Origin of the sequence: Paenibacillus sp. FSL R7-0297 (assembly GCF_038009025.1) — a bacterium.
Taxonomy (GTDB): Bacteria; Bacillota; Bacilli; order Paenibacillales; family Paenibacillaceae; genus Paenibacillus_AQ.
In genome coordinates this window covers 4,435,120-4,550,462 of record NZ_JBBPAQ010000001.1, presented here as the reverse complement: position 1 = coordinate 4,550,462, position 115,343 = coordinate 4,435,120, and the positions used below count along the sequence as shown (strand labels likewise).

Sequence of the window (115,343 nt, the reverse complement as noted above, 5' to 3'; positions counted from 1 at the left end):
AAAATAATAAGACCTACATTTAATATACCGGGTAAAGGGTCGCTCAATTTATACTCCTATCCGCCGTTTCCTGTGCAGGCGGATAGGCCCACCTCCTTCGTTTGTTCAAAATGTCAGACTGGATCATGCCGACTGTTCCTTTCCGTATCAATTTCCCAATGCCTTCATCTCCTGTACATAAATCACGGATTATAAATAATACTTTTATTATATAAATATATTAGGTGAAACAGCAAGCATGCGTGTCCCCTCGAAAAATACAGCATATGTGCGCACGGTAGCAAAAGAAACGGCTGACCGCCTTTAAACAAAGGTGGACAGCCGTTTTTGCGTTATTCTATGGATAAATGGCCAGAAAGCTTATCGGCAGCTCCGTACAACCGCCGGATTTCCGATAACTCCGGGATATTGATAGACAAGCGGCTCTTCAAAGGTGGCATAATCGAAGTTGACCATGAGCAGCACAACCCGCTGTCCGGTCGCCCGGTCGCTGATAATAAGATGGTCGCGGCCGGCAGCTTCAAGCACACCCGTGTAGACCTTGGCGTTCCAGTCTTTGTTATTCTCATAGGTAAAGTAGAAGGTGCCGACCTTGCCAAGGTTGAGTCGGAAGATGTTCTCTACATAAGACTGTTCGAACACCGGTGCAGTTGTTGAGACCACGGTTCCGGCTGGCGTCATGGGGCTGCCGCTGGTGACCTGTGGCGGCATGCTGCTCATAGTACCCATCGTGCCCATGGTGCCCATGTTTCCAATGCTTCCCTTGTTGCTCATGGCACCCATAGTATTCATCGGGCCCATGCCGTTCATGTTGTTCATGTTGTTCATGTTGTTCATATTGCTCATGCCACCTGCTGGGTTGCTGCCCATCGTATAAGTAACGGGACGGTAGGGTTGAACGATCATTTACGAATAACCTCCTAGAATTTAGATTAACCTTCACTTAAGTAATGTGACCATTGGCTTCTTTCAGATCCAGCCCGGGAGCCCAGGCTACTGCATGCAGCCGCTGTAAGCCCAGTCCTCTCCTGGCTGGCGGTACCTAGAATAATGACGGGCAATCCACCTGGGTCGGCGTGAAGAAGCAGTGTGCCTTGTAGCGGCCGGTGTTCTGCTGATTGTACCAGTTGGCCGGACAGGCCCCGACAGGCCGGAAGAACCACAGCGCATTGGATGCAGGCCAGGTTCTTTCCCCTGCGATAGCGCGTTTTGCCAAACGGATATCGGCCTCCCGTGCTCGCTGATAGAAGTACCCCTTCTGCGGGGCTTCAAAGCCTCCCGGACTCTGGTACACCATATCATTCACACTGCGGATGTTGTTGAAGTCCAGACAGTTACCGAGAATCCGGTTGACCCCGACATTGCCGACCATCAGCATGCCTGACTCCCCATCCTCTTCGGCCTCCGCCCGCATCAGCCGCGCAAGCACCCTTACATCCTCCGAGTTCGTTTTGATGACGGCCACGCGTTCTCCTCCTTGTAATCACTTCATTGACAGTTATGGAACAAAGCTGTAACGCCAAGCATCCGTTGTTCTTTACTGCTCGCTGTATTGTATGTGCATTCGCCTAAGAGGTGACAGTCCCCGCCCAATTTCCTGAGGGTCTACAGCAATACGTTGGTATACCGTGAATCCCTGCTTTGAGCCTGAGGCCAGACACAACCCAAATACCCCCTTGCACCGATTCCGATAACAAGAGGGTACTGCGTAATGCTTTTCAAATAATCATCACTCTATCAATAAACAAGCCTGTTCACTACTCTGCAGTGGAGTAATGCGGGCGCCGCTGAAAGCCATGATACCTTGTACCCTGATATGTCAGCACCCCCCTGTCCCCTTCAGCACTCATGCCATATTCATGGCCGTCTACCTTGAACTCTCTGCGGACGCCATCCTCCGCTTCATACGTCAGGTAATAGGTTGTGCTGGTACGGCTGCTCTCATCCTGTGCCTGCTGCTGGCGGACTTCACTGCGCTTGCTTACAATGCGGGCGGGTATGGACTGCAGGGGGGCATTATTGTTCCGGCTCCACTGAAGCAGTCCTCTGCCTGCAGACACAGCGATAATCCCCACGACTACAGCGAGGAATATCGGCAATACCGTTCCTGTAAAATCAAACATCCAGGATGGATCCGGTCCCGTTCCCATGGTCTCTTCCCCCTTGTTCCCATCTGGTTAGATTCCCTGCGCTTGCAGGTCTTCTGTACATGTATATGCCTCTTCCCTTCAAGACAGCATAACAAATGTGTAACAACCCCGGCTGCTCCGGAAGAATCTTCACTTGCGATGATGACAGCACGCCAAAAAGACCACCTAAATCCCCCTATATCCGGGGACCTAAATGGTCTTCATTATACCAAGTGAGGCGATCACATTATGCATGTACGAGGTCTAGCAATTGTCTGGTTTCGCTTGTTTCTTCCGGCAGCATACCGCTATCTGCCCAGCAAGCTCTGCATTGTTCTTCCGTTTCACACAGGTGAGCATCGGCACAGTTGTAGCACAATTGCAGCAGGTTTCTTGTCATATAATCCGTTTCAAATGTTTTCATAATAATCTCTCCTCTTCGGGATGAAAGTTTGTGAAAAAATGAACTTGTTCTCTATGTGTTAAATATATCACAGGAGTGAAAGTTTGTCATGTGATTTTTTTCACATTTTTAAAGAAAATTTTAAATAAGTTTTTTCCTTATATTAAGAGGGCTTTGCGGCCGTATTCACAAAAGAAAAGGCTGCCCGCTAATGCGGACAACCTCTTAATTACCTTTACATGACCCGCCAGCTCACTCCGCCATTCGTAGTCTGCAGCAGGATAGATCTGCGGTCCTCTTCTTTCTGGATCAGCAGCCAGCCTACATCCTCAGAGATGAATTGCAGCTTCACTACTTCCGGATATTCCAGCAGCTTGGACTGCAGTACACTGCTGGCCGGAAGTACCGTCCAGGTCTGTCCCTGATTCATCGTCTTGTACAACAGGTTCCCCTCTAAAGACCAGCCCGCCTGCGAGCTGAGGAATTCAGGTGCCACATGCCGGTTAATTCCCGTCATCGCCGGCCGGCTGAGGCTGATGAACTTCCAGTTCTCTCCCCCGTTTGCAGTGAAATAGCCGTTGTAGGTCATGCTGGCCTCTTTCTCTTTTTGACACCCTACAGACAGCCATCCGCTTGTATGATCCGTACCAAAGAATTCAGGTTCACCGGCAATGACCCGGTCACAGCCTCCAAAGCTCTCGTTAACCAGAAATTCAGAGCCTGCCGCCCAGGTTGCGCCTCCGTCTTTGGTGACATATATCTTAGGCAGTGCCCCGGTCTGCAGTGTTACGAATCCTCGGCTTCCGTCCTTAAATATCATTCCGGTCGTAACGCCCGGCAGCGGAATTGTATTGTTAGGGAGATTCGGATTATACTGTTCGTTCTGCATGACCAGGGCCCATGTAGCACCGCCGTCCTGCGTAGCATACAAGGCTTTGCTCTCTTTGGTGGAGCTGGCATCCCAGGAAGTCATCAGCCAGCCATGGGTCGGTGAACTGAAGTAGAACGAAGACAAGGTATTGGTGTCAGGAAAAGCAGAAACTTTCCAGGTGTGTCCCCCATCTGTCGTGCGCAGCACCACGGTCTCGGTCGTGCCGAAAGAGCTTCGTATAATCCAGCCGTTGCTTGGATCGGTGAAGAAAATCTCTTTGCCATATACCGGGTTGCTCAGAAACTGCACAGTCGTAGCCGGCGAGATATTGGCCCAGGTTTTGCCGTTATCAAGGGTCATATACATGCGCAGCTCATTTTTGGTGACGCCCCAGGCTATTCCCGCTGACGGGTTAAGCAGCCTGAAGTCTGTCAGCCGGGTCTGAATCTGATATTTCGGGGCATTCTCATTATCGACGTTCTTGGCATCCGGTGTGATGACCGTAATCATCTGCCCTTCTTCCGGCGCTTCCGTCGGCTGCGGGGGCTGGGAAGGCTCGGGAGCGGGAGCAGAAGAACAAGCCGAGAGAATAAGTAAGGTCAGGAGAAGCAGCAGCCCCCTTCTCAGAACCTTGTAACCTGAAGCTGTGGATGACAATGCTCTCTCTCCTCTTCCCGTTAATCCGTTATTTCTATTTCTTCGTATTTAAATTACTGCGTTTGTATCCGTACAGACCGTAGATTAGCAGTCCTACCGCAAGCCAAATCAGGAAGCCCATCCAAGTTTCTCTTCCCAGATTATACATTAGATACCCGCAGGCCGCTGCACTAAGGAGCGGAATAAAGGGAACCCAGGGAACCTTAAAGCCTCTTCTGAGATCCGTTTTCGTACGGCGGAGCACAATAACACCCAGCGAAACCACAAGGAAGGCGAATAAGGTCCCGATACTGGTCAGATTGGCCAGCCGGTCAAGCGGGACGAAGCCGGTAAGAACAGCAATCAGTCCGCCGACCATCCATGTGCTGCGCACCGGTGTATGTGTTCTGGGGCTGACCTTGGACAAGCTCTGCGGCAGCAATCCGTCACGGGAAATAGCAAACAGCAGACGGGTCTGTCCGAACAGCATTACCAGCAGCACGGTAGTCATCCCGGCAATCGCACCTACAGAGATCAGACCGGCAATCATATTCTGGTCAACGAACCGCAGGGCGAACGATACCGGATCACTTACATTGAGGTTCTGATATGGCACGATCCCTGTAAGTACTAAGGATACAGCGATATAGAGCACGGTACAGATCGCAAGCGACGAGATAATACCGATCGGAAGATCGCGCTGTGGACGCTTCACTTCTTCCGCAGCAGTCGAAATGGCATCAAATCCGATATAGGCAAAAAATACGGTTGCCGCACCATTCACTACACCATGGAAACCAAACGGCAGGAATGGCGTCCAGTTCTCCGGCTTCACATAGAACATACCGGTGACGATAAACAGCAGCACCACTGATATTTTGATCACAACCATCACTGCATTGAAACGGGCGGTCTCCTTGACCCCACGTGTCAGCAGGTAAGAAATAAGCAGGATAATAATAACTGCGGGTAAATTAATAATGGTTCCTGTATCTGCATTATACGCCCCTGACAAAGCGGTGGGCAAATGAATGCCGAAGCCTTCCAGCAGTCCCTGGAAATAACCGGACCACCCGCTGCTTACCGCCGCTGCGGCTACGCCGTATTCGAGCACCAGATCCCATCCGAGAATCCAGGCCAGCAGTTCACCGAAGGCGACATAGCTGTATGCATAAGCGCTGCCGGATACGGGCAGTGTAGAAGCAAATTCGGAGTAACACAGTGCCGACAACACACAGGCAAAGCCGGCGATAATGAAGGATAGCACAAGTCCGGGGCCTGCATGCTCCGCAGCAGCCACTCCCGTCATTACAAAAATTCCGGTGCCGATAATGGCCCCTACACCGAGCATGGTCAGATCCATTGCACCCAGTGTCTTGCTAAGTTTCTCCGCTCCGGTATTCTCCGGAATAGCCAGCGGTTTTTTGCGGAATAAATCCATTCTGAAATTCGCTCCTGTCAAATGGTTGAGTGGATAATAAGAAATACATTGTTAGCATGCCCGTTTTGGGGTAATGGATTAAAAGTGGACAGCTTGAAAACACTATTCCTAGAGATTATGATGGATAAGATTGGACCGTAAGTGGAAGCGGCTTTGCCTTCCTTCTATAGGATGGTACCGTTTCAGCAAGAAATATAAGGAGGAATGATGGTGTTTAACACATAAACCCTTATATTTCAAAATTCGAAAGCTGGAGGAGATCTAACAATGGCCCCATTTAAGCCCAATCGTGTCGTAGTGATCGGCACCGGTGCAGTCGGAACAACGACAGCCTATACGCTGCTGCTGCGTAAGCGCATGCCCGAACTAGTACTCATCGATGTGAACCATCAGAAGGCGCTTGGTGAAGCGCTGGATATGAACCATGGCATGCCATTTGTCGGCGGTGTGAAGCTGTGGGCCGGCACCTATGAGGACTGCAAGGAAGCGGACATCATCATCGTCACTGCCGGAGCCTCCCAGAAGCCTGGTGAAACCCGGATCGACCTGCTGCGCAAGAACATCTCGATCTTCAAAGATATTATCCAAAAAATCACGAAATACAATCATCACGCTATCCTGCTGATTGCCACAAATCCGGTCGATATTCTGTCCTATGCCACCTTGAAGATCAGCGGCTTCGACCGCAGACGGGTTATCGGTTCCGGTACTGTACTGGACAGTGCCCGCTTCCGATACCTGATTGGGCTTCATAAGGAAATCGATCCGCGCAGTATCCATGGACAGATCATCGGTGAACATGGCGATTCCGAGCTGCCGGTCTGGAGTCTCGCCAATGTCGCGGGAATTGATCTGGGCTTCGATGAAGCGGAACGTAATGAGATCTTCGATGACACCAAGAATGCCGCCTACGAGATTATAGATGCCAAAGGATCTACCTCCTATGCCATCGCACTGGCTCTGGACCGGATTGTCGCTTCCATCCTGAATAATGAAGGCTCCGTCCTGAATGTATCTACACTGCTGAACAATTACAACGGCGTGTCAGATGTGTTCCTCGGTGCTCCGTGTGTCGTAGACCGTTCCGGCGTGCGTGAAGTGCTTGACCTTCCGCTCAGCAACGAGGAGCAGCTTCTCTTCCAGCAGTCCGCAGATAAGCTCAAAGGTGAGATCGCCAAGCTGGAGCTTTAATATCAGCGCATGGACAAGCCAGCCGCCAATCCGTTTGGGATTGGCGGCTATTTTACTTATAGGAAGAGATTCAGGATACAGACTCTGCTTCTTCTCCAGCCGCCTTACCATCAGACGTGCGAAGACGCGTTAACCAATTAAAGTCAAAATTGCCGTCCAGCTTATCAACTTATTTTATCCATGGTTTAATCGTTGTGTCTGCGACTTCGAGGCTGGTCCCTCTGCGCCTTCTACTCTGAATAATAACCCCTTCTCATGGTAGCAATTCACGGCGGTGTTGTCATTATAAAAATGCACATTCCGTGTGATTTATGCGTTATGTTTTGAACAAAAGTTCATAGTGTATATTGACGCTGTTAGCCCCAGGTTCACAAATCACCGCTGCCTGTCTTATACGGCATACCGATCTGCAGTCTGGACATAGCTTCTTCCTTCTCACGGTTCGTAATATGTGTGTATACAGTGGTCGTCTGGATCGAGGAATGGCCCAGCAGCTCCTGCACCGTGCGCAGATCCGCTCCCTTGCGCAGCAGCATGGTGGCAAAGGAGTGCCGCAGCTTATGGCTGGAGTACGGCCGGCGCTGGGACGAAGGCACTTCACTCTGGAAGCGGCTGAATGTATCCGCAGCAATCCCTTGGATGCCGCGGATGGAGAGCCGGCGGCCTTTTTGCGAGATGAACATCGCCTCCTCCTTGCTGTGCCAAGGATTAAGCCGGTCCGTCAGCGCCTGGTCAAGATACGGGGCAATATCCTCAGGAACCGGGACGTTGCGCCATTTGCGTCCTTTGCCGAAGACACGCAGTGAACGTCTCTCTACATTATAATCACTCTGATTCAGCGTATGTACTTCCCCTACCCGCAGCCCCATATACGACATCAGCAAAAAAACAGCCAAATTGCGGCTTCTGTATTTGCCGTCTACCGCTGACAGAAACCGCTGCAGGTCTTGTTCATCCAGATAGACAGGCTCACGGTTTTTTTCGGTTTTGGACTTCTTGATTCCGGAAGCCGGGTTGATATTCAGCAGCTCCAGCTCCGTCAGCGCCTTGAAGAGGCAGCTTATTGACGCATGCTTGCGGTTTCGTGTCGCATCACTTACCCCGCGTTCCCGCACCGAAGTCAGATAGGAGACAACCTGCAGTTTTTTTACAGTACCCAGCTCCCGTCCGTTCAGACTGCCCAGAAATTCCCGTACATCAGCAAGATAGGATTTCTGCGTATATGCTGTGTAGCCGGCGTCCTTCATCCAGATCAGGAAGGCATCCAGCTCTTCTTCATATTCAAGCTCCGGCTCATTCATGCCCTGTGCTCCTCCTCTTCCCTCCACCTTACAGCATGCTTCTGCACCGTTCCAAGAAACTCACTTAACGCTGGGGATTTCCACTTTTTGCTGTGATATGCAATTTGGGTCGCTACCCGCTGTGATTCATCATTCCAGTTCAGCCGGCCCAGCTTGCCTTCCGCCAATTCCCTGCGGACGGTAATCATCGGCAGGAATGAGATACCGAGTCCTGCCATTACGCATTGCTTGATCGCTTCAATGCTCCAGAACTCCAGATTCGGATCGGGGAATACTCCATAACTGTTCAGATGCCGCTCAAATAAGGTGCGGTAGGTGCAGCCTGTTTCCGTATGCAGAATCGTAACATTTTTAAGATGCAAAGGATGTACTTCTTCCAATTCCAGCAGCGGGTGATCGAGCGGAGCGACCAGCGTCATGACTTCATGGATCAGCGTGTCACAGTACATCTCCTTATATTCCGTCTCCGGTTGGAGAAGAAAGGCTAGATCAAGCTCTCCTGAGCGGACGAACTCCGTCAGTTCCCAGCAGGCTCCCGGCTTCAGCGTAATCTGCACCTGCGGGTGCCGGCTGCGGAATTCCTTGATAATGCCCGGGAGGCGGAAGGCCGCCAAAGATTCAGGTGCACCAATCCGCAGCGAACCGGATATTTCCGTCTCCGACCGCAGGGCGTTCTCGGCCATCGTGTGCATCTTGGAGATTTCCTGGGCATACGGCAAGAGACGGCGGCCGGCATCGGTGAGAATGATCTTTTTGCTGATCCGGTCAAACAGGGGCTGCTCCAGTTCTGCCTCCAGCGCCTGTATCTGTGCGGTAATGCTGGACTGGGCGTAATCAAGCTTCTGGGCCGCGCGGGTAAAGCTGCCGGTCTCAACTACAACGAGAAAGGTGAACAGATGCTTAGACTCCATAGTACCTCCTTCAACCTATCGGTTATTCGAATCGATTCCATTCGATAATTCCGTTTTTCCAATGGATCTATTATCTGATACTCTATATTTAAATACAAGGAAAGCGGGACTATTTATATGAAGGAAAATAAATCATTACAACGGAATATCGGGATGCCACAGGCTATTGCCCTGTACATAGGAGCCGTCCTCGGCTCAGGTGTGTTAATCGTACCCGGACTGGCAGCGGAGATGGCTGGACCGGCTTCTCTGCTGGCTTGGGGATTCATGACCCTGCTGATTCTCCCGCTTGCGCTGTCCATGGGTCTGCTCTCGGCCAAATTCCCTAATGCCGGCGGAGTATCCCACTTTGTCACCCTGGCCTTCGGCCCTAAGGCAGGTGCACTGGTTGGCTGGTTCTTCCTCATGTCCGTGCCGATTGGCGGTCCTGTCGCTGCACTGACCGGAGCGGGGTATATGACAGCCGCCATGGGCTGGGGCGATCCGGCCAGAATTGCCATCGCTGCAGGAATGCTGGCCATTGGCCTGATTGTCAACTGGATCGGGATGAAAGTGGCCGGGAAAGTACAAATCGCCGTGGTTATCGCGATTGTTGCCGTGCTGGTCTTCTCTTTTGCTGCGGCTCTGCCAAGAATGGAGAGCGTCCACTTCACACCGTTTGTTCCGCATGGCTGGATGAGTGTCGGGCAGGCGGCAGCGATTCTCTTCTGGTGCTTCATCGGCTGGGAGGCCGTTTCGCATCTGTCTGAAGAATTCAAGGACCCGCAGCGCGCTGCCGTCAAGGGTGTGACCATTGCTGCGGTCATTGTCGGAGTCCTCTATTTCCTCTCGGCACTTGCTACAGTCGGTACGCAGAGCTATCTGCGGGGAGGAGCCGACTCATCTCTGGTCTGGATCATCAGCCAGCCGCTTGGAGCCTGGGGCGGATTCATTGCCGGACTCACCGGATTATTCATCTGTACGGCGACGATTATTGCCTATTCAAGCGCTGCATCGCGTGTAGCTTATGCCTTGTCACGGCAGGGATATGCCCCGAAATGGATGGGCCGCTTATCGGACCGTTATCAGACACCCGTCGGAGCGATCGGCTTCCTGACCCTCTGCTTCGCAGCAGTGTTATCGCTCTACGGTAGCGGCCTGCTCTCGATTACGACACTGATTAAATTCCCCAATGCCACCTTCATCCTCACCTATATTGGCGGTTGTGCTGCAGGAATCCGCCTCTTGCGGGGCAGCCGGGCAGGCGTGATGATCAGCTGGATTTCTTTTGCCGCAACGGTAGCCGTGTTTCCGTTCACAGGCTGGGCGATCGTGTATCCGCTGCTGATCACACTGTTGTTTGTTCTGGTGGATTATTTAAGACAGGCACGTAAACGTGAAGGGAATAATCCTGTAGCTACGGATGCAGAAGAGATTTCCCGGCACGCATTATAAGAACGCTTAAAAGAAACAGGCCGCACTCCTCCTTAATTGGACGATGCAGCCTGTTTTTTCTATATGAGCGGCGGAGTTTCCAGCCCCTGACGAGGGTCTTCCGTTCGCTTTACGTTTCAGAAAAGTGTCAGATGGTTATGGATGAAGGAGAGCCTGACTTAAACCAGATCTAAGAAGGAGACTATAAACCATGCCTGAAGACAACAAAATTGTTCTTGAGCCCGCAGCCCAGAAATTCGCTGATGACAACTCCGAGCCTCCCTTTCTGCCCGACCTTGGGCCTGGGAAAGGCCGCGAAACTGTAAATACAGTCCAATCCAGTGAAATATTCAAGCCCGAAGCCGATATTCAGGATCTGACGGTATCCGGCGGCCCTGGTGGTGAGGTGAAGGTACGCATTGTCCGTCCTATCGGCTCTGCTTCTAACTCTCTTCCGGTCATACTCTATATTCATGGAGCCGGCTGGGTATTCGGCAACAGCCATACGCATGACCGCTTAATCCGCGAGCTGGCCGTTGGTGCCGAAGCTGCCGTCGTTTTCCCGGAGTACAGCCTCTCTCCCGAAGCCAAATATCCTACAGCCATTGAAGAAATCTACGCTGTACTGGAATGGATCGCCCAAGAAGGCTCCACATACGGATTAGATGCGTCCAAGCTTAGTGTTGCCGGAGACAGTGTAGGCGGCAATATGACTGCGGCCATCACACTGATGGCCAAGGAACGCAGCGGCCCGGCAATCTCCAAGCAGCTGCTGTTCTATCCGGTAACCGATGCTGCCTTCGATACAGAATCGTATCACCTGTTCGCCGAAGGATATTTCCTGCAGCGCACCGGCATGAAATGGTTCTGGGATCAATATACCACTGATCCGGAGGAGCGGGCACAGATTACCGCTTCCCCGCTGCGGGCCAGCCTGGAGCAGCTTAGCGGTCTGCCGGAAGCCTTAATCATCACTGGCGAAGCAGATGTGCTGCGGGATGAGGGCGAAGCCTACGCTGCCAAACTCCGCGAAGCTGGAGTACCAGTTACGGCAGTCCGGTTCCAGGGCATCATCCACGACTTCGTGATGCTTAACGCCCTGGCAGAGACCCATGCCAACAAAGGGGCCCTGCTGCTGGCAACGGCCTGGCTCAAGCAATAAAGATTACGTTAAAATACGAAATCACATAATAATGAAAACAGCGGCAGCCATGGATGATATACATCCAGAACTGCCGCTGTTTTATTGAATTAGACTGGTTCCCAGTGGTCAAATGATGGAGATAAATGCGCTACTTCCGCTGGGAATAGAACTCTGCCGCTTTGACCAGCATGTCCTTCAGTGAGCTGAAGGAGGTAGTTTTCGTGACATGCTCGTTCAGCTGATCCTGCGGCAGCGCCTTCAGCTCCTCTGCTGATCCGGCAGAGAACCCTCCACTCTGCAACAGCTCGGTCAGTGACTCGAACGGAGTGAACTGTTGCAGAAAAGAACCCGACAGCAGTTGATCCAGCGGCAGCTTCTCCAGGAGCTGATCGACAGGCAGCTGGTCTAGCGGAAGCTTTTGCAGCAGCTCACCGACTCCGCCCTCTTTGAATGTCTCAACTAATCCTTGTATTTTATCGCCAAAGCCTCCGAAATTGAATCCCATAAAGGCAACCTCCTGATAACTGTAGTTGCTCCTTATTACCCTAAATACCGCTCAGTGAATTACCAAGTTAACATAATACATATTATGTTACATTATAGCTATGATTATAGTTATCGTTGTGGCTGTACCTTTGGTTACAATATTGTCTTCCTTATTTTAGCAACCTATCCTTCCACCCGGCGTCTTACTATTTAGAATAAGACCACATCAAGGAGATGACTCAGATGCCGCCAATGAAACCCCTTTTCACCAGCTTACTCGCCCTTTCCCTGCTCTCATCCCTCACCGCTATCTCTTCAGCAGACCTTTTGCCGGGTACAGCATACGCTGCTTCCTCGAACAATACAGTCACTGCGATTTCCAAAGATAAGCTGTTGCCTCTGAAGTGGCAGGTAGCCACGGATGGCATGGGCATGTATGACGTCAAGCCGCCTGTTATGAACGGAATTCTCTACTACTCAGACAGCAACAATACACTTTATGCCAAAAATATAGCCTCCGGCAAAATTAAGTGGTCCTATAAACAGGGGGCGCATCCGCAAATCGTCACGAATAACTCCGTAATCTTCATCGACAATCAGGAACAGCTCGTCAAAGTATCCGCTGCAACCGGAAAGCTGATCTGGAAGGTTAAGGTGTCGGAGCGGCCAATAGAGATTGGGGCACAGGCCCGCCTGATTAACGGAAAGGTCTATTTTGCCAATGAGTACGGCGTTGTCGCGGCCTATAACCCGGTTACAGGAAAGAAACTATGGGATAATATGGTTATTCCTATGTATGCGGGGACCATTAATGGAGAATATTCAGGTATGTTTGTCGTTTCCAGCACGGTCGATAACATCCGCACCCAATTCTACGGTCTTGATCCGGATACCGGAAAGCGGCTGTGGAGAATTGAGGGGTTATACAGTTATGTGACTTATCAGAATGGACAAATAATACTCCGTGAGCAGGCAAAGACTGCAGCGGGGAATACGGCAACGGCCGTGCCGGGTTACCAGCTGACTCTCGTACAGCTGAATCCCGCTACAGGCAAGATTTCCGGCCGTGAAAATTATAATCCGCTGGACGACATCTCCAGATTGGGGAGTGCCGCTACCTCCATCCAGAACTCTTATGTTTATACAGCAGACGGCAATCTCGACCAGGATGGATATACTCTTACGCGCTTTAAGCGTGGAGCGGATACCTATACGGCCCCCACAAGCTATGCTAGCTTCGGCAACTGGTTGGCCGGTCCGGTAGACGGAATGGCCTTCTTCCAGCATGAGACAGTGGTTAGTGGAATTAACCTTGCGAGCGACAGCGTTGTTCCATTCGATCAGCCGGCAGACAAGATTGAGCACCTGCGGCGCGTTGGCAAGGCTGTATTCGCCATTTACAAGAATGGCTATATCTCGATCAACCATTCCGATACCGGCGCACTGCTGGGGATGATCAACAGCGGCGCAAAGTATCCATACTTCGGCAATATAACCATCGATCATGGAACCGCGCTGATTCCTACTGAACACCATATTTTAGCCGTTGCCCTGCCAAAAGAATATCAGTAATTTACGCGAAGTTTAAACGTTCGTACGCAGAAACTCCCCTATCCTCCGGGCGGCTTCCAGAAGCCGCTCTTCATCCTCCACCAGTGCAATCCGCACAAACCCTTCGCCCTGGCTCCCAAAAGCACTTCCGGGAATCACCGCTACCCCGGTCTTCAGCAGCAGCTCCTGCGCAAGCCGCCGCGAACGCTCCGTTTGACCGGCACAAAATTCCGCGGGCAGCCTCGCCCAGATAAACATCGTTGCTTCCGGCAATGGCACCATCCATCCTTCACATGCCATGGCTTCCACAAAAACATTCCTGCGGCGTTCATACAGCGCAGCCACTCCCTGCACCGGTCCGGAAGTCATCGCCTGCTCCAGCGCTACGACTGCCGCTTCCTGGATGGGATCGAAGACACCGTAATCCACATTGCTCTTCAGCTCCCGCAGCGCTCCGACGGCCTCAGCATTGCCCGTCATGAAGCCGATGCGGCAGCCGGCCATATTGAAGCTTTTGGAAAAGGAATGAAATTCAACGGCAGTATCCAGCGCTCCAGGAACCTGAAGTATACTAATGGGCCGGTAGCCGTCGAAGCCCATCTCCGAATAGGCCAGGTCATGAATGATCAGCACATCCCATTTAAGAGCAAGCTCCACTAACCGCTCCATATAAGCCAGATCTACCGTGACAGATATCGGATTGCCGGGAAAGCTGAGTAATATAAATACCGCTTCACACCATACTTCATCAGGGATGCTCTCGAGGTCGGGTCGGAAGGCATTCTCCTCCAATAGCGGTAGCGGCCACGCTCTAACCCCCGCTATAGCTAATGACCCTGAATAGATCGGATAGCCGGGGTCCGGCACAATCGCCAGATCCCCAGGATTGCAGACCGCGAGTGCGAGATGCGCCAGTCCGTCCTGCGAACCCATCAGGGATACGATTTCTTCATCCGGATCAACTTCAGCGTTGAAACGCCACTTCATCCATTTGGCCGCCTGCTTGCGGAACGCATCGCTTCCTTTGGAAGCCGGATAAGAATAACTGTCCTCCCGCAGCACCGCTTCGCTTAAGGCATGACGGATTTCAGGCAGAGGCGCCCGGTCCGGACTGCCAATTCCGAGATCAATGACCTCCAGTCCAGACTTTCGTGCTTCCGCCTTCCAGATGGCCACCTCTGCAAAAATCGACGACCCCAGATGAGACAGCTTGTCCGATCTCCATTTATGTTTCGGGCTGCTATGTACCAATACAATACCTCCTGCATTTGTTTTCCAATTATTATAGCATGCGTTCAGAGTGCAGAAACCATGAAAGCCTAAGCAAATTTCGCGAATGGGATTATATTACATTAATATATTATTATTCTACCAATTTGACTCTATTTGAGCTGATCACTAGTGCCTGAATTCATATAAAAATCTCTCAGAACTGAAACAGCGTATAATTTATGTTATACGCTGTTTTTTCGGGGCATATTTCGGCCATTTTAGCCCCTTTTTCAACGCCACCCTTTCCCTTCAAATGATTTCAGCTCCGGCAGAACCGTAAGTTCCCTCTGGGCATAAGATAGGGTATACATTACAAAGGTGGGACGTATCATGGCCAAAAACAAGCGCGGCAAAGCACTCTGGCGCACTCCTTCCAGAGCAAGAGGCACCTGTCCGATTTGCGGGAGCACCCGTATTAAGCTGTTGTATTTCGGAAAAGGTCCTGCGGGCGAGAAGCTCACCGTCTGCAAGAAATGTGACGGCAAGCAACAGGCAGCGGTCTGAGCTAATCCCAGCTTCGTCTGCACAAAGAAACGGCTTGCTTGTCCCCTAGGGGAAGCAGCCGTTTCTCCAGTTAAACCCTTTCTCCAGTTCCAGCTTAAGCTAAGACTCATTGCAGATCATACTGCGGCACCCAGTTCTGAATGCCGTTATCCTCGAGTATGCCGAGTGTCACATCGGAAATATGCGGATCTGCAAGCAACTTGTCCCTTACCTTGAACTAAATGTCGTCGGCATCAGCAAGCGTCAATCCCCGTTTCAGCTCGATACGCCCTTCGACGTGGTAATAACGCCCATTCACGGCATCGGCAATCGAATGCATGATTGTGGCAAACATTGAACCGCTACCCGTAAGTGCAAAAGCGATTCCCTTGACGATGGCAATACCTGTATTGCCGATGGCAGCCGAGCCTGAGGATTTATTGCTCTTCTTGATTAAGCTTCTTATGCTTTCGTTTGTCTGCTCCATTATCCGGCAGCCTTCTTAAGCTCATATACCGAAAGCTGGCAGCCTCCTTAAGCGCAGCTGATTTCGTACGGCTCCCGCCGTGGTCTATGTATCTATATACCCCATGCGGTAATTTTCTATCAGTTGCGGTGAGTTGAGGTCTAATTACTGGAATCCCGATTTAACCCATAGCTTCGAAATATCCAGAAATCCGAAAGAGCCGGTCTGAAGTCCGAACAGGTTCTGGCTAAGCTGCGCTTTTTTGTTCATATGACAGCCATAGAGCACCCAGCAGTTGTCGCGCAATTGGTCTTCCGCCAGATCCAGCAGCTCCGCCCGCTCTTCAGCAGGCAGTCGGGAGAAATGCTCCAGAACCCCCTGCAGCGCCAGTTTCTGACGATCCAGCAGCAGATCATGCAGATAGTTCGACTCATTGCGGAAATAATTGATCATCCCCCACTGCCAGTCATCCTCCAGCACCTCTTCGGCAATCAGCAAGTCGGCATAGCCCATGATATCTGCGAGATCGTATTCGGTCAAAGGATGCAGCTGGAGCTTAAGTCCGATCCTCCCGCCGCGTTCCTGCAGCCATAAAGCCTCCTCCAGATCCTCCTTCCGGCTCCGGTAGGCAATCGTTAGCACTTCCCCCCCGTAGCCGCCAGCCTGAAGCAGCGCTCTTGCTTCCTCAAGCGATGGCTCTCTGAACTCCTGCTGATTACTCTTCCAGGGCAAAAAGCTGTCCGCCGGCATAATCCGGTTGCCCCCGAGCTCCCGGATCATAGCCGGCTGATTATACAGTATCCGTAACGCTTCCCGTACAGCCTGCTGATGATGAAGGCCTTCTCTTCTAAAATTAAACAGGATGTAGCGGCAGCCCAAGGCCGGGTAATCAATGCTATGACCCTGCTCTTCCCCGGCAGGAGGCGGGTTGTGCCCGGCATCCGTAAGCTGATACTGGCGGACACTCGATCCCAAATGCGGTAAATACCAGATTTCTACCCGGTCCAGCAGTGGGCGGATTCCGTAATAGAGGTCATATGCGCCTAGCACGAGTACATCCTCATTCAGATCCAGTACCTGATATGGCCCCGTCCCTACCGGATTAGCGGCGAAATCCACATCATAAGGCAGAATAGACATATAGATTGAACTGAACAGATGCAGAAAAAAGGTATTGGGCTGCACGAGGTCAAACCGGATACGATAATCACTTTCCAGCTCAACATGACAGATATCCTTAAAATGGCTGATCGCCGGACTATTTAGATCGGTCAGACGCTGCAAGGTCTCTTTAACATCTCGTGAAGTCATCCCCCGTCCGTGGTGAAACCTTACCCCCTTACGCAAGTAGAACAGGTAACTTGTACTGTCGGGATTGGCCTCCCAAGTATGCGCCAGCCCAGGCAGAAAACTGCCATTCTCTGCATCATACGTAATTAATGTACTGCAAATATGCCCCAGCAAATAGGTTTCAAAAGCTGTGTACACCATCGCCGGGTCCAGCTTCTCCATCGGGCGGTTACGTGAAATCCGCAGCACCTCCTGCCCGGATGTGGAGTCCGGCTCACTCCAGAAGCCCATTTGTTTGTCGAGTACTGCCAGCAGGCGTTCCTTAAGCGGCTCGTTAACCTGATATTGGCCAATTAACTCGATCGCCGGTTTAATCCGGCCTTTATGGACCATGTCCTGAAACTTCTCCTCCAGCACCTCGTCCACACTGCGCAGGAACGTCAGCTGCGAATAATTCCCTCTGCCTCTGCCGGGTATCCATGTGATCAATTGCTGTTCCTCAAGCTTCCGCAGAATAAACTTTACATTGCGCGGGGTGCAGCACAGGATGCCGGTTAGTTGCTCAATAGTGACCGGAATGGGCTGCTGTATACAAAAAGCCGGGTCTAAAGCCGCAGCCAAACAGAGATAATTCATGCTGCTATTGTCCATATATCCAGACTCCTTTAAAGGTGAAAAGTCATATGAAATTCTTACACTTTTATTTCATCCTTTTATCTATACAATTATACTTAATCCAGCATCAAGAAGCATTCACAAATTCAAACCACCCGATTAGGAGACACCTGATTCTATGAAACAGCATCTGCGGCACATTCATCCTCTGGCTTGGACCATTATCATCGGAACGATGTTTGGCCGGCTGGTCACCTCCATGAGTATCCCTTTTCTATCGATTTACCTGACGCAGGTCCTGGGCGCTACTGCCACCCAAACAGGATTTACGGTAGCCGTCAGCTCTCTGGCGGGTGTTCTGATCAGCTTCTATGGCGGTTACATATCTGACGTGATCGGCCGCAAAATCGTTATGCTGGTCTCCGTGTTCGGCTGGGCCTGCGTATTCTTCGGCTTCTCAGCCGCGCAGCATTTATGGGTCTTTTTCCTCGTCAATACGCTAAATGGGCTATGCCGTGCAGTATTCGAACCGACCTCGCGGGCTTTACTCTCGGATATTACACCTCCGGATCACAAGCTGCTGGTCTTCAATCTGCGGTATGCAGCGGTGAATCTGGGTGTAGTCTTCGGGCCGATCATTGGCCTGCAGCTGGGCTCAGCTAAATCCACATTTCCGTTCATGATCGCCGGGATCGTCTATATCGCCTATGGACTTGTACTGTTTCTGCAATTCTCTGTACACCGTGCCAGCCTGCCAGTTCATGGCGAAGCACGGACACCTAAGCTGCTAGAAGCGTTGTCTACCACCGGAAGGGATAAGGTCTTCCTGCCCGTTCTGCTCGGTACGATCTTCTGCGTGCTGGGATATGGGCACTTTAGTTCAACACTGGCGCAATATCTGGCGAACAACCCCCATTTCAGTAATGGCAAACAGCTCTTCTCCTACATGCTCTCTCTGAATGCGATAACGGTACTGATTGTGCAGTATCCGATCGTCCGCACAGCCAGCAAATTCCCACCGGTCATTCCTCTGATCCTGGGTAATAGCTGCGTTGCTCTCAGTCTGCTGCTGTTTGGCATGCCTGGCGGAGTCGCGCTGATTATGTTCAGTGTCGTGCTGTTCACAGTCGGGGAAGTCCTGCTCTTTACGATGATGGATATGCTGATTGACCGGATTGCCCGTCCGGAGTGGAAAGGTACTTATTTCGGAACGATCGGCTTCAATAATCTTGGCAATGTGATAGCACCTATTCTGGGAGGCCTGCTGCTCGATCAATTCGGTACGGCGAATGGTCCGGCCGTATTCGTGCCGCTCGCTTTGACTACCGCGCTGGGTCTTCCTTTCCTGATTACGGCGCACAAAAGACTCCGGAGCAGAGAGCTTGCCGAAGCTGCAAATAAGGCTAACATAAGTGCCTAAGACATCAATAATCCCCAGACTCGGCTGAGAAGCTTAGGTCTGGGGATTATTTTGCCTACCTTGCTCTATAACAATAACACGCTGCCATAAATTCACTCTCGAGCTATTGCTTAACAACCTCTTATCGTTGATTAGTTAACATAATATTAATTATGTTAAATAATTTCAATAATATCAATCTTAACAATACATTTTTTTCCATATACTCACCTGACTGCTAATGTACTCCCGAAGCTCTGCCGGTTCCCTAATTTCAGCTTGGGCGAGCAAAAGCAGCACCTTCTCACACGCAGTCTCATAGTCGTACATATTCGCAGTGATGATCTGGAATTCACCCTCTGATTCCGTGTTCATAACTTCTAACCTCTTACTGATCCCCTGATTATGCACAGGCGTGCGGATGACTACGGGGTAGATTTCCCGTGCTTTACTGGCATTAATGAAGGCAAGCTCTCCTTCCTTCCAGTATTCCTGCAGGGAGAAGTGTTCAGGAATAGTATAGGTCCCCTCTATTAACGACACCGCGGCAAACCGCTCGCATTTAAACGTACGAATAGCCTCTGCCCCCTCGCAAAAAGCGGCCAGATACCAATCGCCCTGCTTGACAACAAGTCCATAGGGATGCAGCTTCCGGCAGGAGAGCTCTCCATTCACTTTGCGGTACTTCGTCTCAATCCGTCTGCCTCGCCACACCGCAGTGCGCAGCGTCTCCAGATATGGCACTGCCGCCCGATCACTCCACCACGGTGTATCATCGAACAAAAAACGGCTCTGCGCAGTACGGATATCCTCCTGATAAGGAGCGGGCAAGCTTGCTTCGAGCTTCAGCAGAGCATTTTGGAGCAGAAGACCGGTCTCACCCGAACCGCCTGCAGGTATCCCCATCCCTGTCAAAAACAGCTGAACCACCTCTTCGCCATGCAGCCGCCGCAGATTCACCGTATAGCCCTCCATCAATGAAATTCCGCCGTTCGGCCCGGTTGTTGTAACGAGAGGTATGCCCGATTCAGCCAGGACATCAATATCTCTGTATATGGAGCGGACGGACGTTTCGAGGGCCTCTGCCAGAGCAGCTGCCTTCATCCTGCCCCTGGATTCAACCAATAAAAGAATTGCAATCAATCGGTGCAGCCGCATCCTATCCCTCCAGTTTCTACATTTCAATGACGCATCGTTTCACAACTCTATTCTTGCCACTCTGTTGTCAACAATAGGACGTTATGATGAATGTATCAAATCTAAGGAGCTGCTGTAAATGAATATTGGCATATTGGGAACAGGTTTTGGAGCCTATCATGCATCGATCTTGAAGCAACTGGAGTCTACAGACCGTGTGGTCATCTTTGGACGTAATGAAGCCAAGCTACTGAAGCTGAAGGAAGAGCTTGGGGTAGAGATCACGTTGTCTATAGAAGATATATTGTCTGATCCCGGGTTGGATGTAATAGATATCTGTCTGCCTTCTGCGCTTCATAAGACTTATGCTGTGGAGGCGCTGAGACGCGGGAAGCATGTATTTTGCGAAACGCCGGTTGCCCTGGAGCCGGAAGATGCACGGGAGATGCTCTTGGCTGAGCAACAATACGGCCGGAGAATTCTAGTCAATCAATTCATCAAATTCGATTATGCTTATGAGTACTTATATAAGGCAGTTCAGGATCTTACATATGGAAAATTGCTGCAAGTCACCTTGCGCCGGGAAACGGCACCGCTATGGGGGGACCTGGGCCTCTCCAAGATCGCAGCTAATCTGATGATTCATGATCTGGATTTCATTGAATGGCTGCTGGATTCACCTGCACCTTCTGCGGTCTGGGGTGCCTCTGGAGCTAAAGACGGTCAAGCATTGGTGCATGCTTCCTTCCTTCAACCTGGGGTGAGCGCACAGCTGATTGTCTCTTCGCAGATGCCGGAGTCTTATCCTTTTACCGTCGGTTATGAAGCTTATTTCGATCAGGCGAAGCTGGTGTTCCACGAGATCGGTTATGCGAACGGGGATATAGAGGCCAGCTTAACCGCATATACGTCTATAGGCAAAGAGAGTATTCCGTTGACCCCTAACAATCCATATGAAAAAAGCTTACGCCATGCACTCCAATGTCTGCAGGACGGTACGGACTCCATCCTTTCTCTGCAGCATGCGCAGAAGTCCCTGGAAATGGCGTCCAAATTGACGGAAGTACTCCGTTAATTATTCGCGATAAATACTGTTGATTTCTGTAGCTAGTTGTGGTATTTCCATCCTTTTTCCGTCTGTTAATTGATAGATACATATTGAATTTGCAGACGAGTGTGGTAGCTAAGTGGAGTATTTGGCGAGGGCTTTCTATTATGAATTTTTCATATGTTGAAATAGTATAACACATGGGTGACGATCTGTTATTTTAGAGATACATACAGAATGTTAGTTAACATAATTATATTTATGTTACCCTAAGTGCAATATCTTCCCAAAATCAATGCAGCGGCAGCTCTTTGCACAGGATCAATCTCCTTAGCTGCCGCTCTTTTACAGAAACTGTACCATTCCAGCCCCACCGTTGGCTTCCAGTTAATCTAACTCACTGTCATTGCCCGCGCGAATCCTTCGAGCTTATTCATCGATAATCCTGCTCCAGCTTCATTCCCTTTCCCCTTGACCATCCGCAGAACCCATTTGTCCAGTGCTGAAATTTTCTCCGGATAAATCTCATCGCCCAGGATTTCCTTGGCAAGTGCCTTCTTGTATAAAACCTCAGGATAGGCTTGCTGAAGCTCCTGCTCCGCTTTCTCCCCCGTCACACCTGCACAGATGAATAACCCGAGCCGCTTACCCGACAGCTCCTGCAAGTTTTTGGAAGTGAATGCCGCCATTTCTTTACGGATTTTACCGTAGTAGATGGAGCCGCCCAGAATCACCGTGTCATAGGCAGCCAGCGCCGGCACTTTGGCATATTTTAGATTCACAGCCTCAGCCTCTCCAAGCCTCGATTTCAACAGAAATGCCGCTTTCTCGGTACATCCATACTTGCCTGCATATAAAATCAGTGTTCTATTACTCATATTATCCGCCGCCCCTTATCTATGGTGAATAGGTTATAAGACTATCCCGGTTCCTGTACATTGCTCAATATAAGGTATAAACAAACAATAGCACCTACATTAAACGCAGGGAACGCTACCAGCTCTACTGTAGATACACTTACTCCCGCCCTCAGCATCCCAATGATCATGGCTGTAATCGAGGTTAGCAGGGCTGCGGCTTTTACTATGACTACAGAAGCAAGCAAATAACCATAAGGCCGTCTGCGAATGAGCAGTACCCCGGTAATTGAAGATAGCGGAATAACAATGGCTAAATCGAGTGCCTGAATCACCAATGTGCTGTAATGCTCCAATCCTTCAGGTGCTGTCCCTTGGCGATAAGAATCCGCGAGCCTGCCCAGCCATAACAACATGATCATTGTTGAGGTGAAAAGCAGGAATAACCCTATGCTTTGTGCCGGTAAACTTGGTCTAAAAAATCGTTCTACCTTCTCCTTCTCTAATGACAGCAGAGTCAGAATACATGCAAATAAGCTGGATGAGAACAATATTACATAGATTAGAAACAGGTTATTGTACATAGACAGGAAGCTGTAAGACGCATAAGTATACGTAAAATATCCCAAGGCTCCAGCTAGCAGCAGCCGCCCTCTGACCCGCCCTCTGAAGCTCATAACCAGTGAAACGAGCAGCAAGGGAACCCCCAGTATCAGTGTAACTCCATCCTGGGCTTTGGCCTGGGCGACGACGGAAATTGAATCGTATTTATAGATCCCGCTACCATATAATTCGACCTTCTCCCCCCGGATTGAGGTAAAGGATTCAGAACCCGGCCCGTGACCTGACAGCAATCCGTACCCCGACGCGACAATCGCAAGGATAATAATTAAACCTGTTAAAATGCCAACTGATCGTCTATACCCCATCGCCTTCTACCCCTTATCCGAATAGTCGTAAAAACTTATTCCCGACTCCCTGCAATAAGCAGCATTGCCTCGACATGCCGGGTAATCAGCGCTTCCTTCTGCTCCTCGGGCAGATTCTTCTCGACGCTCAGCCTCATGATCAGTCCAAATGCCGCACTCCAAATCACTTGGGCAGTAAGTTCAATTTCCTCCTCTTTGCGGGCGGCCATCCCTTTGAATTGACGTAGAGCCCTGCAGAGCATGCTGATTGCATTACGCTCCAGTGCAGCCCCTTTATGCAGTACTGCAGTATGGTTAAGTACAGCAGGCGAATCATTTAGCATCATATTCCGGTACTGCGATCCTTCCGCGATGGTCATCCGGATAAACTGTGACAGCGACTGGCTTAAGTTATCCTCAGCTGATACTTCACTCTGCGCAGTGTCTGATCCGGCTGCTAGTCCGCCCATCAACTCCCTGTACCCCTGCTGAAGAAGCTGCTCCACTATATCCTCTTTTCCTTGAAAATAGTGATAAATGATCCCGGCGGAATACTCCATCCGTTCAGCGATCTTTCGGATAGACAGCTGCCCAATCCCCTTCTCGGCCACTAATTCACCAGCCGTTGTCAGAATCAAATTACGCATCGCTTTCCGTTCCTGCTCTTGTCTCTCTTCTTTACTCATGATTGTAAGACTCCTTTAACAAGGCGTTATTAAATTTAACACTGCAATGTTTTTTAACACTGTTCAATACAGATTATATGCACCGGGATACCTTAAATGATGTGATTATTTTTACATTTTGAGAAATTCCCCAATTACACGAGCAGAAAAAGCCTGGGACAGCCCCCAGAGGGCATCCCAAGCTTTTTTTTAAGTTCTCTTTTAAGTTCTCCTTTAAGTTCTCTTTTCACTTCAACCCCGCTTTTGCAGATCAAACTCAGATTTTAGTTAACATAATCATTATTATGTTAACTAACCGTTGCCGTCTTGCGTTTTTTCTCCCGGAAGATCCATTTAAACAACGGCGGAACCGCAAAAAAGATGAAAAACGTCCGGAATAACTGATAGCCCGCCACCGTTGGCAAATCCGCCCCTACCTCATGCGCGATCAGACTCATCTGATCCATCCCTCCGGGAGCAAGACTGAGAAGCGCAGTTGCTGATGATACCGGATCCAGGTAAGCGAACAGCAGACTCAGGCCATACGCCCCTGCTATCAGCACTGCCCCGCTGCTTACAGCCAGCGATAGTGTCAGCAGTTTATTGTTCAGCTTACGCGGATCGAGCAGCAGTCCGACATATACGCCAATCATCAGCTGCGCGGCATTGATCAGAATATCCGGAAGTGCGGGCCCCTGAAGACCGCTGATCTGCAGAATAGCTGTAATAATAGCCGGACCGAGGAGATACGCGGTGGGAAATTTAATCTTTTGGCCTACAATTCCGCATACCGTACAAGCGACGCCAAAATAAAAGATATTCGGGAATAGCTCTCCCCAACCGGCCGCAGATTCAACCAGAAGAGTTGTATTCTCTCCCCCGCCAGCGTAGCTGGCAAACAGCGGACTGTAGATCAGCAGCGGCACACAGATAATAATCATCATCAGCCGGACCACCTGAATGACGGTTACAACCGTAAGATTGATATCCTCAGACTCTTCGGCTAGCACTAGCATCTGGGTTAAGCCGCCAGGGATGCTTCCAAGCAGAATAGTCTTGTAGTTGGTCCCCGACACCTTAGATACAATGACCGCAATTCCGGCGCAGAACAGCAGCAGAAGCGTAGTCATAAGCAGCATGGAGGGCAACTGATAAGCTATTTGATTCAGTGCAGAACCGGTCAACGAGAGACCAATCGTATAGCCGACGATAATCATCCCGGTATTCCGTATTTGTCCGGGCCAGATATATACTTGCTTACGCAGATTGGAACCGGTCAGCACAGCGATCATAGGGCCGAGCAGCCAAGGCAGCGGGAGATGCAGCAGCACAAAGATCCCCCCGCCAGCCAACGCCGTAATTAGGGTAAATAGGACATATAGGGACTTACGCCGAGTCACAGATAGGGTTGACATTGATATTCCCCTTTTCCAGCCCATTCAGCTTGGTTCATATTGGAGAGTATATACACCACGTTGTCTGGCAAGAGTCTCGCTGGTAACGACCAGTTCTTCTACTACGTTAACAGGCTGCCCTGCAGCCTGCAAGAACTTATCTGCTTTGGCAAAAAACAACCGGCCAAGCAACCCCAGCGCTTTGGTGCTGTAATGCATAGGTATGGCAACCGCCGGCTGCAATTGCTTCATTACGGCTGCCGCACCCGTACCATCAAGCGTTGCTTTTCCGCCGACAGGGATCATAAGTACATCAACCCTGCCAATCTGCTCCAACTGCTGGACATTCAAAGCATGGCCGAGATCACCGGCGTGGCAAATCCGGAGTCCGTCTACCGTGAACACGAAGATGATATTATTGCCCCTTTTTGCCCCTTCCACATTATCGTGATACGTGGCTACCCCTTGAATCTCCACTCCCCGTACACTGAAATGCCCGGGCTGGTTAATCAGTTCATAGGGACCTTCAGCCACTTGAATCTGACTGTGGTCCTTATGATCATGGGTAACGGCTACAATATCCGCCTTAACTTTAGGCATCCGGTAACCAAGGAATTTCCCGTAGGGATCAATCAGAATTACCGTCCCCTGCTGTGATATGAGCTGAAATGCGGAGTGTCCAAACCAGTGAATTTTCATTATTTTCTCTCCTCCAAAATAAAATGATCAGGTTGTTAAATGTGCATTTATCAGCACACTTTATTACAAAAAAAACCAGCTGTTGAAACTGGCTTCCCGGACCTCTCACGTCACTCCACTAAGTCAGCAACCGTATAGGATTTCAGCACATGCTCCACTTGATAACGGATATCCGTCATAATCTGATCGAACGACAGGCGGACCTTCTGTCCAAACAAATGATTGCCGGTAGTATCCAGCATACCGTCCAGCATAGGCACATCATCATGCATGGACAAATATACTTCTGCCAGAGTAATCTCTCCGGGTGGTTTAGCCAGTGTATAACCGCCACCCCGCCCTTGGCGTACTTCGATATAACCGGCTTCTGTAAGCCGGGACAGAATTTTACGCAGTGCAGTCGGCTCGCAGCGGATCTGTTCTGCAATCTCCACACTCGAGTACTGTCCTGCTGTTGAAGCCAGCACGACTAACGCCTGCAATCCATAACCAAATCGTTTGATCTCTGCCATAGGAAGTATTGACTCCTCTTTGCGGTTTTAATGTGCAAATTATAGCACACTTATTATCTGCGTACAATCTTCTTCTCACATCTAATCAATGTTGGCAATCTTCCACTCGCCCTGTTTGTTCTTGAGCAGGGAGATCTCATTCCCTCCGCCAATAATGTAGCCCTCTGAGTTCATCCGCGTATACCTGACCCAGAAGCCGGCCCGCTTGGTTCCTTCAATCGGGATGCCTGTCAGTGTTAATTCATAGAACCGGTAGACATTCTTATTATCCAGGAAAAACTGCAGAGCTTCATTCAGCTGCGGGGAGAACATAGTAGCCGCGAACTTCTCCTTGTCCCCTGCCGACCAGGCTTCAAGACAGTCCATTGTTTCCTGCAGCGCTTGCTTATTCCCGGGATCAATTCCAACATCTGGCGCTGTTAAGAACACACCTGGAGTGAGGGGCGGTTGTTTCTCCATATATTCTACATCTCTAAGCATAGCAATGAACACGGGAAGCAGCGCTGCGCGTTGTTCAGCCTGCAGATGAAGTTCTGCTCTGTAAGCCTGCTCCTTGGCTGTAAATTCGAATGCTTCAGCCGTCTGGTCTCCTTCTACCTTGCTTCCGAGGTATTCCTTATATTTCAGCAGCTCACGATCATTGCCTGGCTCAAATTCTCCATCACCAGCTGCCGCATCCCCTGCAACAGGTTTCATCAAAGTAATATAATTCTGTTTATCCGGTGTGCCCCAGGCAGACCTTCTACCCTGTTCAAACCGCACCATCGTTTCGGGCATGAACAGCCCCAATGGTAAGGTCTGATCTGCGGAAAACGCAGCTTGGACAATCTCACCCTTAATTTCATATCCTCTGCCGCTTTCATTATAATCCGGTACTGCCGGAATCAGAGCCACTGACTTGACCCCAGGGGGTTCAGTCTTGATTACTGCTGGCGTAGCAGGTGCTGGGGAAGGAGTAACGGATACTGCGGCTGTTGCAGCTGTCGTTGCGGACGGCTGTGCCATCCCCCCGGCACCGGACGAATGAATCTCTGCCCCGTTGTCGCAGCCTGAGCTGAACGCTAATACAATTGTAATGCAGCCCGCTCCGAATACACTCTTACGCATGGACATTTGTGATCACCTCAGTTACCAGACGCTGGAAGCTCCTTAAAGTTGCGTGCCATTCTGGGAATTGTATGTGATGAACCGGTGAATTCATGTTCAGGCATTCCACATTTATTTATTAATTCGATTAGTGTTTAATGTGCTGAAGTATTGGCTGGGATTGCCTTGCCGGGAGTTGAACCTCTCCTGGAACTCCCCTCCTGTATACGACCCGATCACCCGGTGCCAGAAGTTACGCGCAGGCGTATTCGCACGGATCTGCGAGACCTTCCAGTCGCCTGGGAACATATCGAACAGCCGGTGTGCAGCCCAGGTTCCTACGCCGCTGCGGCGGTATTTCTGCATCACAAAAAACTCCGTCATATAGAACTGTCCCTCCGGATCACGCAGTAGCCGGTCTACAAGAGCAAAGCCGGCGATATTGCCGTCTACCGTGAATAAGTAGGCAAACTTGTTTAGACCGCTGTTCCAGTAGGCCTCCAGCCCGGGATAGGACGGAAACAATCCGTCACGGTCCACCTGCAGCTCCAGGTACCGCGTAAAATCATACAAATAGAACTGCATTAATCTGCTTATAATCTGCTTCTGCTCTTTAGGAACCAGCTCGATTCCAAGTTCCATCAGGTTCACCTCTGCCGTTTTCGTTTACTTCACATCATATAACTTTGTCAGATCAGGAGCAAGGGCACTACCTCTCCCGGATACAGATTCAAGCCATAAAATGCTAAAACATGTTAAGATAGAATGACAGCCCTATCGGGCTTCCGGCAAACTAAAAAGAAGGTGATTCCTATCAGTATTCAAAAAACCACCGACCGGAAAAACCTCGACCAGCGTCTGCCGCAGATGCCCTGGTTCGTGCAGCAGTTCATCGATTATAAGCGTCCGGATCTGTCCCCCTCCACGCTGTTAGAGTATATCCGGGATTATGAATCCTTTTTCGGCTGGCTGCGCGGTGAAGGTCTATCCGCAGCTGCGAGCAATACTGAAATTACGCTGCTCGATCTGGAGACCCTGCATATGGACAGCATTGTCGGTTACCGCCTGCATCTGACAACCCGGGCTGAGAGTGCGAATACACGCGTTACCGTGTCCCGTAAGCTGTCTGCACTTCGCTCCCTCTTCCACTACTTAAGCCAGATTGCGGAGGATGAGAACTTTTATCCGCTGCTTAAGCGTAATATTATGGCCAAGGTGGAGATCAAACGGATTCACAAACCGAAGGATACGGCTGCCAAGCTAAAGGGCAAAATTCTGGAGGATGAGGAGCTGCTGGAATTTGTAGGCTACATCTACGAGGGTTATGGCAAAGATGTAGAAGCCAACAAGCAGGCTTATTATTCTTTTCAGCTGAACCGTGAGCGGGATGCCTGTATTGCCAGTCTGATTCTGAACTCCGGCTTGCGCGTATCCGAGGTGGTCAATCTTAATGTGGATGATCTGGATGTGAACAACAAGCTGCTCTATGTCTTCCGCAAGGGTCATAATGACGAAACCTTCAAGACACCGGTCTATTTCCGCGAGCAGGCCAAGGACGATCTCAGCTTGTACCTCAGCCTCCGCCAGTCCAGATACAAGACTCCGAAACGGGAAAAGGCGCTCTTCATCACCCTGCCAAATGGCAGCACTGAGGGCAAACGGATGACCAAGCGGGCGATTCAAGAGATGATTATCAAATACGCCAAGCGGTTCGGCAAACCTTATCTGACTGTACACAAGCTGCGGCACTCCTTCGCAACCGACTATTATCTGCAAAATGATATCTACAGAACGAAGGAACAGCTCGGACATGCTTCAACTGAAACCACCGAAATCTATGCCCATCTCACGGACAAAACGATGTCAGAAGCTATTGAACGCCGTCTGGAGAGTGAATCCTCCCAATAGTCTGACATTTGCGAAAGGCTACGGGCCGAGTCTCATTATTGATGTGGAGGTATTATTCCTTTGATAGAAAATTATTTGAATTGGACTGAAACTCAGGACACTGGACTGCTTGAACTGCATTCTGACTGCCTGAACTGCTTTGGCCTGTGCTGCGCGGCGCTTCCTTTTGCCGCTTCCTCCGACTTCGCAATAGATAAGAATGCCGGACAGCCCTGCCCCAATCTGCGGGAGGACTTCCGCTGCGGAATTCACACGGAACTGCGGGAGAAAGGCTTCCGTGGCTGCACAGTGTATGACTGCTTCGGAGCCGGGCAGAAGGTCTCCAATCTGACCTATGGAAGCCGTGACTGGCGGCAGGCCCCTGAAACCGCCGGGCAGATGTTCGAGGTCTTCCTGGTGATGCGCCAGCTTCACGAGCTGCTGTGGTATCTGCGTGAAGCGTTGGCATTCCAAGGCGCTGATATTCTGCATGATTCTCTCATGCTGATGATGGAGCAGACCCTGAATCTGACCATACTAAGTCCTGCGGAACTCCTGAAGCTCGATGTGCACGTTCATCGTGCTGAAGTCAATGAACTGCTGCTGCGTGCCAGTGAATTGGCACGCAATACCGCGCGGACGCAGCTGGAACCAGCTCCCAAGCGGCAGAAAAACTACGGCCGCGGGGCTGATCTGATCGGCGCCAAGCTGCGTAAGGCCGATCTCCGCTGTGTCAGCTTACGCGGCGCTTATCTGATCGCCGCTGACCTCAGCGGTGCGGATCTGCGGCATGCTGACCTGATCGGCGCTGATCTCCGCGACACGAATCTGAGCGGCGCCGATCTGCGGGATAGCCTCTTCCTTACCCAAGCGCAGCTGCAGGCTGCTAAGGGAGATTCGGCTACCAAGCTGCCGGGATCGCTTACGCATCCTGAGCACTGGTCAGCGGACAAAGGGTGAGACTAAGTTAGGCTGCTCTGCTGTTTTATATAGCAACAGGTGGCTAGTTACTGGCTTATTTGTGTGTTGATTGTGGTTATCAGACTGTCTGTTCCATATCTTCGGATACAAGCACATTTGTACACCTGATTCTCCTTTTTTCAGCCGCATGCGAATGATCATGGGTATCCATATGCCTGATTCGGGCTCTACTCAACAAAGCAGCGGGTTGAAGCGTACTTCTGCTTCTGAGCTTAGATTATCAAGAAACCCGGATCGTAGTTGATCCGGGTTTCTTTTTGATATTCATTAAGTATTCTGAGAACTTAGGGCTTTCCCTTGTAACCCGTCTTTCGGTAGGCGCATTATGAAAATAGGAGCACGATGGGATGATCCTGCTGGCAGGTTGCTCTACGATTTTTGATTTTCTATTGTGAATTTTTCATATGATGTAATATTATAATTAGCCCCGTTGCTGCCCATAGCAGAATTGAAAATAATCACATCAATTATTGCCTTCATCACAGTAAATATTCGATCTTTTGAGATGTTGGGGCAAGATTTTACGTTTTCAACCCGCAGCGTGTGAGGAACTGATTACTTTGCCAAATCCTGCACAGAATACAACAATTACCATATGATTCCGGCTATTATCGAGAATTGTTGTACAAAAGGCATCATTTCTCCTCCCCCAAGCCGTTGAGCGAAACAATCGTTGTATTTCATACAACAATCTGTCCGAACACTCCTATATCTTAGAGGCCGAGCTGCATTACGTACAACATTTAAACCGCTTCGATATGAAACTTAAGCAAACTTTAGCATCTCAGGTCCCCATAAGTCACTTCTCTATTTTGAATTTTTCATATGGTGAAAATATTAAATAATGTTCACCCCAGTATTCCCATTACATTTTCTTACAAAATGACATGCTCAGCATGGTCATACGCTTGTCCACACTGGTGAGCGCCCATCTATGAGGTTTCGCCCAGATTCCCGTTCAGGTTAAAGTCGGGGTTCGCGCGTCCGGTCCGGGTTCGCGCCCGGGCTCTACTTGCTCTATTTGCATCTGTACAGTTTCTAAGCCTTTCCGTTCAAAGCTAATACGTGCTTCGTTAGTTCCCATCTCCCCCACTATTTACCCCCGGGTCTCCCCCGGCAGCTTAAGCACGGTTACTTTGTCCCCGCAAGTCATCTGCCCGCTATCCGGCGGAATGACGATGAGGCAATCGCTGTCTTTGATCGTAACCATCACGGAGGATTCGTCTACGCCGGCAGGATAAGCATAGAGAATGCCCTCCCGGATCTCCAGCCGGGCCCGGACATACCGGGTGAAGGAGTTTACCCGCTTATAATCCACGCCTAGCACTGCAGTCCATTCCGGCAAAAAAGGCTGCGCCGCCCCTTGCATCAGCCCGATGACAGGCCGGGCGAACAGCTGAAACCCTACAAAGCAGGCTCCCGGGTTGCCTGATAAGGCCAGCAGAAGGGTCCCACCACGTACTGCTGCGGTTGTAACGCTGCCCGGTCGCATAGTTACTTTGTTAAACAGCATTTCGCCGCTTTGCTCGCGGATCAGATCACCCATAATGTCATAATCCCCTACGGACACACCGCCCGTAGTAATTACAAGATCATAGCTTTCCAGAGCCATCTGCACCTTACTCCGGGCAAGCTCCAGATCATCAACAATCGCACCCAGCATTACGGGTTCGCCGCCTGCTTCCCGTACAAGCGCCTCCAGCATAGGAGAGTTGCTGTTGCGGATTTTACCCGGAGCCAGCGGCTCGTCCACCTCAAGCAGTTCAGTCCCGGTGGCGAAGATTGCTACCTTAGGTCGGCGATGCACGGGAACATTCGCGACACCCAGCGCAGCCAGTGCAGCGATAGCACCCGCATCGATTATTTGCCCTTCAGGCAGCACCAGTTCTCCTGTCTCCAGCTCCAGGCCGCGCGGAGTAATATGAAGCCCCGCCGCTTGCGGCTTGCGAATGCCCACATAAGTAACACCACCATCCATCCGGCTCTCTGTGGCCTCCAACATAATTACAGTATCCGCGCCATCCGGAACCTGCGCCCCGGTCATGATCCGCGCAGCAGTCCCCGTCGTAATCTCTCTTGACGCTACTGCGCCACAGGGAATAACATCGACCACCTCAAGCCACACCACGCTGTTATCGCCAGCCGATGCTGTATCTGCTGCGATAACAGCATAGCCGTCCATACTTGAGCGGTCAAATGCCGGAAAACGATGCGGTGCATGAACGGACTGGGCCAGATAGCGCCCGCAGCTTTGATTCAAAGGAACCTCTTCATCGTTAAGGGGGAATGCATATGCTGTCAGCCGGACCTGAGCCTCTGTCACCTGAAGCGCTGAGCGCTGAAATTTATCATTGGTATATTCCTTGTTATTGTTCTCTGGGTTAGCCATGGAAGTAGTCCATCCTCCTTGTTAAGTTGGCAGTTTCCTGCATCTGCTGAGCTACGCCCATTTTAACATGCGGCACTACAAAGGGAAATTTAGCTTCGGGTTGGCTCACAGACAAAAAGGGATGCACACGGCCTGCAACAGGCGGTGGCATCCCTTGATTTCTAGCAGACTGATCTCCTCTGCTCCATGTAAACCTTAAGACGCACGAATCACTCTGACATCAGCCGGAATGACAGTTTCACCTTCATAGAGCATGAACCGGCCATTCTGCCATTCCACGCGTAGCAGCCGCGAATCATCCGACTGGTACTGCCAGACGTGCTGTTCTCCGCCATTCATGTAAGGAGTCTGACCTGTAACTGCTGCATACCCCTCGTATTCTTCCTCCAGATAAAAGGTACAGTCATCCAGCTCCAGGGTAGCCGGCACCTCGGAAGGGCTATCCAGACGCCCGTCGATCGGATGATACAATCTGTATTGCAGCTGCTCCCGTTCTTCAATATACAGGTAGGAAATCTGGCTTCCGTCACGAAGCGTCAATACAGCAGCATTGCGGCCGCTGGTCTTCGTCCGGCCCGTTACTTCGTAAGTTACCAGGGATACTTCACAAATATCTCCGGGAGACAGGTCGAGCATGCTTTTGGGCGCCGCAGGCGCCTCCGGCTTCGAGAACATATTACCGATTCTTTTCCATAAACCCAAAGCCATCAATCCTCCTAAAAGTTTTGTCAGCACACACTACATCGATTTCTCTCCGCAAAACTCGTTTCGAAAGCATCCGCTTAAGTTCTGTCAGAGTAAGTATGTTTATCCACGAATAAATGCAGCAATAATTAGAGCCCCGATTACATGCAATGAGCCTGCAAGCAGACCGTAGCCGACTTTGCCCAGCTGAGTGCCATGATCGAGATCAAGCTTGCCTACCCTGCCCAGCAGCAGCTCGGCTGATTTTTCCAGAACGAACAACAGTACAAAAGATACAATAGAGACAACCATCGCTTCCCCGAGCCGGCTTGCTGCAGCAATGGACGACGATAAGATATAGCCTTGAGCCCCCAGCTTCATTATGAAGCGCGTTGTGACTGCCATATTGCCTGCCTTGAGCTCTTCCAAATCATCATAACGGGTAAACAGCGAATCCACAAACATCAGCACACACAGCAGCACTGCGCCGCTGACCGTCCACACTACCATGGACACCAGGGAATGGAAATCCATTGCTTTAGCCCCCGCTTATTCAGATTACCTTCCAGGTAAGACAACAGGTAAGACAAAGATAAGGCGAAGGAGAAACCGCTAGTTCTGTCTCCCCTTCGCCTGTGGACAACCGCCTGAACTCCGGCTTATGCCTATATGTTATTGTTTGTCGTACTGCTTCATCAGTGCAGCCAGCTCATCCTCAACCGCCTGGTCTTTACCCAGCTTCTCGAATTCATCATCCAGCGATTTGTTGCCGGAGCTCATCTCGTTGCTAGCTTCTGCCTGTGCTTCTGCCTGAAGCATTTTGTCTTCCATCCGTTTGAGACCTGCGGAAGCCGAATCGGAGCTGAACCCGCTCATAGCTTTGTTGATTTCAGTCTGGGCCTTCGCTGCGTTGTAACGGGCAACAAGTGTCTCACGTTTGTTCTTCATCTGCGTAAGCTGTTTGCGCATTTCTTCTAGCTTGCCGCGGAGATTGTCCGCTGAAGCCTTGTTCTGGTCGAAGCTGGTCTTGTACTCTACGAGCTTAGCTTCAGCCGATTTCTTCTCTTCCAGTGCACGGCGGGCCAGATCGGCATTACCGGCTTGAGCGGCAGCGTGTGCCTGCTGGTTACGCTTGTTCACCAGAGCTTCCTGCTCTTCATACAATTGCTTGAATTTCTTCTCAATGGCAATCTGGGCAGCTACCGCTTTCTCGGCATCTTCCAGATCCTCGGTCATATCACGAATGTATTGGTCGGTCATTTTGACCGGGTCTTCCGCTTTATCAATAATCGCATTCACATTGGACATGGTCAGATCACGCAATCTTTTAAATATAGACATGGTTCATTCCTCCAAAATAAAAGTTAGTTGCTCATTTGGTATCTTTTACGCAGGGAGTGCCACTATCGTTTCAAAATTGTTAAATCTTTTGCAATAAATATTGGTCCACTTTGGAATTCACAATATTTACGACTTCCATAATGCCATCTTTAGTCAGATTGTCATAATGAATCCCCATCACAACCGTGACTGTCCGGTTCAGTGAAGCTGCTGTCTGGAGTGCAATGGATTCGCTGATCGTATGCTCCTTATGATGCGGTACCGCCGAAGTCATGACCCTGGCAGTGTCACCGTCCATATAAGCGGTGCTTGCCGAACCGATATGACGGACACCTCCGGTAATCAGCAGCAGCAGGTCACGGCCAACCGTGATTTCAGACAGCTCAATGTCATCAGGATGCAGCTGATCGGATATCATAACAGAATTCCCCCTACCCATTATATTAACCATGGCAAGTGAAGATCTCTCAGGCTGTGCAAAAAAGTTATACTAAATCGCAGGCTCAGCCTTCCAGCTATACAATACCGCGGATTTCATCCAGCGAGCTGATATTCTCTTCAGCCATAAACTGCTGCAGTTCTTCGACAAGCGTACTGCCGGCCCGTAAATTCATGAAGTTGTACGTTCCCACTTGAATGACGGCTGCACCGGCCATAATGAATTCTATAATATCGGTAGCTGAGGTGATGCCGCCCATCCCGATAACCGGAATGGATACACGTTTGGATACCTGATGCACCATCCGTAAGGCTACAGGCTTAATCGCAGGTCCCGATAGTCCGGCATACTGATTATGAAATACACTGCGGCGGCGGCGCACATCAATCTTCATTCCTGAGATCGTATTGATCAGCGAGACAGCATCCGCCCCCTCAGCCTCACACATCTCAGCCATCTCTGCGATATCCTCGGCGTTCGGCGACAGCTTCACGGCCAGCGGGAGACGGGTTGCTGCTCTAACTGCCCGGACGACCTCAAGCGCTGCCGGAGTCTTCACGCCAAAGGCGATGCCGCCTTCCTTCACATTCGGACAAGAGATATTCAGCTCGATCATATCCACTGCCGGTTTGCCTATAAGCAGACGGGCATCCGCATCGCGCTGGATCAGCTGGGCACCGAGCACGTAATCAGCCAGTGTGTTGCCGCCCAGATTCACGATACGCGCCGTGTCCAGTGTCTCCCAGTATGGAAGCTCCTTGGCCAGGAACGCTTCCACTCCGGGATTCTCAAGTCCTACACTGTTCAGCATACCCGAAGCAGTCTCATACACGCGTACACCGGGATTTCCCGCTTTGGCATGGAGTGTGAGCCCTTTGCCGGAGATGCCGCCAAGCAGGGACACGTCATAGAGCTTCCCGTATTCACGGCCGAAGCCAAACGTGCCTGAAGCCATAACAATTGGATTCTTGAAATGAACACCGGCAATAGTAGCAGTTGTATTAATCATGGAACAGCACCTCCCCAGCCAGGAAGACAGGTCCGTCCGCGCAGGCCTTCCGTTGTCCATCCTTGCAGGATACACTGCAGACGAGACAGGCACCGATGCCGCAGGCCATGCGGTTCTCCAGCGACAGATACACGTCAGGGCGCTTGCCGGCTGTTTCGGCAGCTATACCCTTGAGCTGTGCCGCCTTCAGCATGGGATGCGGACCGCAGACAAATATATGATCATAATCCGTGAAATCCACGCTGTCCAGAATGTGGCCGCCCACATCGACAGTCAGCTCGGCAGCAAGCGGACGGAAGGCTTCGGTACGAAAAGATTCCCGGCTGAAGCCGAGGTAGATGTCACTCTCCGGAAGCTCCTGGGCGCAGTAATAGAGCGGAGCAATTCCGATGCCCCCGCCTACTAACGCGACCTTGCCTTCCACATGCGGGAAGCCGGTGCCGAATGGCCCTTCGAGTTCAAGCTTGTCGCCCGGCTTCAGTCCGGCAAGAATCTCCGTGCCTTCCCCTACTACGTGATACAAAAAATCAACACCGCTGTCATTCACCTGATGTATGCTAAGCGGTCTGGACAGCAGCGGATAGGCTCCCCATGCCCGCAGCATGTAGAATTGACCCATCGCACCGCCGTTACCTCCTTCAACCACCAGGTGGTATACTCCGTCTCCCAGCCGCTCGTTACTAATCACCGTCGCCACGTTATCAAGCTCCTTCAAATTTAATCTTATTAACCATGCCTTAGAAGGAGCTTAAAATCTGTGACATAGTTCACAATCACAGCCTTCTATTTCTTGTTCCAAATCCCGCGCATATAAGGTTTAGGCAAATTGGCCTGATGTACCCCTCCGAGCGTCTCTTCCGCATGCAAAGCCCAGTACGGATCACTAAGCATCCCCCTGCCGACAGCCACAAGTTCTGCCCTCGCTTCAGTAATTACCGCCTGGGCCTCCCTGTAGGATTCAAGACGGCCTACAACTATTACCGGCACCTGCAGTCCGCTGCGTATGTACTCAGCAAGCTCCACCTGATAAGCCGGCCCTGCAGTAGGACCTCCATTTGAGCCGATCGGACCTTCCCCGCCAGATGATACATGGAACATGTCTACTCCTGCAGCTTTGTAGCGGCGGCAGAATTCCAGCGCGTAAGCTTCATTATATCCGCCTTCTACATATTCCTTGGCGGAAACTCTCATTAGAAGCGGCATTTCTGCCGGCAGCACATCACGCACCGCCTCCACTACCTGCACACCGAACAGCGCGGGATCGCTGCCGTACTCATCATCCCTGACATTGGATAGCGGGGAATGGAACTGGTGGATCAGGTACCCGTGGGCCCCATGCAGCTCAACGGTATCAAATCCGGCCTCAACAGCCCGGCGACCAGCTTCCCGGTATGCCATGATCATCTCTGTAATCCCGTCCCGGGTCAGCGCACGGGGCGTTTGAGAATGTGCATCAAAAGGGATCGCCGAAGGCGCAACCGGGGGATTGGCATCCACCGCCTTACGGCCGGCATGTCCGAGCTGAATGGCGATTTTGGCACCATGAGCATGAACAGCCTCTGTTATCCGCTTAAACCCCGCAATCTGCCCGTCTTCCCAGATCCCCGTATCCTGATTGGTAATCCGCCCGTCTGGATGAATTCCGCTCATCTCTACAATAATAAATCCGGTACCGCCGACAGCGCGGCTGACATAATGCACAAAGTGCCAGTCCGTAGGAATCCCATCCTGCTTCTCAACTGCGTATTGGCACATCGGCGGCATAACCACCCGGTTCTTCAAAGTGAGGGCCTTCAGTTCATAAGGTGTAAACAAATCTGTCATGCTTGTCTCCATCCTTCCCGTTTCTCTCATCATTTGGCGGACTTACCCCCGTATTCATTAAGTATACACGTATTTACGGACAGGTTAAATCTTTAGATGATTCACATACTGACAGCATAATTTCGCAAAGGCTGGGAATAACAACCCTTGTATTTCAAAATATCCAGCTGTGTGATCAGAGGAGGCATAACCCATGAAGTTGGCAAGAATCCGCCGCGTTTTGCTCCTTATATTCATAATAATAGTGATCCTGCCCAGCATCATCCCGATAGCTACGTCTGCTTCTGCATCGGCTCCAGCCTCCGCCCGGCCGAATGTCTCTATGGAAGAAGATCCTGCCGTTCCGGCCGGTTCCACCGCCTCCTCCCAGTCTTCAGCCCGGCGCCACAAAAGAAATAAAGGACTTTCTCTAAGCCAGCTGCTGCGCAAATATCCGGATACGATCAAGACCCAGGGTCCACGGCGCAAGATCATTGCCTTGACCTTTGACGATGTGCCTGATCCGCGCTTTACCCCGCAGCTGCTGGATGTTCTCCATAAATATAATGTCAAAGCCACCTTTTTCGTGGTCGGCAGCCGTGCCGAGAAACATCCCGGTCTGGTTGCGCGGATCATCCGGGAAGGCCATGCGATCGGCAACCACTCCTACAATCATCCTGAATTCGGCAAGCTGGGGATGAATGAATTCCGCACCCAGATTATCCGTACCGAGAATATTATACAGGCTCTTGCGGGTTATAAACCGCGGCTGATCCGTCCCCCGTACGGTGACATCAGTGAGCAGCAGCTGAAATGGGCCAGAGCCCACGGCTACAAGCTGGTGAACTGGAACGTCGACTCCCTGGACTGGAGAGGCTTATCCAAGACCCAGGTACGGAACAATATCCTCTCCAAGGCCGGAAAAGGTGCAATTATACTCCAGCACGGCGGCGGCGGCCGGGGCAGCAATCTGCAGGGTACCATACAGGCGCTTCCGGAAGTCATCAGCATTATGCGCAAACGCGGGTATAGCTTCGTGACTGTTCCGCAAATGTTTGAAGTCAGCAAAAGCAAATGAACCAGCTGATGCACCGGAGCCTGCATATCTATCAGAAACAGAGGGATCATTTATAGCTGAAGCCTTTATATATTAAAAAAGGAAACAAAACCCGTCCGTTCTCCGGCAGGTTTTGTTTCCTTTGGTAAATGGTGCAGCTATTCATTTATCGGGTTATTGAATAATATACAGCTGTACATATTGATAGCCGAAGTCGGCTACAAAGCTCTGGCTGCCGGGAATGAAGATATCAATCCGGTTGCCCTTGATCGCGCTCCCCATGTCAGTAGCGGTCGCCAGGAATGCCTGCTTCGGGAGACCCGGATGAGAATATCCGGTAACGAGAACCTTGGTACCCAGTGGAATGACACTAGGGTCAACTGCAATCGTTCCCAGCTTAAGCGCATTGCCGAAATAATCAACCGCTCCCCACTTTCCGTTCTCACTGGCAGCCGAGGAATAGGCCGAAGCCTTCACCTGAATGGATTTGGCATACGTAAAAGCTTTGCCCCAGGCTTGAACGGTGTTCGACGCAGGTTCAACACTTAGTAAGGACAAGTCTCCATTAGTTACAACCGAATCGGCTGCCGTTTCTGTTACTGCGACCATTTTAGCCTGAACGGTGCCCGGAATGGCCAGCTTAAGCCCCGGGTAGATGTTGCTCGCAGAAATTTGCGGATTGGCGTTCATCAGTTCTTCCATGCTGATGCCATAGTGATTGGATAGAGTATAATAGGTAGTAGCTTCTCCAGCGATATGTACGCTGTCAGCTTGAACAGGGGCGGCTTGGAGCAAGGTGCCGAGTCCCAGTACAGCAGCCAGGGCTGTGATGGCTCCGAACTTGATTTTCATTGAATAGCCTCCTTCATTAGTGGGCGTCCAGGATATAACGGATACGCTCCGCCAGTGACGCCAAGATAACGCTGGACCTATGTACTTTTTTGTTGCCAGGTCTCTGGAATTGCGGTGCTTTGTAAACTAACAGTTATGAATATATCACAATTTTGTAACCAGTGGCTATGTTTTTGTTACGTTTGGAAATATTTTGCCTATATACAGCGTTTTCATCGGGTTAATTATTACATATTCTTAATAATTAGTGTTGGAATTATCGTGATTTCAACAATTTTTTTTAAGTTTTCGCGAAAATTTTACACAGTTTTAACATTTCTCCCTTTGGCAAATAGTAGAATGATAGAATACGATAGATAATGTAGAGACTGAAGCATAACTTGGAGGGTCAATGAACGTGAATGCAGAAGAGAAAAAAAACAACCACACCAGTCCCGCAACAGCCTATCTGAACCGCGATTTGAGCTGGATTGAATTCAACCGCCGTGTCCTTGCAGAGGCACAGGATCCGGAGAACCCGCTTATGGAGCGGGCCAAATTCCTGGCGATTGTGTCCAGCAATCTGGATGAATTCATCAGTGTCCGGGTAGCGGGCATTCAGGATCAGATCCGGGCTGGTTATACCAAAAAGGATTTCACCGGCTACACCCCCTCCGGCCTGTACAAGCGTCTGATCAAACGGGTCACCAAAATCATCGCCGACCAATACCGTACATTCAAGGATATTTCCCGGAGTCTGCACAAGGAAGGGATCGTGTTCGTCGATTACAAGGACCTCACGCATGCCCAGGAGCAATCCATTGAGCAATATTACCGTGATATCATCTATCCAGTCTTAACGCCGATGGCCGTAGATCAGAGCCGTCCGTTTCCACTTGTGCACAGCCAGTTCATCTATCTGGCAGTAGTGCTGACACGCAAGAACAGCCAGGAAGAAGAACCTTATTTCGCAATCCTGCAGATTCCATCGAATCTGCCGCGCTGTATCCCGCTGCCCCACCGCTCCAACAGTAAGAAACGGCAGTTTGTCTTCATTGAAGATGTGATCCGCCAGCATATCCAGACTTTGTTCAGCGGGTATGATCCTGTGGCTGTCAGTGAATTCCGCCTGACCCGCAATTCCGATCTGACCATTGATGAGGAAGGCGCAGAGGATCTGCTGGAGGAGATTGAGAAGGAGCTGCGCAAACGCCGCCGCGGCGTCCCTGCCCGCCTTGAAGTACAGAAAGGGATTCACCCTTATGCCCTGGAGCAGCTGCAGGCCGAATTCGAGCTTGAAGATTTCGTGTTTGAAATTGAAGGTCCGCTGGATCTCAGTTTCCTGCGGGGGTTTGCCGGCAGCCTTAAGGGCTTCAGCTATCTGCATCATGCACCGATCGAGCCGCTCTATCCGGCGGAATTTGAGGAGAATGAGAATTTCTTCGAGGTGCTTAGCGAACGCGATGTGCTGGTCTATCATCCTTATGAATCCTTCGATGCCATGACGGACTTCATCATTCAGGCTTCTGAAGATGAGCAGGTTATGGCGATCAAAATGACTCTGTACCGGGTCAGCGGAAACTCCCCGCTGATCACAGCACTGGCGAACGCCGCAGAATCAGGTAAGCAGGTTACGGTAGTAGTGGAGCTGAAAGCCCGTTTTGACGAGGAACGCAACATTGCATGGGCGCGTAAGCTGGAGCGGTCCGGCTGCCACGTGGTCTATGGCCTTGTCGGTCTCAAAACCCATGCCAAGGTCACGCTGATAGTCCGCCAGGAAGGCCCTGAGCTGCGCCGTTATGTGCATGTAGGGACAGGTAACTATAATGACAGCACGGCCAAGGCGTATACAGACCTTAGCCTGTTCACCGCCAATCATGAGATTGGCCTGGATGCCTCGGAGCTGTTCAACCAGATGACTGGTTATTCTGCCAACTATAACTGGAACTCCTTCATTGTGGCACCGACTAATATGAGCCTGTCACTCCAGAAGCTGATCCTGCGCGAAGCAGAGCATGCTGCCGCAGGCAGACCTGCACGGATCATCGCCAAGATGAACTCCCTGTCCAATCAGGAGGTCATCGACAACCTGTACAGCGCAGCGCAGGCCGGTGTATCGATTGATTTGATTGTACGCGGTGTCTGCTGTCTGCGTCCGGGCATTGAAGGATTAAGCGAACGGATTACTGTCCGCAGCATTGTTGACCGTTTCCTGGAGCATTCACGCATCTATTATTTTGAGAACGGCGGCAAACCGGAGGTCTATCTGTCCAGTGCGGACTGGATGACCCGGAACCTGACGCGGCGGATCGAACTGATGTGTCCGGTGAAGGACAGCAGCATCCGCAATCAGATCGTCAAAATACTGGACCTGTCGCTGATGGATAATGTGAAATCCAGCTTCCTGCAGCCTAATGGGTATTACGAACGGGCGGACGACAAAAAGGCCCCGTTCCGGAGCCAGTTCGCTGCTATGAATGTTAACCGCTGGAAGGGAAGCCGAGCTTTACCTTCACCGACCAAGCATTCCTGAAGGCTTTGAGCGCATTCTCAATGTCCTCCAGCCCGATAAGAACTTGTCCGCCCTGCAGCTCCAGATCAAGCGTATTGTTATGCAGACGGGCGTTGACCCCGCTGACAATGCCAATCTCGGTGCTGTCCAGGGCAATGCTTAACTGCACCAGCGTACCCAGCTTATGAATCCACTCTTCGTCGGAAGCCAGCAAAATGTCCTTATGCATCTGGGACAATTTCTGCTTCCGGCTTTTGGTGCTGTAGGAAGCAATGTACGCACTTAGAATCAGCTGCCGGTGGGTCAGGCCGCGGATCGGGGAATTCATCAGCCAGTAGCGGGTATGCCGCTTGGACTGATAATAATTAATGTTGGAGCCGGTACGGTGCAGCATAATTGCCACGTAGATCAGCATCTCATGCTCCTCCTGGTCACCTTCCCTCTCAAAAGCCCCCAGCAGGCCGAGTGCCAGCTTATAGATATGATCCAGATGCCGCTTGGAGGTACGGATATCAAAGCGGATAATGGTATCCAGACTGTACTCCAGCGCGCTGTCACGGACCGGCTGCTCCGGCTTCAGCAGATCATGCAGCATGCCCTCACGCAAGCCTTCCCCGCTGATCACAGCACGGCTGGCCCCGATATAATGGTACACCGTATGGAAAATAACCAGACCGGACACGATGATATCTCCCCGGCTTTTCGACAAACCATCCAGGTCCTTGCGCTTCTCATATGGAGTCGCTGGCAGGGTCTCCATGAACTTCTCTATAGTCTCCCCTTCAAGCACATAGCCATGGGAGTTCGGCAGCGAGTAGTCCCGGTTCTTCTGGTCCAGCTTGCCGAGTGAACGCAGCGTTCCACCGAGTCCATATAACGGAAGCCCGTTGCCCGTAGTGAGCCAATCATGCTCTACCAGCCTGCCGGTAACATATAGCTGCAGCTTACGGACCTGATCAGCGTTCCAGTTGCCGCCCTGGCTGAACATCAGATTCGTATTGACCGCACCGAACGGGAAAGAGATGCTGTGCTGATAACGCCGTCCTCGGAACAAGGTGACCTCTGTACTTCCGCCTCCGATGTCAATGACGAACCCGTCCTGAATATCAAAGGCATTGATGACCCCAAGAAATCCGAAATAAGCCTCCTGATGCCCGCTGATTACTTCAATCCGGATGGATGACGCCTCAGACAGATAGCTTATAATCTCGGCGGAGTTGGCTGCGTTACGGATTGCGGCGGTAGCTCCTGCGCGGATGTTATCCACTTCGAAATCATCACAGATTTCCTTGAACTGGTGGAGGACAGGAATAATCGTATCCATATCCTTCTTCTCCAGTCTTCCTTCCCTGGTAATTTTCTCACTCAGGCGGGCAGAGTACTTGCATTCCTTAATAATTTTGTAGCCGCCTGCCTGCGTCGTATCATAAATTACAAGCCGTATGGAGTTGGAACCAATATCAATAATGCCTATCCGGCAAAGATCATCTCTCATCTGTATGTACTCCTTTTCAAGTAGATTGATCATTTGTATACTATATCACCCATTTCACGCTCCGCCAAAATATACTTCCCTCATAAAAACAGCCGCTGAAGGAATTTTCAGCGGCTGTTCCAGTAATTCTATAAAACTTTGCTCAAGAAATCACGGGTACGGGCGTGTTTGGGATTACCGAACACCTCTGCCGGGGTCCCCTGCTCTACAATAACCCCGCCATCCATGAACAGGATCCGGTCGCCGACTTCACGGGCAAAGCCCATTTCATGCGTCACAATGACCATCGTCATACCGTCTACAGCCAGCTGTTTCATAACCTCCAGCACTTCGCCGACCATCTCCGGGTCAAGCGCCGATGTAGGCTCATCGAACAGCATCACATGCGGCTGCATCGCCAGTGCTCTGGCAATAGCGATCCGCTGCTTCTGTCCTCCGGAGAGCTGGGCCGGATACGCATCCCGCTTGTCCTCAAGGCCGACGGTGCGGAGCAGCTCCGTGGCGATTTTTTCCGCTTCGGAAGCTTGCTGTTTTCGTACCTTCAATGGCGCGAGCATAATGTTCTGCAGCACCGACTTATGCGGGAACAGATTGAACTGCTGGAATACCATCCCCATTTTCTCACGGGTCACGTTGATATCATGCTTTTTGGCTGTGATTGATTGGCCTTCAAACGAAATCTCACCGCCGGTTGGCTGCTCCAGCAGGTTTAGACAACGCAGAAAGGTGCTTTTGCCTGAACCGCTGGGACCGATCACTACAACAACCTCACCCTTGTGAATATTCAGATCAATCCCCTTAAGGATCTCCAGCTTACCAAAGCTCTTCTGCAGGTTCTTAACCTCGATCATCCGTGTTCAGCCTCCGTTCCAAAATGCCCAGCAGCTTGGATAACGTGAAGGTCAGCACAAAATACATGGCGGCAATCACGATCAGCGGGCTAAGTCCTTCATAGGTGATCGAAGTAATGGCTCTTGCTTCAAACAGCAGATCAGCCACCCCAATCATCGATACAATGGAAGACTCTTTAATAATGGTAATAAATTCATTTCCGATTGCGGGCAGCACATTCTTCAGCGCCTGCGGCAGAATGATGTAACGCATGGTCATCCCCTGCTTCATCCCGAGCGAGCGTGCCGCTTCCATCTGACCGCGGTCCACCCCTTGAATTCCGGCACGGAAAATCTCCGCCAGGTAAGCTGAGCTGTTAATCGTTAGCGTTATCGCACCCGACTGGATCGGGGACAGCGAAATACCGAACTCCGGCAGGCCATAGTGGATTAGGAACAGCTGCACCAGCATCGGCGTACCGCGCAGAAACTCCACCCAGGCGGTGGCGATAAAGCGCAGAATTCTCCATTTGGACATCCGCAGCAGCGAAACCGCGATACCCAGCACGAAGCCGAAGAATACGCCCATCACAGCAAGCAGCAGTGTGTACTTCAGACCGGATAGGAAAAAATTGCGGTAATCATAGGCAAGTTCCAATACACTCATAGTCGGCAAATCCTCCTGTTCTCAAAAAAATAGAAAACAGCGGATCACCGCCATTTTCTGCAAAGTAGAGCATTGTCCCGCAGCAGTCTGCGGGTTGTACTTAATTCAGGCTAACCGTTGGACGGTTTCGCGTTCTATTTGCTCTCAGCAAGCTCGCTTGCTGCCGCTACATACTCATCAATCTTGCCTTCCGAGTTCAGGCGGGTCAATGTCTTATTCACTTGTTCCAGCAATTCTGTGTTGTCCTTCTTCACCCCGATTACATAACCGTCATCTTCCACTTCCGGTTTGGCATCGGTAATTACCAGTCCTTTAACATTCTTCACAAAGGACTTGGCAACTGGTCCCTCCATAATAGCAGCGTCTACGCGGTTCGATTGCAGCTGCAGTACGATTTCAGAAATTTTACCCAGGGATGTCAGCTGTGCGCCTTCAATGCCTTTGGCGATATCTTCCTGGATCGAACCGGTCTGAATCCCAAGCTTGGCACCCTTCAGCGAGTCCATTGTTGCATATTTATCTTTGTCTGCTTCACGCACCACCACAGCCTGTTCGGCTTTGTAGTAGATATCAGACAAGCCTACAGCCTCTGCACGCTCCGGTGTCGGACTGAGTCCGGAGATCACCATATCTATTCTGCCGCTCGACAATTCATTCAGCAGGGAGTCAAAGGGCAGATCCTTAATCTCAAGTGTCGCACCCATATCAGCGGCGATATCCTTGGCAATCTCAATATCGAAACCAACGATAGTATCCTTGCCGTCTACCATTTTGCGGAATTCATACGGTGGGAAATCCGCGCTGGTACCCAAAGTAAGCGTCTTAGCTTCAGTTCCCTTATTGGCGTCTCCGCTTGCTGCGGTATTATTCTCGTTGTTATTAGAGCCGCATCCGGCTAGTAGTCCCGCTGCCAGCAGCAGTCCCATTGAAAGCTTACCCCATTTGTTCATTTGTCTCTCTCCCCTATTCTCTTTATGTTCATTTCTCTAAGTAGTCTCATTGACCGATTTATTATAAATCACTCCGCATGAATATGCAAAGACAAATTTGTGACAAAACCTGTTAAATTCATGAATGAATTGCAGGCTGTTGGCCGGGTCTGCTATTCCCCCATTTTGCACATCCTATGAAAAGAGGTATATACTATTTACTATCTCCATTTGCCGCCGGAATAACCGGGCTGGTTCAGATGCCGCTGCAGGCGTTATTTAACGGATAAGGTGAATAGGCTCACAATACTTAAGCGTATGCTTTCGAAGCGAGTTTTGCGTAGCGTTATCGGAAAGCAGTTGCTTACAAAACTTTTAGGAGGTGAAGTCATGCTGCTGGAAGCGATGTACCATGTTCCCCGCGATAAGTGGGCTTATGCCTACGATGCCAAAACCATACATCTGCGGGTGCGTACCAAACGTGATGATGTTGACTACGTAGTTGCGCTCACTGGCGACAAGTACGATTGGCAGCATACCTCTTACGACATCATAATGGAAAAAGCTGCCTCCGATGATAAATTCGACTACTGGGAAGCGGCTGTCCGTCCAAAATATAAGCGCCTCAGCTATACTTTTCGCGTCAGCAAAGGTTCGGAGACTGTGTACCTGCTCGATAACGGCATCCGTTCCGATTGTCCACAGCCGCCAAATCACTTCTACGAGTTTCCTTATATACACGGAATTGATTTGTTCAAAGTGCCCACATGGGCTAAGGATGCGGTGTTCTATCAGATCATGACCGAGCGGTTCGCCAACGGCAATCCCTTGAACGATCCGGAAGGCACTGAACCCTGGGGCGGCAAACCGAAGCTCGATAATTTCTTTGGCGGTGACCTTCAGGGTGTGCTGGATCATCTGGATGATCTGCAGGAGCTGGGCATCAATGCTGTCTACTTCACACCGCTGTTCGTCTCCCCTTCCAACCATAAATACGACATCGTGGATTATAAAAAAGTCGACCCGCATTTCGGCGATAATGAGCTGCTGAAGAAGGTCGTAGAAGAATGCCACAAACGGGGTATCCGCGTCATGCTGGACGCCGTGTTCAACCACTGCAGTGACAAATTCCCACCATTCCAGGACGTTCTCGAAAAAGGCGAATTCTCCGTCTACCGCGACTGGTTCCATATGAATTCTTTTCCGGCTGAGATTGTTGACGGTATTCCCACTTACGACACGTTCGGCTTTTATGGCAATATGCCAAAGTTCAACACCGCCAATCATGAAGTGAAGTCCTACCTGCTTGAAGTTGCTGAGTATTGGATCAAGGAGATCAAGGTGGACGGCTGGCGGCTGGATGTGGCCAATGAGGTGGATCATCACTTCTGGCGCGATTTCCGCAAAGTAGTCAAAGCCGCGAACCCGGATGCCTATATTGTAGGCGAGGTGTGGAGTGACTCCTTAACCTGGCTGCTCGGAGACCAGTTTGATTCTGTGATGAACTATCCCTTCTCGGGGACGGTGCTGGAATTCTTCAACGGCGGGATGGACGGAATCACCTTCGGCCACCGGATCGGCGGGCTCCTCATGCGTTATCCCCAGCAGACGAACGAGGTTGTATTCAATCTGCTCGGCAGCCATGACACCCCCCGCCTGCTCACCGTACTGGGGGAAGATAAACGCAAATTGAAGCTGACCGTCGTCTTCCTGTTCACGTTCATGGGCACTCCCTGTATCTATTACGGGGACGAAATCGGCCTGACCGGGGGTGAAGATCCGGACTGCCGCAAATGTATGGAATGGGATGAAACGAAGCAGGACCTTGAACTGTATGACTTCTACAGGATGATGATTGCGCTGCGTAAGGAACATAAAGCACTCCGTGAAGGCCGCTTCCGGATTCTCCAGGCCTGTGAGAATGACCCGTGCATCGTCTATGAGCGGGCAGATGAGCGGATCCATTTCACCGTCTGGATGAACAATTCACTGCAGCCCCGCACGCTCAGCCACCCGATGGAGACCGATGACTGGCTGGATGCACTGACGGGAGAAGCTGTGGTTCCGGAGGGCGGAATGATGAATGTTGCGCTTGATCCGTATGGGTACCGGATTCTGTACCGGAATTTAAGCTGAGGTAACTAACAGATAACTGTAAACAAAAGAAGGTGGTGTCCCAGAAGCCTGGAAGTGGCTGCTTGGAACATCACCTTTTTTGGCTCGGAGAGTTGGAAAATCCCACACGGATGATAGATATTCTGTAGTACACTTATAGCAATAAAAGGGGGGAATACGATGATTAAACGAGAACAGATTATTGAAAACTATTTTCAGTCATGGATTGATAAAAATATTACCGTATTAAGCAAAATCTTCGATCCAAATATCGTCTATACAGAATGTTACGGACCTGAATATCACGGATTAGACACTATAGAAAAATGGTTTGACGACTGGAATACACGAGGTACAGTTTTGGTCTGGACGATAAAACAATTTATTCACCAAGACAGCATGACTGCCGTAGAATGGTACTTCGAATGTGAGTATGAGTCAGAAACCGGAGCATTTGACGGGGTCTCATTAATTGAATTCAATACGGAGAACCTGATTGTGAATGTAAAGGAGTTCCAATCAAAAACACCACATTATTATCCGTATACATAGTACAAGAAGGCATTCCTCCCATCACCATGATCGGGGAATGCCTTTTCTATACAATAGTTCTTCTACTCCGTAACTTTATCCGAAATCTTATTATATATATCAATATACTGCTGCGCGGATACATTCCAGCTGTAATCGCCGGTGAAGGCATTCTTCGCTACTTTTTTCCAGTGTTCCGGCTTGTGGTAGAACGATACGGCGCGGCGGAGCGTATGCATCATATCATGGGCGTTATAGTCCTTGAAGGTGAAGCCATTGCCCTCTCCGGTCTCCTCGTTGTACGCATGAACGGTATCGTTAAGTCCACCGGTCTCACGCACTACAGGAATACTGCCATAACGCAAAGCCAGCAGCTGGCTGATGCCACAAGGCTCGAATTTGGACGGCATCAGGAACAGGTCGCTGGCCGCATATATTTTGCGGGACAAGGCATCACTGAATGTAATCTGCGACGACAGCTTGGTCGGATAACGCCACTGTGCCTCACGGAACCAGCGTTCGTAGATCTCATCACCGGTGCCCAGCAGGACAAACTGAATGTCGTCATAGTAGAGCAGTTCATCGAGAACCCGGGTCAGCAGATCCAGCCCTTTGGAATCCACGAGACGTGTAACCATAGCTACCATTGGAATATAAGGAGCTACAGGCAAGCCCAGTTCCTGCTGGAGTCCCAGCTTATTCTCAGCCTTTTTGACCAGGTTAGAACGGTAACGGGTGAAAATAGACGGATCGCTGGATGGATTGTAGCTCTTGGTATCAATCCCGTTGACAATTCCGCTTAGGGCATCTGAACGTGAGGTCAGCAGTCCGTCCAGGCCATATCCATAATAAGGTGTTCGGATTTCATCGGCATAGGTCGGACTGACCGTGGTGACATGATCACTGTAGACAATTCCGCCCTTCATATAGTTCACGTTCCCGTAATACTCTACCCCAGGGAAATAGCTGTTGTCGAGACCCAGCAGCTCACCCAGTACGGAATAAGGGAACACGCCTTGATACAGGAGATTATGTATGGTGAACACCGTACGCATCTCACTGTAGAACGGATTATGGCGGTAGTGCGCCTGCAGCAGCAGCGGAATTACGGCCGCATGCCAGTCATGGCAATGCAGCACATCAGGCTGGAAGTTAATCGCCGGCAGGCATTCAAGCACAGCGCGGTTATAGAAAGCGAAACGTTCGCCGTCATCCATATACCCATAGATGCCGTCACGACCGAAGTAATACTCATTATCGATAAAGTATACAGGAACTCCCTCAAAGACAATCCGTTCAATCCCGCAATATTGATTGCGCCAGCCGATCGGCACCTCAAGGACAGCGACATGCTCCATCTGGGAGGAATACTTCTCAGCGATCCCCTTGTATTTGGGCAGAATTACCCGAACATCCACTCCGGCCGCCTTAAGCGCCTTCGGCAGGGCGCCAATTACGTCGGCTAACCCGCCTGTTTTGATAAATGGATGGGCTTCAGCTGCAGCAAATAGAACTTTCATCCAGATTTCCCCCTTATAGATAAGAATAGTTTATTTAATCGTTTTGCGTCCGGATTTCTTGAGCACCAGGAATCCAAGCGGCGGAAGGTTCAGCTCCAGGCTGTTCAGCTGGTTATGCCATTCCTTCTTCTCACTCTTAACAGGTTCATTATGAATACCAGAACCGCCGTATTCGCGGGTCTCCGAGCTGAATATCTCTTCATAGGTCCCCGGACGCGGCACACCGATCCGGTAATTACGCCGTTCCACCGGCTGGAAATTGATAATGATCAGCAAAGTATCCACAGGCCTCTTCCCTCTGCGGATGTAGGAGGCAACACTCTGGCCGCTGTCATCGGCGTCAATCCATTGATAGCCCTCCATGTCATGGTCGAGCTCCCACAGCGCTTTTTCCGTGAGATAGAGCTTATTTAGGGCAGCGGTGTAAGCGAGCATCCGGCGATGGGCCTCATAATCCAGCAGAAGCCAGTCGAGCTGATCCTGATCCTTCCATTCGATGAATTGACCAAACTCACCGCCCATAAACAGCAGCTTTTTGCCCGGATGACTAATCTGGTAACCGAGCAATGCCCGCAGACCGGCAAACTTCTGCTCATAGGAGCCGGGCATTTTGTTCAGCAGCGACTTCTTACCGTGCACCACTTCGTCATGGGACAGAGGCAGTGTATAGTTCTCGGCATAGGCATAGACGATCGGGAAGGTCAACAAATTATGATGGTAGGGCCGCGCCCCGAAATCATGTTCTATGTACCCAAGAGTGTCATTCATCCAGCCCATGTTCCATTTGTAATTAAAGCCGAGCCCCCCTTCATGAACAGGTGAGGTTACGCCAGGCCAGGCACTGGATTCTTCGGCCATCATCAGAGCCTTCGGATAATACCGGAAAATCGCCGTATTCAACTGCTGGATGAACGCGATCGCTTCCAGATTCTCAAGGCCCCCGTGCATGTTCTTTCTGTACTGATGGTGCTGCTTCTCGAAATCAAGCCGCAGCATACTGGTTACGGCATCCACACGCATGCCGTCAATATGATACATCTCAAACCAAAAAAGAGCATTAGAGATCAGGAACGATATGATCTCCGGTTTGCTGAAATCAAAGGATAGCGTGCCCCAGCCCGGCTTCTCGGCCAGCATCGGATCGGCGTATTCATATAGCGGCGAACCGTCAAACATTCTCAGGCCGTGGGCATCCTTGGCAAAATGGGCCGGAACCCAGTCGAGGATAACCCCAATGCCGGCTTGATGCAGCTGATCAATCAGGTACATCAGATCCTGCGGTTCGCCGAAGCGGCTGGTGGCCGCAAAATAACCGGTCCCCTGATACCCCCAGGACAAATCATACGGGTGCTCAGCAAGCGGCATAAACTCCACATGAGTGTAACTCATCTCCGTCAGATACGGAATCAGCAGGCTGCTCATCTCTCTATAAGTATAGAGTTCCCCATTGTCCTTCTGGCGCCAGGTCCCGAAGTGCATTTCATAAATGTTCATAGGCGCATTGTACGGAGCTTTGCTCTTCCGGCGCCATGCGGCGTCGCCCCATTGGTAACCATCCAGATTCGCCACAACGGAAGCGGTGGCCGGACGTACTTCAGCTTTGAATGCGTAAGGATCAGCCTTGAGGAAGCTTGTTCCATCTGCACCATGAATCCTGTATTTGTAAAAAGTTCCCGGCTCTATACCCGGAAAAAAACGACTCCAAAATCCTGAATCGGGTATCTTATATAACGAGTCGGAGTCCAATGTTCCATCCCAGCCATTACGATCACCAGCCAGTCCTACATATGCCGCATGAGGAGCCCACACGGTAAAGCGAACGCCGGCTTGCCCTTCTTCCACGGCAATGTGCGCGCCAAGCATCGTATAGCTGCGATAATTCGTGCCCTCATGGAACAGATAAATATCTTCAGTTGACGGGAGGTTTACTGTTTTTGGTATTTCGGCCAAATCATCACCACCTTAATATATAGGATGCACCTATTACATTACCCCAATATGTGCCGTTTGAAAATGAATTTTGCAGGCGGATTCAATGATTTCTGAATAAAGAAAATTAATAATGTAATTTTTCTTGAAGCACAGCAATATAATTCACCTATGTCGTTTCAAGCGCTTGCCGGCAGGTTATATTACAAGCATTGACAAAAAAATGGGAGGGATAACAAATGAGTAAAAAAGATTGTATCGCCATGCTCCTGGCTGGCGGGGAAGGCCGCAGATTAGCCCCCTTGACCTCCAGTATGGCTAAGCCTGCAGTCCCTTTCGGAGGACAGTATAGAATCATTGATTTTCCACTCAGCAATTGTGTGAATTCCAAGATCGACACTATCGGGGTACTAACACAATATGAAGCCGATTCCTTGCATCAGCATATTGGTGAAGGTGAACCTTGGGGACTGCACAGCCGCAGCGATACAGGCGTGAAGCTGCTTCCTTCAGGGATTGAAGGCAGAGACAGCTACTCGGGTACAGCCGATGCCATTTATAAGAACATAGAATACATTGACAGCCAGAATCCGGAGAATGTACTTATCCTGTCTGCAGATCATATCTATCATATGGATTACCGTAAAATGCTGGATTACCATGTAGGCAAAGCAGCCAAAGCCACCATTTCGGTCATGGAAGTGCCTTGGGATGAAGCCAGCCGGTTCGGTGTGATGAATGTTAATGACGATCTCCAGATCTCTGAATTTGCCGAAAAGCCAAAGGTTCCGAAGAGCAACCTCGCTTCCATGGGTATTTATATGTTTGAATGGGAATATCTGAAGGGTTATTTGCTGCGGGATGCTGCTAATTCGGAATCCGGCCATGACTTCGGCAAGGATGTCATTCCGTCCATGCTGGATGCCAATGACCCATTGTTCGCATACCGCTTTGACGGGTATTGGAGAGATGTAGGTACGGTTGACAGCCTCTGGGAGGCGCATATGGATCTTCTGCAGTCCGAGAATGGCTTCAAGCTCGACAACTCCCGCTGGCCGATGTACAGCCGGGCTTACCGTACGAAGCTGGCTGCCTATAAACCACGGGTTCAGGCACCGCCAGCAGATTGCCTGATGCACGAATCCTGCACGATGGAAGGCAGTCTTCAGCGTTCCGTTATCTTCGGCGGTGTAGAGATCGGCAAGCTAAGTAAGATCAAGCAGAGTGTAATTATGCCGGGCGTCCGCATCGGCCGCGGTGTTCTGATTGAGAATGCGATTATCGGTGAGGGTGCAGTCATCAAAGACGGCGCTGTGATTAAAGGCAGCGCGGACAATATTGTAGTTGTCGGCCCGCATGAGATCGTAGCAGCCAAACCAATCATCCGTACCCAGCCTTCCCGTCTCCTTCAGGAAGTCTATGAGAAGACCGGCCGTCTGCGCGCGGAAGGGATGCCTTCATAATCTTTAATCAGCCTTTACGGCTGCTACATAAAAGGGATACAGCTATGGTCTATCCGACCTTATGCTGTATCCCTTTTGTAGGTTCTTCCTATTCATTTGCCGGAGAGGCGGCTTGTCCTCCACTCCCTGTCCAATATGCCCATCTCGATGCAATCGGCATAGCGCCCGCCGAATATTGCGGCCTCACGTGAGATCCCCTCCCGTGTAAAACCGGCTGTCTCGTAGGTTTTCTGAGCCGCCGTATTGAAATCGAATACTCCAAGGGATATCCGGTGGAGCCGCAGCCCGTCGAAGCCGATACGCAGGACTTCACGAACCATCTGCAGTCCGATTCCCTGCCCTTGGCTCCCGGGGTCGACGACGACCCTGCTTATTCTGGCCGAACCGTTTTCACGGTCGATTGCGGATAAGCTTATATGTCCAACCGTTTGACCGGTAGCTCTTAGCACCGCACAATAGACCAGCAGACCAGATTCTGCCGGATGATTGGCTCCGTCCAGATATCGCTCTAGCTGCCGGTCATCCAGAGGGTAGGACAACGCTGGACCTGCCCACTTCTTCAAATACTCCGGGGAAACACTCCATTCCCTCATTAAAGCGTAATCAGCTTCCCCCATATACCGGAGAATTACGCTGCCCGGATCGCCGGTCTCCGCTTCATACTCATACAGGTTAACCAACCGGCCTGCGCTGACATCCCGGGTACCCATATAGTGAAATCCCAGGCTCTGATAGTAACGGTTCAGCTTAATATTATGGGCTACTGTATCCAGCCTTAGACCGGCACATCCCCGTTCCTCCGCTCTTCGTAACGCAAAACGGATCATCTGGCCGCCAAGCCCCATGCCGCGGTGGGATTTGGCTACAGCGAGCCGGTGCAGATAGGCGTAGGATTCGTCATTGCGGTCTCCCCAGTACTGGATATCGCTGAACTGCAGGGTGAACATCCCGGCAAGAGCTGCTCCCTCCATGGCCAGATAAACCTCTCTGCTGCTCAAATAATCCTCTACATCGCGGATGCTGAACTGCCCCGGTGTCCACTGGTTGATTCCTTTACTCTCCATCCAGCCTGCCGCTTCACGGAGGAGCTTCAGAATATCCGCTGAATGTTCACGTCCGCCGCGGATCATCTCGAGCCTTTGTTCTGAAGAAGATTTCCCTGGTTCCTGTGTATTCATGCCTTCTCCTCCTGCACATCAACAAGCGGCAAAATAACGGTAACCTGAGTACCCTTGCCGAGCTCGCTGTCCATTTCCAGCTTGCCGTTATGAAGCTCTACAATCTGCTGGGAGATCGCAAGGCCAAGGCCGGTCCCGCCGTTAAGCGCATCGACCTGGAAGAACCGGTCCCGCACTCTGGACAGATGCGCTTCGCTGATGCCGATCCCGCTATCCCTTACGATTACGGCCATCTCCGTATTCGACAGGCGTTCAGCGGACAGGACGATACTGGAATCCTCAGGCGAGAACTTCACAGCATTGTCGACCAGATTGAGGAACACCTGCTTCAGCCGGTTCGCATCGCCTCTTATGAAGATAGTCTCTTCGCATTCCAGCAGCAGGTGAATCCGCTTCTTCTCGGCCTTGGCCCAGATATTCAGCAGCGTCTCCTGCAGTAGCACCTTGATATCCACCTGGGCAATCGACAGCTTCATTTCGTTCTGCTGCAGCTTGGAGAAGTCCAGAATCTCTTCCACCAGCCCGATCAGCCGGTCGCTCTCCTTGGAGATGATACCCATGCCCAGTTTGGTTTCCTCGGGGTCGTAGCCGCCTGAGATGAGCGTTTCACTCCAGCCCTTGATGCTGGTCAGCGGTGTCCGCAGCTCATGGGAGATCGAAGAAATGAAATCATCCTTAATCTGATTACTGCGGACAATCTCCTCTGCCATATAATTGAGCGTTGAAGCCAGTTCAGCGATTTCGTACCGGTAATCCCCCTTGATGCGGGTGGTGAACTTCCCTTTGGCCATCTGCGCTGACACAGCCGTGATATTGTTGAGCGGCCGTACAATGGAATTCGCGAGACCGAAGCTGAACAAGACCACGATCGACATAACCGCCGCCCCGATGCCAATAGAGAGCAGTGTCAGATTAAGCAGATCCTTGTTGACCCCCTCCATGGAAGTCAGGTAACGCAAGATGTAAGTTTCATGCGAGTTGATCTGCACCATCTTGGAGACGGCCATTACACTTTCATTCGTCCCGGCCTGCCGCCCCACCCAGCGCCCGACACTACCGCCCACAGCCTCGGGAACATCACTGGTGGTGATGGTCCGGTCCGGCTGAAATCCGGTGGAACTGGTAATGATATCTCCATTCAATGTCAGAACTTCTAGTTCGGTATACTCCAAGTTGAAGAAGTCGAGCAGGTTCAGGAGTTGATTCGGCGATCGTTCCGCTGAGAATTCATATTTTACGAAAGTCTCCCCCGCACTGATATGAGTGGTGATTTTGCTGTAGATGCTGTCGTAATAATACGTCCGGATCGCCAGCAGAAAAATAGTCTCCACGAGGAGAAGCGCCACAAAGACTACAAGAATATAGTGCAGTACGATCTGTCTGCGCATCCCCTTCTTAATCATTGTACCTGGCCTTTCCATTTATAGCCGTGCCCCCACACCGTCTGCAGGAATTCAGGCTCTGACGGATTATTTTCGATTTTCTGGCGCAAGCGGCGTATATTCACGTCAACAATTTTGGGATCACCCATGTACTCCTTACCCCATACGTGATCAAGCAGGGAGTCGCGGCTGAGCGGCGTATTCTCCTTCTCAAGGAAGAATTGCACCAGCGAAAATTCAGTAGGCGTAAGCTCAATCGCTTCACCGCTCTTCTTGAACTGCTTCGAAATCAGATCCAGTGTAAACGGGCCCGAGTGAAAAGAGACTTTGGCCGACTGCTCACGGTGAACATTGACCCGGCGCAGCAGGGACTGGATACGGGCAATCAGTTCGGTTGGACTAAACGGCTTGCTGACATGATCATCTGCACCCACAGACAGTGCGTATACCTTATCCTGCTCCTGAACTTTGGCTGTCAGAAAAATAATGCCGAGCCGCTCGTTAGTTTCTCTAATGCGTCTGCAGACCTCAAAGCCGTCGATGCCGGGCACCATGACATCCAGCAGGGCAATATCAATATCCGGAACCGTTGTCAGCTTATGCAGGGCCTCATTGCCGTCAGCGGCTTCGAGCACTTCAAACCCGTTGCGTTTAAGATTGATTACAATAAAACTGCGGATGGATTCTTCATCCTCCAGAATCAGTACTTTACTCATCGATTCCCTTCCTCTCTATAGAAGATTTGACTCTTCCGTTCTCTCCCCCGATGGTGTTTTGCTCCAGCTCCCCCCGGTAGCCGATCATTTTGTCCAGATCACGCCCCAGAAGCTTCCAGCCGGAGTTCTTTACCCTATCCCATTCTGCCGGTGAGAAGAACGATACCTCAGCGACAGTCTCCCCGGTGTCGAGCATAATGAATTTAAGCGATTTGTCCTGAACGGACTTGGTATCCACTGTGACATTCTTATGCCATTCCGGAGAAAAATTAATGGTAAACCGGTCCGAAGGATCATTATACAACTGAGTACTAAAGGTCAAGCCGTCTTTTCCGTCCCATTTGTAATAAGAATTGAAATAGGGTATAGTCTCAGGGTCGAAATACTCCCATCCCGAGGGAGGCTCCAGCATTCCGATCTCAATAATTCCATCCAGGTCAATATCCTCACTGACAATCTTCCGGTCCTTGAAGGTCCGTACATCCCCCGGAATGGCTACGCGCAGCTTGTTATTCTCCATAACAACAATTGTTGTATAGGCAGAGCGAGAATCCACAGCAGAGTCCAGAACTATACCTTCTTTGTTCTCCGCCACTTTTCCTGAGACAATATTGTAATAATTATCGAAATAGGGGTCCAGATTATCCAGTTCGTCAAGCACCTTGAAGCTGTCGTTATATTGGTAGGTAGTTATTGTGGCGAATTCATTGCGCTTGAAATACACGACTGTAATGTCGGCAACCCCGTCCTCGTTCAAATCATCCAGTATATATTTGGTGTAAGGCTTTGTCAGAATTTCTTCCAGCTCTCCGCCGGAATAACTGTAGACCACCATGCCCTTTTCTTCCCCGCGCGAATAGCCGGTAACAATATCAAGCTTCCCGTCACCCGTCACATCTCTAAGATCAACCGAATCCAGCATGGTTCCGTCCCCGTCAAAAACAAGCTTCTTGACCCAGGTGTCCTCATGCTTCTCCAGAATCATCCCGTGGATCACTACAGCTTCATTCTTCGTCTGGTAGAAGACAAGCGTCTCCATAATCCCATCCTTGTCCAGATCCTCGGTGAAAATAGAACTGTCATCATCATTGGCCGGACGGATCAGCGTTGCATCGAGCGGCTTCAGCGAGGAATTAATCGCTGTCATCAGCGAAGCTTTGTCAGCGGACAGCTGCGGCACCTTCATCTGGGAAACAGGATCGCTGATGAAGGTACAGCCGGACATTACAAACAGGGACAAAGAGGCTGCTGTAAGCCTTCCGAGTAACCGTTTATTCAACTTCATCACTCTCTCCTTATTGCACGCCTTGCCGCTTCACAGATGCAGCCGCTCCTGTGAGGTCAGCCGGCGCCCCTTCACATCATGTTTGATTCTTCCGTCTTCCAGTACCCATAACCGGCTGGCGAAACGCTCCGCCAGTTCAATCGGCAGTACGGTAATCACGGTTAGTCCAGTTTCCTTGCACAGCTTACGGAGCGTTTCAAGCACATTCTCCGCAGTCTTGGGGTCCAGACCAGTAACAGGTTCATCGGCAAGTATAACCTTAGCACCGTGAACCAATGCGCGGGCGATGGCCACACGCTGACGTTCACCGCCGCTGAGGTGGCTCGTCTTCATCTTTGCTTTGTCCAGCAGACCCAGCAGATCAAGCTGGTCCATCGCCCCCATATAATCATCAGAGCGGACCATTCCTGTAGCCATCCGCCACAGAGGTGTCTGTGAGGCTTGTCCGATCAGCACGTTCTTCAGTGCCGTACGATTCGGATTCAGCTCCGCATTCTGCTCCAGATAGGCCCATTCGCGGCGGATTTTGCGTTTGCCGGCAAAAGGGCTCTTCATGATGTCCTTGCCGTCTACCCGGAAATTCCCTCTATCCCATTTCTCGCGCAGCGCCAGGCATTTCAGAAGTGTCGATTTCCCGCTTCCGCTGGCTCCCAGAATAACCACAAATTCACCCGGTTCTAATTGAAATCCGATATCCTGCAGAACCGGTGCTTTATCTTCCCCGACCGCTTTGGCCAAATGTTCAACTGTAATCATAGTTCAGCCTCTCCTGTCTTCAACTCTACTCTATAGTGTACTCTGAAAGCGGGATCAAATTCCATGCGAGCATTCGTTCTTATCTTACCTCAAATGTTCTTCCGTGGCGAGAATAATAAGCCTGTCAGTCCGAACAGAATATATAAACCACCCATTACTGCAAATACACTGCCACCCCAGCCGAATTGCAGGAGCAACCCGCCTACACCAGGCCCGGCAATACTTCCGAGGCTATAATGGAAGGAAGACACAACATTCGCCGCCGGAAGCAGATGGCGCGGCAGGATATCTGCGGCATAGCTTAGGCCAAGCGAGAAGAAGGAGCCCACCAGGCCTCCGGCAATCATCAGGAGCAGCAGATTCAGCAGAAAATGCTCTCCGGCCAGAGGAAGCAGGGTGAAGGCAAGGCCTCCGCCAACTCCTGAAGCAATTAGGATGGCTCTGCGGCCATAGCGGTCGCTCCATATGCCAAGCGGCAACTGCAGCAGCAGGCCGCCAATGCCGGCAAACGGCAATAGCGTCGCAATCTGATCCGTACTGAAGCCGATCCGCAGTCCGTATACAGGAAAGTTACTGTTCAGGCTCGCTTCCATATATCCGTACAGCAGTGCCGGGATCAGAGCGTACCAGGCCAGCCTGTAGCTTCGTCCGAACCGTCTGGCCTGCCCTTCACTATGATCTATCGGGTGCGGATGTGAATCCGGCAGTTTGACCGCAACGAGAAGCAGTACAAGGACAAACAGTCCGGCGGTAATCAGAAACGGCGCGGACGGGCCGAAGCGCAGCAGGATGATGCCCAGCGGTCCCAGGCTGAAGCCCAGACCGTAGGACATTCCATACAGGGACAGATTGCGTCCGCGGTGCTCAGCGGGTGACATCAGCAGCACCCATAGCTGAGCGGCGTAGTTAATGGCTGAATCGCCTATGCCTACCAGCAGACGGAGTACGAACCACACCTTGACCCCGGGAAGCAGCGGGAACAGGAGCAGAGTCACCAGCACGAGACTGAGGCCTGCGGCAATGAGCTTCTTGAAGCCGATTGCGCCAAGTACCCGCTCTGCAATCAGGGTCATTGCGAAAGACCCTACGTATAGAGCTGCGGCATTTAATCCGTTCAGTGAGGAGGATACACCCTTTTGCTCCAGCAGAATGGATAATACAGGCAGCAGCATCCCCTGACTTAGTCCTGCCAATATAATTACGGTAATCAGAATCATATAATTCATTTTGCTGCTGTGCTCAAGCGATATAGATTTGGAATCTGACACGAATAAATCCTCCTATGTAATTCAGCGGTGATCAAAACTGCCGTCAGAGCGGCAAACACCGAACATTATAGTGGACAACCCTCTTCAAAACAAGAGATAATATATAGAAGTGACGGATTTTCTGGAGGTGACCCGGCTTAATGAAATATGAACTCGAAATTGATGTTTCACCCGTATATGAACTGCTGGACAGTTTTATGCTATATGTGACGAAGAAATGGATTTCCAATCTGGAGATCGGCACCGATTGGGTTCGGGATGTGGACGGCCGGTTCCCGCCTATGCAGCTGGCTGCGCTGAAGCAGGCTGCCGAATGGCCTTTTGACGACTATGATGTGCTCTATGCCTGGGCTTACAGCCGGGGGGAAGCTTCCAAAGTACTGCAGTTCCTGGATGAGCTTGAAGCCTCTACCGTTGAAGATTGCCTGGTGCGGACCGCCCCCTTCTTCCACAACTTCACTCTTGAAGAATGTGCCCGGATCAAGAACGGCTATACTCCGCTGCTGCGGATGTGGTATGAGCATTATTTCCGTCATGTGGAACACACGATCCTGCCGCTCCTGATTGAAGACGCATCCGAGAAAAAAATGCTTGAGAGCAAAATGGACATGGTACCGCTGATCGAATATGCCTCGGGCGGCGTTGTTATTGAAGATATTCCTGAGCTGAAGACCATTGTCCTGCTTCCTACGGTACATAACCGGCCGATCAATACTTATTGCTTCTATAAGAACCTGATGCTTGTACAATATCCGGTCGATGTACCCTCCGAGAATGAAGAGGAGCCGCCTACCGTGCTGCTTAGGTTAACCCAGGCCCTCTCCGACCCGACCCGGCTTAGACTGCTCCGCTTTGTGGCGGGTGAGCCCAAGACCCTTTGGGAAATGCAATCCGAGCTGAACCAGTCGCGGGAGATGCTGATGCATCATCTGCTCAGTCTGCGGGTCGCCGGACTGCTGCGCGTACATCTGCGCGGTGAAGGCACTGAACGCTACAGCATACGGCCGGATGGCGCAGCTGAACTTCAGATGTTTCTGGAGTCCTATATTCGTATATAATAATTGTACATTTACAGCAGAGGCATAGTTACTTACACCTTACACAACCAAGCGGATGCTTCCGGAGCAGATTTTGTTCGAAGCGCACATCATAGAAGGATTCCTCACAAAACATTTAGGAGTGAGCAGTATGAAATATTTGACCCAACAAGTAATCTTCGATCTGGACGACACCCTGGTGCACTGCAACAAATATTTCGACCTCATTCTAGGCCGGTATTTCGAGCTTATGTCGGACTGGTTCAGTGATTACGGACCGACCATGAGCGAGTTCCGTACCAAGCAGGTAGAAATCGACGTAGAAACAGTCAGCACCAGCGGACTGGCCAGCGATAATTTCCCGAAATCCCTGATTGCCACATACCGTTATTTCGCCGCCAAATTTAACCGCAAAACCGATCCGTTCGAGGAGCAGCAGCTGATGAAGCTCGGCCTGAGCGTATATGATCAGGAGGTTGAAGCCTACCCGGGTATGGTGGAAACCCTCGATACCTTGAAGCAGGATGGTCATTCCCTATACCTCTACACTGGCGGAGATGATACCATTCAGCAGCGCAAAATCGCCCAAATGAAGCTGGATGCCTACTTCGATGACCGGATCTACATTCGCCAGCACAAGAATGTGGAGGCGCTTGAGAATATCCTGACTACTTACAATTTCGACCGCAACATAACCTGGATGATCGGCAACTCCCTGCGGACGGACGTGCTTCCCGCGCTGACTGCCGGCATCAACAGCATCTATCTGAAGCAGCAGAATGAGTGGCTCTACAACCTGATTGAGCTTCAGCGTGAAATGCAGCAGTCGGTCATGACCATTTCAGCAATTCATGAGGTACCGCCGGTGATCCGTTCAGCTGCCCTGCGCAAGCATCACGGCTAACTCCTGTTACAAATGACATATGCAGCCTGCTGTGGGTATGATTATACTATTTTAGTAGATTTTCATCCCGCGCAGGAGGTAGGCAATGAACAAACCTATGAAATCTAAGAAATCTAAGAATCCCAAGAATTCCACGGGTAACAAACGTCTGCTCCCCATGTTGCTTGCAATCATTGTCGTTCTTCTGGTGGTTGTCCTGTTCTTCATCACTACAGGCAGCAAGTCATCCGGTTCAGCCGAACTCGAGGGCCTGCCCAATTACACAGATGTGAAGGGAACAATCGTTGTTGACGGGCTGAAATATGAGAAACAGCCTCATCTGGGCAAGGAAGATGCTAAGGTGAAGGTCATTGAGTTTGCCGATTTCAAATGTCCAGCCTGCAAAAAATGGACCGCCACCTATCTGGATACGTTCATCAAGGATTACGTAGATACCGGAAAAGTACAGTTCTACTTCATGAACTTTGCCTTTATTGACCGGGACTCTTATTTTGCCGCCAGTGCAGGTGAAGCCATATACAAGCAGAGCAACGAGAAGTTCTGGGAATATGTCCACAAGCTCTATGCCAATCAGGGGGATGAGAGCAAGATCTGGGCTACGCAGAAGTTCATCCTGAAATTCGTTAAGGATAACATCGAAGGCATCGATTACGGACAGTTCGAGCAGGACGTCAAGAACCATACGTATATGTTCGATGTAAAAGAAGACTTCAAGATCGCCGGCGCTTACGGTGTAAACGGCACGCCTAAGTTCATGGTGAACGGCGTTCTGCTGCCGGACTCCTCTTATGAAGGCTTAAGCGCTGCAATTGACAGCGCACTGCAAGAAGCTAAGTAACTTCACAACCTGTAAAAGCATATAAAAAAGCGCCCCGGCCGGGAAATGAACTGTGACCCGATTTGAGGACGGTTTAAAAGAAATACCCTAGAGCTAGCTCGCAAGGAGATGACTTCTGAATTCGTCAGGAGTCATCTTCTTTAATGTCCATTGGTATCGCTCGGAGTTATAGTAGGCAATATATTCCGAAACACGAGCCCTGACTTCTGTGAGATTCTGACAATCTCGAACGCTCATTTCATCTTTCATATGCCCAAAGAACGACTCCATCGATGCATTGTCCCAACAGTTCCCTTTACGGGACATAGACTGTTGAAAACCTGCCTGCTCAATTTGGAGACGAGTTTTAGGATGTGTGTAGTGCATGCCCTGATCGGAGTGGAAAATGGCTTCTGGATGAAGATTTCCATCAAGCCGTTCCAGCAGACGCCGAATGGTTTTTTCAACGAGTGGTAACTCTAGTGTCCCTGCTACACAGTCAGCAAGAATTTGCCGGGTTGCTCCATCTTTTATGCACGAAAGATAAGCCCACTGTCCGTTTCCGTACCGCAGATAGGTGATATCGGTTAGAAAGACTTTCTCCGGCTCTTTCTGGTCAAATTGGCGTTTCAGTAAGTTTGCGCAGGTCTGATGCTCCTGCGTTGCCTTTGCCATCTTACGGTACGGATTAGCTTGCCGTAAGGCTGCGACAAGGTTAAATTTACGCATTAATCGGCGAATCTTCTTGTGATTCATGGTGACACCGCTGAGATGCTCCAAACGCATCTTAATCACCAAAGCGCCAGCTCTTCCTTGTAATGCGTTGAAGTGTTGCTTAATAAGAACAAGGTCGCGCTCGTCGTCGGCTGCACGAAGTTGACGCCTTTGCTCGGCGCCCAGCCATCTGTAATAGCCACTGGTGCTCACAGCGGCGACTCCACATAGATAACGAGTCATACGGCTTAATCCATGGGCTCTCAGGGTGTGATAAATGATTTCGTAGCGCTCCGAAGGTGTTAAGGTTTTCCTTGGTTCCGTTCGAGCGCTTCGAGCTTTTTTAGAAAGTCGACCTCAGCTTCTAGTAATTTAATCTTCGCCTTTGCGCGCTTCAGTTCTTCGTCAGCAGACAAGGCACATGCAGGCTTTCGTCCAGCGCTGCCTTTGCCACGCCGTTCTTCCAGTAGTCCCAGTTCACCATATTTAGCAAAGCTATCTCTCCAGCGTTTCAAACTATGCTTTGGTTTTTTAGAACCGATGAGATTTAGGTCAAAGCCCGCCTTAAGAAATATTTCTGACGGGGGTGTCCCCTCGTTGTAGGCCTTCACTGCCGCCAACTTAAACTCAGCAGTATACGAAATATTCGTTTCGGATACTCGCTGAACATTTGGATTCTTCTCTAATCTTCTGATGATATCTTCCGTAAATAGGGTTCGATTTAAATTTCCCACAGTCTTATCCCGCTCCTTTTCCAATATTCTGATTAAAACACAAAAGACCCACAAGAAGGTCACTTTTTTCAAAGTGTCTTTCTTGTGGGTCACAGTTCACACTTTTTTCAAAGTGTCTTTCTTGTGGGTCACAGTTCAAAAAACTGGCCGGGGCGCTTTTTTCATTTATGAATTATTCCACAGCCAGCTGTCCTGTATCCATGTTCGTCAGCACCAGCTTGCCTTCCAGCGGAGAGCCGTCTTCTGCAGCCAGCTTCAGCTTGCCGGTCTTGCCCTTCTCAATCAATGCTTTCACCTGGGCGTCGGTGAGCGTGCGGCCGTGATTTTCTTTCCAGATCACGAATTTGCAGCCTTCCTTGTAATGGGAACAGCCGTAGCCCTTGCGGCCCATGAAGATCATCCCGCCGCAGCCGGGACGCGGGCAACTGCCAATTACCTTCGGCCCGGTGTCCTCCGCTTTCGCGGCAGCCGGCTCGCTGCGTTTCCTTGCCGCAGTCGGTTTGTCGGCGGCTTTGCGGTCCGCAGCTTTGCGCGGCGTTGCTCCCGCACTGCGTCCTTTGGCTCCGGCATTCAGCGAAGGGGTTTCGCCTTCGAAGGAGGTTTTGGCTGCACGGGACTGCACCCGGACCTTGTCCACGATCATAGAGGCGAAACGTTTGACGTTCTCCATGAACTGGCCGTCCGCGGCTGTGCCGCGGGCGATTTCGTTCAGGCGGCGCTCCCACTGCCCGGTCATTTCCGGGGAGGTCAGCAGCTCAACACCCGCACCGCGGATCAGCTCAATCGCTGTCCGTCCCTTTTGGGTGATGGCGATTTTTTTACCCTGCATCTCCACGTAGCCGACATTCTTCAGCCGCTCAATGGTTGCTGCCCGTGTCGCCGGAGTGCCGAGCCCCGAATCCTTCATGGCATCGCGGAGCTCCTCATCCTCTATCTGCTTGCCTGCGCTTTCCATCGCCTTCAGCAAAGTCCCTTCCGTATAGTGCTTCGGCGGCTGGGTATCCTTCTCCTTAACGATGGCGTCACTGCAGACCACCTCATCCGTTGTTGAGATCGAGAACGGCTCGTTCACCTCAACCTCCTCGTCCTCCTCATCCTCCTTGCCTTTGCCCTTGGCCGGTTTGGACTTGTCCTTCTTCTGGTCTCCGTAAATCACCTTCCAGCCCAGGCTGAGCAGCTCCTTGACGGTGGTTTTGAACTTCTCATTCTCCACTTCGGTGATTACAGTATGCACCTTGTATTCAGCAGCCGGATAGAACTGGGAGAGGAGCCGGCGGACGATCAGGTCGTACAGCTTGGCCTCATCCGCACTCAGTCCGTTCGCCTTGCGGTTCGTCGGCAGAATGGCATGGTGATCCTCAACCTTGGACGGGTTACAGATAAACTTGTTGCCTTTATGGACCAGGTTGCGGTTGGCACCCTTCACCCATTCATCGTACTGCGTACCTTGCAGCGCCGACAGCGTCTTGTGCATCTCCGGGATGTTCTGCTCCGTCACGTAGTTGGAGTTGGTACGCGGATAGGATATCACTTTGTGCTTTTCATAGAGCGCCTGGGCAATATCCAGCGTTTTTTTGGCTGAAAATGCATATTTCCCGTTCGCCTCACGCTGCAGCAGCGTCAAATCATACAGCTTGTTCGGATATTCCTTGGTTTCCTTAACCTCATAGGATTCAATTCTGGCCGGTTTGCCCTTAACCTTGGCTGCAAGAGCCTCTGCCTTGGCGCCGTCAGTGAGCCGGTCCCCCTGCCACATTCCCTTATAGTTCAGTTCATTCTGGCTGAAATGCCCCTCCACCTCAAAAAACTTCAGCGAGGAGAATGCCTCAATCGTCTTCTGCCGGTCATAGATCAGCGCAAGCACGGGGGTCTGCACCCGCCCTACAGACAGCAGCACATTATGCTTCGTCGTAAACGCCCGCGAGCCGTTCATCCCGATCAGCCAGTCCGCCTCGCTGCGTGCCCTGGCCGCCTTGGTCAGATTCTCATATTCCGAGCCGTCCTTCAGCTCCTGGAACCCTTTGCGGATCGTTTCCGGTGTCAGGTCCGATATCCACAGCCGCTTGACCGGCTGGCTCAGCTCCAGATGGCGCTGGATTAGCGAGAAAATATGCTGCCCTTCGCGCCCGGCATCGCAGGAATTGACCAGCAGGTCGCTGCGCTTCGCCAGCTCGCCAATCACCTTCAGCTGATCCAGCGTGCGCGCATTCGGCACCAGCTTGAACTGCTCCGGAATAATCGGCAGATCATTAATGTTCCATTTTTTATATTTGTTGTCGTATGCTTCAGGCTCCGCCAGGCCAATCAGATGCCCGATCGCCCAGGTGATAATATACTGCTCCCCTTCCAGATAGGAACGGTAATTTTTGGCCTTCGGTTCTATTGCGGCGGCGATATTCCGCCCCATGTCCGGTTTTTCCGCAATAATGAGTGTCTTCAAAAATAATCGCTCCTTACCCATGGTTCTTCCAAAATACGTCCAGTAGTCTATTATACCATTACTTCACCACTTTTTAACGTATTGACTTGAAGACTGAGTTCAGACCCGCGGTATTTGCGGTTATACCTCACAGGTTGAGTCCCAGTTCAATGAATATTTTCACATCCCAATAGATACACCTAAATATGTCATTTCGCACTATTTATTTGCGATATATAATTCAGTTACATAAATTTAGCAAAACCTGCAGCCGATGCGGATCTTAACAGGTGAAATCATGGCGTTTAAAAACATTTCAAGAAAATCTTATGTGGGATTTGGCGGATGGTTAGTGCTGTTTGCTGCTAGCTTATTCGTACAATTTATCAGACTTCTATTAAGTACCCTTGATAACTACTCTATTATCAAGTCTGACGAATTTAAACGAATCACCGATCCAGACAGTGAATATTATAATTCATCCTTGTATCCGTCATTAATCGTTGATACCACCCTAAGTCTGGTCATCTGTATTATGATCATATTCATTATCTATTTTTGTGTAAGACATAGTATATGGTTCAAAAAGTTATCTGTAATTTACATAATCAGCTCTTTCATCATTCAATGCTTAACTCTTTTTTGGCTGCTGGGTATTCATTTTTTGCCGGAGGAATTCTATGAAGAAATAAATATATATCAGGGTGTTATATCTTCATTTGCTTATATGCTGATCTGGTTGCCTTACTTACTCATATCTAAAAGAGTGAAAAACACATTTGCGTAAAAGACGCAGTTGTTGTTATTTGATAGCTACATAAAACGTACCAAACGCGGATGATCAAACGGAGCAGGCCGATTAGCTTCCATTGAAACCTTAATCGGCCTTTGTACCATGTGCAGTTCCATAAACCTTAGATCCCGCTCACCCGCGCCACGGCCTCACTGATATCAATCACTTCTTTGGTCCCGGCTCTGCGGTCCATATATTCGACCTTCTGCTCTGCTGCACCCTTGCCGACAACCAGCGCAACCGGAATGCCGATCAGCCCGGAATCCTTGAACTTGACCCCGGCCCGCTCATCCCGGTCATCCAGCAGCGTCTCAATGCCGATGGCGGTGAGCTGTGCGTACAATGCTTCAGCAACCTCACGCTGCCCCTTATCCTTCACGGACATCAGCAGAATGTGAACCGTATAAGGAGCTATGGCCGCCGGCCAGATCAGCCCCTGATCATCATGATTCTGCTCGGCTACAGACGACAGGAGCCGCGAAATGCCAATACCATAGCACCCCATCACCATAGGCTGACTCCGCCCGGCCGTATCTAAGAAGGTCGCACCCAGCTTCTCGCTATAGACTGTGCCGAGCTTGAAGACATGCCCTACCTCAATCCCCTGATGAAAAACCAGCTTCCCTTCGCCACACTCCGGACAGAGATCACCTGAAGCAGCGTTGCGGAAATCCCCTACATGCGTAAGCGTGAAATCTCGGCCAGGCACTACGCCACTCAGATGGTAATCTTTGTCCCCGGCACCTGTGACCGCCTCTGTCATGCCGGCAACGGCTGCGTCAACCAGGATGGTCAAAGACAATCCTACCGGACCGACAAAGCCGCTTTCAACTCCGGCTACCGCCTGCACACTATCATACTCAGCCAATGCGATTTCACCGCAGCCCAGATATTTCTGCACTTTGAGCTCGTTAACCTCATGATCTCCTCGGACTAATACAGCAAAGGTCTTACCGCCGTCTGTGTAGATTAACGTCTTGATAATCTCCTGCGGTTTAATCCGGCTCTCCTGCTCCAGCTGCTGGATCGTCTTCTGATTAGGCGTGTGGAACTTTACAGGAACAGGAATGCCGCTGTAATCCCGCTCCTCGAATGCGGCTACACCGCGTACTTCAGCCTGCTCCAGATTTGCGGCATAATCGCAGATGGAGCAGACCGCAACCGTATCCTCTCCAATCTCTGACAGAGCCATAAATTCGTGATTCTGGCCTTTTCCGCCGATAGCTCCGGCATTGGCCTGCACTGCCCGGTAGGTCAGACCGCAGCGGTTAAATATCCGCCCGTAGGCATTGTACATCTGCTCATAGTTCAAATCGAGACCTTCCCAGCCTGTGTCAAAAGAGTAAGCATCCTTCATAAGGAACTCCCTGCCCCGCAGCAGCCCCGAACGCGGACGGCGTTCATCGCGGAACTTCGTCTGAATCTGATACACCGTGAGGGGAAGGCGCCGGTAGGAGTTAATTTCATCCCTTACAAGTGCTGTCACTACCTCTTCATGGGTAGGTCCCAGCACAAATTCCCGTTCATGACGGTCCTGCAGCTTCATAAGCTCCTTACCGTACACGTCATATCGGTCAGATTCTTTCCAGAGCTCTGCGGGCTGCAGAGAGGGCATGAGCAGCTCCTGTGCTCCGGATGCATCCATCTCTTCCCTGACTATGTTCTCAATCTTGCGGAGTACCCTCCGCCCCAGCGGCATATATGTATATACTCCTGCCGCCAGCTGGCGGATATATCCGGCACGCAGCAGCAACTGATGGCTCATCGTTTCTGCTTCAGCAGGGGCTTCGCGGAGAGTTGTGACGAATAGATTGGTTTGGCGCATACGGATCAGCCTCTTTCTTCGATAAATGTGTTATGTTGCCGCTTAAGTCTCTTTGAATACGCAAAAAAGACGCATCCGTCAGGGACGAATGCGTCGTGTTACCACCCTGGTTCAACCGCCTTAGAGAGAGCCTGGCGATCCTTAAATCCGGATAACGGCCGGGGCCGGCAGCATTACGCATATTGCCATAAGCTGCAGCTTCCAAGGCAGGATATGCCTCACACGCACTTGAGGGACCTTTCAGCCGGTGAATCCCCTCTCTGTTCTGGCGGGTACGGAAACATAGATCCTTGGTCAACGCTTTGTACATTATAAATATTGTACTTAATCTATACGATATATCGGCACCCGTCAAGTCGGTACTGCAAAATCACAATTATGATAAAATTCAATATTTTGTTATATGTATCCCCTTTCATTCCCAGAAATTTGTGATACAATTAAATATTTTTTTCAAGCGCTTTTAGATATGAAAAAAATGTGTCGATAAACCGAATATATGAATAGAGTTATTCAAAGAAACGGCTACATTCTCATATAAAAGCCGATTTCCATGTATCCGAGGGGGAACCATTCCAATGTCCAAATCCGTCAACCGTTCTAAGCGAAAATCCAAATCAGGTTCACTGCAGAGAAAAATGATGATTCTATTCAGTATTATGCTGGTGATCCCCATCCTGCTCGTAAGTACTTTCTCGTATTTCAGTGCAAATAAGCAACTGGAGATCAAAATGCAGGATTCCACGCATTCCAGTGTGGATCTTGTCGCAAGTACAATTAACGAATATGTTTCAGCCGCAATGCGAAATGTAGATCTGCTAAGCCAGCAGATTAATTCTTCCGATATTGATGCTAATTCGCCGGAAACACGTACGCTGATTGAATTGTTCATGAAGGCGCATCCCGAGCTGGAGATCCTAACGGTGGGCAATGATCAGGGTGCGTGGATGAAAGCTCCCGATCCCGGGAAGCAGGAATATGATCCGCGTACCAGAGACTGGTATAAGGCAACCCTGTTGAATCCCGGTAAAATCACGATCATCGATCCTTTTGTCTCAGCAACAACCGGCAACTATACGCTCTTTATCTCGGAAACGCTGAAGGATGGCCAGGGTGCGATTACAACCAGCCTCAACCTGAAAGCCTTAAGTGAGAAAATCAACAAGACCACACCAGGGGAAACAGGCTATTTTTATATTGTTGACCGGAATCATAAGTTCGTCTCTCATCCCATAAAAGCTGCAGGTGATGATGTAGCAGACTATGTCGTGGAGATGCTGGTTAATGAGAGTGGAGATCTGAACTATACGAATCCGGATTCAGGCATGGATATGCGGGGTTACTATACAACCGATGCGAATACCGGATTCAAGATTGTCGGCATTCTTCCGACCCAGGAATTCTCTGATGCGACGCAGCCTATTATTAATACAGGAGCAATTGTACTGGCCGTGTCTCTGATTGTCAGCATGACCTTATTGTTCCTGATTATCCGTTCCATCACGAATCCGATCCGCAGTCTGAACCGTTCTGCGCAGCGGGTGAGCGAAGGGTACCTGAATGAACAGATTCACATTAACCGGTCGGACGAAATCGGACAGCTGGCGGAGAATTATAATCTGATGGTAGGTTCTCTGCGTGGTATCGTTTCTGATATTTCAGACACTTCGGCACAGCTTGCCTCTTCAAGCCAGCAGCTTACAGCCACGACTGAGGAGAACTCCAAAGCCACTGCTTATGTGACCGGACTCGTGCAGGAATCTTCAGAAGGTGCTGAAACGCAGACTTCAGCGATGGCTGAGACCTCGCGTGCGATGGAGGAAATGTCTTCAGGTATCCAAAAAATCGCTGAAGCTGCAGCCACCATTGTAGACTCTTCGGCCAATACAGAAGCTGACGTGCTTAGCGGCAGCCTCAAGATCGAACAGGTCAGCCGGCAAATGGATGCCATCCGTACCTCCACCCACCATTCTTCGGAGCTGATTGGCCAATTAAACGGCCTGAACACCGAAGTCTCGGCTATGAGCAGCGCGATTACAGCCATTGCCGTGCAGACTAACCTGTTGTCACTGAACGCCGGAATCGAAGCCGCCCGGGCCGGAGAACATGGCAGAGGATTCGCTGTAGTCGCCACTGAGGTACGGAAGCTGGCGGATCAATCGAAGAATACAGCCGGAGATATCCAGGACACCCTGCTGCAGATGACCCGGCTTATTGACCAGACCTATGAAGCCATCCGGCATACGGTTGCAGCAGATGTAGATTTGGGCATTCAGGTTACAGCTGAAGCTAAGGAAGCGTTTATCAGTATTGAGCACTCCACGACCAAAATCAACAGCCAACTGCATGACATCTCGGCCATTACCGAGCAAATGTCTGCCGGTGCGCAGGAGGTTGCTGCTTCTGTTCATGAAATTTCCGGCATCTCGCGTTCAACTTCAGATGCGTTCCAGAGCGTAACTGCGGCTACCGAGCAGCAGTTGGCCTCCATGGAAGAAATTTCCTCCTCCTCCACAGAGCTGTCCAAGATGGCCGCAGCACTGCAGCTTAAGATCGAACGCTTCAAGCTGGAGGACTAGTTCACACGGATTACAGTCCTATAGCTGCACACAAAAACCGTCACTCAGCAAATGCTGGGATGACGGTTTTTGTGTGCATTTCATTATCTTAAGCTAAAATCTCATCATCTTATTCTCTAGACGAGTACGGTCGAACCCATCAGATATCTATCCACTTCACGTGCCGCTTCACGGCCTTCGTTGATCGCCCAGACCACCAGACTCTGACCACGGCGCATATCTCCGGCTGCGAATACTTTATCCACATTGGTGTTGAATTTACCGTAACGGGCCTTTACATTACTGCGGCGGTCCGTATCCAGCTTGAGCTCCTCAATAATATCCTGCTCCGGTCCGTCGAAGCCGATCGCGATCAGCGCAAGCTGTGCGGGATAGACAGCCTCAGTTCCCGGAACCGGCTGGTAAATCTTCCGTCCGGTCTCATCCACCATACGGCGGATTTGCACGGTGTGCAGCTCCTTGAGGTTGCCTTCTTCATCGCCTACAAATTTCGTAGTCATGATGGAGAATTCACGCGGATCTTCTCCGAAAACCGCCTTGGCTTCCTGCTGGGCATAATCCAGCGTATAGACATTTGGGAATTGCGGCCATGGGTTAGCAATCGGATCGCGCTCCAGCGGCGCCTTGTCATGCGTACCGAACTGTGTAATGCTGCTGCAGCCGTGACGCAATGAGGTAGCCACGCAGTCGGAACCCGTGTCCCCGCCGCCAAGTACGATAACATCCTTGCCGGCAGCCGATACATAGTTGCCATCCTCCAGATTGGAATTCAGATAGCTCTTAATCGTACCGTTAAGGTAATCCATAGCGTACATTACGCCATTCAGTTCATTGCCTTCTACATTGAAGCGTCTGGCTTTGGTCGCTCCGCCGCAGAGTACAACGGCATCATATTCATCCACCAGCTGCTGTGCCGGAATATCCTTGCCGATTTCAGTATTCACTACGAACTGGATGCCTTCTGCTGCCAGCAGATCCACACGGCGCTGCACGACACGTTTGTCCAGCTTCATGGTAGGGATACCATACATCAGGAGGCCGCCGATGCGGTCACTGCGTTCAAAGACCGTCACAGTATGGCCCGCTTTGTTCAGCTGAGCTGCCGCCGCCAGACCTGCCGGTCCGGAACCGACAATGGCAACACGTTTGCCTGTGCGTTTCTCCGGAGGGTTCGGTACCACCCAACCCTCTTCAAAGCCTTTGTCCACAATTGCCAGCTCAATGGTCTTAATGGTGACAGGCTGGCCAATCAGGCCGACGGTACACGAACCCTCACAGGGTGCAGGACAGATGCTGCCCGTAAATTCCGGGAAATTATTCGTCTTGTGCAGGCGTTCCAGCGCTTCCTTCCACAATCCCCGGTAGACCAGATTATTCCATTCCGGAATAAGATTATGCACCGGACAGCCCGAGGTACCGCCGCTCATATCTATGCCGGTATGGCAATAAGGTGTTCCACAATCCATACAGCGTGCACCCTGAGTCCGAAGCTCGTCCTCGGTCAGATGCTCATGGAACTCTTCCCAATCCTTGATGCGCTGCTCGGGATCCCGGTCCCCTGGGAGCTGGCGCTTATACTCCATAAATCCAGTAGGTGTAGACATATTTACGTTTCCCCCATCCGTTCTCTTCGTGTTGATGTATAGTACACTATAACATACCTGCGGCAGAAATATATCTAATGCAGCGTAGGTGAAGAACCTGCATATTTTATACTACCTAGTGAAATATCATTTCTAATTTTAATTATAGTAGCATTCAATACTTTCACACTGTAATGGATTAATCTGCTGATTATTTGTACTATTTCACATCTTGTGTCAGAGAAAACGCTTTTTCGTTACTCCCTGCGTTCATATACAAAAAAACGGTAATCATAAGGATTCTGTTCATTGCGAATCCCCTGTGTACTTGAAATTTCGCTCCACTGGCTCCAGTTGACCTCCGGAAACTTCGTATCTCCCGCAATATCTGCGTAAATCCGCGTGACCAGCAGCTTGTCTGCATGAGGCAGCATTAAGCTGTAGATCTCCGCTCCGCCGATCACCATCAGCTCATCCTCTTTAAGGCCTTCTGCCAGGGCTTCTTCCAACGAGTGTACAACCTCCGCACCTTCTGGCGCAAAGCTGTGGTCCCGGGTCAGAATAAGGCTGGTGCGGCCTTTAAGCGGCTTCCCGCCGAGAGAGTCCCATGTTTTACGGCCCATCAGCATTCTTTTGCCGAGTGTCTCTGCTTTGAAATAAGCGAAATCCAGCGGCAAATGCCAGGGCATATCGTTATTCTTACCAATCACACCATTCGAAGCCATCGCCCAAATCATGGTGATACTCATATTCACGCCCTCTTTTCCATGAAATCATCGAATAGGTTTCCGGACAGGGTTATATAGCAACCGGCGCTTTGATCCCCGGATGATGGATATAGTCGGTAAACTCGAAGTCCTCAAACGTATAATCAAAAATACTGTCAGGCACCCGGCGGATATTCAGCTTCGGCAATGCGTAAGGCTCCCGCGCGAGCTGTGTGGCCACTTGCTCCATATGATTTGTATATATGTGCACATCGCCGCCTGACCAGACAAATTCACCAACCTCAAGCCCAGTCTGCTGGGCCACCATATGGGTGAGCAGCGCGTAGCTTGCAATGTTAAAAGGCAAACCCAGGAACGTGTCCACAGAACGCATGGTAAGCATACAGGACAGCTTCCCGCCCGCTACATAGAACTGAAACACAAAATGGCATGGCGGTAGCTTCATCTGCTCAATCTCACCTACATTCCAGGCACTGACGATATGACGGCGGGAATCCGGATTATGCTTAATCGACTCAATAACATTCGCAATCTGATCGATATGTCGTCCGTCCTTGCTCTCCCAGGCCCGCCACTGCGAACCGTATACCGGTCCCAGCTCACCGTTCTCATCCGCCCATTCATCCCAGATAGAGACTCCATTCTCCTTCAGATAAGAAGTATTGGTATCCCCTTTGAGGAACCAGAGCAGCTCATGCACCACCGATTTCAGATGGATGCGTTTGGTGGTCATCAGCGGAAATCCCTTCGACAGATCGAAGCGGAGCTGACGCCCGAATACAGACAAAGTGCCTGTACCGGTCCGGTCGCCTTTGGCTGTACCGTTGTCCAGTATATCCTGTAATAAATCCAAGTAATTACGCAAGCAGTATCGCACCCCACTCTCTTTTTTTCTTATACCAGTTTACCATGAGCTGACCGTCCTTGTAACTTGTTCGCGCGCAGAAAATGCAATTTCCTGCGGTCAGCAAATACTGACAAAAGCAGTTTTTCCTAATCCTGATAATAGAGGAAATTAATTTGCCCAGCAACTGATTGCTGTTATGATACGGAACCCTTTCCTCCTAGCGCCCATCGAAAAGAGGATGTCCCCTTAACCATTCTAGATGGCCTTGGAAACATCCTCTTGATCCTTACCCAAGTAAAACGTAAAGGGTATTATTTGATCACGTGAATCGGGTGTCCTTCTACCAGCTCAGCCGCTTCCATGACGATTTCGCCAAGGGTCGGATGCGCGTGGATGGTCAGGGCGATATCTTCGAGCGTAGCGCCCATTTCAATGGCCAGACCCAGCTCAGCGATCAGGTTGGAAGCTTCGATACCGACGATTTGCGCGCCGAGCACCTGATTATTGTCGCTCTTAGCCACAATCTTGATGAAGCCTTCCGGAGCATTCAGGGAAACGGCACGGCCGTTGCCTGCGAACGGGAATTTGCCGCTCTTCACAGCATAGCCCTTGTCCTTCGCTTCTTTCTCAGTCAGGCCTACGCTGGAGCATTCAGGATCTGTGAATACTACTGCAGGCATAACCTTGTAGTCAACAACCGATTTGTGACCGGAAATTGCTTCAGCCGCAATTTTACCTTCGTAAGAAGCCTTATGTGCCAGAGCAAGACCGGGAACGATGTCGCCGATGGCAAAGATATTAGGAATATTAGTGCGTCCCTGGTGGTCGACTTTGACCAGACCGCGTTCGTCCAGCTCAACACCGATCAGATCCAGACCCAGTTCACCGTCAGTGTTAGGACGACGGCCTACAGTAACCAGCAGGTAATCGGCAGTTACTTCTTTGGACTCGCCGCCCACGGAGTACTTCACGGTTACTTCCTTGTCGTTCTGAACAGCACTTTCAGCTTTGGCGTTAGTCACAATTTCAATACCGGTCTTCGCCATATTTTTGGCAACCAGACGGGTCATGTCTTTGTCAAAGCCAGGCAGAACCGTGTCCAGACCTTCAATGATGGTTACTTTGGTTCCGAATTTGGAGTACATCTGACCAAGCTCTGCGCCGATATAGCCGCCGCCGATAACAATCATGCTCTTCGGAATTTCCGGCAGATCAAGTGCTTCTGTCGAGGACAGAATGCGTCCGCCGAACGGGAAAGGCTTCAATTCAATCGGACGGGAGCCCGTTGCGATGATACAGTTGTTGAATTTGTAGCGCGGGGATTCATGATCATTGAACAAACGGGCTTCATTTGTGCTGATGAACATAGCTTCACCGCTGAATACTTCAATTTTGTTGCCTTTCATCAGGCTGGTTACACCCGAAGTCATTCTTTTGACAACGCCGTTTTTGAACTCCTGGGTTTTGGCCCAGTCCACTTTGACGTTCTCGGCAGTAACACCGAATACCTCGCCGTGCTGTGCAGCTTCGAACTGATGAGCTGCCGAGATCAGCGCCTTGGAAGGAATACAGCCGCGGTTCAAGCACACGCCGCCGAGTTCCGATTTATCTACAATGATCACCTTTTGGCCAAGCTGGGCGGCACGGATTGCCGCCACATACCCGCCGGGACCTGCACCAATTACCAATGTGTCGATTTCGATTGAAGCGTCTCCGACTACCATTTATTACACCTCCATAACTAACATATCAGGATTTGCAAGCAGGGTCTTAATGTAATTCATGAAGTTCTGAGCGGTTGCACCATCGATAATACGGTGGTCAAAGCTCAAGGACAAGGCCATAACAGGAGCAGCGACGATTTCGCCATTCTTAACGACCGGCTTCTCAGTGATGCGTCCCGTACCCAGAATTGCAACTTCAGGGAAGTTGATAATTGGGGTGAAGAACATACCGCCTGCGGAACCGATGTTGCTGATCGAAATGGTGCTGCCTTTCATTTCATTCGGAGCCAGTTTGCCGTCGCGTCCGCGGACTGCCAGATCTGTAATCGCGCTTGCGATCATCCAGATGCTCTTGCGGTCAGCGTCTTTGATTACAGGAACGATCAGACCGTTGTCTGTATCTGTAGCGATACCGATGTTGTAGTATTTCTTGTAGACAATTTCGTTCGTTGCTTCATCAATCATAGCGTTAAGCGCAGGGAATTGACGGGAAGCTGCAACGAGTGCCTTCACGATGAACGGAAGGTAAGTTACCTTCACGCCTTTCTTCTCGGCTACAGGTTTCATGCGTGCGCGGAAGGCTACAAGCTCCGTAACATCCACTTCGTCCATAATGGTAACATGCGGTGCTGTGTATGCCGATTTAACCATAGCATTGGCAATGGCTTTACGGATACCCTTGAATGGTACGCGTTCTTCTTCAAGGTTTGCATTGCCGGAAGCTGTTGGTGCTGCTGCCTTAGCTTTTGGAGCTTCTGTTGCTGCTGCAGGTGCAGATGCCGCCGCAGGAGCCGCCGATGCCGCAGGTGCTGCTGATCCGCCCTTCAGGAAGGCTTCTACATCTTCAAGTGTGATCTTGCCGTTCTTGCCGGAGCCATTGACCTGAGAGATGTCAACACTCTTATCACGGGCAAATTTGCGTACGCTAGGGGTTGCCAGCACTTCACGGTTAGGAGCCGGAGCTGCTGCCGCTGCTGCCGGAGCCTGGGAAGGAGCTGCTGCCTGTGCACCAGACGCTTCTGCATGGCCGCCTTCCTGCTGAGGAACATCGCCTTCTGCAGCAATGATTGCCACCACTTCGCCTACACGGCATACTTGACCGTCTTTGGTGAACACTTCTACTACGGTACCGTTGACAGGAGAAGGAACTTCAACTACAGCCTTATCATTCTGCACTTCCATGATGATATCATCGTCGGTGATTTTGTCGCCGACCTTGATGTGCATCTTGATGATTTCCCCTTCATGCAGACCTTCGCCGAGTTCAGGGAACTTATATTCAAAGTTACTGGTTCCGCCTGTTGCAGGGCTGCTGGCTGCCGGAGATGACGTTGTATCTGCTCCGCCTTTAGCTGCATCTGCTTCCTGGGAAGCCTGTTCTGCAGGATGGCCGCCTTCCTGTTCAGGAACTTCGCCTTCTGCATCAATAATTGCCACTACTTCACCCACACGGCATACTTGGCCGTCTTTGGTGAAGACTTCAAGCACTGTGCCGTTAACAGGACAAGGAACCTCTACTACTGCCTTGTCATTCTGAACTTCCATTACGATATCGTCATCGGTTACTTTATCGCCGGCTTTGATATGCATTTTGATAATTTCGCCTTCATGCAGACCTTCGCCCAGCTCAGGGAACCGGTACTCAAATTTTGCCACCTTGATAACCTCCTAAAAGTTATGTTTACATACACTTAGTTTGTAAGCAGTACAATGCATTGCAGAAACGGGTGCCGCCCTTTTGCAAGGACGGCAAGGTAATTTTCTCTTAGAATTCCATTACTTTCTTCACTGCCGCAATGACACGCGCCGGTGTAGGAATCCAGGAATCCTCAATTTGTGCGAACGGGAAGATGGTATCAGGGCCAGCTACACGAAGCACAGGAGCTTCAAGATGCAGCAGAGCTTTTTCATTTATTTGAGCAATCACTTCTGCGGCTACGCCGGAGCTTTTTTGTGCTTCTTGGACTACAATGGCACGGTTGGTCTTCTTAATAGAAGCAACAATCGTATCAATATCAATCGGGCTAACCGTACGCAAGTCGATAATTTCGGCTTTGATGCCGTCTTTTTCGAGCTGATCGGCCGCTTTGGTAGCAGTATGTACCATCAGGCCGTAAGTGATGATTGAGACATCAGTTCCTTCGCGTACTACATTAGCTTTACCCAATTCAATGGTGTATTCACCTTCAGGCACTTCTGCACGGAAAGCATGGTACAGGTTCAAGTGCTCCATGAAGAATACAGGGTCATTGTCGCGGATCGAAGCGATCAGCAGTCCCTTAGCATCGTATGGATTGGAAGGAATTACAACCTTGATACCCGGGCTCTGGGCAATCAGGCCTTCCAGGGAATCGGTATGAAGTTCGGCTGCTTTGACGCCGCCGCCGAATGGAGTGCGGAAGACTACAGGAGCATTGTATCTGCCCCCGGAACGCCAGCGCAGGCGGGCAGCCTGAATGACGATTTGATCAAGTGCTTCGAAGATGAAGCCTACGAATTGGATTTCGGCAATCGGACGGAAACCCTGCACGCCAAGCCCGAAAGCCAAACCTCCGATTGCGGATTCAGCCAGCGGAGTATCGAAGATACGCTCCTCGCCAAATTCCTTTTGCAGCCCTTCCGTTACACGGAACACGCCGCCTACATTACCAACATCCTCTCCGAAGATAAGAACATTGGGGTCACGAGTCAGTTCAACGCGCATTGCGTCACGAATTGCTTCTTTCATATTCATCTGTGCCATTGCCTGATATCCCCCTTATTCAAAATCGGCTTTTTGTTCTTCAAGATGTTTCGGAGTTACCTCGAACATGCTGTCGATCAAGCCGGGAATGGTCATTTTTTCGGTCTGTTCTGCTTTTTTAATCTGCTCGTTCACAGTAGCTTTCGCTTCTTCTCTTACGCGCAGAGTATCTTCTTCGGTCCAAAGGCCTTTTTTCTCCAGGTACTTGGCAAGACGGGCAATCGGATCCTTCTCATTCCATTGTCCTTCTTCTTCCTTGGAGCGGTATTTACTGGCATCATCGGACAGGGAATGTGGACGGAAACGGTAAGTTACCGCTTCAATCAATGTCGCGCCTTCACCTTTACGTGCACGTTCAGCAGCCTGCTGGACAGCGGAGATTACCGCAAACACGTCCATACCATCGATCTTGATTCCGGGAATACCTGCTGCAACCGCTTTGTGGGCGATCGATTTAGCTGCCGTCTGCTTCGCGAACGGAGTTGTAATCGCATAGCCGTTGTTCTGAACAAAGAAGATTACAGGAAGTTTGTAGACACCTGCATAGTTAAGTCCTTCATAGAAGTCACCTTCGGATGAACCGCCGTCACCAGTATAAGTAATAGCTACATTAGCTTGTTTCTTCAATTTAAAGCCCATTGCAATACCGGTAGCATGCAGGATCTGTGCTCCGATAATGATCTGCGGCATAAGTACATTTACGCCTTCTGGAATCTGTCCGCCGTGCTGATGTCCGCGGGAATACAGGAAAGCCTGATATAATGGAAGTCCATGCCACACCAGCTGTGGAATATCGCGGTAACCCGGGCAGACGAAATCTTCTTTCTGCAAAGCGAACTCGCTGCCGATCATCGTAGCTTCCTGACCGGATACTGGTGCATAGAAGCCGAGGCGTCCTTGACGACCCAGGTTGACGGCACGGTCATCCCAGGTACGGGTAAATACCATACGGTACATAATTTCTTTCAGTTGGTCATCGGTAAGATCAGGCATCATTTCCTTGTTGATAACTTCTCCATCCGGTGAAAGTACCGAAAGGGCTTCAACGTCCTCTGTATACACTTCATAAGGAACTCTAGTCATTATCTTCACCTCAATAAAAAAATTTGAATATCAGTGGTCTCTGTTATAGAATTATTATACACCTGTTGTAGCTGTTTCGTCAAAGAAATACGCATAAAATTTATGTTTCCATAAATTTTGTATGTATAACAGGTTTTCAATTATCCTATAACAGATAGAAGGATATTATTCAAGTAAATGATATATCCCACATTTGCTGCTTGGGTAATTTTAACGTAACACTTAGTCTAATGCAAAAATCCGACACGAAAGGTGACGATTTGACAATGAGCGAACCTGTTTTTCTGAAACGTACAATAGTGAAACAAACACTCTGGAGCGAGCATCTGCAGGAGGAACGCAAGCTGCGCATTTATCTTCCTCCCGGCTATAACGAGGTACTCAGTTATCCGGTGGTCTACTGTCAGGACGGAGAAGAATTCTTCAACTTCGGCCGGATCGCCACGCTTGCCGGACAGCTGATTCTGGAGCAGGATGTGGATCCCTTCATTATAGTGGGTGTTGAAGTGAACGTAGCAGTCCGCACCGAAGAATACGCTCCGTTTGGCAGCCGCTTCAAGCAGTACCTTGCATGCTTCGCCGAAGAGATTATTCCCTTCATTGAAAACAATTATCCCGTACGGCGTACGCCGGAAGAACGAATCATCGCCGGAGATTCCCTGGGCGGCAGTGTCTCCCTGCATCTTGCCCTGGCTTATCCGGCCCTATTCAACCGTGTCCTTAGCCTTTCCGGCGCCTATTACCCCGAAACCCGCCGGCTGCTGGAACAGGAAGATGATCTCTCCTGGCTTCAGATCAATATGGTCGTCGGTTTGCAGGAGCGAGACTATAAAACTGATACCGGAATCTACGATTTCGTAGAAATGAACAGGGAAACCAAAGCGATGCTGGAGTCAAGGGGAGCAACCGTATCCTACCGTGAGAAGGACGGACGTCATCTCTGGGGATTCTGGCAAAAAGAGCTACCGGAATCATTACTCTATTTCTTCAACCGCTGAAACACCTTATAAGGCCTAAAAAGTGAACATCTTCCGAACTTATGTATGTTCTGCAGGTGAGTGCGCTCTCAGTAAAGGGCGGGCAAACGGTGCCCGTCCTTATTTGTAAGGACGGCAACCGGCCCGGCTGCGGACTTAATTCTGTTCCAGCTTCTCGGTAATAATACGTTCGAGCAGCACCTCACAGCCGGCATTCACCAGATCATACACCTGCTCGAAATTCCCGGTAAAATATGGGTCCGGCACTTCACGAAGCTCCTCGTCCGGCAGCAGATCCATGAAGAACAACAGCCTAGACTTCTCGCCTCCGGGAATTTTGCGAACATTGTCCCCATTAGACTTGTCCATGCAGATTATATATTGAAATTTCTCAAAGTCATCACCACTCACTAGCCGGGCTGTCATGTGCTCATAGCTAATTCCATGCAGATCCAGAATCCCTCTTGTACCCTCATGGGGCATCTTGCCGATATGCCAGTCTCCGGTTCCGGCTGAATCTACAGCGATTTGATCGGACAAATGACGCTGCTCTACTTTGTGGCGCAGAACTGCTTCAGCCATCGGTGAACGGCAAATATTGCCCAGACATACGAATAACACGTTTACGATCTCTCTCACCTCCTGTGACCATATATGCCTTCCAATCCGCAGATGAATCTTGGGGCAGAACGCACCTGACTTCATTTTAGCGTTATGGCAGCAATTGTACAACTTTTCAAACTGCATTATACTGTTCAGGGTGACTAACTTAATTGCCACAACAAGGAGGGGATCATATTGCCATTTGGGCGTGTTGTCATATTTGCAGGCGGTGGGCTATCACCGGATTGTTTGCACCTATTAGATGAAGAGGATTTTATTATCGGAGCGGACCGGGGAGCTCTTTTCCTGATTGATCACGGATACACACCTGATATTGCCGTCGGAGATTTCGATTCCGTCTCCCCTGAAGCGCTGCTGCAGATACAGGCGGGAAGCAAGGAGACCATCAGCTGTGATCCGGTCAACAAGGACCTGACGGACAGTGAAATGGCGCTGGATCTTGCCCTGAATACTCAGCCTGAGTCCATTCTTCTTATGGGTGTAACCGGAACCCGCATGGACCATACACTGGCCAGTATCCAGATGATGACCCGGGCGCTGCAGCGTCAGGTCGCCTGTTCTATCATGGATGCGAATAACTATATTACGCTGACCGGCTCGCATGCTGTAGTCGAGGAACGAGGGTATACCTATGTTTCTCTGCTGCCTTTGACACCGGAGGTCACAGGGATTACGCTGCAGGGTTTTCAATATCCGCTGGAGAATGCCACCCTTAAGCTTGGCCAGTCTCTGGCCGTAAGTAATGTACTGAGCGCCGCTAGCGGAACGGTTGCCATTGAGAGCGGACTCCTGTTAATTATCCAGAGCAAGGACTGATTACATAGGTTTTTAGAGACATCACTGTAACCTTTGTTTCAAAAATGTAAAGCCGGGAATCTCCTTACGCAGTAAGGGTTTTCCCGGCTTTTTCCTATGCCTGTTTAAGATAAATATTAATATTTTGTAACTTTTAATGAGATTTTAATAAAACGCTTACAACGTAGGTCCAGCCTGCATTTGAAGCCTCTGCTCCATAATTTAGGAAATAGATAACCTGCTATACTACGAATCAGAGAAAGAAACTAGAAAGATAAACACAAACCTGGGAGGTATTACTACATGAATAAGCAACAATGGTTTAAGCAAGTAATTGCTATTGGAATGTGCACAACAATCGGGTTCAGCACCCTAATGGCAACCGGAGCAGGCACAACCCCTGCTGCTGCCGCATCCGTATCCTCTTCGGCTGTCACATCCGAATCTGTATCCGCATCTTCGACCGGCTCTAGTATTGTCAGCTTCGGCAAAAAATATCTGGGAACGCGTTACCAGTTCGGTGCATCCACTTCTACTACAAGATACTTTGACTGTTCTTCATTTACTCAATATATTTTCAAGAAATATGGCGTTAACCTGCCGCGTACTTCCGTAGCCCAATCCAAAGTAGGCTCCTCCGTGAGCAAGGCCAACCTGCGCATCGGCGATTTGGTGTTCTTCTCCAGCGGAAGCCGGGCAACAGGTAAGAACGTAACGCATGTAGCAGTCTATGCAGGCAACGGCAAGATTCTCCACACCTACGGTTCACCTGGAGTAACAATTTCAGATTTGAATTCGGGCAACTGGAAAAAAACCTACCTGAAAGCACGCCGCGTACTGTAGGCGCATCTCTCTCTTACTAAACGTGCTTCATTCACGATTTGTTGCAAAATCCATAGCACGGTTCTCAAAAAAGCCGGAGAGGCAGTTAAGAATTCCCTAACCTGTGACACCGCTCTCCGGCGTCCGCAGTACATATCCGGTTCCGCGTACCGTATGTATCAGTTTATTCCGGTGGCCCTTGTCTACCTTCATACGGATATGCCGGATGTAGACATCCACCACATTAGTGTCTGGGTGAAAATGATATCCCCATACCTGCTGTAAAATCTCGTTTCTGGGACAGGTTTCACCCAGATTAACGGCTAGATAGTACAGCAGGTCGAATTCCTTGGGGGTCATCTTCAACTCTATTCCGTCCCGGCTCACCTGCCGGCGGCTGGGATCGAGCAATAAGCCATCCACCCTAAGCAGCGAAGCCGCTCCTCTGCGGCGTCCGGTAAGCTTCAATAAATTGAGCACCCTGCATTTGAACTCTCCGGTATGTACAGGCCTCACCATATATTCATTGCCCCCTGCCTCAAAAGCCGAGACAGCTGCCGGACCACGCTCCCCTTCATTCCCTCCGGATATCACCATTACCGGCAGAACCATCCCCTCTTCCCGCATTTCTGATACCACCCTCCAGCCTGACCACTCTCCGGGTTCACACAGCTCTGCGAGCAGCAGCACAGGCCCCCTGTTTGACAGCAATAAGCGAAGATCTTCCAGATCCGCGCTTATTGCTGTTTTCATGCCGAGTTCACGGATTGCCGCTTCAAGTTCGGCATGTCCTTCCTCCCGTCTGCTCCGTTCCTCAGCAGTCTCCTGTCCGCCCGGATCCGGGCCGGGCACATACCAGGCGATGACTTCATTCACATTGATTCCTCCATATTCCCGGCTTGCACCAGTTGAGCCGCCACAGATGAAGGTTAGAATTCCCAATAAGCAAAGAGACCATTCCCATGAATGGTCTCTTTGAGCTTATTAAGCGAATTCAATTAATTTACGAAATCGATTTCCTGGAAGGCTGCTACCTCGGTGTCCCAGCGTTTGGCCACAAAAGCCTGATGATCAGGATGATTATTATAAGTATTATAAGCTGCCTGATCCGCGAACTCCATCGAGAAGCCATACTGGAAATCACACTTAACACTGACTTGGCGCAGCACCTCGAAATTCATCACTACCGGAATGGCGCTGAGAATCTCCGCTCCGTCCCGCAGGAAGGCAGCGGTCTCCGCAGAATCGGGTGCATGCTTCAATGTAAAAATAGCCATATGCCTGATTGTACCGTTCTTCATCCTCTTCTCCCCTTCGTTAGCCGAAATACCGGTGATAGAAGCTGCGTGCTGCAGCGGTATCACTGGTTCCATGAATTAATGCCCTTCCGTCGGCGAACACAACCATACGGTAAGGCTCCTCCGTTAATGAGACCAGATACGGATTGCTCTCCACCTTGCCGGTATTCAGCCTGGATAGACGTACAGCTGTCTCCTGCAGATTGAGGCTCCTGCGCTGTGCCGGGCGGATCTGGACCGTATCCCGGCCGCAGAGCACGTCACTGCGCTCTGTGTTAGATGCAGACAAGTACGGATAGACCGGACGTTCACCGCAGGATGGACAGTTTACTTTTTTCGCCGCCTTGACGCCAATCTCCTGCTGTTCATTCTGCCAGAGATCGAATGTCAGCAGCTTGCCGCGCAGCTTCTCTTTGTACCCGCCGAGCAGCTTCAGCGCCTCAGCCGTTCCATTCGCTGTAACCATCTGCACAGCTTGCGGCAAAATGCCGGCCGTATCACAGGTATCCCCGCCCAGCGGGATCGTACCCAGCAGACAATTCAGACAGGGTGTTTCACCCGGGAGAATGGTGTATGTAATTCCGTAGCTTCCGACACAGGCGCCATAGATCCAGGGAATGCCGTGTTTTTGCGCCAGGTCATTCATGATCAGCCGGGTGTCGAAGTTATCCGTCCCGTCCATAATCAGATCTACTCCCGGAAGCAGGCTCTCCATCTCCTCTGCACGCACATCCAGCACATGGGCTTCAAGCACGATTTCCGAGTTAATCTCCATGAGTCTGGACTTGGCCGCAGCCGCTTTGGGCATCCGCAGACGGGCATCCTCTTCCGTATACAGCTGCTGCCGCTGCAGATTACTCCACTCTACATAATCACGGTCCACAAGTATGAGCCGCCCTACCCCGCAGCGCGCCAAAGTCTCGGCAATCCCTGTACCTAGTGCGCCCATCCCAACAATCAGCACGCTTGAACGTGCCAGTCCCTGCTGCCCCGCAGCACCGAACGGAGTAAAGCGGACCTGTCTTGAATACCTTCCGTCCCGTCCCGCCGCTGATGCCGGAGCCGGTTTGTCTTTGTCATTAGGACCCATTCCTGAACAGCCCCCTTTATCCAATAAAAAATGTTAATTCCGTTTATCACTCAATATTATGAAAATCCGGGAAACAGCGCCTTGCAGCGCTCCTCCCCGGAAGTTGTAATTCATCTATACAATCTGAGCAGACCACTGCTCCACATTCCAAACCTTCGTTACCCAATCCTCGTAGAATTCCGGTTCATGGGAGACAAGGAGAATCGTCCCTTTGTATTCCTGCAGCGCCCGTTTGAGCTCTGCCTTAGCAATAATATCAAGGTGATTCGTAGGCTCATCGAACAGAATCCAGTTGCTCTCACGCATCAGCAGCTTACACAGACGTACTTTGGCCTGCTCGCCACCGCTCAGCATGCTAAGCGGACGGGTAATATGTTCATTCTTCAGCCCGCAGCGCGCCAGATGGCCACGTACTTCATTCTGGGTGAGACTGGAGAATTCATTCCATACATCTTCAATCGGGGTAATATTCTCCGCCTTCATTTCCTGCTGGAAGTACGCTGAACTCAGGTAATCCCCCAGATAGGTTTTGCCGCTGTAGGTCGGGATTACACCTAGAATCGTTTTGAGCAGCGTGGATTTGCCGACACCATTGTACCCGACAATAGCAATCTTCTCCCCGCGTTCAATCATCATATTCAGCTTGCTTGGCAGCAGCGGACGATCATAACCAATCTCGAAGTCAACGCCTTCGAACACGGTCTTCCCGCTGGCCCGGCTCTCTTTGAACTGGAAGGTCGGCTTCATCGCCTCTTCCGGTCGATCAATCCGTTCCAGACGTCCAAGCTGCTTCTCACGGCTCTTGGCCCGGCCCGATGTGGAAGCCCGCGCTTTATTGCGCTGGATGAAGTCTTCCTGCTTTTTGATGAAATCCTGCTGCTTCTCATACGCATCAATGTGCTGGGCTTTGTTCATCCCTGCCATTTCCAGGAATTTCTCATAGTTGGCCGTATAGCGGGTCAGCTTTGAGAACTCCAGATGATAGATCACATCCACGATTTTATTCATAAATTCCGTATCATGGGAGATCAGCATGAAGGCATACGGATAATTTTTCAAATAATTGGTCAGCCAGTCAATATGCTCCACATCAAGATAGTTGGTAGGCTCATCGAGCAGCAGCACATTTGGTTTCTCCAGCAGCAGCTTCGCCAGCAGAACCTTGGTCCGCTGCCCCCCGCTCAGGCTGGTTACATCCCGGTCCAGACCGATTGCCGACAGGCCGAGGCCGCCCGCCATATCCTCCACCTTCACATCAATCATATAAAAGTCCCCGATGTCCAGCTGTTCCTGAATCGTGCCCATCTGATCCAGCAGCAATTCCAGCTCTTCGGGAGTGGCGTCGCCCATTTTATCCGTGATGGCCAGCATTTCAGCCTCCAGCTCCAGCAGCGGCAGGAAGGCATCTTTAAGCACATCGCGTACCGTTTTGCCTGCCGTTAGCTGGGTGTGCTGATCTAGATAGCCGTATCGGACACGCGGAGTCCACTCCAGTTTGCCGCTGTCCTTTAACAATTTACCGGTCAAAATATTCATCAGCGTAGACTTGCCCACGCCGTTAGCTCCAACAATTCCTACATGTTCTCCATCCAGCAGGCGGAAAGATACATCCTTGAACAATACCCGGTCCCCAAAGTTGTGGGAAACGTCTTCTACAGTAAGTAAACTCATAAATTCTCCGCAAGCTCCTGTCTATATTATCAATATTACTAATCGGGTTAAGCACATACATCACTACATTCTAGCACACCTATGTCCAGTGCCGAAATAGAAAATAAGCCTAATTCCTGCAAAACACGCAGAAAAAGTAGTGATTTCATCGTTTTTTCTGAAATATTCCTCTATTTTTTGCAGAAAATCGTTTGTCCGTTCCGAGTCCAAGCATCTCTCCAACCGCTTGCCCCAGCTTCCCTCTGGTCTGAAAAGGGTCCTGCTGAAGCGGCAGGCTGCACACCTTGGCCTGTCCCAAAGCAGAAGCCAGAAGCGCTGCCGCAGAACCGCCGGCCAGCGGCAGACAGATCCGCCATTCCGGCTGAGGGGTGAGCCCGCTGCGGCGCAGCCAGTGCAGCGTATCCTCCAGCCGCCAATCCGCCCCGGAGGCCACCAGTAACGGCCTGCCGCTGGCCGTGAAGGCGGTCAGGGCCCCTTCGTAACCGCCTGTCCCCAGATCCAGAACCACGAAGGAATATGCCTCACCCGTCCGCTGAGGCAGTCCGTCAGCCGGCGCAACCTTCCAGAAATCTACGTTGTTCCAGGTAAAGAAACGCTCCGGCAGAACTCCACTATGGATGCCATTTATTTCAGGCACTTCTGACATTCCTTTAATGCGGTTAAATACTTGCGCATCAGGAGCACACTCCACCCAGGCAGTGTGGCCGGCCCGCGACAAATAATGGCTCACAGCCAGTGATGTATGCGTTGTCCCCAGTCCCGGAGCTACGCCCAGCACAGCCACTACTAAGGTCTGCTGGGAATGCAGCCTATCAGAAGCAGCCTGCAAATCCGGCTTAAGCTCCGGCGCTATCAGCTCTGCGGCTTGGGCTTCAAGCGGTTCAAGAGCTGACAGCACCTCCTGGGCACTGCCGTACCGCTCCTCCGGATGATGACGCAATAGGCGCCGGATTACCGGAATCAACCGGTCTGGAATGCTGCCGTGCAGCCTCCGTTCCATTCCCGGCTGCCAGCTGCTGAATTGTCCGCCGGAAGCCATGTACAGCAGCAGCGCACCCAGCCCGTACAGGTCAGACAGCGGACTGCTCTGTGCACTGCCATATTGCTCCGGGGCAGCGAAGCCGGCGGTCCCCAGCTTCTCGGTGTCTTCATCCGGTCCGTTTCTCTGCTTACGGGCGATGCCGAAATCAATCAGTCTCAGCTCCTGTTGTCCGGACAGCATAATATTGGAGGGCTTCAGGTCACGATAGACGATCGGCGGATGATGGCTGTGCAGGTATTGCAGGACCTCCAGCAGCTGCCTGGCATAGCTGATAATCCGCCCTCCTGTAAGAGCTGCCGGATGCTCAATCATATATTGATGAAGGGTCACCCCATCAATGTAATCCATCACCAGATAACTGTAGCCGTCACGGTCTGGCGGGAAGAAATCACCAATCCGCGGCAGCTTAGGATGATTCAGTGAGATCAACAGCTCTGCTTCTGCCTGGATGGCTCCAATGCTATGCTCTCCCCCTTCCCGTATTACACTTTCCTTAACCGCCCATACCTTTCCCGGCAGCCGCAAATCCTCTGCCAGATATACTCGGCTCATTCCTCCTGAACCGATAAGTCCGGTAATAGAGTAACGTCCTCCAAGGATTTGTCCGGTTGTCAGCTTGCCCGCTACATTCATCTTTTTTCCTCCTTATGGTCACGCAAAAAAGGGAAAGCATCCGCCGCCGGCACCTTGAACCGGCATGAAGCCGGCGGTGCAGATAGCGGGATGCTTTCCCTTTATCCATGAACCTAATTAATATTTAATCATATAAAGTGTAATTTCATCGCGGTTATGGAACAGCTGCTTCGCGCGCTGAATCTGCATCCGCTCACCTTCGAACATGGCTATAATTTCCTTAATCATCGCCAGCGGCTTCTTATGCATTAGCTTCACTGTGACAATGGCTGTACCACCCGGGGTCAGACTATGGAGCAGTCCGGTAACCAGCTTCGCCATCAGCTTGGGGCTCCAGCTCATATCGCAGACCAGCAGGTCAAATTCATTCTCACGGAATTTGACCTCCCCGGCATTTTTACGCAGAATCTTGAGTCCGGGATAATTGCGCAGCGATTCATGCATCAGAGCCGGATCTACAGCGGTTACCTTAAGGCCTCGTTCCAGCAGGAACGAGGTCCATCCGCCCGGGGAAGCGCCGATATCCACCGCATTCTTGAAGCTGTGGAACGGAATCGCGAATTCCTTCTCCGCCTCCATCAGCTTGAACTTGGCACGTGAGATCTGTCCGTCCTCCTTGCGGAAGCGGATCATCCCGCCGTTCCAGCTGGAGAGGTTCTCTTCCGGCCGGGATACACCGGCATAGAGGGCTTCTCCATCTGCATATACGGACACCACCCATGCCGGTTCCTGTACGGTGAATTCTGCACCCAGACTGTCAAGCCGGCCCTGCAGCCACTCCCGCAGCTCTCCCGGGCTGTCTTCCCAGAAGGACGTGCTGCCCTTGCGGACATGCAGCGAGACCTTCTCGCCCTCCAGCTCTGTCCGCCGGCTTAAGTATGCGGCCAGCCTGTCCATAGCAGACATATCGCCTGTGTCCTGGAACTGCACCGGCTGGATATGCCGCAGGAAGATCGGCAGGTTCTGTGCCAGCATCCGCGATACCTCTTCAGGCTCTGCCTCCAGCGTTGCCAGGAACACTTCACCCGGCAGCAGCAATGTACTTTTCACCGCTCCGAACAGGCGGCGCAGCTCCTCTTGTGCATAGGGAGCAAAGCCGTGGTTCGCGGTGCAGATGTATCTTGAAATTATTTTTTCATCAGGAGCCATGTTTGGCTCGAGGGGTTCTTGCGTAAATTCGTTCAAATCGATGTGCCTCCAGGTCTTATTTTTATCCAGGGACGGCCGCTATCCCATTCAACATCAACGGGTATATCGAAAGTGTCCATCAGCATTTCCCTAGTCAGCACTTCTTCCTTGGGACCGGCTCCCGCCAGTTTCCCGTCACGGATCAGCGCTACATGGGTGAAGAGCGGTACAATCTCCTCTACATGATGCGTCACGTACACTACAGCCACATTGTGCTGCTTCAGCTTGTCGATCTCGGCCAGCATCTTCTCACGCTCGTAGAGATCCAGGCCGGCGCAAGGCTCGTCCATGATCAGCAGCTTGGGCTCGGCTATCAGGCAGCGCGCCAGCATCGCTTTCTTACGTTCCCCCTGGGACAGGGTACCAAACGGATGGTACGCCAGTTCGCTGAGATTCATATCGTCCAGCAGCTTCAGCGCCTGATCCTGCACACTTTGCGGGATTGCCTGATAAAAGCGAAGGTAGGCATAAGCACCAGTTGCGACGACTTCCCATACGGGATCGCTGAGCGAGAGCTTTTCCATCAGGGATGGTCCAATATAACCGATTTCCTTGCGCACCTCACGTACATCACACTGGCCGAATTTGTAGCCCAGCACTTCAACAGAACCCTTGCTTGGAAACAGGTAACCGGTCATCATTTCCAGTAAGGTGGTTTTACCGGAGCCGTTACGCCCGAGAATTACCCAATTTTCACCTTGCTTCATTTCCAGAGACACGTCATCAAGAATCAGACTTTGTTCCCTGCGCAGGGAAAGATGTTGTAAAGATATCATTATGAGGTCACTCTCCTTATGTAATCCAGTACCCGTTCTACCGAGCCCATTGAATAAAAGATTTCCGGTTCAGCGCGGCGGTCCGCCGGCACTACCATCAGTGCAGGCACACTGGATATACGATACGTGTTTATAAGTCCGGGCAGCATATTTACGTTGCCCTCAGCAATCAGAAGTCCGGGCGGCAGCAGATGCTGTGCAACCTCCAGCATACGCCGTGCTGCCTTGCAGGTCCCGCACAGTGGGGTATACAAGAACACTGCGAGAGGTTCTCCCGGTCTTCCGAGCAACTCCATCAGCTCATCCTGATTCATATCCTTCATCCAGCCGCCGCTCCTGCAGCAATTTCCTGCAGCCTCTCCAGCCCAAGCGGGCCATTGTACAGCTGTGTACCGGCAGGCACGGCCGGATATAAGATTTCGTACATTTCCTTGCGCCCCTCAAGGCTCGAGGTGTGCAGATAGATTTCCCGCGGGAATAATCCTTCGAGCACCATCCGTTTAGCCACTTCACCCCCGCAGAAATCCTCCGGGCCCATATCATAATCAAGCGACAGAATATCAACCGGGCCGCTGCGCAGCATCAGCAGACACTCTCCGGTGGTTCTGGCCAATGCAAAACCGGAAGGCCGTCTTCTCATATCGTCCATATATATATTCATCACGTTTCATCCTCCGCTTCAAACCAATGCCTGACTACAGCAATTTCCGCCCTGTGAGTACCGTCAGGCCCTTTCTCTGTTTCCATCGCAACAGCAGACACATTGCGCAGAGGAGCAGAAGTCAGTAGCTCCCGCAGCGCCTTCCCGCCAATATGGCCTTGTCCGACTCTTGCATGCCTGTCGCGTCTGGAGCCGCAGGGGAACAGGGAATCATTCAAATGTACGGCAGCAAGCTGCTGCCAGTAGCCTAGCGCTGTGCCCCGCTGCAGAAACTCGTCAGTATGCTGCGGATTCCATATCCCTGATGCGAAGGCGTGACAGGTATCGAAGCAGAAGCCGATTTTCTCCGGATAATGACTCAATTCACGGACTTTGACCAGTTCTTCCAGCGTCATGCCTTCTTGGCCGTGATTGCCTGCCATATTCTCAATCAGGAGCTTCGTCCGGCCTTCCCACCCGGCCAGGGTGTCATTTATACATTGTATAATATTTTGATAGCCTTGTAATGGCTCCATTCCGGCAAAATGGCCAAAATGCACCACAATGCCCAGGGAGCCGCAGGCTTCGGCGATCTCCAGATCATTGCGCAGCGAAGCGGCCATAACGGCTCTGCCTGCGGGATCTGCGGCCAGATTGGTCGGATAAGGGGTATGGGCAATGGAGACCATCCCCTGTTCCCGGCAATAATCGGCACATAAGTGCGCATCCCGGTAGTCCACAGGCTTAAGCTTCAGACTGCGCGGATTCTTCGGGAAATACTGGAAACACGACGCACCGCTCTCCCTGGCGAACCGGGCAGCCTGCCCGTATCCGCCGCGTATGCTGACATGTGCCCCTATTCCGGGATTAAGCGTCATGCTGGCAATCCGGGCAATAAAACACCTTGCGTCCGGATTGCTCAGTCTTGATAATCGTTCCCCCGCCGCGCAGGCAGGGTTCGCCGCCGCGGTCGTACACTTTACAAGCATCGTTGTAAGAGCCGGTAACCGTATCTCCGGTCATGAACGGCATTTCCATATAACCGCCAATCTCGGTTGCCTCCGTCAATACCTTGCGCACACTGTCATACAGCCGGGTTACTGCCTCCGGTGACAGATTCTGAACGAGCGTAGAAGGCAAAAGTCTTGCTTCAAAGGCAATCTCGTCGGCATAACAATTGCCGATACCGGCCATAACATGCTGGTTGACCAGCAGGCTCTTCAGCGCACCGCGGCGTCCTTTGAGCAGTGCGGCGAAGCGTTCAGCCGTCATTCTCCGGTCCAGCAGCTCCGGTCCAAGCTTACCCATTGCCGCTTCGCTTTCCTTAACAGACAGGAGATGCAGATATCCCAGGCGCAGACCCATGAAGTAGAGGATATGCTCTCCAAAAGCCAGTTCAACTTGAGTAGTCCGGTCCGGACGTTCCTCCTCTGTACCATAGAACAAAAGTCCGCCCAGCATCAGATGCAGCAGCAGTCTTCTTCCGTCATGCAAATGGAACAGAATATGTTTGGCACGGCGTTCTACGAACACGATCCGCGCTCCAACCAGACTGTTCACGAATTCTTCCGTCTTCATATTGATTGTTTTTTCTCTATTTACGGTTACCCCCGTAATTGGAACATTTATTAGATGCTGGCTCAGCAGCTTTCTGTAATTCTCCATTTCCGGCAATTCCGGCATATTGTCATCTTCCCTTCCAGGTTGGTAAAAGGCATACCTTTGTCATTATACACCGAGCAGCACCATAAGTTCAGCTAAATCAGCACAAATTTCATCCGGCTTAACTCCTGTAACTGTCTGGTAGCGCTCCAGATTATCGCGTGTGGTAAGACCCGTCAGCACCAGTATCGTGCGGCAGCCTGCATTTACACCGGCAGAAATGTCTGTACGCATATTATCTCCGACAACAACCGCTTCCTCAGATGTGATCCCCAGCAGTGAAGTCGCATAGGTAATCAAATGGGATTCCGGTTTGCCGATCACTACAGGTGACACTCCGCTGGCTGCTTCAATTGCAGCTCCAAGGGTTCCGGCGCCGGGCATCACCCCGTCATCGGAGGGGAGCATCAAGTCCGGGTTGGTAAGCACAAACTTGGCTCCTTCCCGGATCCAGCGCGAAGCCCGGGCCAGCGATTCATATGTAAAAGAACGGTCGATGCCCTGGACAACATATTGTGGATTCTCCGTAACCAGGGTCAGCCCCGCTTCGGCGCAGGCCTGCACCAGTCCCTCTTCTCCAAGTATCGCCACTGTAGCTTCCGGTGATTCCTCAGCAATGTAGCGTGCCGCAGCAAGCGATGAGGTGCAGACCTCTTCCGGATTCGCATCAATTCCCATCCCGCGCAGATGTACAGCAACACTTGCCGCTGTGCGTGATGAGTTATTCGTGACAAACAGGAACGGTACAGCCGCTCTACGCAGCGCTGCTATCAACCGATCTGCATCCGGAATCATCCGGCCGCCGTGATACAAGGTTCCGTCCAGATCAATTAACAAACCACCTATATTGTTCATAATACCCCCTGTTTGAGTCCCGTTTATTTAAATCATCGCATTAATAGTTAATGTTATAAATTATCTTCGCAATTTTCTAACCATTTCCCTCTATAGCCCACTGTTATTGAGTTTTTTGATGGCATCCTAACTTTTCCGCTACTCCGTTTCGTCAATTTCTCTACTGCTTCGTACGCTTAATGCTCTCCTATTATTTAAAATTTAACATACTTCGTCGAACGATAGCGAACCGCTGTACCGGCAGGCTTTTTTTGGCATAGCCCTGTCATTTCCTGCGCTTTCCCGGAAAATAATTCATTCCCCGGGGGCATTTCCCGTGGCTCTCCGATGGACCGGGAAGGTGCAGAATTCCTCCGCCAGCAGTGTAGCCGGGAAGATGGCCTGCGCCTCTTCCAGGAGTGGAATCAGCTCCTCCTGTGAGCTGTACCGCGAGCTGAAGTGGGTGAGCAGCAGTTCACGCCCGCCCGCCTCACGTGCAAGCTCCGCGGCTTGCCGGGCTGTACTGTGATGATACTGATAGGCCATATCAGCCAGGTCATGAGCAAAGGTAGCCTCATGAATGATCAGATCAGCATCCTGTGCCAGCGGCAGTGTTCCCTCGCAAGGACGGGTATCGCCCAGAATAGTAACAATTCGGCCGCGTTTCGGCGCATGAATCACATCCGCTGCCCGGATCACAACCCCGTCTTCAGATGTGATATCTTCACCTCTCTTCAGCTTGCCGTACAGCGGCCCGGGCTTCAGCCCGTAACTCTTAAGCAGCTCTGCATCGAGGTTGCCCGGACTGTCTTTCTCCGTTACCCGGTACCCATAGCTGTCAATTCTATGCTCAAGCAATCCCGCCTCAACCTTGAACGTGTCATCCTCAAACACAAGCCCGCCGCTGTGCTCAATAATTTCAAGCTTGTAAGGGATTCGCGACTGGCTTGCGGACAGTGAAATATCCAGATAAGCTTTGACCCCAGGAGGTCCATACACTGTAAGCGGTGATGTACCGCCCTGATATCCGCGGCTCGACAGCAGCCCCGGAAGGCCGAACAAGTGGTCACCATGCAAATGGGTGATAAACAGCTTTTCCAGCTTGCCCAGCCGCAGCGGTGAACGGAGAACCTGATGCTGTGTTCCTTCTCCACAATCGAACATCCAGAACGTGCGCCGTTCTTCAAGCAGCCTGAGGGCGATTGAGGTTACATTCCGCTGCAGTGTCGGTACCCCGGCATTTGTTCCCAAGAAATATATTTCCATTATGCCCCTCCTCTCTTCTATCGTACTTCTCACCTTATTTTTATCATGCCGGTTCTTATGAAAAGAATTCTACTCTGTTTTAGCGCTGAAAGCATCTTTCAAGCGGAATCGGCTGGATACGATACATATAGCTTCTTATATTTCCAGCAAAAAACCTCCCGGTGACGGGAGGTTCAGCTATGACGGGCACAGCCCTTCTGACAGGTGATGATCAATTAGGGCAGTTACAGCTTCTCCACATTGAAATACTGCGCTTCAGGATGTGCAAATACCATAGCCGATACCGAAGCCTCCGGCTCCATCATGAAGCCTTCAGTAAGGTGAACTCCAATATCCTCCGGGGACAGCAGCTTGAATAACGGCCCTTGATCCTCCAGATCCGGGCAAGCCGGGTAGCCAAAGGATACACGGATTCCCTGATAACGCGCCCCGTGTCTCTGCTTCATCGTCATATCCGCCGGGTCCGGGAACCCCCAGGTATCCCGCATCATATGGTGAACGCGTTCAGCCAGACCTTCTGCCACCTCCAGCGCTACTGCCTGCAAGGCATGGGAACGGAGATAATCTCCCCGGTCCTTAAGCTCCGTGGACAATTCACGTACACCATGGCCGGCGGTTACGACCAGGAATCCGACGTAATCCATAATTCCGCTGTCCACCGGCTTCAGGAAGTCGGCAAGGCAGAGATAAGGCTCAACGTTCTGCCGTGGGAAGGTGAAGGTATGCAGCACATGGGCAGGGTTCTGCGGGTCATAGATCAGGATATCATTCCCGCTTGACTGGGCCGGGAAGAACTGATACATGGCATGAGGAACAATGGTACCTTCCAGCATCGCCTGATGCAGAATATCGTCTACGGTTTCTTTCAATTCCACTGTACGCGCATCTCCAGCTGTCAGCTGTGCTTCCACGGAACCACGCAGCCCCAGATGATGACCGAGCAGCATCTGCATGTTCACATAAGGAATAATATGTCCGAGCGGATAATTGCGCAGGACATGACGTTCCAGATCCGGCGGAGTTAACACAGGGGCGTCCGCAGAAATTTTGGAGCGGACGGCACGCGTCAGTTCGGGAAGCGGCTGCTGCGGAGCCACAGCTACGGCAGCCTCTGCCTCTTGGCGTATCTCTTCCTCAATCTTCCCCCGCTCCAGCGGATTCATCAGCCGGTTGGCGATATCCAGACCATCCATGGCGTCCTTGGCGTATAATACCAGGCCGTCATATTCAGGCCGGATACGGGTCTTGGTGAACTTACGGGTTAATGCCGCACCGCCGACCATAATCGGCACGTCAATGCCGGCAGCGCGCAGATCCTGCGCCGTCAGCACCATCTGCTGCGCCGACTTCACCAGGAGGCCGGATAATCCGATGGCGTCTGCTTTTTCCTTGCGAAAGGCTTCAATTATGTTCTCTGGCGGAACCTTTATACCCAGATTGACGATCTCGTAGCCATTATTAGAGAGGATAATCTCCACAAGGTTTTTACCGATATCATGCACATCGCCCTTAACGGTTGCGAGCATAATTCTTCCTTTAACCGAGGTCTCATCCTTCTTCATAAACTGCTCCAGATGTCCGACCGAGGCCTTCATTACTTCAGCGCTTTGCAGCACTTCAGCAACAATCAATTCATTGTTATTGAACAATCTGCCGACTTCCGACATCCCCGCCATCAGCGGACCATTAATTATCTCAAGCGGACCGGATAACTTCAAGGCTTCGTCCAGGTCAGGAATGAGCCCTTCCTTGGTTCCCTCAACGACATACGAAGCGAGACGTTCTTCCAGCGAGAGATTGGAGATCTTCTCTTTCTTCTCGACCTTCTTCTCCCGGAAAGCCGCTACGAACGCAGACAAAGTATCATCATTCGTATTATAAATCAGCTGTTCGGCAAGCTTGCGTTCTTCTTCCGGAATGGAGGCATAACGCTCCACCTTTTCGGTATTCACAATTGCATAATCCAGTCCGGCTTTGGTGCACTCATAGAGAAACACAGAGTTGAGCACTTCACGGCCCGCTTCCGGCAGTCCAAACGATACATTGCTTATGCCCAGAATCGTATGAACGGAAGGCAGAGCTTCCTTGATCAGGCGGATACCGTCAATCGTCTCTTTTGCAGAACCGATATATTGTTCGTCCCCTGTTCCGACAGGGAATACAAGGGTATCAAAGATCAAATCTTCGGCGGCCAGCCCGTATTTGTTCACCAGCAGATCGTATGAACGTCTGGCAACCTCCAGCTTGTCCTTAGCCAGGATCGCCTGCCCGGTTTCATCAATGGTGCCCACAACGATCGCAGCACCGTATTTATGAATCAGCGGAGTCACGAGCTCGAATTTCTCTTCACCGTCTTCAAGGTTAATGGAGTTAATAATCGCCTTCCCTTGGCAATATTGCAAGGCCAGATCAATCACCTTCGGATCGGTGGTATCGATCATCAGCGGTACTTTGACCTTCTTCACTACCAGCTCGAGGAAACGTTTGATATCCTCCGTCTCATCACGGTCAGGGTCCTGCACACAGACGTCAATGACCTGCGCTCCGCTCTTCACCTGTGCGCGGGCAATCTCTGAAGCTTCCTCATACTTGCCTTCGACAATCAGTCGTTTGAACTTCCGCGATCCCAGCACGTTGGTCCGTTCACCGACCATGTAAGGACGGTTATCACTCTCAATGTACACAGGCTCTATGCCGGAGAGTGCCGGCGGATGAATGCCATCCAGTCCGCGCGGCGGATATACCGACAGGGCTTCGGCCATCGCCCGGATATGATCCGGGGTTGTGCCGCAGCAGCCGCCGGCAATGTTCAGCCAGCCCTTCTCGGCGAAACCGGCCAGCTTGCGGGCAAGTGAATCCGGAGATTCATGGTAGTTGCCGTTCTCGTCCGGGAGCCCGGCGTTCGGATAGCAGCTTACTGCTGCTGAAGAAATAGCAGACAGCGAACGGATATGATCGCGCATGAATTCCGGTCCGGTCGCACAGTTTAATCCGACAGAAATCGGCTTAAGATGCTCCAGTGAAATGTAGAAGGCCTCGATGTTCTGTCCGGCAAGCGTAGTTCCCATAGGTTCAATGGTACCCGAGATCATCACCGGCAGTGTAATTCCGCTTTTCTCGAAGGCATTGTGGATCCCTATACTTCCAGCCTTCACATTCAATGTGTCCTGGGAAGTCTCCAGCAGCAGGGCGTCAACCTTACCGTCGATCAACGCGACCGCCTGCTCTTCATAGCTGTCCACGAGCTCCTGGAACGTTACTCCTCCGGTTACGGAGAGCGTCTTCGTCGTCGGTCCCATTGCCCCTATAACGTACCTTGGGCGTTCAGGTGTATCGTATTTATCTGCAGCATTACGCGCAAGTCTCGCAGCCTCCAGGTTAATCTCCCGGGCCCGCTGCGGGATATCATATTCTGCAAGCACCACAGAGGTGGCGCCGAATGTGTTGGTCTCAATCAGATCCGCACCGGCTTCCAGGTATTTCTCATGAATATCCTGAATCACCTCCGGCCGGGTAAGCACCAGCATTTCATTACAGCCATCCAGCTCATCCCCGCCGAAATCCTCACCGGTAAGCGGCACCTGTTGAATCATTGTGCCCATGGCTCCGTCTAGTATCAATATGCGTTGCTGCAAGCTTTCTGCAAGTGTGAATTTGGCCACTTTCAATCCCCCCAGTAAAACATTAGAGTAAGTTTAGCAGAATAAAGGGAATTCGGAAAGCCTTCCTTTCCACCCTGCATTATTTGTATTAACAGTATAGCTACGGCTCACAACTCATCACGGCTGTACCGTGAGTTCTTTAGACGGCATTGAGTGCTGCGTACGGGCAGTCACATGGGAAGTGACCGTATAGCTGCCGGCTTGCTCAAATGTACTTTCACATACATAAGCTCCCTCTCCGTCACTTGCCCCTTTCAGCTCAGTGCTCTTGTCTGGCTCTGCATTATCTACAATTTCGAAGATCACTTCTTTGGCGTCCTCTACAACTACTCCGTCCTGACTAATGACAGCTTTAAAAATCACCTTGTCGTTAACGGATACTTCTTCCGGACTCCAGCTTAGCTCTACCTTGATAGGCACCATTGAGGAATCAGCAGCTGCATGCATATACATTTCCTCTTCATTATTCCCTGAACAGCCGGCAAGCGTCATGCCCATGACAATGCAAATGAGACCTCTAAGTATCTTTGGCTTAATCATCTGGAGCCCTCCCGGTTCATCGAATAGATTCATCTTCATGTTAACAACGAAAGTCAGATTGCTTTCTTCCTTATTATACACATTTTATTCAACTTGTCGGAAATAAGCTTCATTAACGGCCATATCACATGATAATAGTCATATACATGAACTACATTCATCTTGATCCTCGCAGGGATATTAAAAAAGCCAATATCCTATAAGGATACCGGCTTCATCTAAATCAGTTATAGGGAGTGTACCAATGGCAGAAGCTCCGAAAGATGCCTGATCTGATAATCCGGAGTGATGTCCGGGTCAGGAGTCTTGGCCGTCCGGTTGATCCAGACCGTCGTTAGACCTGCAGCCAATCCACCGAGAATATCAGTCGTAAGCTTATCTCCGACCATTATCCCTTGCTCAGGCGTAATATCCAGCAGTCCGAGGGCATGCTCGAAGATTGTCTTGTCCGGTTTCCCTTTACCGAAGCTTCCAGAAATGACAATATGGTCAAAATACGGAATAAGCTCAGGTACACCATCAAGCTTCTCCTGCTGGAGTGCAGGACAGCCATTCGTCAACAGCAGCAGCTTCACCTTGCCGCGCAGCTCATCCAGCACCTGAAGCGTCTCTTCATATATATAAGGACGGCTGCGGCGCTCAACGGCGAACTTGGCAGCGAGGCGTGCCGCCAGCGCTTCATCGTCCACTCCAAGAGAGGCAAGTCCGCGGCGCCAGGATTCGGTGCGGTAGGCCGGAGCAAGCTGTTCCAGCTGGCGGAATTCCGGCTGGTCTCCAGCTGTGAAGTTAGCCCATAGTGCCTCAAAAGGATTAATCCCAATCAGCTTCGTGAACGGAAAAGTCTCGTAAGACTCATAAAGCGCACGCGCTTCTCTGCGCACCGCCTGTTCAAGCTCTTGCGGATCAACAGAATCCCCTGCAGCCTCAGAGGCGTAGCGGAATGCTTCTTCCACACTTCGATCATCCCATAGCAGTGTATCGTCAAGGTCAAATAGTACGGCGGTAATCGGCATTTCGTTCTCCCACTCCCTATGCTGGTCTATCTTACTATTCGTGCACTACTTCAATGTTGTTGTTCTTGCCGAATTGTTCCAGGCGTGCAGCCATGGCGGCGGTGTCATACCGGTTGATCAGCTTGGAGAAAATCCATTGCTTGCGCTTGCCTTTATACTTAATGGTAACTACACTGCGCGACAAGGTAATCTTCTCAATTTCAGTTGCTGGCAAAAAGCGTTCGCGGTTGTATTTAATAGTAGACAGACGGGCGCGTTCCACCTTAAGGAACGGACGGCGGAAGAATAACAGCGCGGCAAGCAGGAAGTACAGTACTACCCCCAGCCAGTTGGCCAGTATTCCGCTTCCTTTCGCTTCATCAATGGAACCGACTACCCAGAACATAATGCCAAGCAGCATTAACACGACAGGGAATACAATATTCCGGCCTTTGAAAATATCGACGCTCTTTGCAGCAGCTTTAGAGCTCGTCCCATAGATCGTCTCTTTTCCCTGCTTCTTTCTTTGCTGATTGATTTGCTTGGTGTTGCGTTGAACCATTCTTTCCCAAGAACGGGCCATGTTAGTTCCCCCTAGTCATCCTGTATTATCTATGAAAAGGCCGCAGACTAAGCTTTACGTCCGTTGTTGCCTTCTTCATGCTCCGGATCATCCACAATCTCAATGGTATCAAGCTGGGCCCGGAAATTGCTGCGGATATTGCCCAGATATATCTCGCGGAGTTTGGCGCGTTCTGCCAATTCTTCCTCATTCAGGCCGCCATTCTTATGTTTGCGTGCCAATTCATTAATGCGTGCGACCAATTCGTCAATATTCAATACGTTCCCCTCCCCTATAAATTCATTCTAACTTTGCCATGAGAAAAAGAGCTTGTCAAGGTCTACCCCCTGAAAGCTCTCTTAGTCAAACACCAGTATGCTTCTTTCGGTTAATATACCGGCACGGTCAGTATATCTCCTGCCTTAATTCCGCTGTCCTTCAGACCATTTGACTTCTTGATCCCTTCTATATATACAGCAGTCCTCATATCATCCGGTTTATTCTTGAGTGCAATGCTCCACAAGGTGTCTCCGCGTTCAACTACGATCCGTTTCTCAGGCTTCATTAAAGTGACAGAACCAGCGAACACATTACCGACTACTGTAAATCCGGAGATCGTGAGTAATAGTATCAGAGATATCTTAACAAAGCTGACCTGGCGGAATATCGAGGTAAGTACAGACAGCAGGCGAAGGGTCTTGTCTCTGAATTGTGCCAATGGATTATGGGGTAATGGATTACCGGGAGCGGACACCTTGATATCCTCATTGTAGATACTATTGTAGGTACTGTATTTTAACATAAATATCGTCCTCCAAACACTTGTTCTTACTTTCGAAAATAATATAACACGAACATGTGTTTTGATCAATAGTTTTTTCGAACAACTGTTCCCTTTATTTTTCGGGCTATTATTCTCACAATTTAGAACTTATGTTTGTACGAACGGCAGTTCTATGTTATAATTTTCCCAAACATAGTATATGGGGTTGATTCCGATGTCAAAGATTTCGAGTCGCCAGCTGGCGATCCTGGAATTTATACGTAACGAAGTCCGCAGCAAGGGTTATCCTCCGTCCGTTCGGGAAATTGGTGAAGCTGTTGGCCTGGCCTCCAGTTCTACAGTGCACGGTCATCTGGACCGGCTTGAGAAGAAGGGCCTGATCCGGCGCGATCCTACGAAACCGCGGGCTATTGAATTGCTCGGACAGGAAGATTCAGAGAATGTACATCAATTCGTCCAGACGGTTACCCGCATCCCAGTAATTGGTAAGGTCACTGCTGGTGTTCCTATTACCGCTACAGAGAATATTGAGGATTACTTCCCGCTTCCTACTCATTACGTAGGGGATAACAAGGTATTCATGCTTTCTGTACTCGGCGACAGTATGGTTGATGCCGGGATTATGAACGGCGATTATGTTATTGTCCGCCAACAGCAAACCGCTGACAATGGTGACATCGTTGTTGCGATGACCGAAGAAGATGAAGCAACCGTTAAGACCTTTTACAAAGAACGTGATCATATCCGGCTGCAGCCGGAGAATCCGGCTTACGAGCCTCTCCGCCTTAACCGCGTTACTATTTTGGGCAGAGTCATTGGATTATTCCGCGATATCCATTAATCCTTCTCCTCCATAATCAGGCTGCTCCGCATCACGCGAAGCAGCCTTTTTCCTATTTAGATCCTGTTACGCTTGCCTAAAATGCCAAAAAACCAACGCAGGAACATTTGTTCCCATATCGGTTTTTGGCATTTTTTACTCCGAACCGCTTTAGCTATCCGCACATATCCTGATTACAAAGGAGTGCTGATCCCATGCCCAACTATCGAATTATTGTCGACCTTTCACAGCGCATGCTTTATCTGCTTGATAATGACACCGTAACCAGAGGATTTCCTGTCGGCATTGGCCGGATGCTGACCGTCTCGCCGGTAGGCGAGTACACGATCATTAATAAGCAGCCCAATCCGGGCGGACCGTTCGGAGCCTTCTGGATGGGCCTGTCCAAGCCGCATTATGGAATTCACGGAACGAATGACCCTTCCTCTATCGGCCACATGGTCTCCCACGGCTGTATCCGCATGTATAACCAGGACGTGGTCGCGTTGGCTGCCATCATTCCCATTGGTACCCGTGTAACCATCAGGGAGTAGCCGCAATCATGCAGCCACCTATAACTCCCTATATTTGAACACAAGAACCCCTCTGACGGGTTTTCGCCAAAGGGGTTCTTCACAGCATTATTGCACAGTTTGCTCATAACCAAGCTCGTCCAGAATACTTTCAGCCAGACTCCACTGTTCCGCAGGTGAGTCTTTGCTTTTTTTGGCGTAGACCAATGCACTCTTGGTAACTTTCTCGATCAGCCTGCGTCCCTGCTCTTTGGTGATGGACACTTCCATCCCGGAGCGGCCCACCACCTCAGACAGACAAAAGAACGCAATCCGCATCGCGTAATTGTCTCTGCTGAGGAAATAGAATAGATGAGGCACGTTCTTGAGCAGACGGTCAACCCAGTTCGTAATCTCCCGCACCTGATAAACTTCCCGGCGATCCTGCTCATACCCATTGAATATAATTATGATTTTGCCCCGTAGCCGCTTCTTCTCATATTTCTTAAATTCACGCAAATAGCTCTCGAGCCGCCCCTTCTCCACATCTTCTCTGGAGACATTCAGCACGGTGGTTCCGGCTGCATCCAATTTAGAACTTTCTTCCAAAACCATATCTGCGTTAACAGACAGTGTTCTATCCTGTAATTCTGGCAGTCCCAAACGCTGCCGTAATTGATCGTCCATTCTTCACACCTTCCTGTATCAAGCTCTTGTGCAGCTTGTTCACCATATCTCCTGGTATATATCGTCCCTCAAACCTCTTACTCTTCATTGATCAATTATACTCCGTGCCTTCTACAGTCTCAATCGTACGGCAAAAAAGACATCCCGGGAGGATGTCTTTGATTGGATACTTTTCCCCTGACTACAGACTACAATACGCTGCGCAACGACCGGATAGCAATAGTGTTTAAACGAATCGCTTCACGTATAGATGCTCTGGCAGCCAGCAATTCTCTTCTGGCACGTGAACCACTTGGAAATCTGCGCAGGTTCTCATTAATTTCCTCAAGTCTTTCAAGCAGGATTGCTCTCTGTGCGAGCAGTGCATTAATTGCTCTGCGGATTCTGTTTCGTTCTCTTTGCGTCATCATTACACCTCTTTTACGTTTTATAGTATAAGAAATGCAAAGATTAGCTTCGGAGACTGTGTGATTTGGCAGTAATATTAAAATTAGCTTTCTTTGACCTTGATAGAGATAATATTGACAGGATTAAGATACTTGCCTCCTGCCGGAATCCAGCCTGTCAAACCACCGGATGTCAGATAGGTTCTGGCTTCTCCCGCCGATTCAAACACAGATTCAAGCTCTTCAATTTGCCCATTCACATACTGAAGCTCAAAAATAACTTTACTCACTTGCGACCACCTCCTCAGCTACTAATTCGTTACCCCGAAGCGTTTACCTGCTTTTACTTCTTGGGCAGCCTTACCCGGAACTCAAATTCGTCACGTCTATAGGTCATTCCGGCCAGCAATACATACTCCGGCGTCCATTTCTGTACAGGTCCGGCGTAATCAGCTATAACATGCGGTTTACCCTCGATCAGTTGAACGACATAGACCTTCACCTGGGCAAGTGCCGCCGCGAATATATCAGCATCACTTGAAAGAACTTTATACGCAGTATTCAACATCTTTCCTCCTTAGTGCACACGCAAGAATAATAAGGATTCATAGAGCAAACAAATCAGTTCAATTATAACGGGTTCTGGAACAAAATGTATACCCTATTTAGAGCTTAGAGCTTGATGAAAATGATCTTAAACAGCCCGAGGTATTTGCGCTTTGCCTTAATATCACCGATAAATGTCTTACTATCCTGAATATCAGGTATGCTGAATGTGGAGAACAGAATGTAATTTTCCCGGATAGTAAACGATTCGACCATAGGCTGAGCGACCATACTGGTAATTTCTCCAGCTAGCCCTCCCCCCAGTGTTTCCTCCAGATGATTCACTGCGTATTCTCCAAAGTCCTCTTTACCCGGATTCATGACCGCTAGTAAAACCAGTACTACTATAATTACGAAAGACAGTTTCGCCGCTGTTTTCTTGCGGGCTCTGGGTTCAGGCTGCGGAGCATCATATCGCGGGTTCATGTTTATTCCCTCCAGCTATAATATTTCTTGAATCGTGAACACTAACGGACTCACAATAAACCTGCAGATTATAACCAGTACATCAACCGGCCCGCTTATCCCCACATCCATTCCGCTCCAGTCCGGACTACCTGCTAACGGTGAATCCAGCCCATATTGCTCTATAATCCGTTCCCTGGTTTCAGTTGACATGCCAGTTCCTTCTGCAGCTCCAGCCTGAGAACAAATTAGCGTTAATAATAGGATCATTGCAATAATACTTACATATTTATTTCTCATTTCATACCCCTATGTAACTTATTTATTAAAAAGGAAATACCGGCACCGCAACAACCACGGCCAGTATCAGCTGTAACAGCAATAGTCCCCAAGCCCAAACCCTCTAAACACATGCTTCACTTCAGCCTATCCTTAGTCATAAAAGTGATTCTCAGGGTAAGCACCTGCAAAGGGTTCCTTTAGTGTGTATATGATCCAGTATATAGGACATGGTACATTATGTAAAATAAACCATCCGGCTAACCATTGGGATGTAGATAAAATAACACGTCAGCCATTAGTCCGGCGAGTCGCTTTAATTCAATAGCTCTATTAAATATCTATTATCCTAAATAATAATTTTGTATTTTATGTGTATTTTGTAAAAAAAGGATTGAAATATATTCTCATATATTTATAATAATTACCAGATATATGAAGGGAGACATCACGAGATTGTCCACTAGAGATACTCTTCCCCTCATGTCTTACATTGAAATTGACCGTAGACTATATCCACGACCTATTCACACCTTAAGACAGAGATCGACCAGAAACCCTAAAAGCATTTCTCGTATTCTTAATTCGTTATATGAGAGCAATTACATCACCGTGGGTGATTTGATGAAAGCTTCATTGGCTGAATTGCGTTGCTTAAGGAATTTTGGCGTCACGGGGCAAATGATTGTCGTCGAGTTGTTAGAGGCCCATACCAAACAGTTGTCTGAGATTTCCCGCTAAGGACCTTTTAAAGGTTCTTTTTTTATTATCTCTTTTCTCCAGCTTAATCTGCGCTGTTCCCGCAACAATTAATCCTACGATTATTAGCACAATGCCTTTTCTATTTTTCAAATAATGCTCTTAAGTTATTTTCATTCCGCTTCAAGCTCCGATCATTTAGTCCTAGGCAATTACAACCATTTTAATACATTTTATTATTTTTCGACTTATTTATATACATTCTTACATAATACCGCATTTCAAATCATCCTTACTACTCATATACATTATTATCCATTAGGAGTATTGTTTTTCATGAAACTAAATACTTTTTTGGGAGGATTATCTATTTATGAAAAGGAAATTGCTTATTGGACTTTTAACTATTGCCGCATGTTTTACGGTAGGATCGACATCATTTGCTGCTGAAGCTCCATCTTCTACTCTTAGCTCTTCAACTTCAATTTCTCCAAATGCTGTAATAAAACCAATTGACGAGACTCAGGCTATTGTTAGAATGCAAGTAGGCGAAACTATATGGTTGACTGGCTATAATTTTTGGTATATTAACTATGACGGATCCATTGAAATAATACCGGCTGAAGGAAAGTTTACTGCCTTACATCCTGGAACCAGTACAGTCGCAGCTGACTTTGGGAATGGTATTACATTTTATTATATTATCTTAGTTAACTAAGTCTTGACGATGCTCAAGAAATGATAATTCTGTCATCCAAACCGACAATTTATTAATTCAAAAAATAACCCGTCAGGCATAAGCCGGCGGGTTATTTTTTGTATGCTCTGAATTTAACAAAAAACACGGTTTTTCGAATAATTCCTATACATGAATGAACCATCCTTCTTCCCGCTCCCCTCTATTTCTAAAAGTATGTAATAAAAAGACGCCCAAATCGCTCCAAGACCAAACTTAAAACACCCTTAAAGCAGTTTAATGTGATAAATGAATTTTTAATAGAAATGCACCTCAAAAAATTCCGAGGTGCATCCATGTTAGATTTAAAAACTTATGTTGTAATGAGCAAAATTCAGATGATACTGCGTCATTGCAGTGAAGTTGGGATTATCTACGACCACATATATTGTTGCTCCAGGCGGAAGCAAAACATTACTAAACGATTGCGCTTCAGCAGTTCCTGCCTTTCCTGTGTAAAGTGGGCCCAGTTCAGTGAGACCATTATAGTAATTAATAATTATACCCGCTCTTGTAGGACCGTTACCACTAAATCCTCCCACATGAACACCAATTCTTTTGAGATTTGTTGTTGTATTTGTCCACTTAAACCAATCTTGATCGGTAGCACTTTGGATGAACAAATCATATATCGCACCACCGTATTCATTCGGTGTAATGGTAAGACCAAACTTGTATGAGGCGTATAAAGCTTTCACTTGAGACTGACTATTTACAACTGGTCCCGCCTTTAGCGTTGGTTACGACCTGCCCGGGCTTCGTACGGCCCTGCGCGTATAATGCATCCTGCTCCGAGATAGTCCGCAGCCCCTGAGTAATGACTATATTGACTCTCCGGGCGTAGCAGCGCTCGATCAGCGCCACTGTAGCAGTCACCCAGGACCGTATGCAGCCCAGCCACGACAAGGATTTAAGCTTTACCTGTTCAAGCGTCAGCATCTTTATGGACCTCCTCTTTGACGGCCGGGAAGATCATAAACAGATCCTGCCGCCGGGTATACATGAGATACGTCAGGATCAGCAGGCCCAGGGTTGTGCCGGTTTGAGCTACGGCCAAGGCTGTGGACTTCAACGCGGCATACACCGCTGAATCACCGGAACCGTGTGTGGAATTACAAAAAAAACGCGGCTATAAGCAGCAGCGCACAGATGAATGAAATCCCATATGCATGTGCGATTGAAAAGGCAACCCTGCGGGATGCCTGCGCCAGCTCCATTTCTCTTTTTGTGCTAGGGCGATAGACGTTTGAACAATACTCCACACGGTTGTCCTCCCCTATCCTCATCATTTCCGCTATTGGCGGAATGATCTGCCTTTAATCGCTGTCGCTGCAGTACTTCAAGAGTTGGCTGCGTAAAAGCTGCCCGTTCTTTGTCCAGGATATCCTGCAGGCGGTCATTGTCCGCCAGGGCACGATCCAGCATCGCACGCGGAACCAACTCGCCTTTTGAGACAGCCCGCCACTGAATATAAGCAAATTTGATAAACAAGAACAGTAAGACAACCGACAGCCCACACTTTTCAACCAGTGGCAGCAGCTCTTGTATTGTGGATACCTCTGTGCCCATCCCCCGCTCCCCTTTCCTCTCTCTAATGTAAAAGCCCCCGGATCGACTCCGAGGGCAAAATAAAAAACACCTTCGTAGGCGCTCTCATCCATTCCTTATTCTAAAAAAAAGCACCTCTTAAATTCAAGAGGCGCTTGCACTATAACCGTTAAAAAGTGTAGGCTGCAAAATTAAGATGGTACGAAGGAGGTGTTGTTAAATTAGGAGCATCAACTACTAAGTATACTGTGGCTCCAGGTGGGACAAAAATATTTCCCAAGACTTGAGTATTTGTAGTGTTTGCCTTATCAGAATAATACAAATCAGTCTCACCGAAACCGTTGTTATAATTGATTTTGAAGCCCGCTCTGATAGGGCCATTTCCACTATAACCACCTATATTAGCAGCAACCCTCCTAAAACTTGAAGATGTATTGGTCCACTTAAACCAATCTTTCTCGGAAGCGTCTTGTATAAAAAGGTCATAAATAACACCACCGGTGGCCACATCAACCCCATTACTTAGCACAAGCGATATTGCAGATGCCTGAGAATCACCAATACCTATAAGAAATGGTGTTACCTCAGCGGCATTTGCATTGGATTCTGCAAAAGCTGATGCCGAAGGTATCATAAGAACAGCTGAGACAAGAAGTGCAGATAGAATCTTTTTAAATTTCAATGATCTTCCGCCTTTCGATAATTTCGTTAATCGGCCGATTACAAAGTTAATATTATCCTTTTATATGTTTATTTTCCATGGTTCATTAGAATCCATTTTTAATCACAAATATGTAATTTATTGATAATTTAAAATGCCGAAATATGACTATTTTTAATATATAATGTCATTTCGTTTACAACCACTCTGTAAACAGCTACATGAAATCTATCCTCGAATAATTCCCACTATTTATTTGTGGGCATTTTGTGGGCACCACCATTAATTTAAGCAATCCCCACCACCCTCACGCCCACAAACAAAAAAGCCCCCGGCGCTTAGAGCGCCAAGGGCTGCTGTATCCTAGTAAAGCGTCATGTACTGATCTCTTTCCCATTCGTGAACCTGGGTCCGGTAAATATCCCATTCAATTTCTTTAAGTTCGTAGAAGTGGGCCAGCGCATGTTCACCCAGAGCTTCGGTAATAACATGGCTGCGGATCATTTCGTTGAGGGCTTCCTTCAGATCGGACGGCAAGCTTGGGATGCCTTCTTCAATCCGCTCTTCCTCAGACATCACATAGATGTTACGGTCGATTGGAGCCGGAAGATCAAGCTGGCGTTTGATTCCATCCAGACCTGCCTTCAACATTACAGCAAGTGCAAGGTAAGGGTTAGCTGCCGGGTCCGGGTTACGGACTTCAACGCGTGTACTGAGCCCTCTGGAAGCGGGAATACGGATCATCGGGCTGCGGTTGCTCGCAGACCAGGCCACGTAGCAAGGAGCTTCATAACCAGGCACCAGACGTTTGTATGAGTTGACAGTCGGGTTAGTGATCGCAGCAAAAGCACGTGCGTGCTTCAGAATCCCTGCCATGTAATAACGGGCTGTTTTACTCAGACCCAGTGTGTCACTTTCGTCATAAAACATGTTCTCGTTGCCTTTGAACAAGGATTGGTGTGCGTGCATACCGGATCCGTTCATGCCAAATAGCGGCTTAGGCATAAAAGTAGCATGCAGGCCGTGCTGACGGGCTACCGTCTTCACGACAAGCTTGAAGGTTTGAATCTGGTCCGCTGCCTTGATAGCATCGGCGTATTTGAAGTCAATTTCATGCTGGCCGGAAGCCACTTCATGGTGGGAGGCTTCCACTTCAAAGCCCATTTCTTCAAGCGTCAGTACGATTTCGCGGCGGCAGTTCTCCCCAAGATCCATCGGCGCCAAATCGAAATATCCGCCCTGATCGTTCAGTTCAGTGGTCGGGTTACCCTTCTCATCTGTTCTGAACAGGAAGAATTCAGGTTCAGGTCCAACGTTCATAGCAGTAAAGCCCATTTCTTCAGCTTCGAGCAGACAACGTTTGAGGATACCGCGCGGATCTCCGGCAAACGGTGTTCCGTCTGGCATATACACATCACAAATCAGACGTGCAACACGACTATCCGTCACCCAAGGGAAAATCACCCAAGTGCTAAGATCCGGATACAGGTACATATCGGATTCTTCGATCCGGACATAACCTTCGATGGAGGAACCGTCGAACATCATTTTGTTGTCGAGTGCCTTTTCCAGCTGACTTACGGGAATTTCCACATTTTTGATTGTTCCGAGCAGATCGGTAAATTGCAGGCGAATAAACCGGACGTTCTCATCCTTGGCAATACGCAGAATATCCTCTTTAGAAAAGCTCACTTTACCCTCTCCCTTTCAAAATCTCTATGTTATTTATTAAAAAACCGGGATAGCTCGCCTTGGATTAGAGACACTTGTCCCGGTCTTTTACCGGAAACCAGTTCCTGCTTAAGCAGACGGTGAAGCTGTGAATCGGATAACTCTCTACGCCGAACCTCTGTATCAGGGGTAATGACTGTAGCTTCTTCGGATTCCTTCGAGACAGGATTCATCACCTGCTTAATGCCGGCAATATTAACACCCTTCTCAATCAATGCCTTGATCTCTAGCAGACGTTCAACATCATTAAAGGAGAACAAACGCTGGTTGCCGGATGTGCGCGCGGGTACGATCAGACTGTGCTGTTCATAATAACGAATTTGTCTGGCAGATAGATCGGTTAACTTCATTACGATTCCTATAGGGAATAATGCCATATTTCTGCGGATTTCATCACCCATGACTCATCCAACCTTCCAATGATCTTTTTCTCATCTCATTGTACATTTCCTTATATGGCGTGTCAATGGTATGTGAGTTTTTCTCACAAGATTTCTTTAAGCCAATGAGAGATTAAGTGAACAAAGTGTCAGCTACATGGGACCTGGCTTCCCGCAGTATATCACATAGATCAATCCTCAAGCAAAAGTTCCGTACTGGAAACAGTTTCGCTCAAACGCGCATCATGCACGACTCCAACTTTTCAGAAACTCCTTATTCAAAAGAAAATGTGACTGGCTAACCTTCAATCACCAGCTCCCCTTCTCCTGCCGGGGTCTCAAATCCGCTCAAAAAACGGGTCAGAATCTCTTCCGTGATTGGAAAAGCGGCATTAGCATCAAAACGCCCGCTCCGGATCTGAAGCCTCCGGCGCAATTCGTCCGGATGGACTTTTAAATGGATCAGTGCCCATACGCCTCCATAACGCTCAATCAGTTGTTTATATTCATCCCGCTTCTGCCGCTGCCAAAAGCTGAAATCGATAACGACATGACGCTTCGCCTGAATCAGCTTCACCAGTTCCCCCCGCAGCCTGATTTCCGATTGTTCCTTAAAGGATTCATAAGCCTGCTCCGGATAATCTACACCAAAACGGCCATGTGTACTCCAAATATCCTCATCGATCGAGAGCCGGACGAATCCCGCTTTCTCCAGCTTCAGCGCAAAGGTTGTTTTCCCCGAGCCAGCCACACCGCACATCATCACTATAACGGGAGCTTCGCTCACATTGTTTTGTTGCGTTAAATATTCTATCGCTGCTGCTTCATTCAGCATAGACTTCATCTCCTCTTCACTTTGAGCATAGGGGAACGCTTCTCCTTAAACTACGTAGATATAGTATAAAACTACTACGGGGTGACTTCTATGAACCAGAATAATCTCATTTGTAAAGCTTGCGGAAATAACACTTTTGCTGAAGGAAAACTGGAGGGCTACGCTAATGTAAGGCCTGTAAATAACTACTTTTCTTTTGGTTCGAAGCTTACATTGACAATTTGCAAAAGATGCGGCGAAGTGGCTTCTATGAAAGTAGACAAATTTGAGAAATTCTAATTCAATCCACCAATGCAAATAACCGGACAGCCATCTGCTGAGTGTCCGGTCAATGTAAGTTCACAATTAATTAAAGTAAATTGCGCTCTCTCATGCTTTGCAGGGCCATTAGTACCCCGTACTTTACATGGGAATAAGTTAATCCGCCCTGCATATACCCGATATACGGTGCCCGGATCGGCGCATCCGCAGATAACTCCAGACTGCCGCCCTGAATGAACGTCCCTGCCGCCATAATGACCGGATGCTCATAACCAGGCATATCCCATGGCTCGGGAACAACGTGGCTGTCTACTGCCGCTGCACGCTGAATTCCCTGCACGAAAGCAATCAGATGCTCAGGTCCGTCAAAAGCTACTGCCTGGATCAGATCCGTCCGCGGCTCATCCCAGGCAGGCTTGGTCGTAAACCCGCAGCGCTGGAATACAGCGGAAGCGAAAATACTGCCCTTCACAGCCTGCCCTACGGTATGCGGAGCCATGAAGAGCCCCTGATACAGTCCGCGCGTCGTCCCCAGCATGGCACCGACTTCTCCGCCTATCCCGGGAGCAGTCAAGCGGTATGCGGCCAATTCCACCAGATCTGCCCGGCCGCAGATATACCCGCCTGTCTCGGCAATTCCGCCGCCAGGATTCTTAATCAATGAACCGGCAACGAGGTCAGCGCCAACCTGAGGGGGCTCCAGAGTCTCGGTGAACTCTCCGTAGCAGTTGTCTACGAATACAATTACATCAGGCTTTAGCGCTTTTACCTTCGCTACCATCTCACCAATCTCAGCAACAGTGAAGGAAGAACGCCAATCATAACCGCGGGAACGCTGGATTCCTATGACCTTAGTTTTATCGTTTACCGCTATTGCAACCTCGTCCCAGTCAATTTTACCGTCAGCCGTCAGTGCAGTCTCGCGGTAGCCGATGCCAAAGTCCGCCAGAGAGCCTGTCCCGTCGCCGGCCTTGCCAACTACCTTATGCAGTGTATCGTAGGGGCGTCCTGTAATGTATAGAAGCTCGTCTCCGGGACGAAGCACACCAAAGAGCGCCGTAGATATCGTATGAGTGCCAGAAGCGAAATGCGGGCGTACGAGCGCCGCCTCGGCGCCGAATACTTCAGCATAGACCAGATCCAGTACCTCACGCCCCCGGTCATTGTAGGCATATCCCGTAGACCCGGCAAAATGAAAATCACTGACATGCTGGCGCTGAAAGGCTTCAATGACCTTCCACTGATTATGATCTACAATTTTATCCAGCCGCTTAACGGCAACTTCAATTTCAAGCTCTGCAGCTTCCGCTGCCTGTAATAGATCCTCTGCAAATACTGCCATTTCCCCTCAATCTCTCCTTACCCTACTTTTACTTGTCAAAGCTGAACACATCTACGCGATTCCAAGAGGAACGGTGTGCGTTTCAGCGAGAAACCCCGCACAGCAGCGCCTGCCCCGAATGATACGAAGCAGAACTGAGGCTGTGCGGGGACTTGTAATGCCTGTACCTATCTTGCACTTATTGCGGTTCGATAAACTCAGCAAGCTTGTAGCTCCATTTATCGTAGTCCTCTTTATTCAGACGAACATTATAGAGTACGTCATTCCCGTCATAATTCTGCTCAAGTACTTCTCCAACCCGGTAGAGCAGTGATGACAGGTCTCCCCGGTCCCCGGGAATCCGGAAGATAAGGGTGTCCCCGGCCAGTTCATCGCTGATAATCCCCGTAATCCTGGTCAGGTCATCCTGATTAAAAGCACTGATCTTCAGGAAGCCCGGACCTGTAGGAAGCATTTCCAGCTGCTCCGGCTGGCACAGATCGGTTTTGTTGAACAAGACGATCTGCGGCTTTCCTGCGGCTCCCAGATCCTGCAGAATAGACTGGACAACATCCATCTGCTCTTCACGCATCGGCGAAGAGGAATCAACGACATGCAGCACCAGATTCGCTTCATTCACTTCCTCCAGTGTAGCCCGGAAGGAGGCTACCAGATCATGCGGCAGATTCTGAATGAACCCTACAGTATCTGTAAGGACAACTTCTTTGCCCCCTGGAAGCTGGAGCACGCGAGATGTCGGATCGAGGGTCGCAAACAGCTGGT

At 50.2% G+C, this 115,343-nt stretch carries 112 protein-coding genes and 3 pseudogenes (2 of these 115 only partly in view); 26 read left to right on the top strand and 89 right to left on the bottom strand.

Translation table 11 applies throughout. From position 1 onward, the window contains the following. The 7 genes from MKZ24_RS20065 to MKZ24_RS20035 form a co-directional block, all read right to left on the bottom strand. Positions 1-47, bottom strand: the 5' end (the start) of a protein-coding gene (locus MKZ24_RS20065) for a hemolysin family protein (protein WP_042236768.1). The gene continues 1,270 nt to the left of window position 1, outside the view; the window shows 47 of its 1,317 coding nt (coding positions 1-47); its start codon is at positions 45-47; its stop codon lies beyond the left edge, outside the window. Positions 48-360: 313 nt separating this feature from the next. Beyond that, entirely contained in the window at positions 361-774 is a 414-nt protein-coding gene (gene gerQ, locus MKZ24_RS20060; protein ID WP_231637903.1) for a spore coat protein GerQ, read from the bottom strand. Between the two features lie 268 nt (positions 775-1,042). Further along, entirely contained in the window at positions 1,043-1,465 is a 423-nt protein-coding gene (locus MKZ24_RS20055; protein ID WP_042137747.1) for a cell wall hydrolase, read from the bottom strand. 292 nt (positions 1,466-1,757) lie between these two features. Beyond that, positions 1,758-2,150 (bottom strand): DUF2500 domain-containing protein, encoded by a 393-nt coding sequence (locus tag MKZ24_RS20050; protein WP_042137749.1) that lies wholly within the window; start codon positions 2,148-2,150, stop codon positions 1,758-1,760. Between the two features lie 226 nt (positions 2,151-2,376). Further along, positions 2,377-2,553: a hypothetical protein gene (locus tag MKZ24_RS20045; RefSeq protein WP_197072938.1), complete on the bottom strand. Its 177-nt coding sequence runs from the start codon at positions 2,551-2,553 to the stop codon at positions 2,377-2,379. 214 nt (positions 2,554-2,767) lie between these two features. Beyond that, complete coding sequence (locus MKZ24_RS20040) at positions 2,768-4,060, bottom strand: WD40/YVTN/BNR-like repeat-containing protein (RefSeq protein ID WP_042236770.1); 1,293 nt, start codon at positions 4,058-4,060, stop codon at positions 2,768-2,770. A 34-nt stretch (positions 4,061-4,094) separates the two neighbouring features. Beyond that, entirely contained in the window at positions 4,095-5,480 is a 1,386-nt protein-coding gene (locus MKZ24_RS20035) for an APC family permease (protein WP_042236772.1), read from the bottom strand. 267 nt (positions 5,481-5,747) lie between these two features. Here MKZ24_RS20035 and MKZ24_RS20030 point away from each other — a divergent pair, with 267 nt between their 5' ends. Then, positions 5,748-6,671: an L-lactate dehydrogenase gene (locus MKZ24_RS20030; protein ID WP_042236775.1), complete on the top strand. Its 924-nt coding sequence runs from the start codon at positions 5,748-5,750 to the stop codon at positions 6,669-6,671. A 368-nt stretch (positions 6,672-7,039) separates the two neighbouring features. Here the strand turns inward: MKZ24_RS20030 and MKZ24_RS20025 are convergent, their stop codons facing one another. Together MKZ24_RS20025 and MKZ24_RS20020 are read right to left on the bottom strand one after the other, a co-directional pair. Beyond that, positions 7,040-7,972 (bottom strand): tyrosine-type recombinase/integrase, encoded by a 933-nt coding sequence (locus MKZ24_RS20025; protein ID WP_042236777.1) that lies wholly within the window; start codon positions 7,970-7,972, stop codon positions 7,040-7,042. After that, positions 7,969-8,883, bottom strand: a complete 915-nt coding sequence (locus MKZ24_RS20020) for a LysR family transcriptional regulator (protein ID WP_042236779.1) — start codon at positions 8,881-8,883, stop codon at positions 7,969-7,971. The genes MKZ24_RS20025 and MKZ24_RS20020 overlap by 4 nt, the downstream gene beginning before the upstream one ends. A 117-nt stretch (positions 8,884-9,000) precedes the next feature. On the opposite strand from MKZ24_RS20020, the gene MKZ24_RS20015 reads away from it, so the two are divergent. After that, positions 9,001-10,317, top strand: coding sequence for an APC family permease (locus tag MKZ24_RS20015; protein WP_042236781.1), 1,317 nt, complete (start codon positions 9,001-9,003; stop codon positions 10,315-10,317). Positions 10,318-10,507: 190 nt separating this feature from the next. Continuing rightward, positions 10,508-11,458 carry an alpha/beta hydrolase gene (locus MKZ24_RS20010; protein ID WP_042236784.1) on the top strand — a complete coding sequence of 317 codons (951 nt, stop codon included), beginning with the start codon at positions 10,508-10,510 and terminating at the stop codon, positions 11,456-11,458. A 130-nt stretch (positions 11,459-11,588) separates the two neighbouring features. Here the strand turns inward: MKZ24_RS20010 and MKZ24_RS20005 are convergent, their stop codons facing one another. Further along, positions 11,589-11,945 carry a hypothetical protein gene (locus MKZ24_RS20005; RefSeq protein WP_052416472.1) on the bottom strand — a complete coding sequence of 119 codons (357 nt, stop codon included), beginning with the start codon at positions 11,943-11,945 and terminating at the stop codon, positions 11,589-11,591. A gap of 224 nt (positions 11,946-12,169) precedes the next feature. On the opposite strand from MKZ24_RS20005, the gene MKZ24_RS20000 reads away from it, so the two are divergent. Beyond that, entirely contained in the window at positions 12,170-13,498 is a 1,329-nt protein-coding gene (locus MKZ24_RS20000; protein WP_340785775.1) for an outer membrane protein assembly factor BamB family protein, read from the top strand. A 12-nt stretch (positions 13,499-13,510) separates the two neighbouring features. On the opposite strand, the gene MKZ24_RS19995 is transcribed toward MKZ24_RS20000, so the two are convergent. Further along, positions 13,511-14,728, bottom strand: coding sequence for an aminotransferase class I/II-fold pyridoxal phosphate-dependent enzyme (locus tag MKZ24_RS19995; RefSeq protein ID WP_042236788.1), 1,218 nt, complete (start codon positions 14,726-14,728; stop codon positions 13,511-13,513). A 351-nt stretch (positions 14,729-15,079) separates the two neighbouring features. On the opposite strand from MKZ24_RS19995, the gene MKZ24_RS19990 reads away from it, so the two are divergent. Next, the gene (locus MKZ24_RS19990) at positions 15,080-15,253 is read left to right on the top strand and encodes a hypothetical protein (RefSeq protein WP_179093450.1); all 174 of its coding nucleotides are present in this window, start codon (positions 15,080-15,082) and stop codon (positions 15,251-15,253) included. Between the two features lie 106 nt (positions 15,254-15,359). On the opposite strand, the pseudogene MKZ24_RS19985 reads toward MKZ24_RS19990, so the two are convergent. The 3 genes and pseudogenes from MKZ24_RS19985 to MKZ24_RS19980 all read right to left on the bottom strand — a co-directional run. Beyond that, a pseudogene (locus tag MKZ24_RS19985) lies at positions 15,360-15,545 on the bottom strand (cation diffusion facilitator family transporter); the annotation flags it as partial. After that, positions 15,546-15,719, bottom strand: a pseudogene (locus MKZ24_RS33135) (cation diffusion facilitator family transporter); the annotation flags it as partial. 144 nt (positions 15,720-15,863) lie between these two features. Further along, positions 15,864-17,639, bottom strand: coding sequence for an ABC transporter substrate-binding protein (locus MKZ24_RS19980; protein WP_340785769.1), 1,776 nt, complete (start codon positions 17,637-17,639; stop codon positions 15,864-15,866). Positions 17,640-17,781: 142 nt separating this feature from the next. Here MKZ24_RS19980 and MKZ24_RS19975 point away from each other — a divergent pair, with 142 nt between their 5' ends. Then, positions 17,782-19,023, top strand: coding sequence for an MDR family MFS transporter (locus tag MKZ24_RS19975; protein WP_340785768.1), 1,242 nt, complete (start codon positions 17,782-17,784; stop codon positions 19,021-19,023). A gap of 180 nt (positions 19,024-19,203) precedes the next feature. Here MKZ24_RS19975 and MKZ24_RS19970 read toward each other — a convergent pair whose 3' ends face one another. Further along, complete coding sequence (locus tag MKZ24_RS19970) at positions 19,204-20,160, bottom strand: helix-turn-helix transcriptional regulator (protein WP_340785766.1); 957 nt, start codon at positions 20,158-20,160, stop codon at positions 19,204-19,206. A 118-nt stretch (positions 20,161-20,278) separates the two neighbouring features. On the opposite strand from MKZ24_RS19970, the gene MKZ24_RS19965 reads away from it, so the two are divergent. Continuing rightward, entirely contained in the window at positions 20,279-21,214 is a 936-nt protein-coding gene (locus MKZ24_RS19965; RefSeq protein WP_340785764.1) for a Gfo/Idh/MocA family protein, read from the top strand. Between the two features lie 365 nt (positions 21,215-21,579). Here the strand turns inward: MKZ24_RS19965 and MKZ24_RS19960 are convergent, their stop codons facing one another. The 8 genes from MKZ24_RS19960 to MKZ24_RS19925 all read right to left on the bottom strand — a co-directional run bounded on the left by MKZ24_RS19960 (position 21,580) and on the right by MKZ24_RS19925 (position 27,950). Next, the gene (locus MKZ24_RS19960) at positions 21,580-22,065 is read right to left on the bottom strand and encodes a flavodoxin domain-containing protein (protein ID WP_042236799.1); all 486 of its coding nucleotides are present in this window, start codon (positions 22,063-22,065) and stop codon (positions 21,580-21,582) included. Positions 22,066-22,106: 41 nt separating this feature from the next. Then, positions 22,107-22,973 (bottom strand): hypothetical protein, encoded by an 867-nt coding sequence (locus tag MKZ24_RS19955; RefSeq protein WP_081956560.1) that lies wholly within the window; start codon positions 22,971-22,973, stop codon positions 22,107-22,109. A gap of 35 nt (positions 22,974-23,008) precedes the next feature. Beyond that, positions 23,009-23,638 carry a TetR/AcrR family transcriptional regulator gene (locus tag MKZ24_RS19950; RefSeq protein ID WP_042236801.1) on the bottom strand — a complete coding sequence of 210 codons (630 nt, stop codon included), beginning with the start codon at positions 23,636-23,638 and terminating at the stop codon, positions 23,009-23,011. A gap of 287 nt (positions 23,639-23,925) precedes the next feature. After that, on the bottom strand, positions 23,926-25,032 hold the full coding sequence (locus tag MKZ24_RS19945; protein ID WP_042236803.1) for an AbrB family transcriptional regulator: 1,107 nt from the start codon (positions 25,030-25,032) through the stop codon (positions 23,926-23,928). A 24-nt stretch (positions 25,033-25,056) separates the two neighbouring features. Next, entirely contained in the window at positions 25,057-25,710 is a 654-nt protein-coding gene (locus MKZ24_RS19940; RefSeq protein WP_340785756.1) for an MBL fold metallo-hydrolase, read from the bottom strand. A 110-nt stretch (positions 25,711-25,820) separates the two neighbouring features. Beyond that, a complete protein-coding gene (locus tag MKZ24_RS19935; RefSeq protein WP_340785754.1) occupies positions 25,821-26,222 on the bottom strand; it encodes an RrF2 family transcriptional regulator in 402 nt (133 codons plus the stop codon). Between the two features lie 81 nt (positions 26,223-26,303). Beyond that, entirely contained in the window at positions 26,304-27,335 is a 1,032-nt protein-coding gene (locus MKZ24_RS19930) for a hypothetical protein (RefSeq protein WP_340785752.1), read from the bottom strand. 105 nt (positions 27,336-27,440) lie between these two features. Then, entirely contained in the window at positions 27,441-27,950 is a 510-nt protein-coding gene (locus MKZ24_RS19925) for a GNAT family N-acetyltransferase (RefSeq protein ID WP_042236810.1), read from the bottom strand. Positions 27,951-28,121: 171 nt separating this feature from the next. On the opposite strand from MKZ24_RS19925, the gene xerS reads away from it, so the two are divergent. Continuing rightward, complete coding sequence (gene xerS / locus MKZ24_RS19920; RefSeq protein ID WP_340790192.1) at positions 28,122-29,216, top strand: tyrosine recombinase XerS; 1,095 nt, start codon at positions 28,122-28,124, stop codon at positions 29,214-29,216. 60 nt (positions 29,217-29,276) lie between these two features. Next, positions 29,277-30,155 carry a pentapeptide repeat-containing protein gene (locus tag MKZ24_RS19915; RefSeq protein WP_231637671.1) on the top strand — a complete coding sequence of 293 codons (879 nt, stop codon included), beginning with the start codon at positions 29,277-29,279 and terminating at the stop codon, positions 30,153-30,155. 1,117 nt (positions 30,156-31,272) lie between these two features. Here MKZ24_RS19915 and MKZ24_RS19910 read toward each other — a convergent pair. The 8 genes from MKZ24_RS19910 to MKZ24_RS19875 form a co-directional block, all read right to left on the bottom strand. Continuing rightward, entirely contained in the window at positions 31,273-32,565 is a 1,293-nt protein-coding gene (locus tag MKZ24_RS19910) for a molybdopterin molybdotransferase MoeA (protein WP_340785749.1), read from the bottom strand. Positions 32,566-32,760: 195 nt separating this feature from the next. Further along, a complete protein-coding gene (locus MKZ24_RS19905; protein ID WP_039299317.1) occupies positions 32,761-33,267 on the bottom strand; it encodes a DUF4178 domain-containing protein in 507 nt (168 codons plus the stop codon). Between the two features lie 105 nt (positions 33,268-33,372). Next, positions 33,373-33,783 carry a DUF350 domain-containing protein gene (locus MKZ24_RS19900; RefSeq protein ID WP_042236814.1) on the bottom strand — a complete coding sequence of 137 codons (411 nt, stop codon included), beginning with the start codon at positions 33,781-33,783 and terminating at the stop codon, positions 33,373-33,375. A 138-nt stretch (positions 33,784-33,921) separates the two neighbouring features. Further along, a complete protein-coding gene (locus tag MKZ24_RS19895) occupies positions 33,922-34,590 on the bottom strand; it encodes a PspA/IM30 family protein (RefSeq protein WP_039299055.1) in 669 nt (222 codons plus the stop codon). 79 nt (positions 34,591-34,669) lie between these two features. After that, positions 34,670-35,008 carry a prenylated flavin chaperone LpdD gene (lpdD, locus tag MKZ24_RS19890; protein ID WP_340785741.1) on the bottom strand — a complete coding sequence of 113 codons (339 nt, stop codon included), beginning with the start codon at positions 35,006-35,008 and terminating at the stop codon, positions 34,670-34,672. A 97-nt stretch (positions 35,009-35,105) separates the two neighbouring features. Then, a complete protein-coding gene (locus MKZ24_RS19885; RefSeq protein ID WP_042236817.1) occupies positions 35,106-36,038 on the bottom strand; it encodes a dihydroorotate dehydrogenase in 933 nt (310 codons plus the stop codon). Further along, positions 36,031-36,735 carry a dihydroorotate dehydrogenase electron transfer subunit gene (locus MKZ24_RS19880; RefSeq protein ID WP_042236818.1) on the bottom strand — a complete coding sequence of 235 codons (705 nt, stop codon included), beginning with the start codon at positions 36,733-36,735 and terminating at the stop codon, positions 36,031-36,033. The genes MKZ24_RS19885 and MKZ24_RS19880 overlap by 8 nt, the downstream gene beginning before the upstream one ends. An 86-nt stretch (positions 36,736-36,821) precedes the next feature. Continuing rightward, positions 36,822-37,862 carry an NADH:flavin oxidoreductase/NADH oxidase gene (locus MKZ24_RS19875; RefSeq protein WP_340785736.1) on the bottom strand — a complete coding sequence of 347 codons (1,041 nt, stop codon included), beginning with the start codon at positions 37,860-37,862 and terminating at the stop codon, positions 36,822-36,824. Between the two features lie 193 nt (positions 37,863-38,055). On the opposite strand from MKZ24_RS19875, the gene MKZ24_RS19870 reads away from it, so the two are divergent. Beyond that, a complete protein-coding gene (locus tag MKZ24_RS19870) occupies positions 38,056-38,919 on the top strand; it encodes a polysaccharide deacetylase family protein (RefSeq protein WP_042236822.1) in 864 nt (287 codons plus the stop codon). A 153-nt stretch (positions 38,920-39,072) separates the two neighbouring features. On the opposite strand, the gene MKZ24_RS19865 is transcribed toward MKZ24_RS19870, so the two are convergent. Continuing rightward, positions 39,073-39,750 carry a 3D domain-containing protein gene (locus tag MKZ24_RS19865; protein ID WP_042236823.1) on the bottom strand — a complete coding sequence of 226 codons (678 nt, stop codon included), beginning with the start codon at positions 39,748-39,750 and terminating at the stop codon, positions 39,073-39,075. Positions 39,751-40,141: 391 nt separating this feature from the next. Here MKZ24_RS19865 and ppk1 point away from each other — a divergent pair, with 391 nt between their 5' ends. Then, positions 40,142-42,262, top strand: coding sequence for a polyphosphate kinase 1 (gene ppk1 / locus MKZ24_RS19860; RefSeq protein ID WP_042236825.1), 2,121 nt, complete (start codon positions 40,142-40,144; stop codon positions 42,260-42,262). On the opposite strand, the gene MKZ24_RS19855 is transcribed toward ppk1, so the two are convergent. The 4 genes from MKZ24_RS19855 to MKZ24_RS19840 form a co-directional block, all read right to left on the bottom strand. Then, positions 42,210-43,736 carry a Ppx/GppA phosphatase family protein gene (locus MKZ24_RS19855; RefSeq protein WP_340785732.1) on the bottom strand — a complete coding sequence of 509 codons (1,527 nt, stop codon included), beginning with the start codon at positions 43,734-43,736 and terminating at the stop codon, positions 42,210-42,212. The two genes, ppk1 and MKZ24_RS19855, sit on opposite strands and share 53 nt — an antisense overlap. A gap of 128 nt (positions 43,737-43,864) precedes the next feature. Beyond that, a complete protein-coding gene (locus tag MKZ24_RS19850) occupies positions 43,865-44,587 on the bottom strand; it encodes an amino acid ABC transporter ATP-binding protein (protein ID WP_039299084.1) in 723 nt (240 codons plus the stop codon). After that, the gene (locus MKZ24_RS19845) at positions 44,574-45,233 is read right to left on the bottom strand and encodes an amino acid ABC transporter permease (RefSeq protein ID WP_042236829.1); all 660 of its coding nucleotides are present in this window, start codon (positions 45,231-45,233) and stop codon (positions 44,574-44,576) included. The genes MKZ24_RS19850 and MKZ24_RS19845 overlap by 14 nt, the downstream gene beginning before the upstream one ends. Before the next feature lie 134 nt (positions 45,234-45,367). Continuing rightward, positions 45,368-46,183 carry a transporter substrate-binding domain-containing protein gene (locus tag MKZ24_RS19840; protein WP_042236830.1) on the bottom strand — a complete coding sequence of 272 codons (816 nt, stop codon included), beginning with the start codon at positions 46,181-46,183 and terminating at the stop codon, positions 45,368-45,370. Between the two features lie 369 nt (positions 46,184-46,552). Here MKZ24_RS19840 and MKZ24_RS19835 point away from each other — a divergent pair, with 369 nt between their 5' ends. Next, on the top strand, positions 46,553-48,298 hold the full coding sequence (locus MKZ24_RS19835) for an alpha-glycosidase (RefSeq protein ID WP_042236833.1): 1,746 nt from the start codon (positions 46,553-46,555) through the stop codon (positions 48,296-48,298). A gap of 159 nt (positions 48,299-48,457) precedes the next feature. Further along, entirely contained in the window at positions 48,458-48,829 is a 372-nt protein-coding gene (locus MKZ24_RS19830) for a nuclear transport factor 2 family protein (RefSeq protein WP_340785725.1), read from the top strand. 62 nt (positions 48,830-48,891) lie between these two features. Here MKZ24_RS19830 and glgA read toward each other — a convergent pair whose 3' ends face one another. Both glgA and glgB read right to left on the bottom strand, forming a co-directional pair. Then, positions 48,892-50,328 (bottom strand): glycogen synthase GlgA, encoded by a 1,437-nt coding sequence (glgA, locus tag MKZ24_RS19825; RefSeq protein WP_340785723.1) that lies wholly within the window; start codon positions 50,326-50,328, stop codon positions 48,892-48,894. Positions 50,329-50,358: 30 nt separating this feature from the next. Then, positions 50,359-52,278: a 1,4-alpha-glucan branching protein GlgB gene (gene glgB, locus MKZ24_RS19820; protein WP_042236836.1), complete on the bottom strand. Its 1,920-nt coding sequence runs from the start codon at positions 52,276-52,278 to the stop codon at positions 50,359-50,361. Positions 52,279-52,496: 218 nt separating this feature from the next. Between glgB and MKZ24_RS19815 the strand changes: the two genes are divergently transcribed. Further along, complete coding sequence (locus MKZ24_RS19815) at positions 52,497-53,720, top strand: glucose-1-phosphate adenylyltransferase (RefSeq protein ID WP_340785718.1); 1,224 nt, start codon at positions 52,497-52,499, stop codon at positions 53,718-53,720. A 92-nt stretch (positions 53,721-53,812) separates the two neighbouring features. Here MKZ24_RS19815 and MKZ24_RS19810 read toward each other — a convergent pair whose 3' ends face one another. The 6 genes from MKZ24_RS19810 to MKZ24_RS19785 form a co-directional block, all read right to left on the bottom strand. Continuing rightward, entirely contained in the window at positions 53,813-54,898 is a 1,086-nt protein-coding gene (locus MKZ24_RS19810; protein WP_340785716.1) for a GNAT family N-acetyltransferase, read from the bottom strand. Further along, positions 54,895-56,301 (bottom strand): sensor histidine kinase, encoded by a 1,407-nt coding sequence (locus tag MKZ24_RS19805; protein ID WP_042236839.1) that lies wholly within the window; start codon positions 56,299-56,301, stop codon positions 54,895-54,897. The genes MKZ24_RS19810 and MKZ24_RS19805 overlap by 4 nt, the downstream gene beginning before the upstream one ends. Then, entirely contained in the window at positions 56,298-56,996 is a 699-nt protein-coding gene (locus MKZ24_RS19800) for a response regulator transcription factor (protein WP_039299112.1), read from the bottom strand. The genes MKZ24_RS19805 and MKZ24_RS19800 overlap by 4 nt, the downstream gene beginning before the upstream one ends. Further along, positions 56,989-58,275, bottom strand: a complete 1,287-nt coding sequence (locus MKZ24_RS19795) for a hypothetical protein (RefSeq protein WP_340785714.1) — start codon at positions 58,273-58,275, stop codon at positions 56,989-56,991. The genes MKZ24_RS19800 and MKZ24_RS19795 overlap by 8 nt, the downstream gene beginning before the upstream one ends. 36 nt (positions 58,276-58,311) lie before the next feature. Then, positions 58,312-59,037 carry a phosphonate ABC transporter ATP-binding protein gene (locus MKZ24_RS19790; protein WP_042137817.1) on the bottom strand — a complete coding sequence of 242 codons (726 nt, stop codon included), beginning with the start codon at positions 59,035-59,037 and terminating at the stop codon, positions 58,312-58,314. Between the two features lie 89 nt (positions 59,038-59,126). Further along, a complete protein-coding gene (locus MKZ24_RS19785) occupies positions 59,127-60,263 on the bottom strand; it encodes an MFS transporter (RefSeq protein ID WP_042242679.1) in 1,137 nt (378 codons plus the stop codon). A gap of 182 nt (positions 60,264-60,445) precedes the next feature. On the opposite strand from MKZ24_RS19785, the gene MKZ24_RS19780 reads away from it, so the two are divergent. The 3 genes from MKZ24_RS19780 (at position 60,446) to MKZ24_RS19770 (ending at position 63,084) form a co-directional block, all read left to right on the top strand. Continuing rightward, positions 60,446-61,363 (top strand): ArsR/SmtB family transcription factor, encoded by a 918-nt coding sequence (locus MKZ24_RS19780; RefSeq protein WP_039299120.1) that lies wholly within the window; start codon positions 60,446-60,448, stop codon positions 61,361-61,363. 130 nt (positions 61,364-61,493) lie between these two features. Then, complete coding sequence (locus MKZ24_RS19775; protein WP_042236843.1) at positions 61,494-62,246, top strand: HAD family hydrolase; 753 nt, start codon at positions 61,494-61,496, stop codon at positions 62,244-62,246. A gap of 85 nt (positions 62,247-62,331) precedes the next feature. Then, on the top strand, positions 62,332-63,084 hold the full coding sequence (locus MKZ24_RS19770) for a DsbA family protein (protein WP_340785709.1): 753 nt from the start codon (positions 62,332-62,334) through the stop codon (positions 63,082-63,084). A gap of 93 nt (positions 63,085-63,177) precedes the next feature. Here the strand turns inward: MKZ24_RS19770 and MKZ24_RS19765 are convergent. Both MKZ24_RS19765 and MKZ24_RS19760 read right to left on the bottom strand, forming a co-directional pair. Beyond that, a protein-coding gene (locus tag MKZ24_RS19765; protein WP_156123488.1) for an IS3 family transposase occupies positions 63,178-64,511 on the bottom strand; the annotation gives its coding sequence in 2 pieces (ribosomal slippage) (positions 63,178-64,130 and positions 64,130-64,511; 1,335 coding nt in all). A gap of 172 nt (positions 64,512-64,683) precedes the next feature. Beyond that, positions 64,684-66,951, bottom strand: coding sequence for a type IA DNA topoisomerase (locus MKZ24_RS19760; protein ID WP_340785706.1), 2,268 nt, complete (start codon positions 66,949-66,951; stop codon positions 64,684-64,686). Positions 66,952-67,204: 253 nt separating this feature from the next. Here MKZ24_RS19760 and MKZ24_RS33130 point away from each other — a divergent pair, with 253 nt between their 5' ends. After that, positions 67,205-67,717, top strand: coding sequence for a DUF2569 family protein (locus MKZ24_RS33130; protein ID WP_081956562.1), 513 nt, complete (start codon positions 67,205-67,207; stop codon positions 67,715-67,717). 127 nt (positions 67,718-67,844) lie between these two features. On the opposite strand, the gene MKZ24_RS19755 is transcribed toward MKZ24_RS33130, so the two are convergent. Then, positions 67,845-69,548, bottom strand: coding sequence for a proline--tRNA ligase (locus tag MKZ24_RS19755; RefSeq protein WP_340785703.1), 1,704 nt, complete (start codon positions 69,546-69,548; stop codon positions 67,845-67,847). Between the two features lie 578 nt (positions 69,549-70,126). Between MKZ24_RS19755 and MKZ24_RS19750 the strand changes: the two genes are divergently transcribed. Beyond that, positions 70,127-72,127, top strand: coding sequence for a methyl-accepting chemotaxis protein (locus MKZ24_RS19750; protein WP_042236852.1), 2,001 nt, complete (start codon positions 70,127-70,129; stop codon positions 72,125-72,127). Positions 72,128-72,243: 116 nt separating this feature from the next. Here the strand turns inward: MKZ24_RS19750 and MKZ24_RS19745 are convergent, their stop codons facing one another. The 7 genes from MKZ24_RS19745 to pdhA form a co-directional block, all read right to left on the bottom strand. Further along, the gene (locus MKZ24_RS19745) at positions 72,244-73,731 is read right to left on the bottom strand and encodes a glutamate synthase subunit beta (protein WP_042137832.1); all 1,488 of its coding nucleotides are present in this window, start codon (positions 73,729-73,731) and stop codon (positions 72,244-72,246) included. Between the two features lie 236 nt (positions 73,732-73,967). Beyond that, on the bottom strand, positions 73,968-74,459 hold the full coding sequence (locus MKZ24_RS19740) for a dihydrofolate reductase (RefSeq protein WP_042236856.1): 492 nt from the start codon (positions 74,457-74,459) through the stop codon (positions 73,968-73,970). A 49-nt stretch (positions 74,460-74,508) separates the two neighbouring features. Beyond that, positions 74,509-75,303, bottom strand: coding sequence for a thymidylate synthase (gene thyA / locus MKZ24_RS19735; protein ID WP_042236858.1), 795 nt, complete (start codon positions 75,301-75,303; stop codon positions 74,509-74,511). Positions 75,304-75,596: 293 nt separating this feature from the next. After that, positions 75,597-77,009 carry a dihydrolipoyl dehydrogenase gene (gene lpdA, locus MKZ24_RS19730; RefSeq protein ID WP_039299144.1) on the bottom strand — a complete coding sequence of 471 codons (1,413 nt, stop codon included), beginning with the start codon at positions 77,007-77,009 and terminating at the stop codon, positions 75,597-75,599. A gap of 3 nt (positions 77,010-77,012) precedes the next feature. After that, positions 77,013-78,665, bottom strand: coding sequence for a 2-oxo acid dehydrogenase subunit E2 (locus MKZ24_RS19725; protein ID WP_042236860.1), 1,653 nt, complete (start codon positions 78,663-78,665; stop codon positions 77,013-77,015). A gap of 109 nt (positions 78,666-78,774) precedes the next feature. Then, the gene (locus tag MKZ24_RS19720) at positions 78,775-79,752 is read right to left on the bottom strand and encodes an alpha-ketoacid dehydrogenase subunit beta (RefSeq protein WP_042236861.1); all 978 of its coding nucleotides are present in this window, start codon (positions 79,750-79,752) and stop codon (positions 78,775-78,777) included. 15 nt (positions 79,753-79,767) lie between these two features. Then, complete coding sequence (gene pdhA, locus MKZ24_RS19715; protein ID WP_340785697.1) at positions 79,768-80,835, bottom strand: pyruvate dehydrogenase (acetyl-transferring) E1 component subunit alpha; 1,068 nt, start codon at positions 80,833-80,835, stop codon at positions 79,768-79,770. Between the two features lie 266 nt (positions 80,836-81,101). Between pdhA and MKZ24_RS19710 the strand changes: the two genes are divergently transcribed. Beyond that, positions 81,102-81,833: an alpha/beta hydrolase gene (locus tag MKZ24_RS19710; RefSeq protein WP_340785695.1), complete on the top strand. Its 732-nt coding sequence runs from the start codon at positions 81,102-81,104 to the stop codon at positions 81,831-81,833. A 135-nt stretch (positions 81,834-81,968) separates the two neighbouring features. On the opposite strand, the gene MKZ24_RS19705 is transcribed toward MKZ24_RS19710, so the two are convergent. After that, positions 81,969-82,442: a low molecular weight protein-tyrosine-phosphatase gene (locus MKZ24_RS19705; RefSeq protein WP_340790191.1), complete on the bottom strand. Its 474-nt coding sequence runs from the start codon at positions 82,440-82,442 to the stop codon at positions 81,969-81,971. A gap of 168 nt (positions 82,443-82,610) precedes the next feature. On the opposite strand from MKZ24_RS19705, the gene MKZ24_RS19700 reads away from it, so the two are divergent. Continuing rightward, positions 82,611-83,252 (top strand): thiamine diphosphokinase, encoded by a 642-nt coding sequence (locus MKZ24_RS19700; RefSeq protein ID WP_340785692.1) that lies wholly within the window; start codon positions 82,611-82,613, stop codon positions 83,250-83,252. A gap of 540 nt (positions 83,253-83,792) precedes the next feature. Next, positions 83,793-84,074 (top strand): annotated as a pseudogene (locus MKZ24_RS33125) (C40 family peptidase); the annotation flags it as partial. 96 nt (positions 84,075-84,170) lie between these two features. Here MKZ24_RS33125 and MKZ24_RS19690 read toward each other — a convergent pair. From MKZ24_RS19690 to MKZ24_RS19600, 19 genes are all read right to left on the bottom strand, one after another. Further along, positions 84,171-84,929: a response regulator transcription factor gene (locus MKZ24_RS19690; protein WP_340785688.1), complete on the bottom strand. Its 759-nt coding sequence runs from the start codon at positions 84,927-84,929 to the stop codon at positions 84,171-84,173. Positions 84,930-85,051: 122 nt separating this feature from the next. Next, complete coding sequence (locus MKZ24_RS19685) at positions 85,052-85,354, bottom strand: Dabb family protein (protein ID WP_340785687.1); 303 nt, start codon at positions 85,352-85,354, stop codon at positions 85,052-85,054. A gap of 16 nt (positions 85,355-85,370) precedes the next feature. Then, on the bottom strand, positions 85,371-86,441 hold the full coding sequence (locus MKZ24_RS19680) for a ThiF family adenylyltransferase (protein WP_340785684.1): 1,071 nt from the start codon (positions 86,439-86,441) through the stop codon (positions 85,371-85,373). A 114-nt stretch (positions 86,442-86,555) separates the two neighbouring features. Next, positions 86,556-88,112 carry an ABC-F family ATP-binding cassette domain-containing protein gene (locus tag MKZ24_RS19675; protein WP_340785682.1) on the bottom strand — a complete coding sequence of 519 codons (1,557 nt, stop codon included), beginning with the start codon at positions 88,110-88,112 and terminating at the stop codon, positions 86,556-86,558. 145 nt (positions 88,113-88,257) lie between these two features. Next, positions 88,258-89,787, bottom strand: coding sequence for a serine/threonine-protein kinase (locus tag MKZ24_RS19670; RefSeq protein WP_340785679.1), 1,530 nt, complete (start codon positions 89,785-89,787; stop codon positions 88,258-88,260). A gap of 117 nt (positions 89,788-89,904) precedes the next feature. After that, positions 89,905-90,936, bottom strand: coding sequence for an SAM-dependent methyltransferase (locus MKZ24_RS19665; protein ID WP_340790190.1), 1,032 nt, complete (start codon positions 90,934-90,936; stop codon positions 89,905-89,907). A gap of 32 nt (positions 90,937-90,968) precedes the next feature. Further along, positions 90,969-91,751 carry an ABC transporter ATP-binding protein gene (locus MKZ24_RS19660; protein WP_340785677.1) on the bottom strand — a complete coding sequence of 261 codons (783 nt, stop codon included), beginning with the start codon at positions 91,749-91,751 and terminating at the stop codon, positions 90,969-90,971. Next, positions 91,751-92,074: a thioredoxin family protein gene (locus tag MKZ24_RS19655; protein ID WP_340785675.1), complete on the bottom strand. Its 324-nt coding sequence runs from the start codon at positions 92,072-92,074 to the stop codon at positions 91,751-91,753. The genes MKZ24_RS19660 and MKZ24_RS19655 overlap by 1 nt, the downstream gene beginning before the upstream one ends. Beyond that, positions 92,071-92,412: a cyclic-phosphate processing receiver domain-containing protein gene (locus tag MKZ24_RS19650; protein WP_340790189.1), complete on the bottom strand. Its 342-nt coding sequence runs from the start codon at positions 92,410-92,412 to the stop codon at positions 92,071-92,073. The genes MKZ24_RS19655 and MKZ24_RS19650 overlap by 4 nt, the downstream gene beginning before the upstream one ends. After that, on the bottom strand, positions 92,412-93,269 hold the full coding sequence (locus MKZ24_RS19645) for a deoxyribonuclease IV (protein WP_340785673.1): 858 nt from the start codon (positions 93,267-93,269) through the stop codon (positions 92,412-92,414). Before MKZ24_RS19645 ends, MKZ24_RS19650 begins: the two co-directional genes overlap by 1 nt. Then, positions 93,259-94,074: an Fpg/Nei family DNA glycosylase gene (locus tag MKZ24_RS19640; RefSeq protein WP_340785671.1), complete on the bottom strand. Its 816-nt coding sequence runs from the start codon at positions 94,072-94,074 to the stop codon at positions 93,259-93,261. Before MKZ24_RS19640 ends, MKZ24_RS19645 begins: the two co-directional genes overlap by 11 nt. A 45-nt stretch (positions 94,075-94,119) precedes the next feature. Further along, positions 94,120-94,908 (bottom strand): TIGR01457 family HAD-type hydrolase, encoded by a 789-nt coding sequence (locus MKZ24_RS19635; RefSeq protein WP_340785669.1) that lies wholly within the window; start codon positions 94,906-94,908, stop codon positions 94,120-94,122. A gap of 294 nt (positions 94,909-95,202) precedes the next feature. Further along, positions 95,203-96,153, bottom strand: coding sequence for a ribonuclease Z (rnz, locus tag MKZ24_RS19630; RefSeq protein WP_340785667.1), 951 nt, complete (start codon positions 96,151-96,153; stop codon positions 95,203-95,205). Positions 96,154-96,377: 224 nt separating this feature from the next. Further along, positions 96,378-99,755: a methionine synthase gene (gene metH / locus MKZ24_RS19625; protein ID WP_445324193.1), complete on the bottom strand. Its 3,378-nt coding sequence runs from the start codon at positions 99,753-99,755 to the stop codon at positions 96,378-96,380. 177 nt (positions 99,756-99,932) lie between these two features. Then, a complete protein-coding gene (locus MKZ24_RS19620; protein ID WP_340785662.1) occupies positions 99,933-100,355 on the bottom strand; it encodes a FixH family protein in 423 nt (140 codons plus the stop codon). A 227-nt stretch (positions 100,356-100,582) separates the two neighbouring features. Further along, on the bottom strand, positions 100,583-101,368 hold the full coding sequence (locus MKZ24_RS19615; protein WP_042236893.1) for an HAD family hydrolase: 786 nt from the start codon (positions 101,366-101,368) through the stop codon (positions 100,583-100,585). Between the two features lie 34 nt (positions 101,369-101,402). Further along, positions 101,403-101,930: a hypothetical protein gene (locus MKZ24_RS19610; protein WP_042236895.1), complete on the bottom strand. Its 528-nt coding sequence runs from the start codon at positions 101,928-101,930 to the stop codon at positions 101,403-101,405. A gap of 47 nt (positions 101,931-101,977) precedes the next feature. After that, complete coding sequence (locus MKZ24_RS19605) at positions 101,978-102,187, bottom strand: DUF896 domain-containing protein (RefSeq protein WP_042236897.1); 210 nt, start codon at positions 102,185-102,187, stop codon at positions 101,978-101,980. A 110-nt stretch (positions 102,188-102,297) separates the two neighbouring features. Further along, entirely contained in the window at positions 102,298-102,711 is a 414-nt protein-coding gene (locus MKZ24_RS19600; RefSeq protein WP_042236899.1) for a LysM peptidoglycan-binding domain-containing protein, read from the bottom strand. 196 nt (positions 102,712-102,907) lie between these two features. Here MKZ24_RS19600 and lexA point away from each other — a divergent pair, with 196 nt between their 5' ends. Next, positions 102,908-103,534, top strand: a complete 627-nt coding sequence (gene lexA, locus MKZ24_RS19595) for a transcriptional repressor LexA (RefSeq protein WP_039299199.1) — start codon at positions 102,908-102,910, stop codon at positions 103,532-103,534. Between the two features lie 194 nt (positions 103,535-103,728). Further along, positions 103,729-104,067: a L,D-transpeptidase gene (locus MKZ24_RS19590; protein ID WP_039299202.1), complete on the top strand. Its 339-nt coding sequence runs from the start codon at positions 103,729-103,731 to the stop codon at positions 104,065-104,067. 87 nt (positions 104,068-104,154) lie between these two features. Here MKZ24_RS19590 and MKZ24_RS19585 read toward each other — a convergent pair whose 3' ends face one another. The 5 genes from MKZ24_RS19585 to MKZ24_RS19565 all read right to left on the bottom strand — a co-directional run bounded on the left by MKZ24_RS19585 (position 104,155) and on the right by MKZ24_RS19565 (position 106,322). Continuing rightward, positions 104,155-104,712 carry a hypothetical protein gene (locus tag MKZ24_RS19585; RefSeq protein WP_042236900.1) on the bottom strand — a complete coding sequence of 186 codons (558 nt, stop codon included), beginning with the start codon at positions 104,710-104,712 and terminating at the stop codon, positions 104,155-104,157. Positions 104,713-105,202: 490 nt separating this feature from the next. Next, the gene (locus MKZ24_RS19580) at positions 105,203-105,388 is read right to left on the bottom strand and encodes a hypothetical protein (RefSeq protein ID WP_042236902.1); all 186 of its coding nucleotides are present in this window, start codon (positions 105,386-105,388) and stop codon (positions 105,203-105,205) included. 53 nt (positions 105,389-105,441) lie between these two features. Beyond that, positions 105,442-105,666 carry a hypothetical protein gene (locus MKZ24_RS19575; RefSeq protein WP_305954185.1) on the bottom strand — a complete coding sequence of 75 codons (225 nt, stop codon included), beginning with the start codon at positions 105,664-105,666 and terminating at the stop codon, positions 105,442-105,444. Positions 105,667-105,770: 104 nt separating this feature from the next. Then, on the bottom strand, positions 105,771-106,130 hold the full coding sequence (locus MKZ24_RS19570; RefSeq protein WP_042236903.1) for a hypothetical protein: 360 nt from the start codon (positions 106,128-106,130) through the stop codon (positions 105,771-105,773). A 15-nt stretch (positions 106,131-106,145) separates the two neighbouring features. Further along, entirely contained in the window at positions 106,146-106,322 is a 177-nt protein-coding gene (locus MKZ24_RS19565; protein WP_156123184.1) for a hypothetical protein, read from the bottom strand. A gap of 501 nt (positions 106,323-106,823) precedes the next feature. Here MKZ24_RS19565 and MKZ24_RS33120 point away from each other — a divergent pair. After that, entirely contained in the window at positions 106,824-107,129 is a 306-nt protein-coding gene (locus tag MKZ24_RS33120) for a DNA-directed RNA polymerase subunit alpha C-terminal domain-containing protein (protein ID WP_445253824.1), read from the top strand. A gap of 331 nt (positions 107,130-107,460) precedes the next feature. Further along, positions 107,461-107,805 (top strand): hypothetical protein, encoded by a 345-nt coding sequence (locus tag MKZ24_RS19560; RefSeq protein WP_042137886.1) that lies wholly within the window; start codon positions 107,461-107,463, stop codon positions 107,803-107,805. A gap of 323 nt (positions 107,806-108,128) precedes the next feature. Here the strand turns inward: MKZ24_RS19560 and MKZ24_RS19555 are convergent, their stop codons facing one another. From MKZ24_RS19555 to hflX, 10 genes are all read right to left on the bottom strand, one after another. Then, on the bottom strand, positions 108,129-108,521 hold the full coding sequence (locus MKZ24_RS19555; RefSeq protein WP_042236904.1) for a hypothetical protein: 393 nt from the start codon (positions 108,519-108,521) through the stop codon (positions 108,129-108,131). Positions 108,522-108,531: 10 nt separating this feature from the next. Next, on the bottom strand, positions 108,532-108,762 hold the full coding sequence (locus MKZ24_RS19550) for a M15 family metallopeptidase (protein WP_042236905.1): 231 nt from the start codon (positions 108,760-108,762) through the stop codon (positions 108,532-108,534). Then, positions 108,749-108,895 carry a hypothetical protein gene (locus MKZ24_RS19545; RefSeq protein ID WP_340785649.1) on the bottom strand — a complete coding sequence of 49 codons (147 nt, stop codon included), beginning with the start codon at positions 108,893-108,895 and terminating at the stop codon, positions 108,749-108,751. Before MKZ24_RS19545 ends, MKZ24_RS19550 begins: the two co-directional genes overlap by 14 nt. Before the next feature lie 158 nt (positions 108,896-109,053). Then, complete coding sequence (locus tag MKZ24_RS19540) at positions 109,054-109,392, bottom strand: hypothetical protein (RefSeq protein ID WP_340785647.1); 339 nt, start codon at positions 109,390-109,392, stop codon at positions 109,054-109,056. A 148-nt stretch (positions 109,393-109,540) separates the two neighbouring features. Continuing rightward, on the bottom strand, positions 109,541-110,053 hold the full coding sequence (locus MKZ24_RS19535; RefSeq protein ID WP_042137893.1) for a hypothetical protein: 513 nt from the start codon (positions 110,051-110,053) through the stop codon (positions 109,541-109,543). 342 nt (positions 110,054-110,395) lie between these two features. Beyond that, complete coding sequence (gene glnA, locus MKZ24_RS19530; protein WP_039299225.1) at positions 110,396-111,724, bottom strand: type I glutamate--ammonia ligase; 1,329 nt, start codon at positions 111,722-111,724, stop codon at positions 110,396-110,398. A gap of 29 nt (positions 111,725-111,753) precedes the next feature. Next, entirely contained in the window at positions 111,754-112,164 is a 411-nt protein-coding gene (locus MKZ24_RS19525; RefSeq protein WP_019910684.1) for a MerR family transcriptional regulator, read from the bottom strand. A gap of 277 nt (positions 112,165-112,441) precedes the next feature. Then, positions 112,442-112,978 (bottom strand): AAA family ATPase, encoded by a 537-nt coding sequence (locus MKZ24_RS19520; RefSeq protein ID WP_336101786.1) that lies wholly within the window; start codon positions 112,976-112,978, stop codon positions 112,442-112,444. A gap of 349 nt (positions 112,979-113,327) precedes the next feature. Then, positions 113,328-114,581, bottom strand: coding sequence for a methionine gamma-lyase family protein (locus MKZ24_RS19515; RefSeq protein ID WP_042137898.1), 1,254 nt, complete (start codon positions 114,579-114,581; stop codon positions 113,328-113,330). A gap of 178 nt (positions 114,582-114,759) precedes the next feature. After that, positions 114,760-115,343, bottom strand: the final stretch of a protein-coding gene (gene hflX / locus MKZ24_RS19510) for a GTPase HflX (protein ID WP_340785636.1). The gene runs 706 nt beyond the window's last position; only the last 584 of its 1,290 coding nucleotides appear in the window; the start codon falls outside the window, past its right edge; the stop codon is at positions 114,760-114,762.

Bases quoted from the DNA above. Each gene is read 5' to 3' on its own strand.
- MKZ24_RS19800 (WP_039299112.1), bottom strand. From the start codon at position 56,996: ATGAGTAAAGTACTGATTCTGGAGGATGAAGAATCCATCCGCAGTTTT.
- MKZ24_RS20045 (WP_197072938.1), bottom strand. From the start codon at position 2,553: ATGAAAACATTTGAAACGGATTATATGACAAGAAACCTGCTGCAATTG.
- MKZ24_RS19655 (WP_340785675.1), bottom strand. From the start codon at position 92,074: ATGAAGGATATGAATCAGGATGAGCTGATGGAGTTGCTCGGAAGACCG.
- MKZ24_RS19945 (WP_042236803.1), bottom strand. From the start codon at position 25,032: ATGTCAACCCTATCTGTGACTCGGCGTAAGTCCCTATATGTCCTATTT.
- MKZ24_RS19840 (WP_042236830.1), bottom strand. From the start codon at position 46,183: ATGAACAAATGGGGTAAGCTTTCAATGGGACTGCTGCTGGCAGCGGGA.
- metH (WP_445324193.1), bottom strand. From the start codon at position 99,755: ATGGGCACAATGATTCAACAGGTGCCGCTTACCGGTGAGGATTTCGGC.
- MKZ24_RS19940 (WP_340785756.1), bottom strand. From the start codon at position 25,710: ATGAAAATTCACTGGTTTGGACACTCCGCATTTCAGCTCATATCACAG.
- rnz (WP_340785667.1), bottom strand. From the start codon at position 96,153: ATGGAAATATATTTCTTGGGAACAAATGCCGGGGTACCGACACTGCAG.
- MKZ24_RS19955 (WP_081956560.1), bottom strand. From the start codon at position 22,973: ATGGGGTATAGACGATCAGTTGGCATTTTAACAGGTTTAATTATTATC.
- glgA (WP_340785723.1), bottom strand. From the start codon at position 50,328: ATGAAAGTTCTATTTGCTGCAGCTGAAGCCCATCCATTTATCAAAACA.
- MKZ24_RS19770 (WP_340785709.1), top strand. From the start codon at position 62,332: ATGAACAAACCTATGAAATCTAAGAAATCTAAGAATCCCAAGAATTCC.
- MKZ24_RS20010 (WP_042236784.1), top strand. From the start codon at position 10,508: ATGCCTGAAGACAACAAAATTGTTCTTGAGCCCGCAGCCCAGAAATTC.
- MKZ24_RS19865 (WP_042236823.1), bottom strand. From the start codon at position 39,750: ATGAAAATCAAGTTCGGAGCCATCACAGCCCTGGCTGCTGTACTGGGA.
- MKZ24_RS19885 (WP_042236817.1), bottom strand. From the start codon at position 36,038: ATGATTAATACAACTGCTACTATTGCCGGTGTTCATTTCAAGAATCCA.
- MKZ24_RS19710 (WP_340785695.1), top strand. From the start codon at position 81,102: ATGAGCGAACCTGTTTTTCTGAAACGTACAATAGTGAAACAAACACTC.
- MKZ24_RS19645 (WP_340785673.1), bottom strand. From the start codon at position 93,269: ATGACGCTTAATCCCGGAATAGGGGCACATGTCAGCATACGCGGCGGA.
- MKZ24_RS19935 (WP_340785754.1), bottom strand. From the start codon at position 26,222: ATGGCAGAGATCAAACGATTTGGTTATGGATTGCAGGCGTTAGTCGTG.
- MKZ24_RS19785 (WP_042242679.1), bottom strand. From the start codon at position 60,263: ATGAATTATATGATTCTGATTACCGTAATTATATTGGCAGGACTAAGT.
- MKZ24_RS19515 (WP_042137898.1), bottom strand. From the start codon at position 114,581: ATGGCAGTATTTGCAGAGGATCTATTACAGGCAGCGGAAGCTGCAGAG.
- MKZ24_RS20000 (WP_340785775.1), top strand. From the start codon at position 12,170: ATGCCGCCAATGAAACCCCTTTTCACCAGCTTACTCGCCCTTTCCCTG.
- MKZ24_RS19620 (WP_340785662.1), bottom strand. From the start codon at position 100,355: ATGATTAAGCCAAAGATACTTAGAGGTCTCATTTGCATTGTCATGGGC.
- MKZ24_RS19845 (WP_042236829.1), bottom strand. From the start codon at position 45,233: ATGAGTGTATTGGAACTTGCCTATGATTACCGCAATTTTTTCCTATCC.
- MKZ24_RS19755 (WP_340785703.1), bottom strand. From the start codon at position 69,548: ATGCGCCAAACCAATCTATTCGTCACAACTCTCCGCGAAGCCCCTGCT.
- lexA (WP_039299199.1), top strand. From the start codon at position 102,908: ATGTCAAAGATTTCGAGTCGCCAGCTGGCGATCCTGGAATTTATACGT.
- MKZ24_RS19925 (WP_042236810.1), bottom strand. From the start codon at position 27,950: ATGGAACTTGGAATCGAGCTGGTTCCTAAAGAGCAGAAGCAGATTATA.
- MKZ24_RS19990 (WP_179093450.1), top strand. From the start codon at position 15,080: ATGGCCAAAAACAAGCGCGGCAAAGCACTCTGGCGCACTCCTTCCAGA.
- MKZ24_RS19540 (WP_340785647.1), bottom strand. From the start codon at position 109,392: ATGGGCACAGAGGTATCCACAATACAAGAGCTGCTGCCACTGGTTGAA.
- MKZ24_RS19650 (WP_340790189.1), bottom strand. From the start codon at position 92,412: ATGAATATATATATGGACGATATGAGAAGACGGCCTTCCGGTTTTGCA.
- MKZ24_RS19680 (WP_340785684.1), bottom strand. From the start codon at position 86,441: ATGGGTCCTAATGACAAAGACAAACCGGCTCCGGCATCAGCGGCGGGA.
- MKZ24_RS20035 (WP_042236772.1), bottom strand. From the start codon at position 5,480: ATGGATTTATTCCGCAAAAAACCGCTGGCTATTCCGGAGAATACCGGA.
- MKZ24_RS19900 (WP_042236814.1), bottom strand. From the start codon at position 33,783: ATGGATTTCCATTCCCTGGTGTCCATGGTAGTGTGGACGGTCAGCGGC.
- MKZ24_RS19670 (WP_340785679.1), bottom strand. From the start codon at position 89,787: ATGAATGTAGCGGGCAAGCTGACAACCGGACAAATCCTTGGAGGACGT.
- MKZ24_RS19815 (WP_340785718.1), top strand. From the start codon at position 52,497: ATGAGTAAAAAAGATTGTATCGCCATGCTCCTGGCTGGCGGGGAAGGC.
- MKZ24_RS19895 (WP_039299055.1), bottom strand. From the start codon at position 34,590: ATGTCTATATTTAAAAGATTGCGTGATCTGACCATGTCCAATGTGAAT.
- MKZ24_RS19780 (WP_039299120.1), top strand. From the start codon at position 60,446: ATGAAATATGAACTCGAAATTGATGTTTCACCCGTATATGAACTGCTG.
- MKZ24_RS19810 (WP_340785716.1), bottom strand. From the start codon at position 54,898: ATGAATACACAGGAACCAGGGAAATCTTCTTCAGAACAAAGGCTCGAG.
- MKZ24_RS19570 (WP_042236903.1), bottom strand. From the start codon at position 106,130: ATGAACCCGCGATATGATGCTCCGCAGCCTGAACCCAGAGCCCGCAAG.
- MKZ24_RS19550 (WP_042236905.1), bottom strand. From the start codon at position 108,762: ATGCTGACGCTTGAACAGGTAAAGCTTAAATCCTTGTCGTGGCTGGGC.
- MKZ24_RS19960 (WP_042236799.1), bottom strand. From the start codon at position 22,065: ATGAGTAATAGAACACTGATTTTATATGCAGGCAAGTATGGATGTACC.
- MKZ24_RS19790 (WP_042137817.1), bottom strand. From the start codon at position 59,037: ATGATTACAGTTGAACATTTGGCCAAAGCGGTCGGGGAAGATAAAGCA.
- gerQ (WP_231637903.1), bottom strand. From the start codon at position 774: ATGAGCAACAAGGGAAGCATTGGAAACATGGGCACCATGGGCACGATG.
- ppk1 (WP_042236825.1), top strand. From the start codon at position 40,142: ATGAACGTGAATGCAGAAGAGAAAAAAAACAACCACACCAGTCCCGCA.
- lpdA (WP_039299144.1), bottom strand. From the start codon at position 77,009: ATGGTAGTCGGAGACGCTTCAATCGAAATCGACACATTGGTAATTGGT.
- MKZ24_RS19850 (WP_039299084.1), bottom strand. From the start codon at position 44,587: ATGATCGAGGTTAAGAACCTGCAGAAGAGCTTTGGTAAGCTGGAGATC.
- MKZ24_RS19615 (WP_042236893.1), bottom strand. From the start codon at position 101,368: ATGCCGATTACCGCCGTACTATTTGACCTTGACGATACACTGCTATGG.
- MKZ24_RS19965 (WP_340785764.1), top strand. From the start codon at position 20,279: ATGAATATTGGCATATTGGGAACAGGTTTTGGAGCCTATCATGCATCG.
- MKZ24_RS20005 (WP_052416472.1), bottom strand. From the start codon at position 11,945: ATGGGATTCAATTTCGGAGGCTTTGGCGATAAAATACAAGGATTAGTT.
- MKZ24_RS19585 (WP_042236900.1), bottom strand. From the start codon at position 104,712: ATGGACGATCAATTACGGCAGCGTTTGGGACTGCCAGAATTACAGGAT.
- MKZ24_RS19830 (WP_340785725.1), top strand. From the start codon at position 48,458: ATGATTAAACGAGAACAGATTATTGAAAACTATTTTCAGTCATGGATT.
- MKZ24_RS19855 (WP_340785732.1), bottom strand. From the start codon at position 43,736: ATGAGAGATGATCTTTGCCGGATAGGCATTATTGATATTGGTTCCAAC.
- MKZ24_RS33120 (WP_445253824.1), top strand. From the start codon at position 106,824: ATGAAGGGAGACATCACGAGATTGTCCACTAGAGATACTCTTCCCCTC.
- MKZ24_RS20015 (WP_042236781.1), top strand. From the start codon at position 9,001: ATGAAGGAAAATAAATCATTACAACGGAATATCGGGATGCCACAGGCT.
- MKZ24_RS19870 (WP_042236822.1), top strand. From the start codon at position 38,056: ATGAAGTTGGCAAGAATCCGCCGCGTTTTGCTCCTTATATTCATAATA.
- MKZ24_RS19610 (WP_042236895.1), bottom strand. From the start codon at position 101,930: ATGGCCCGTTCTTGGGAAAGAATGGTTCAACGCAACACCAAGCAAATC.
- MKZ24_RS19560 (WP_042137886.1), top strand. From the start codon at position 107,461: ATGAAAAGGAAATTGCTTATTGGACTTTTAACTATTGCCGCATGTTTT.
- MKZ24_RS20050 (WP_042137749.1), bottom strand. From the start codon at position 2,150: ATGGGAACGGGACCGGATCCATCCTGGATGTTTGATTTTACAGGAACG.
- MKZ24_RS19975 (WP_340785768.1), top strand. From the start codon at position 17,782: ATGAAACAGCATCTGCGGCACATTCATCCTCTGGCTTGGACCATTATC.
- MKZ24_RS20025 (WP_042236777.1), bottom strand. From the start codon at position 7,972: ATGAATGAGCCGGAGCTTGAATATGAAGAAGAGCTGGATGCCTTCCTG.
- MKZ24_RS19665 (WP_340790190.1), bottom strand. From the start codon at position 90,936: ATGGCTCCTGATGAAAAAATAATTTCAAGATACATCTGCACCGCGAAC.
- MKZ24_RS19565 (WP_156123184.1), bottom strand. From the start codon at position 106,322: ATGTCAACTGAAACCAGGGAACGGATTATAGAGCAATATGGGCTGGAT.
- MKZ24_RS19875 (WP_340785736.1), bottom strand. From the start codon at position 37,862: ATGACAGATTTGTTTACACCTTATGAACTGAAGGCCCTCACTTTGAAG.
- MKZ24_RS19575 (WP_305954185.1), bottom strand. From the start codon at position 105,666: ATGTTGAATACTGCGTATAAAGTTCTTTCAAGTGATGCTGATATATTC.
- MKZ24_RS19745 (WP_042137832.1), bottom strand. From the start codon at position 73,731: ATGTCTACACCTACTGGATTTATGGAGTATAAGCGCCAGCTCCCAGGG.
- MKZ24_RS19750 (WP_042236852.1), top strand. From the start codon at position 70,127: ATGTCCAAATCCGTCAACCGTTCTAAGCGAAAATCCAAATCAGGTTCA.
- MKZ24_RS20030 (WP_042236775.1), top strand. From the start codon at position 5,748: ATGGCCCCATTTAAGCCCAATCGTGTCGTAGTGATCGGCACCGGTGCA.
- MKZ24_RS19835 (WP_042236833.1), top strand. From the start codon at position 46,553: ATGCTGCTGGAAGCGATGTACCATGTTCCCCGCGATAAGTGGGCTTAT.
- MKZ24_RS19520 (WP_336101786.1), bottom strand. From the start codon at position 112,978: ATGCTGAATGAAGCAGCAGCGATAGAATATTTAACGCAACAAAACAAT.
- pdhA (WP_340785697.1), bottom strand. From the start codon at position 80,835: ATGACTAGAGTTCCTTATGAAGTGTATACAGAGGACGTTGAAGCCCTT.
- MKZ24_RS19775 (WP_042236843.1), top strand. From the start codon at position 61,494: ATGAAATATTTGACCCAACAAGTAATCTTCGATCTGGACGACACCCTG.
- MKZ24_RS33130 (WP_081956562.1), top strand. From the start codon at position 67,205: ATGCGGATCTTAACAGGTGAAATCATGGCGTTTAAAAACATTTCAAGA.
- MKZ24_RS19970 (WP_340785766.1), bottom strand. From the start codon at position 20,160: ATGCGGCTGCACCGATTGATTGCAATTCTTTTATTGGTTGAATCCAGG.
- MKZ24_RS19685 (WP_340785687.1), bottom strand. From the start codon at position 85,354: ATGAAGAACGGTACAATCAGGCATATGGCTATTTTTACATTGAAGCAT.
- MKZ24_RS20020 (WP_042236779.1), bottom strand. From the start codon at position 8,883: ATGGAGTCTAAGCATCTGTTCACCTTTCTCGTTGTAGTTGAGACCGGC.
- MKZ24_RS19720 (WP_042236861.1), bottom strand. From the start codon at position 79,752: ATGGCACAGATGAATATGAAAGAAGCAATTCGTGACGCAATGCGCGTT.
- MKZ24_RS19640 (WP_340785671.1), bottom strand. From the start codon at position 94,074: ATGCCGGAATTGCCGGAAATGGAGAATTACAGAAAGCTGCTGAGCCAG.
- MKZ24_RS19635 (WP_340785669.1), bottom strand. From the start codon at position 94,908: ATGAACAATATAGGTGGTTTGTTAATTGATCTGGACGGAACCTTGTAT.
- MKZ24_RS19980 (WP_340785769.1), bottom strand. From the start codon at position 17,639: ATGGACAATAGCAGCATGAATTATCTCTGTTTGGCTGCGGCTTTAGAC.
- MKZ24_RS19590 (WP_039299202.1), top strand. From the start codon at position 103,729: ATGCCCAACTATCGAATTATTGTCGACCTTTCACAGCGCATGCTTTAT.
- MKZ24_RS19675 (WP_340785682.1), bottom strand. From the start codon at position 88,112: ATGAGTTTACTTACTGTAGAAGACGTTTCCCACAACTTTGGGGACCGG.
- MKZ24_RS19910 (WP_340785749.1), bottom strand. From the start codon at position 32,565: ATGGCTAACCCAGAGAACAATAACAAGGAATATACCAATGATAAATTT.
- MKZ24_RS19660 (WP_340785677.1), bottom strand. From the start codon at position 91,751: ATGATATCTTTACAACATCTTTCCCTGCGCAGGGAACAAAGTCTGATT.
- MKZ24_RS19805 (WP_042236839.1), bottom strand. From the start codon at position 56,301: ATGATTAAGAAGGGGATGCGCAGACAGATCGTACTGCACTATATTCTT.
- MKZ24_RS19600 (WP_042236899.1), bottom strand. From the start codon at position 102,711: ATGTTAAAATACAGTACCTACAATAGTATCTACAATGAGGATATCAAG.
- lpdD (WP_340785741.1), bottom strand. From the start codon at position 35,008: ATGATATCCGATCAGCTGCATCCTGATGACATTGAGCTGTCTGAAATC.
- MKZ24_RS19525 (WP_019910684.1), bottom strand. From the start codon at position 112,164: ATGGGTGATGAAATCCGCAGAAATATGGCATTATTCCCTATAGGAATC.
- MKZ24_RS19950 (WP_042236801.1), bottom strand. From the start codon at position 23,638: ATGAGTAAAGAAGAGAGACAAGAGCAGGAACGGAAAGCGATGCGTAAT.
- MKZ24_RS19930 (WP_340785752.1), bottom strand. From the start codon at position 27,335: ATGTCCATGCGTAAGAGTGTATTCGGAGCGGGCTGCATTACAATTGTA.
- MKZ24_RS19740 (WP_042236856.1), bottom strand. From the start codon at position 74,459: ATGAGTATCACCATGATTTGGGCGATGGCTTCGAATGGTGTGATTGGT.